At 70.2% G+C, this 115,343-nt stretch carries 94 protein-coding genes and 9 pseudogenes; 61 read left to right on the forward strand and 42 right to left on the reverse strand.

Going from position 1 to position 115,343, the window contains the following annotated elements; translation table 11 throughout:
• Positions 1 to 344: 344 nt before the first annotated feature.
• On the forward strand, positions 345 to 1,823 hold the full coding sequence (locus ACIPFH_RS34055; protein WP_401832668.1) for a ricin-type beta-trefoil lectin domain protein: 1,479 nt from the start codon (positions 345 to 347) through the stop codon (positions 1,821 to 1,823).
• Between the two features lie 96 nt (positions 1,824 to 1,919).
• On the opposite strand, the gene ACIPFH_RS34060 is transcribed toward ACIPFH_RS34055, so the two are convergent.
• The 5 genes and pseudogenes from ACIPFH_RS34060 to ACIPFH_RS34080 all read right to left on the reverse strand — a co-directional run bounded on the left by ACIPFH_RS34060 (position 1,920) and on the right by ACIPFH_RS34080 (position 7,106).
• Positions 1,920 to 2,960 (reverse strand): LacI family DNA-binding transcriptional regulator, encoded by a 1,041-nt coding sequence (locus ACIPFH_RS34060; RefSeq protein WP_401832671.1) that lies wholly within the window; start codon positions 2,958 to 2,960, stop codon positions 1,920 to 1,922.
• A 276-nt stretch (positions 2,961 to 3,236) separates the two neighbouring features.
• A complete protein-coding gene (locus tag ACIPFH_RS34065) occupies positions 3,237 to 4,199 on the reverse strand; it encodes an SDR family NAD(P)-dependent oxidoreductase (protein ID WP_401832673.1) in 963 nt (320 codons plus the stop codon).
• A gap of 151 nt (positions 4,200 to 4,350) precedes the next feature.
• Positions 4,351 to 4,563, reverse strand: a pseudogene (locus ACIPFH_RS34070) (transposase); the annotation flags it as partial.
• 36 nt (positions 4,564 to 4,599) lie between these two features.
• Entirely contained in the window at positions 4,600 to 5,886 is a 1,287-nt protein-coding gene (locus ACIPFH_RS34075; protein WP_401832676.1) for a PQQ-binding-like beta-propeller repeat protein, read from the reverse strand.
• Positions 5,887 to 6,041: 155 nt separating this feature from the next.
• On the reverse strand, positions 6,042 to 7,106 hold the full coding sequence (locus tag ACIPFH_RS34080) for a helix-turn-helix domain-containing protein (protein WP_401832677.1): 1,065 nt from the start codon (positions 7,104 to 7,106) through the stop codon (positions 6,042 to 6,044).
• A gap of 108 nt (positions 7,107 to 7,214) precedes the next feature.
• Between ACIPFH_RS34080 and ACIPFH_RS34085 the strand changes: the two genes are divergently transcribed.
• Entirely contained in the window at positions 7,215 to 7,421 is a 207-nt protein-coding gene (locus ACIPFH_RS34085; RefSeq protein WP_401832680.1) for a DUF6417 family protein, read from the forward strand.
• 161 nt (positions 7,422 to 7,582) lie between these two features.
• Here the strand turns inward: ACIPFH_RS34085 and ACIPFH_RS34090 are convergent, their stop codons facing one another.
• The gene (locus tag ACIPFH_RS34090; RefSeq protein ID WP_401832681.1) at positions 7,583 to 8,602 is read right to left on the reverse strand and encodes an NAD-dependent epimerase/dehydratase family protein; all 1,020 of its coding nucleotides are present in this window, start codon (positions 8,600 to 8,602) and stop codon (positions 7,583 to 7,585) included.
• A gap of 248 nt (positions 8,603 to 8,850) precedes the next feature.
• Here ACIPFH_RS34090 and ACIPFH_RS34095 point away from each other — a divergent pair, with 248 nt between their 5' ends.
• The 7 genes from ACIPFH_RS34095 (at position 8,851) to ACIPFH_RS34125 (ending at position 16,537) form a co-directional block, all read left to right on the forward strand.
• Complete coding sequence (locus ACIPFH_RS34095; protein WP_401832683.1) at positions 8,851 to 10,605, forward strand: AMP-binding protein; 1,755 nt, start codon at positions 8,851 to 8,853, stop codon at positions 10,603 to 10,605.
• Positions 10,606 to 10,670: 65 nt separating this feature from the next.
• Entirely contained in the window at positions 10,671 to 11,000 is a 330-nt protein-coding gene (locus ACIPFH_RS34100; protein WP_401832685.1) for an acyl carrier protein, read from the forward strand.
• A complete protein-coding gene (locus tag ACIPFH_RS34105; protein ID WP_401832691.1) occupies positions 10,987 to 12,015 on the forward strand; it encodes an acyl-CoA dehydrogenase family protein in 1,029 nt (342 codons plus the stop codon). Before ACIPFH_RS34100 ends, ACIPFH_RS34105 begins: the two co-directional genes overlap by 14 nt.
• 8 nt (positions 12,016 to 12,023) lie before the next feature.
• Positions 12,024 to 13,253: an acyl-CoA dehydrogenase family protein gene (locus tag ACIPFH_RS34110; protein ID WP_401832693.1), complete on the forward strand. Its 1,230-nt coding sequence runs from the start codon at positions 12,024 to 12,026 to the stop codon at positions 13,251 to 13,253.
• Positions 13,254 to 13,298: 45 nt separating this feature from the next.
• Positions 13,299 to 14,570, forward strand: a complete 1,272-nt coding sequence (locus ACIPFH_RS34115; RefSeq protein WP_401832696.1) for an aminotransferase class I/II-fold pyridoxal phosphate-dependent enzyme — start codon at positions 13,299 to 13,301, stop codon at positions 14,568 to 14,570.
• Entirely contained in the window at positions 14,567 to 15,724 is a 1,158-nt protein-coding gene (locus ACIPFH_RS34120; RefSeq protein WP_401832698.1) for a GNAT family N-acetyltransferase, read from the forward strand. Before ACIPFH_RS34115 ends, ACIPFH_RS34120 begins: the two co-directional genes overlap by 4 nt.
• 174 nt (positions 15,725 to 15,898) lie before the next feature.
• Positions 15,899 to 16,537: a sterol desaturase family protein gene (locus ACIPFH_RS34125; RefSeq protein ID WP_401832700.1), complete on the forward strand. Its 639-nt coding sequence runs from the start codon at positions 15,899 to 15,901 to the stop codon at positions 16,535 to 16,537.
• On the opposite strand, the gene ACIPFH_RS34130 is transcribed toward ACIPFH_RS34125, so the two are convergent.
• A complete protein-coding gene (locus tag ACIPFH_RS34130) occupies positions 16,501 to 18,657 on the reverse strand; it encodes an MMPL family transporter (RefSeq protein WP_401832702.1) in 2,157 nt (718 codons plus the stop codon). The genes ACIPFH_RS34125 and ACIPFH_RS34130 overlap by 37 nt on opposite strands.
• Before the next feature lie 579 nt (positions 18,658 to 19,236).
• On the opposite strand from ACIPFH_RS34130, the gene ACIPFH_RS34135 reads away from it, so the two are divergent.
• The 4 genes from ACIPFH_RS34135 to ACIPFH_RS34150 all read left to right on the forward strand — a co-directional run bounded on the left by ACIPFH_RS34135 (position 19,237) and on the right by ACIPFH_RS34150 (position 23,010).
• Positions 19,237 to 19,683 (forward strand): hypothetical protein, encoded by a 447-nt coding sequence (locus ACIPFH_RS34135; protein WP_401832705.1) that lies wholly within the window; start codon positions 19,237 to 19,239, stop codon positions 19,681 to 19,683.
• Between the two features lie 165 nt (positions 19,684 to 19,848).
• Positions 19,849 to 21,015 carry an ABC transporter substrate-binding protein gene (locus ACIPFH_RS34140; protein ID WP_401832708.1) on the forward strand — a complete coding sequence of 389 codons (1,167 nt, stop codon included), beginning with the start codon at positions 19,849 to 19,851 and terminating at the stop codon, positions 21,013 to 21,015.
• A gap of 106 nt (positions 21,016 to 21,121) precedes the next feature.
• Complete coding sequence (locus ACIPFH_RS34145) at positions 21,122 to 22,348, forward strand: sensor histidine kinase (RefSeq protein WP_401832710.1); 1,227 nt, start codon at positions 21,122 to 21,124, stop codon at positions 22,346 to 22,348.
• Positions 22,345 to 23,010 carry a response regulator transcription factor gene (locus tag ACIPFH_RS34150; protein WP_401832712.1) on the forward strand — a complete coding sequence of 222 codons (666 nt, stop codon included), beginning with the start codon at positions 22,345 to 22,347 and terminating at the stop codon, positions 23,008 to 23,010. The genes ACIPFH_RS34145 and ACIPFH_RS34150 overlap by 4 nt, the downstream gene beginning before the upstream one ends.
• Before the next feature lie 167 nt (positions 23,011 to 23,177).
• On the opposite strand, the gene ACIPFH_RS34155 is transcribed toward ACIPFH_RS34150, so the two are convergent.
• The gene (locus ACIPFH_RS34155; protein WP_401832715.1) at positions 23,178 to 23,555 is read right to left on the reverse strand and encodes a DoxX family protein; all 378 of its coding nucleotides are present in this window, start codon (positions 23,553 to 23,555) and stop codon (positions 23,178 to 23,180) included.
• Between the two features lie 354 nt (positions 23,556 to 23,909).
• Between ACIPFH_RS34155 and ACIPFH_RS34160 the strand changes: the two genes are divergently transcribed.
• The 3 genes from ACIPFH_RS34160 to ACIPFH_RS34170 all read left to right on the forward strand — a co-directional run bounded on the left by ACIPFH_RS34160 (position 23,910) and on the right by ACIPFH_RS34170 (position 29,045).
• Positions 23,910 to 24,860, forward strand: a complete 951-nt coding sequence (locus tag ACIPFH_RS34160) for an NmrA/HSCARG family protein (protein ID WP_401832717.1) — start codon at positions 23,910 to 23,912, stop codon at positions 24,858 to 24,860.
• 738 nt (positions 24,861 to 25,598) lie between these two features.
• Positions 25,599 to 26,642: a LacI family DNA-binding transcriptional regulator gene (locus ACIPFH_RS34165; protein ID WP_401832719.1), complete on the forward strand. Its 1,044-nt coding sequence runs from the start codon at positions 25,599 to 25,601 to the stop codon at positions 26,640 to 26,642.
• A gap of 192 nt (positions 26,643 to 26,834) precedes the next feature.
• Positions 26,835 to 29,045, forward strand: coding sequence for an RICIN domain-containing protein (locus tag ACIPFH_RS34170; RefSeq protein WP_401832722.1), 2,211 nt, complete (start codon positions 26,835 to 26,837; stop codon positions 29,043 to 29,045).
• A 721-nt stretch (positions 29,046 to 29,766) separates the two neighbouring features.
• On the opposite strand, the gene ACIPFH_RS34175 is transcribed toward ACIPFH_RS34170, so the two are convergent.
• The 4 genes from ACIPFH_RS34175 to ACIPFH_RS34190 form a co-directional block, all read right to left on the reverse strand.
• Positions 29,767 to 32,130, reverse strand: a complete 2,364-nt coding sequence (locus tag ACIPFH_RS34175; protein WP_401832724.1) for a glycoside hydrolase family 3 N-terminal domain-containing protein — start codon at positions 32,128 to 32,130, stop codon at positions 29,767 to 29,769.
• A 123-nt stretch (positions 32,131 to 32,253) separates the two neighbouring features.
• Positions 32,254 to 33,192, reverse strand: coding sequence for a carbohydrate ABC transporter permease (locus tag ACIPFH_RS34180; RefSeq protein WP_401832725.1), 939 nt, complete (start codon positions 33,190 to 33,192; stop codon positions 32,254 to 32,256).
• Positions 33,189 to 34,040, reverse strand: coding sequence for a carbohydrate ABC transporter permease (locus ACIPFH_RS34185; RefSeq protein WP_401833322.1), 852 nt, complete (start codon positions 34,038 to 34,040; stop codon positions 33,189 to 33,191). The genes ACIPFH_RS34180 and ACIPFH_RS34185 overlap by 4 nt, the downstream gene beginning before the upstream one ends.
• A gap of 53 nt (positions 34,041 to 34,093) precedes the next feature.
• Positions 34,094 to 35,332, reverse strand: a complete 1,239-nt coding sequence (locus tag ACIPFH_RS34190; protein ID WP_401832728.1) for an extracellular solute-binding protein — start codon at positions 35,330 to 35,332, stop codon at positions 34,094 to 34,096.
• Positions 35,333 to 35,707: 375 nt separating this feature from the next.
• Between ACIPFH_RS34190 and ACIPFH_RS34195 the strand changes: the two genes are divergently transcribed.
• Positions 35,708 to 35,944, forward strand: a complete 237-nt coding sequence (locus ACIPFH_RS34195; protein ID WP_401832731.1) for a hypothetical protein — start codon at positions 35,708 to 35,710, stop codon at positions 35,942 to 35,944.
• Positions 35,945 to 36,311: 367 nt separating this feature from the next.
• Here ACIPFH_RS34195 and ACIPFH_RS34200 read toward each other — a convergent pair whose 3' ends face one another.
• The 3 genes from ACIPFH_RS34200 to ACIPFH_RS34210 are packed head-to-tail and all read right to left on the reverse strand — an operon-like array spanning position 36,312 to position 39,121.
• Positions 36,312 to 37,028, reverse strand: a complete 717-nt coding sequence (locus tag ACIPFH_RS34200; protein WP_401832733.1) for an NADPH-dependent F420 reductase — start codon at positions 37,026 to 37,028, stop codon at positions 36,312 to 36,314.
• Between the two features lie 19 nt (positions 37,029 to 37,047).
• A complete protein-coding gene (locus ACIPFH_RS34205; RefSeq protein WP_401832736.1) occupies positions 37,048 to 38,079 on the reverse strand; it encodes an LLM class flavin-dependent oxidoreductase in 1,032 nt (343 codons plus the stop codon).
• Positions 38,072 to 39,121 (reverse strand): LLM class flavin-dependent oxidoreductase, encoded by a 1,050-nt coding sequence (locus ACIPFH_RS34210; protein WP_401832737.1) that lies wholly within the window; start codon positions 39,119 to 39,121, stop codon positions 38,072 to 38,074. The genes ACIPFH_RS34205 and ACIPFH_RS34210 overlap by 8 nt, the downstream gene beginning before the upstream one ends.
• 508 nt (positions 39,122 to 39,629) lie before the next feature.
• Here ACIPFH_RS34210 and ACIPFH_RS34215 point away from each other — a divergent pair.
• Entirely contained in the window at positions 39,630 to 40,097 is a 468-nt protein-coding gene (locus tag ACIPFH_RS34215; RefSeq protein ID WP_401832740.1) for a MarR family winged helix-turn-helix transcriptional regulator, read from the forward strand.
• Positions 40,098 to 40,540: 443 nt separating this feature from the next.
• On the opposite strand, the gene ACIPFH_RS34220 is transcribed toward ACIPFH_RS34215, so the two are convergent.
• Both ACIPFH_RS34220 and ACIPFH_RS34225 read right to left on the reverse strand, forming a co-directional pair.
• Complete coding sequence (locus ACIPFH_RS34220) at positions 40,541 to 40,921, reverse strand: nuclear transport factor 2 family protein (RefSeq protein WP_401832742.1); 381 nt, start codon at positions 40,919 to 40,921, stop codon at positions 40,541 to 40,543.
• 405 nt (positions 40,922 to 41,326) lie between these two features.
• Positions 41,327 to 43,066, reverse strand: a complete 1,740-nt coding sequence (locus tag ACIPFH_RS34225) for a pyruvate dehydrogenase (RefSeq protein WP_401832745.1) — start codon at positions 43,064 to 43,066, stop codon at positions 41,327 to 41,329.
• Between the two features lie 386 nt (positions 43,067 to 43,452).
• Here ACIPFH_RS34225 and ACIPFH_RS34230 point away from each other — a divergent pair, with 386 nt between their 5' ends.
• From ACIPFH_RS34230 to ACIPFH_RS34240, 3 genes are all read left to right on the forward strand, one after another.
• Positions 43,453 to 44,427: a pirin family protein gene (locus ACIPFH_RS34230; protein ID WP_401832746.1), complete on the forward strand. Its 975-nt coding sequence runs from the start codon at positions 43,453 to 43,455 to the stop codon at positions 44,425 to 44,427.
• A 224-nt stretch (positions 44,428 to 44,651) separates the two neighbouring features.
• Positions 44,652 to 45,110: a MarR family winged helix-turn-helix transcriptional regulator gene (locus ACIPFH_RS34235; RefSeq protein WP_401832749.1), complete on the forward strand. Its 459-nt coding sequence runs from the start codon at positions 44,652 to 44,654 to the stop codon at positions 45,108 to 45,110.
• 125 nt (positions 45,111 to 45,235) lie between these two features.
• The gene (locus tag ACIPFH_RS34240) at positions 45,236 to 46,342 is read left to right on the forward strand and encodes an LLM class flavin-dependent oxidoreductase (protein ID WP_401832751.1); all 1,107 of its coding nucleotides are present in this window, start codon (positions 45,236 to 45,238) and stop codon (positions 46,340 to 46,342) included.
• A 545-nt stretch (positions 46,343 to 46,887) separates the two neighbouring features.
• On the opposite strand, the gene ACIPFH_RS34245 is transcribed toward ACIPFH_RS34240, so the two are convergent.
• Positions 46,888 to 47,529 carry a hypothetical protein gene (locus tag ACIPFH_RS34245; protein ID WP_401832753.1) on the reverse strand — a complete coding sequence of 214 codons (642 nt, stop codon included), beginning with the start codon at positions 47,527 to 47,529 and terminating at the stop codon, positions 46,888 to 46,890.
• A 320-nt stretch (positions 47,530 to 47,849) separates the two neighbouring features.
• On the opposite strand from ACIPFH_RS34245, the gene ACIPFH_RS34250 reads away from it, so the two are divergent.
• Positions 47,850 to 48,158: a GNAT family N-acetyltransferase gene (locus tag ACIPFH_RS34250; RefSeq protein WP_401832756.1), complete on the forward strand. Its 309-nt coding sequence runs from the start codon at positions 47,850 to 47,852 to the stop codon at positions 48,156 to 48,158.
• A 29-nt stretch (positions 48,159 to 48,187) separates the two neighbouring features.
• The gene (locus ACIPFH_RS34255) at positions 48,188 to 48,598 is read left to right on the forward strand and encodes a (4Fe-4S)-binding protein (protein WP_401832757.1); all 411 of its coding nucleotides are present in this window, start codon (positions 48,188 to 48,190) and stop codon (positions 48,596 to 48,598) included.
• A 658-nt stretch (positions 48,599 to 49,256) separates the two neighbouring features.
• Here the strand turns inward: ACIPFH_RS34255 and ACIPFH_RS34260 are convergent.
• From ACIPFH_RS34260 to ACIPFH_RS34315, 12 genes and pseudogenes are all read right to left on the reverse strand, one after another.
• On the reverse strand, positions 49,257 to 49,598 hold the full coding sequence (locus ACIPFH_RS34260; RefSeq protein WP_401832759.1) for a hypothetical protein: 342 nt from the start codon (positions 49,596 to 49,598) through the stop codon (positions 49,257 to 49,259).
• A 52-nt stretch (positions 49,599 to 49,650) separates the two neighbouring features.
• Positions 49,651 to 51,069: an NADH-quinone oxidoreductase subunit N gene (locus ACIPFH_RS34265; RefSeq protein WP_401832762.1), complete on the reverse strand. Its 1,419-nt coding sequence runs from the start codon at positions 51,067 to 51,069 to the stop codon at positions 49,651 to 49,653.
• Positions 51,066 to 52,571, reverse strand: a complete 1,506-nt coding sequence (locus ACIPFH_RS34270; protein WP_401832764.1) for a NuoM family protein — start codon at positions 52,569 to 52,571, stop codon at positions 51,066 to 51,068. The genes ACIPFH_RS34265 and ACIPFH_RS34270 overlap by 4 nt, the downstream gene beginning before the upstream one ends.
• A 7-nt stretch (positions 52,572 to 52,578) precedes the next feature.
• Entirely contained in the window at positions 52,579 to 54,426 is a 1,848-nt protein-coding gene (locus tag ACIPFH_RS34275) for an NADH-quinone oxidoreductase subunit L (protein WP_401832767.1), read from the reverse strand.
• Entirely contained in the window at positions 54,423 to 54,728 is a 306-nt protein-coding gene (locus ACIPFH_RS34280) for an NADH-quinone oxidoreductase subunit NuoK (protein ID WP_401832770.1), read from the reverse strand. The genes ACIPFH_RS34275 and ACIPFH_RS34280 overlap by 4 nt, the downstream gene beginning before the upstream one ends.
• A complete protein-coding gene (locus tag ACIPFH_RS34285; RefSeq protein ID WP_401832773.1) occupies positions 54,725 to 55,285 on the reverse strand; it encodes an NADH-quinone oxidoreductase subunit J in 561 nt (186 codons plus the stop codon). The genes ACIPFH_RS34280 and ACIPFH_RS34285 overlap by 4 nt, the downstream gene beginning before the upstream one ends.
• A gap of 23 nt (positions 55,286 to 55,308) precedes the next feature.
• Positions 55,309 to 56,253: an NADH-quinone oxidoreductase subunit H gene (locus tag ACIPFH_RS34290; RefSeq protein ID WP_401832775.1), complete on the reverse strand. Its 945-nt coding sequence runs from the start codon at positions 56,251 to 56,253 to the stop codon at positions 55,309 to 55,311.
• Complete coding sequence (locus tag ACIPFH_RS34295) at positions 56,246 to 57,748, reverse strand: hypothetical protein (RefSeq protein ID WP_401832777.1); 1,503 nt, start codon at positions 57,746 to 57,748, stop codon at positions 56,246 to 56,248. Before ACIPFH_RS34295 ends, ACIPFH_RS34290 begins: the two co-directional genes overlap by 8 nt.
• A gap of 119 nt (positions 57,749 to 57,867) precedes the next feature.
• Complete coding sequence (locus ACIPFH_RS34300) at positions 57,868 to 58,239, reverse strand: NADH-quinone oxidoreductase subunit A (RefSeq protein WP_401832780.1); 372 nt, start codon at positions 58,237 to 58,239, stop codon at positions 57,868 to 57,870.
• 79 nt (positions 58,240 to 58,318) lie between these two features.
• Entirely contained in the window at positions 58,319 to 60,601 is a 2,283-nt protein-coding gene (locus ACIPFH_RS34305) for a heavy metal translocating P-type ATPase (RefSeq protein WP_401832783.1), read from the reverse strand.
• A 219-nt stretch (positions 60,602 to 60,820) separates the two neighbouring features.
• Positions 60,821 to 61,114, reverse strand: a complete 294-nt coding sequence (locus ACIPFH_RS34310; protein WP_401832786.1) for a heavy-metal-associated domain-containing protein — start codon at positions 61,112 to 61,114, stop codon at positions 60,821 to 60,823.
• Between the two features lie 86 nt (positions 61,115 to 61,200).
• A pseudogene (locus ACIPFH_RS34315) lies at positions 61,201 to 61,371 on the reverse strand (transposase); the annotation flags it as partial.
• 262 nt (positions 61,372 to 61,633) lie between these two features.
• On the opposite strand from ACIPFH_RS34315, the gene ACIPFH_RS34320 reads away from it, so the two are divergent.
• The 7 genes and pseudogenes from ACIPFH_RS34320 to gdhA all read left to right on the forward strand — a co-directional run bounded on the left by ACIPFH_RS34320 (position 61,634) and on the right by gdhA (position 68,146).
• Positions 61,634 to 62,044, forward strand: a complete 411-nt coding sequence (locus ACIPFH_RS34320) for a DUF6153 family protein (RefSeq protein ID WP_401832789.1) — start codon at positions 61,634 to 61,636, stop codon at positions 62,042 to 62,044.
• Positions 62,045 to 62,122: 78 nt separating this feature from the next.
• Positions 62,123 to 63,751 carry a multicopper oxidase family protein gene (locus ACIPFH_RS34325; RefSeq protein WP_401832792.1) on the forward strand — a complete coding sequence of 543 codons (1,629 nt, stop codon included), beginning with the start codon at positions 62,123 to 62,125 and terminating at the stop codon, positions 63,749 to 63,751.
• Between the two features lie 152 nt (positions 63,752 to 63,903).
• Positions 63,904 to 64,014 (forward strand): annotated as a pseudogene (locus ACIPFH_RS34330) (NTP pyrophosphohydrolase); the annotation flags it as partial.
• 262 nt (positions 64,015 to 64,276) lie between these two features.
• Positions 64,277 to 65,092 (forward strand): oxidoreductase, encoded by an 816-nt coding sequence (locus ACIPFH_RS34335; protein WP_401832794.1) that lies wholly within the window; start codon positions 64,277 to 64,279, stop codon positions 65,090 to 65,092.
• A gap of 277 nt (positions 65,093 to 65,369) precedes the next feature.
• Positions 65,370 to 65,810: a hypothetical protein gene (locus ACIPFH_RS34340; RefSeq protein ID WP_401832796.1), complete on the forward strand. Its 441-nt coding sequence runs from the start codon at positions 65,370 to 65,372 to the stop codon at positions 65,808 to 65,810.
• A 51-nt stretch (positions 65,811 to 65,861) separates the two neighbouring features.
• Positions 65,862 to 66,449 carry a TetR/AcrR family transcriptional regulator gene (locus tag ACIPFH_RS34345; protein WP_401832799.1) on the forward strand — a complete coding sequence of 196 codons (588 nt, stop codon included), beginning with the start codon at positions 65,862 to 65,864 and terminating at the stop codon, positions 66,447 to 66,449.
• Between the two features lie 350 nt (positions 66,450 to 66,799).
• A complete protein-coding gene (gdhA, locus tag ACIPFH_RS34350) occupies positions 66,800 to 68,146 on the forward strand; it encodes an NADP-specific glutamate dehydrogenase (protein WP_401832802.1) in 1,347 nt (448 codons plus the stop codon).
• A 546-nt stretch (positions 68,147 to 68,692) separates the two neighbouring features.
• On the opposite strand, the gene ACIPFH_RS34355 is transcribed toward gdhA, so the two are convergent.
• The 3 genes from ACIPFH_RS34355 to ACIPFH_RS34365 all read right to left on the reverse strand — a co-directional run bounded on the left by ACIPFH_RS34355 (position 68,693) and on the right by ACIPFH_RS34365 (position 70,810).
• Positions 68,693 to 69,409, reverse strand: coding sequence for a response regulator (locus tag ACIPFH_RS34355; protein ID WP_401832804.1), 717 nt, complete (start codon positions 69,407 to 69,409; stop codon positions 68,693 to 68,695).
• A 177-nt stretch (positions 69,410 to 69,586) separates the two neighbouring features.
• Positions 69,587 to 70,315, reverse strand: a complete 729-nt coding sequence (locus ACIPFH_RS34360) for a CBS domain-containing protein (protein ID WP_401832806.1) — start codon at positions 70,313 to 70,315, stop codon at positions 69,587 to 69,589.
• Positions 70,316 to 70,345: 30 nt separating this feature from the next.
• Positions 70,346 to 70,810: a Crp/Fnr family transcriptional regulator gene (locus ACIPFH_RS34365; RefSeq protein WP_401832809.1), complete on the reverse strand. Its 465-nt coding sequence runs from the start codon at positions 70,808 to 70,810 to the stop codon at positions 70,346 to 70,348.
• Between the two features lie 289 nt (positions 70,811 to 71,099).
• Here ACIPFH_RS34365 and ACIPFH_RS34370 point away from each other — a divergent pair.
• From ACIPFH_RS34370 to pflA, 3 genes and pseudogenes are all read left to right on the forward strand, one after another.
• A pseudogene (locus ACIPFH_RS34370) lies at positions 71,100 to 71,294 on the forward strand (carbamate kinase); the annotation flags it as partial.
• A 147-nt stretch (positions 71,295 to 71,441) separates the two neighbouring features.
• Positions 71,442 to 73,700, forward strand: coding sequence for a formate C-acetyltransferase (gene pflB, locus ACIPFH_RS34375; protein ID WP_401832811.1), 2,259 nt, complete (start codon positions 71,442 to 71,444; stop codon positions 73,698 to 73,700).
• The gene (pflA, locus tag ACIPFH_RS34380; RefSeq protein ID WP_401832813.1) at positions 73,697 to 74,443 is read left to right on the forward strand and encodes a pyruvate formate-lyase-activating protein; all 747 of its coding nucleotides are present in this window, start codon (positions 73,697 to 73,699) and stop codon (positions 74,441 to 74,443) included. The genes pflB and pflA overlap by 4 nt, the downstream gene beginning before the upstream one ends.
• Here the strand turns inward: pflA and ACIPFH_RS34385 are convergent.
• Positions 74,437 to 76,149 (reverse strand): SulP family inorganic anion transporter, encoded by a 1,713-nt coding sequence (locus tag ACIPFH_RS34385; RefSeq protein ID WP_401832816.1) that lies wholly within the window; start codon positions 76,147 to 76,149, stop codon positions 74,437 to 74,439. The genes pflA and ACIPFH_RS34385 overlap by 7 nt on opposite strands.
• A gap of 221 nt (positions 76,150 to 76,370) precedes the next feature.
• On the opposite strand from ACIPFH_RS34385, the gene ACIPFH_RS34390 reads away from it, so the two are divergent.
• From ACIPFH_RS34390 to ACIPFH_RS34430, 9 genes and pseudogenes are all read left to right on the forward strand, one after another.
• Positions 76,371 to 77,000: a hypothetical protein gene (locus tag ACIPFH_RS34390; protein ID WP_401833325.1), complete on the forward strand. Its 630-nt coding sequence runs from the start codon at positions 76,371 to 76,373 to the stop codon at positions 76,998 to 77,000.
• A 152-nt stretch (positions 77,001 to 77,152) separates the two neighbouring features.
• Positions 77,153 to 78,058 (forward strand): universal stress protein, encoded by a 906-nt coding sequence (locus tag ACIPFH_RS34395; RefSeq protein WP_401832818.1) that lies wholly within the window; start codon positions 77,153 to 77,155, stop codon positions 78,056 to 78,058.
• A 46-nt stretch (positions 78,059 to 78,104) separates the two neighbouring features.
• On the forward strand, positions 78,105 to 79,127 hold the full coding sequence (locus ACIPFH_RS34400) for a zinc-dependent alcohol dehydrogenase (protein WP_401832820.1): 1,023 nt from the start codon (positions 78,105 to 78,107) through the stop codon (positions 79,125 to 79,127).
• Between the two features lie 5 nt (positions 79,128 to 79,132).
• Positions 79,133 to 80,005 (forward strand): universal stress protein, encoded by an 873-nt coding sequence (locus ACIPFH_RS34405; RefSeq protein WP_401832823.1) that lies wholly within the window; start codon positions 79,133 to 79,135, stop codon positions 80,003 to 80,005.
• A gap of 152 nt (positions 80,006 to 80,157) precedes the next feature.
• Positions 80,158 to 82,539, forward strand: coding sequence for a phosphoketolase (locus tag ACIPFH_RS34410; protein WP_401832826.1), 2,382 nt, complete (start codon positions 80,158 to 80,160; stop codon positions 82,537 to 82,539).
• A gap of 31 nt (positions 82,540 to 82,570) precedes the next feature.
• A pseudogene (locus ACIPFH_RS34415) lies at positions 82,571 to 83,451 on the forward strand (type I glyceraldehyde-3-phosphate dehydrogenase).
• A gap of 153 nt (positions 83,452 to 83,604) precedes the next feature.
• Complete coding sequence (locus tag ACIPFH_RS34420; protein WP_401833359.1) at positions 83,605 to 83,889, forward strand: hypothetical protein; 285 nt, start codon at positions 83,605 to 83,607, stop codon at positions 83,887 to 83,889.
• A 13-nt stretch (positions 83,890 to 83,902) separates the two neighbouring features.
• Positions 83,903 to 84,640 (forward strand): CBS domain-containing protein, encoded by a 738-nt coding sequence (locus ACIPFH_RS34425; protein WP_401832828.1) that lies wholly within the window; start codon positions 83,903 to 83,905, stop codon positions 84,638 to 84,640.
• Positions 84,641 to 84,656: 16 nt separating this feature from the next.
• Positions 84,657 to 85,154 (forward strand): flavodoxin domain-containing protein, encoded by a 498-nt coding sequence (locus tag ACIPFH_RS34430; protein WP_401832831.1) that lies wholly within the window; start codon positions 84,657 to 84,659, stop codon positions 85,152 to 85,154.
• Between the two features lie 64 nt (positions 85,155 to 85,218).
• Here ACIPFH_RS34430 and ACIPFH_RS34435 read toward each other — a convergent pair whose 3' ends face one another.
• Positions 85,219 to 85,614: a hypothetical protein gene (locus ACIPFH_RS34435; protein ID WP_401832834.1), complete on the reverse strand. Its 396-nt coding sequence runs from the start codon at positions 85,612 to 85,614 to the stop codon at positions 85,219 to 85,221.
• 257 nt (positions 85,615 to 85,871) lie between these two features.
• Here ACIPFH_RS34435 and ACIPFH_RS34440 point away from each other — a divergent pair, with 257 nt between their 5' ends.
• From ACIPFH_RS34440 to ACIPFH_RS34450, 3 genes are all read left to right on the forward strand, one after another.
• A complete protein-coding gene (locus tag ACIPFH_RS34440; RefSeq protein ID WP_401833328.1) occupies positions 85,872 to 86,942 on the forward strand; it encodes a zinc-dependent alcohol dehydrogenase family protein in 1,071 nt (356 codons plus the stop codon).
• A 19-nt stretch (positions 86,943 to 86,961) separates the two neighbouring features.
• Positions 86,962 to 87,636, forward strand: coding sequence for a pyridoxamine 5'-phosphate oxidase family protein (locus ACIPFH_RS34445; protein WP_401832835.1), 675 nt, complete (start codon positions 86,962 to 86,964; stop codon positions 87,634 to 87,636).
• A gap of 113 nt (positions 87,637 to 87,749) precedes the next feature.
• A complete protein-coding gene (locus tag ACIPFH_RS34450; RefSeq protein ID WP_401832836.1) occupies positions 87,750 to 88,190 on the forward strand; it encodes a pyridoxamine 5'-phosphate oxidase family protein in 441 nt (146 codons plus the stop codon).
• Between the two features lie 225 nt (positions 88,191 to 88,415).
• Here ACIPFH_RS34450 and ACIPFH_RS34455 read toward each other — a convergent pair whose 3' ends face one another.
• Both ACIPFH_RS34455 and ACIPFH_RS34460 read right to left on the reverse strand, forming a co-directional pair.
• Positions 88,416 to 88,880, reverse strand: coding sequence for a pyridoxamine 5'-phosphate oxidase family protein (locus ACIPFH_RS34455; protein ID WP_401832839.1), 465 nt, complete (start codon positions 88,878 to 88,880; stop codon positions 88,416 to 88,418).
• A 222-nt stretch (positions 88,881 to 89,102) separates the two neighbouring features.
• Positions 89,103 to 90,166, reverse strand: a pseudogene (locus tag ACIPFH_RS34460) (oleate hydratase).
• A 336-nt stretch (positions 90,167 to 90,502) separates the two neighbouring features.
• Here ACIPFH_RS34460 and ACIPFH_RS34465 point away from each other — a divergent pair.
• Both ACIPFH_RS34465 and ACIPFH_RS34470 read left to right on the forward strand, forming a co-directional pair.
• The gene (locus tag ACIPFH_RS34465; protein ID WP_401832840.1) at positions 90,503 to 92,221 is read left to right on the forward strand and encodes a GAF domain-containing protein; all 1,719 of its coding nucleotides are present in this window, start codon (positions 90,503 to 90,505) and stop codon (positions 92,219 to 92,221) included.
• Between the two features lie 239 nt (positions 92,222 to 92,460).
• Positions 92,461 to 93,375: a universal stress protein gene (locus ACIPFH_RS34470; protein ID WP_401832842.1), complete on the forward strand. Its 915-nt coding sequence runs from the start codon at positions 92,461 to 92,463 to the stop codon at positions 93,373 to 93,375.
• Between the two features lie 265 nt (positions 93,376 to 93,640).
• On the opposite strand, the gene ACIPFH_RS34475 is transcribed toward ACIPFH_RS34470, so the two are convergent.
• Entirely contained in the window at positions 93,641 to 94,297 is a 657-nt protein-coding gene (locus ACIPFH_RS34475) for a CBS domain-containing protein (RefSeq protein ID WP_401832844.1), read from the reverse strand.
• 343 nt (positions 94,298 to 94,640) lie between these two features.
• On the opposite strand from ACIPFH_RS34475, the pseudogene ACIPFH_RS34480 reads away from it, so the two are divergent.
• The 4 genes and pseudogenes from ACIPFH_RS34480 to ACIPFH_RS34495 all read left to right on the forward strand — a co-directional run.
• Positions 94,641 to 95,513, forward strand: a pseudogene (locus ACIPFH_RS34480) (universal stress protein).
• 31 nt (positions 95,514 to 95,544) lie between these two features.
• Positions 95,545 to 96,306: an HAD family hydrolase gene (locus ACIPFH_RS34485; protein WP_401832847.1), complete on the forward strand. Its 762-nt coding sequence runs from the start codon at positions 95,545 to 95,547 to the stop codon at positions 96,304 to 96,306.
• A complete protein-coding gene (locus tag ACIPFH_RS34490; protein ID WP_401832848.1) occupies positions 96,303 to 98,672 on the forward strand; it encodes a glycoside hydrolase family 65 protein in 2,370 nt (789 codons plus the stop codon). The genes ACIPFH_RS34485 and ACIPFH_RS34490 overlap by 4 nt, the downstream gene beginning before the upstream one ends.
• 123 nt (positions 98,673 to 98,795) lie before the next feature.
• Positions 98,796 to 99,146 (forward strand): annotated as a pseudogene (locus tag ACIPFH_RS34495) (universal stress protein); the annotation flags it as partial.
• A gap of 72 nt (positions 99,147 to 99,218) precedes the next feature.
• Here the strand turns inward: ACIPFH_RS34495 and ACIPFH_RS34500 are convergent.
• Complete coding sequence (locus ACIPFH_RS34500) at positions 99,219 to 100,004, reverse strand: universal stress protein (protein ID WP_401833331.1); 786 nt, start codon at positions 100,002 to 100,004, stop codon at positions 99,219 to 99,221.
• Positions 100,005 to 100,042: 38 nt separating this feature from the next.
• Between ACIPFH_RS34500 and ACIPFH_RS34505 the strand changes: the two genes are divergently transcribed.
• The 3 genes from ACIPFH_RS34505 to ACIPFH_RS34515 all read left to right on the forward strand — a co-directional run bounded on the left by ACIPFH_RS34505 (position 100,043) and on the right by ACIPFH_RS34515 (position 104,012).
• Positions 100,043 to 101,248, forward strand: coding sequence for a cytochrome P450 (locus tag ACIPFH_RS34505; protein WP_401832850.1), 1,206 nt, complete (start codon positions 100,043 to 100,045; stop codon positions 101,246 to 101,248).
• Positions 101,249 to 102,075: 827 nt separating this feature from the next.
• Positions 102,076 to 103,134, forward strand: a complete 1,059-nt coding sequence (locus tag ACIPFH_RS34510) for a type III polyketide synthase (RefSeq protein ID WP_401832853.1) — start codon at positions 102,076 to 102,078, stop codon at positions 103,132 to 103,134.
• A 695-nt stretch (positions 103,135 to 103,829) separates the two neighbouring features.
• Positions 103,830 to 104,012 (forward strand): hypothetical protein, encoded by a 183-nt coding sequence (locus tag ACIPFH_RS34515; protein ID WP_364261908.1) that lies wholly within the window; start codon positions 103,830 to 103,832, stop codon positions 104,010 to 104,012.
• 229 nt (positions 104,013 to 104,241) lie between these two features.
• Here the strand turns inward: ACIPFH_RS34515 and ACIPFH_RS34520 are convergent, their stop codons facing one another.
• Positions 104,242 to 104,589 (reverse strand): transposase family protein, encoded by a 348-nt coding sequence (locus ACIPFH_RS34520; RefSeq protein WP_401832855.1) that lies wholly within the window; start codon positions 104,587 to 104,589, stop codon positions 104,242 to 104,244.
• 383 nt (positions 104,590 to 104,972) lie between these two features.
• Here ACIPFH_RS34520 and ACIPFH_RS34525 point away from each other — a divergent pair, with 383 nt between their 5' ends.
• The gene (locus ACIPFH_RS34525) at positions 104,973 to 106,094 is read left to right on the forward strand and encodes an FAD-dependent oxidoreductase (RefSeq protein ID WP_401832857.1); all 1,122 of its coding nucleotides are present in this window, start codon (positions 104,973 to 104,975) and stop codon (positions 106,092 to 106,094) included.
• A 399-nt stretch (positions 106,095 to 106,493) separates the two neighbouring features.
• On the opposite strand, the gene ACIPFH_RS34530 is transcribed toward ACIPFH_RS34525, so the two are convergent.
• Positions 106,494 to 106,778: a hypothetical protein gene (locus ACIPFH_RS34530; protein WP_401832859.1), complete on the reverse strand. Its 285-nt coding sequence runs from the start codon at positions 106,776 to 106,778 to the stop codon at positions 106,494 to 106,496.
• An 811-nt stretch (positions 106,779 to 107,589) separates the two neighbouring features.
• Positions 107,590 to 108,042 (reverse strand): DUF5707 domain-containing protein, encoded by a 453-nt coding sequence (locus ACIPFH_RS34535; protein ID WP_401832862.1) that lies wholly within the window; start codon positions 108,040 to 108,042, stop codon positions 107,590 to 107,592.
• Positions 108,043 to 108,756: 714 nt separating this feature from the next.
• On the opposite strand from ACIPFH_RS34535, the gene ACIPFH_RS34540 reads away from it, so the two are divergent.
• From ACIPFH_RS34540 to ACIPFH_RS34565, 6 genes and pseudogenes are all read left to right on the forward strand, one after another.
• Entirely contained in the window at positions 108,757 to 110,061 is a 1,305-nt protein-coding gene (locus tag ACIPFH_RS34540; RefSeq protein WP_401832863.1) for a hypothetical protein, read from the forward strand.
• A 575-nt stretch (positions 110,062 to 110,636) separates the two neighbouring features.
• Positions 110,637 to 110,919: pseudogene (locus ACIPFH_RS34545) on the forward strand (fused response regulator/thioredoxin-disulfide reductase); the annotation flags it as partial.
• 117 nt (positions 110,920 to 111,036) lie between these two features.
• Entirely contained in the window at positions 111,037 to 111,786 is a 750-nt protein-coding gene (locus ACIPFH_RS34550; RefSeq protein ID WP_401832865.1) for an SDR family oxidoreductase, read from the forward strand.
• A 497-nt stretch (positions 111,787 to 112,283) separates the two neighbouring features.
• Entirely contained in the window at positions 112,284 to 113,123 is an 840-nt protein-coding gene (locus tag ACIPFH_RS34555; RefSeq protein ID WP_401832866.1) for a helix-turn-helix transcriptional regulator, read from the forward strand.
• Positions 113,124 to 113,459: 336 nt separating this feature from the next.
• A complete protein-coding gene (locus ACIPFH_RS34560) occupies positions 113,460 to 114,053 on the forward strand; it encodes a TetR/AcrR family transcriptional regulator (protein WP_401832868.1) in 594 nt (197 codons plus the stop codon).
• Between the two features lie 104 nt (positions 114,054 to 114,157).
• Positions 114,158 to 114,892 carry an NADPH-dependent F420 reductase gene (locus ACIPFH_RS34565; RefSeq protein WP_401832870.1) on the forward strand — a complete coding sequence of 245 codons (735 nt, stop codon included), beginning with the start codon at positions 114,158 to 114,160 and terminating at the stop codon, positions 114,890 to 114,892.
• Positions 114,893 to 115,343: the final 451 nt, after the last annotated feature.

A 115,343-nucleotide genomic window follows, 5' to 3' on the forward strand; every position in this document is an offset into this window, starting at 1 on the left:
GAACTACAGACACTCCTCGCCACCTGGGCCGGCGCCTGCCCCACCTGCCACCGCAACATACCCACCCCCATGCGAACCTGACCAAGCCCTACTAGTGTCCTGCGCCGATTCCAGTGGCTGATGGACCGTTCAGGGTTCGGTGAATGGGTCTGTCGTATTTCGGAACTGTCACGGGTCTTGTCACCAGTGCGGGGGTCGTGCCAGTGTCCGGCCCATGGTTACGTAACCATGGCCGGTTTGCACGGGTCCGAGTGTCTGTTTCCGGACCCCCTGGTTCCTCACTGCCTCGGCTCAGGTGACGAACCCGCACGCCGCTCTTTGCGCTTCCCGTCACTGGAGACGACATGACCAAGACCCCGACGAGGTCGAGAAGACTGGCCAGTGTGCTCATGGCCGGCTTCGGCGCGACACTGATGTTCCTGACCGCCCCCGCTTTCGCGCAGTCGGCCGCCGGGACGTCAGCCGCCTCGCACGCACCGGCGAAGCCTGCGTCGAAGGGCGGTACCAGTGACTTCCGCGGGGTGAACTGGGCAGACCCGCGGGACAACTACGCCAGTGACGCCGTGGTGCCCAGCGGGCTGTCGGTGACCGACAACTACCGCACCGTGTACCGGACCACGGGTCACATGGTGCGCGGCTTCAAGAAGAACCTGGGCGCCAACACGCTGCGACTGCCGATCAACCCGTCGAGCGTGGGCACCACTTGGTGGAAGTCGTACCGGGCGACGATCGACGCGGCCACGGCCTACGGTGACAAGGTCATCGTCAGCTACTGGGAGGCCAACACCAGCAAGGACGGCCTGGTCGACGACACGGCCGCCTGGCAGAAGATGTGGAACACCGTGGTGCGGGAGTACAAGCACAACCCGCGGGTCTACTTCGAGCCCATGAACGAGCCGCACGGCTACACCCTGGACCAGTGGGTGTCCGTCACCAGCGGCTGGCTGGCCCAGCACAAGGACGTCCCGCGTGGCCGTGTCGTGATCAGCGGTACCGGCTACAACGACAACGTCACCGGTGTCGGCGCAGCACCCGCGCTGCGGGGAACGCTGCTGTCGCTGCACTTCTACGGCTTCTGGGGCAGCTACACCAAGCAGGCTGACTGGGTCGCCGACCTCGAGGCGCGGATCGGCAAGTACGCCGGCCGGACCGTCATCGACGAGGCCGGCTCCCCGATGACCATCGGTCTGAACTACGGCGCGTGGGACGGCAACATCTACACCTCGTACCTCGCGGCCGTGGCCAACACGGCCCGCAGCAAGGGGATGGGGCTGGTGTACTGGCCGGGGCTGAGGTTCGGCGACGCCTACTCGATCGAGTCGCTGGACTCCGAGGGCAACCTGGTGGACAACAGCGCCACCGGAGTCGCCCTGCTGCGCTGGGGCTACGGCTTCGGCAAGACCCCGCCCGTCAACAACCTGCCGCCCGCGCCTCCCGGCGAGGTCCTGCGCGGAGTCGGCTCCACCCGCTGTGTCGACGTGCCCGGCTTCAGCACCACCAACGGCACCCAGCTCGACCTCTGGGACTGCAACGCCGGCGGCAACCAGACCTGGAACTGGAACGCGGACAAACAGCTCACCGTCTACGGCAACAAGTGCATGACGGTGGGAGGCACCGGAGCCACGGCGGGAGACCCCGTGACCATCTCCGACTGCACCGGTGCGACGGCACAGCAGTGGAACGTGAACGCGGACCTCTCTGTGACCAGCGTCGCGAACCCGGCGCTCTGCCTGGACGCAGCCGGAGCAGGCACCGGCAACGGTACGGCGGTCGACGTTTGGTACTGCAACGGAAGCAGCAACCAGCAGTGGGCCAGAAGCTGACACCGGCGCCTGTTCCGCTCGACCGCTGATCGGACCGCACGAGCCCTGCGCGTACCCTCGCCGGGCCCGTGCGGATCAGCGCCGTCGCGCTTCGCCTCACGGTGAGGGCGGCGGCGCTGCGGTGCTCGCGCGGACCACCAGCCGGGTCGGGACCAAGGTCTTGTCGATCAGGTCAGGTCCGGTGCGGCCGATCTTGCTCAGCAGCTTGTGAAGACTGAGCCGGCCGACCGCGGCGAAGTCCTGCCGCACGGTGGTCAGCGGTGGCCAGAAGGCGTGGGTCTCCTCCATGTCATCGAACCCCACCACGCTGACGTCGTCGGGGATCCGGCGGCCGAGCTCGTGCAGGGCACGCATGACACCGAGCGCCATGTGGTCGTTCGCGGCGAAGATCGCCGTGACCTCCGGCCTTCGCCCCAGAGCCAACCCGTGCTGATATCCGGATCGGGTGGTCCAGTCGCCGTACAGCACCGGGGGCGGGACGATGCCGGCATCCTGCAGGGTGCGCTGCCAGGACTCGACCCGATGGGCCGCGGAGTACGAGGTCGGGGGTCCGGCGATGTGCCATACCTGCTGGTGGCCGAGTTCCAGCAGGTGTTCCGTTGCCTGGCGAGCGCCCTGTGCCTGATCGGTGTCCACCACGGTGTAACCGGGACCGGTATCGGAGTCGACCACCACCATCGGAACCCCCGGTGGGAGGCTGAACTCCGCATCGTCCAGGAGATGTGCCTCGAAGACGAGGATCACTCCGTCGACGGCTGCCTCGCTGAGTCGGTCGTAGGCACCGGAAACCCTGCCCATGGTCGGGTCCGACACCGGGATGAGGGTGACGGCGTACTTGGCGCGTGCGGCTTCCTTGGCTATCGCGTCGAGCGTGCGCGTATTTCCGAACGTCTTGAGCGTGAAGGTGATGACACCGATGGTGTTGAACCGCCCGCTTTTGAGCGCGCGTGCGGCTCCGTTCGGCCGGTACCCCAACGCCTGCATCGACTCGACGACACGCTGCCTGGTCGCCGGGTCGACGTTGGTGTGGCCGTTGGACACGCGTGAAACTGTCTGCGGCGCGACACCGGCGTGACGGGCGACATCCGCCATCGACGGCCGGGGCCGTCTGGACACGGGCTTGTCCCCAATCGCCATGATCCCTTGTTACCCCTATTCCTCGGGCCCTGACAACAGCCTAGGCCCACTGGCCGGGCGTCCGCGGGGCGAGACCTCGGCTGGCCGGGCGTCCGGCAGGCCGAGGGCCGCGGCTGTGACGCGAGGGCCCGGCGTGTCGACCAGGCAGGTCACCTTGTCGGCGGTGGGGAGGCGGACGGGGTCAGGCCCGTACCTCGCGGGTCGTTGATTCGTGTGGTGTGACCGGCCCGGGGCGGCCGGCCACAGAGCTGAAACGGTGACCCGCCACGTCCGGGGCTAGGTTGCCGCCGCGAAAACGTCGACGCCCGTGAGGTCGGCCGACAGCGCCCACAGGCGCGCGGCCTGCTCGGGGTCGGTCGCGTGTGCGTGCACGCCGCCCTCCGAAGCGTCGTCGGCCGGCTCGGCTATGTCGCAGTCCTCGCAGTACACGCCGCCCAGGCCCGCCAGCTGGGGGGAGGTCGCCGCCCATACCTGCGTCGCCGCGCCCTGCCCGGGCGTCTTGAAGGTGGGATCGGTCGGGTTGCCGTGCTCGTCGATCCAGCCCGCGTCGACCATCTCCGCCTTCGCGAGGTGGCGCTGCAGCGGGGTGAGGATGCTGCCCGGATGCAGCGCGAACGCTCTGACTCCGGCGTCGCAGCCGAGCGCATCGAGCTGCACGGCGAACAGCACGTTCGCCGTCTTCGCCTGCCCGTACGCCTGCCATCTGTCGTAGCCACGCTCGAACTGCACGTCGTCCCAGCGCACGCCGGTGATGCCGTGGGCGCCGGAGGACACGGCGATCACGCGCGCGCCACCGCGGGCGATCGCCGGCCAGAGATGGTTGATCAGCGCGTAGTGACCGAGGTGGTTGGTGGCGAACTGCGCCTCCCACCCCGGGCCGACCCGCGTCTCGGGGCAGGCCATGACGCCGGCGTTGTTGATCACGATGTCGATCTCGCGACCCGAGGCCAGGAACCGCTCGGCGAAACCGCGGACGCTTTCGAGGTCGGACAGGTCGAGGTCGTCGGTCTCGACGCCGTCGATGCCCTCGACCGCCTCCTGAGCGGCCGCCCGTCGCCGGGCGGGGACCACGACGCGGGCTCCGGCACCAGCCAGGGCGCGGGTTGTCTCCAGACCGAGTCCCGAGTAGCCCCCGGTGACGATCGCGGTGCTGCCGGACAGGTCGATCCCGCTCAGGACGTCGTCCACGGTGCTCCGGGCGCCGAAGCCCGATCCGATCTTGTGCTGAGGTGTCGTCATGACGGAGACGCTAGGTGCTGGAGCGCGCTTCAGGTCAAGGGCCGGTGACGGCGAATGTCCGGGGCCGGTCCAGCTGGCTTCGTTCACTTTCAGCAGCAGCGTTCGTCCGGCACTTCGGGCAGCATCCGGAGGCCGGTGGCCGCGGGAATGTTCACGAGAAATGGTTCTGGCACAACTTCTCTGGCTGGCATCGGCGGACCTTCCCGCGCAGCCGGTCGTGGAACTCGGCGACCAGTCCGTGCTCGCGCCACCGGCGGAAGAAGGCGTGAACCGGGCCCCACCCGGGGAGGTCCGCGGGCAGCGCCCGCCACGAGATCCCGCCCGCGACCAGGTAACGGATCGCGTCCAGCATCTCCCTCGAAGGACCGTCCGCACGCGAGTCGTTGGGCCCCCTGCGGACTCATCCTGCGGTGTTGCGTACGACGGCCGCGTCGGGCACGTAGTCGCTCGACCGGCCGCGTTCGTCGTCGAGGAAGACGCCCACGTAGGCGTTGACGAGATCGGGAGCGTCCGGCAGGGCGCCGGGTCGGTCCTCGCCGGTGCGGGCGTCGAGCATCAACGCCTCGTCGCCGACCTTGCCGTAGACGATTCCGTGCCGGACGGCGGACACGGCGGGCGCCACGCGATCGTCCATGGGCAGTTCCCAGAGTTTCTTGCCGCTGATCGCATCAAGACCGGCGACGACGGTGTAGCCGTACTCGTCCTTGACGCACACGAGGGTGGCCTGCTCGTCATACAGACACCGGTCCGGGGTCGCGCCGAGCTCTGTCCTGGCCACCGGCCGGCCCGTCGCGAGGCTGACGAGGGTGGCGTGGACGCGGCCGTAGTCACTGCCGCGCGTCACCAGAATCACGCCGGGTCGGGCCGCCGTGACGTGCAGGTTCGAGGCGCTCTCTCCCTCGGTCCACGTCCGTTCGCCGTTCGCGACACTCAGTCCGTACACCTGGTTGGCGAGGTACTCGTCCTGTGCGGCCACGGCGATGGTGCCGCCCCCGACCGCGACGACGTCGGGGGCGTGCGGCTTGGACCAGACACTCCGGTGCGTCGTGAGATTCACGGCCGTGATGTGCCACCCGTCGACGACAACGGCCGTGTCACCGTCCACGCCGGCGACCTTCAGGTCCACCCCTTGCGTGAACCCCTCACTGGGGATCTCGGTGCTCCACAGCTTCTCGCGGGTGCGCGCGTCGGCCGCGAGAAGAACGACGGCGTAGGTGGTGACGTGCGTGCCGGAGCCGGGCCTGGACACCGGCGCCACGCTCAGGACGACGGTTCTGTCCCCGGTCCGCGCGATCACGGGGGCGCCCAGCCGGGGCTGCTTCTTCACCGCCCGGTCCGTCTCGGCCAAGATCTCCGAGGTGTCGCCGGTCACGGTGTCGTAGGCGTCCAGACCACTTTGCTCGGCGACCCATATGGTCGTGTCGTGGAGAGCGAACTCCCCGTCCCTCTGGAGGGATTCCTCGGCCGCGGCGAATCCGGTCACCGGGTCGTGTGCGCGCGGCGCGGCCGAGGGGGCGGCGGGCGCAGCCGAGGGGGCGGCGGGCGCGGCCTTGCTCGGTCTGCCGGGCTCGGACGAGTCCTTGCCGTCCGCCTGCTCCTCACCGCCGCAGCCGGCGAGGAGCAGGAGCAGTGCGGTGGCTGTGGCTGCGGCTGTCCGCAGGTGAGGCGGGTGCGATCCCTGGCGCAAGAGTCCCCCAGATCTCGTACGGCGTGGGCCGTCCACGCGGGCGGAAAAGCACCCCAGTGCCTCAGGCCCCCCTGCGGTCCTGCGCGCGTCTCGCCGAGCGGCTCACGCTGCGCAGGGCCCGCTCCCGAGGTCACTGGGATGCTGTGGCCCTACTGTCACTCGCGCCGGGTGTTCCGGTCTTCGGCCGTGAGCGCAGACATCCTGCGCATTCCGTGCGAGGAGGCCCGGACCTCGCTCGGCGGCACCCCGTACGCCCGGCGGAAAGCCCGGCTGAAGTCGGCGGGATGGCGGAAGCCCCAGCGCAGAGCGGTCTCGCCGATCGTGCGATGGCGCAGGCCGGGGTCGGTCAGCTCGGCGTGACAGCGCTCCAGGCGGCGGCGCCGGATGGTGGCGGCGACGGACTCCGGTTCGCTCTGGAAGAGCTGATGGAGGGTGCGAAGGGAGATGTGGTGGTGAGCGGCGACGGCCGCCGGGTCGAGCGCAGGGTCGGCGAGATGGTGGTCGATGAAGACGCCGATCCGGGCGAGGAGTGCGCTGCGGCGGGTCTCGGCGGGCAGTGCCTCCTGGTCGCCGAGTCGCGCCGCGAGCAGCGACGCGGCCAGATCCACCCCGATGGCGCCGAGCCGGGCCAGTTCGGCGGGGCCGGAGGCGCGGACGGTTGTGGGCAGGGACGTCAGATACGGGCTGAGCAGGGCGCCGGAACCGGTCTCGGTGGGCAGGGGCTCAGCCAGCAGACGGTCGGCGCGGCCGCCGGCCAGGGGGAGGAGGGTACGCGGGACGCGCAGGAGAGTGAGGCGCACGGGGCGGCCGTGGTCCAGGAAGTCGCAGGACAGCGGTCTGGAGGTGGAGAACAGCGCCATGCCACCGGGACCGAGGCAGGCCACGCCGCGCCCCTGTTCCAGCCGGATTGCGCTGTCGCGGACAAGGACGAGGAAGTAGTCCTCCGGGTCCGCGCGGCGGATGTGAGCGGACAGACGCCGGGCGGTCATCGGGGAGAAGTCGAAAACCGCCACCTGGCTGTGCGGCAGTCCGACGGCCTCCACCCAGCCCCGGAAGCGGTCCGCGTACGGACTCCGCAGCGACACCGGCATGACCTCGTTGCCGACCATGTCGTGCCACCAGCCGAAGCGGTCCGCAACCGCGATGTCATCGGTGTCGAGCGTCGTCACCAGCCCCGTCGCCGCGGCGCCCTGCCCTGACATCTCACTGAGTTTGGGCATGCAACAACATTATCCGCCAAGGGAGTTGGCCGAGCAGTAGGAGAACGGTCATGTGGCCGCGGGGCGACGGCATGCAGAGCAAGTGCCCCCGGGGACGTTGCGCTGATCATGGACGGCTATGAGCATCTCGATCTCGATGAGATCGACTTCGCGCCCGTGGAGCACGACACCGAGCGCCTGCTGAGCCTGCTGACGCCGGAGGCGACGCAGACCTGTTCAGAGCGCTGCGCGCCGGAGCCCGCCGTCGGGCCCGTTTCCGCTCGAACAGCGCCCCTGCCCCCCCTCAGCGAACACGTCGTAGAGGCCAGCGGATGACAGCCATCGAACGACGCGCTCATCGCTCGACCAAGCTGAGGCGGCCGACGGGAACGGTTCCCTCGGCCACGGCGACGTCCATGCCGCACGGGCCCGTCCTCGTCCGGACTCACGCGGCGGCCCTCCCGCTCCGGTCCGCCACCAGGTTCGCCGCCGGCCGGTCACGCCCTGAGTGTGGCGGCGATCCCCTCGGCCAGCGCGATCGACGGAACGAACCCGAGGTCCGTCCGCGCCCGTTCGGCTGAGCACGTCCATGCCGCGCAGCGCAGCTCCCGGCTCTTGTCCCGGTTGAGGGGCGGTACGAAGCCACACAGCCGCCCCACCGCCTCGGCGCACTCTGCAACCCCTCGCGTCATGGCATGCGGCACGGGCAGCACCAGCGGAGGACGGCGGCCCAGCGCCTCGGCCACTGCCCGGCAGATCCCCTGCCACGTGTGTTCCGTGCCGTCCGAAACCGTGTAGACACCCGAGTCCGCAACGCCGGGAGACATCCTCGTGCCCCGTGTCGCGGCGGCGAGCAGGGCCGTGCACAGATCGTCGACGTGGATGACGGAGTAGTGCCTCGGCCCGAAACCGCTCTTGACGACGAGCCCGCTGCGGATCATCGGCACCAGCGAAGGCAGGAACGCCGGATCGCCGGGTCCGTACACGATGGGCGGCCGGATCGCGATCACCGGCAGCACGTCGGCCCGTTCCCGCACGGCGAGCTCCCCGGCCAGCTTGCTGCGCCCGTAGTGGGAGACCGGGGCGGGCGGCTCGTCCTCGGTTCTCGGCCTGCCCGGCCGGGCAGGACCGGCGGCGGCCAGCGAGGAGCACACCACCAGCCGCGGCGGGGACGCCAGCGCGGCCAGGATCTCGGCGAGCCGCCCGGAGCCCTCGGCGTTGCAGCGCCAGTAGCCCTCGGCCGAACGTGCTTTGACCACCGCGGCGAGATGGAACACGCAGTCCGCGTCGGCGGCCGCCTCACGCACCGCCCCGGCATCCGCCGCGCTGGTCAGATCGCCCACGACCAGCCGCGCGCCCGAGGGGAGGCCGGCCCGGACGGAGGTTTCCCGCACCAGGGCCGTGACCCGGGCCTCCCGTGCGGCGAGTCGGGCACACAGGCGCCGGCCGACGAAGCCGGTGGCACCGGTGACCAGGAACCGCCGCCCGGACAGGTCGTCGAGGCCGTCCGGGCTCACCGTACGGGTCCGCGCACACAGGTCCGGGCGGAGGGCTGCCTCGCTGCGTGGGAGGTCGGGATGCGCACCATGCCTGCCTTCGTGGGTGGTCGTCGCGGGAGCAGGACCGTACCACCACAAGTACACAGAGAGTTCCGGCCGTTACTCTCAGTGTCTTTGTCCGTTGGAGAGGAGCAGGCCATGAAGGCGAGTCGGAGGAGGAACAGCCGGTGGCGTACGACGGCGAGCTCGCGCGACCGTGCGCGACGTTGACCGAAGTTCTTCGCACACACGCTTCCTCACGGGTGCCGGGCACGGTGGGGGCGGCCGGGGACACGGAGTTGACGTATCCCGAGTTCTGGGCGCGCGTGGTGGAACGCGCCGCGTGGTTCACCGGGTGCGGGGTGAAGCGGGGCGACGCCGTCGCACTCGAGATGGACAGCACCACGGTCGCGATGGTGGCGTCCCTGGCCATCCCGCTCTGCGGAGCCGTCCTGGTGCCGACCGGCGTACCGCGGGGCTTCGGCGCCAATACCCAGGAACGGCTGCGGGCCCTGGCCGCCCTGCGGGCCGGCGGAGCACGCTGGTACGTGTCGCAGGGCGCACCGATGGTCGGGCCGCAGGAGACTGCCGCCGCCGCACTGACGGTGGCGCATCTGTCGCTGGCAGAGGTACCGGAGCGGACCAGCCCAGGTGAACTGCCCGCGCCGGCCCCCGATCCGGACGACGTCGCCGTGGTCCAGTTCAGTTCGGGCAGTCTCGCCGCACCCAGAGGGATCGTTCTCACCCACCACAACCTGGCCGTGAACCTGCGCGCCATCACCGACCGCATCGGACTGGTGGCAGCCGGGCGAGGGATGTCGTGGCTGCCGTTCTCCCACGACATGGGCCTGATCGGCAGCTTCTGGGCCTGCCTGTACGCGGGCTTCGCCTTCCGGGCACTGCCGCCGGGTTCGTTCGTACGTGACCCGCTGCGCTGGATCGAGCAGCTGGGCGAGTTCCGCGCCACGCACACCACCGCACCTCCCTTCGCCTATGAGATGGCCGCCCGCGCCGCAGAACGTGCGCCCGCCCGGCTGGCCGGTGTCGACCTGTCCGCGCTGCACGTCGCCGTCATCGGCGCCGAGCGGGTCGCTCCCCGGCTGTGCGAACGGTTCGAGGAGACGTTCGCCGCGGTGGGGATGCGCCGCCATGTGCTGCTGCCCGCCTACGGGCTGGCGGAGAACTGTGTCGCGGTCGCCTGCCGGGCACCGCTGGTCGGCTCGGTCGTGCGCCGCTTCGACACGGCCGAACTGGAGCGAGGACGACTTGTCGCGCTCCCTCCGCCGCGAGCCTCGACAAAACCGTCCGACGGCGACGGCGGTGGTGGGGTGCGCGAACTCATCGGTCACGGTGCTCCGTTGCCCGGCACCGAGGTCCGCATCGTCGCCGTGGACGGCCGGGAACTGCCCGAAGGGCGCGTCGGCGAGATCCGGATCGGTGGCGGGGCCGCGGCCCGCTGGACGATCGGCCCCGACGGCGTCCGGCGTCCCGCAGCGGGCGACGACGGCCTCGTTCCGACCGGGGACATGGGCGCACTGGCCGACGGAGAGCTCTTCGTGATCGGGCGTTCCAAGGAAGCCGTGAAATACGCGGGACGTCTGCTGGCCCCCACGGACATCGAGCAGACGGTTCTCGACGCCTCGCCGACGGCCCTCGGAGCGGTCGCCGCGGTCGCGGTGACGCGGGATGCCGCGGCGACCGAAGACCTCGTGCTGTTCCTCGAACTCGCGGACGCCCGAAGGGCAGCCACCGGCGCCGTGGACGAGGCGGCGCTGGTGCACAGCGCCAGGCTCGCCGTCCTGCGGGAGTTCCGGATGCCGGTGAGCGAGGTCTACATCGCCAGGCGGGGCGCGCTGCCACGGACGGCCAGCGGCAAGGTACGACGGCTCAGCCTGGGTGCGGCCGCCGCGGCCGGGGAGTTCCCTCCCGGGGTGCGGCCGGCGGACCCGGCCGTGCCGGCGCAGTCCCGGCAGCCGAAGTAGACGCAGCGGACGAAGTAGCCGAAGCGGACGAAGCAAGCGAAGCCGGCGAAGCGGAAGAAGCGCAGATGACGCAGAAGAAGAGGACACCTGTGGAAACAACACCGGCAGTGACCCGAGAAAGCCGTCAGGTCCCGGACCGGGAGGACCTCAAGCAGCGCTTGGCCGCTCGGCTGCGGCTCGACACGGCATCGCTCTGCGAGACGACCACGCTGGAACAACTAGGCCTCGATTCACTGCTCCTGGCGGAGACAGTGGCCGACGTCGAGATCCGCTGCCAGGTGGAGTTCGACATGACGGTGCTGGCCGGCAGCCTCGTCCCCACCCTTCCGCTCAGCGCGTTCCTCGACCTGCTGGGCGAGGGCACGAGCCGGGACTCCTCCCGTGCCGACGCCTGACCAGGGCGACGGCACGGCAATGGGCGCGGGCGTACTCGAGATGGTCGCCCAAGAGCTGAGCGGACCGCTGCTCGACCGCCTGGCACCGGGCTCCTCACCGGGGCCCGACCGGGTCAGCACCGCACTGAGCGACACGACCACCCACGGCCTGCTGGGCACCCGTTGCGACCTCGAACTGCACGGGCCCCCGGACCGCCTGACGGCCCGGGGACAGGCCGGCCACGTCCTCGGTCTGCCCGACGCCGGGGCGGTACTCGTCGAAGGCATCCGCCACTACGACGGTCGTCGCGTCTTGCTTCTGCTGCCGCTCGACACGCCGTACACGCGGGTACGCGAACAGCGACTCGGCGCCCTGGCCGGTGCCCGGTACGGCCACCTGGAGGTGACCGCGCTCGCGGTGCCCGGCCACGCGCTGCTGGGCACCGTGCAGCGGCACGCCTCGCTGCTGCGCGACGCCGTGGCGGCCACGCGGCTGGGCCTCGCCCGGCTGCTGAGCGACCTGGCCCAGCAGTCCGTCCGCGAGGCCCTCGCCCATGCGCAGAGCCGGCCGTTCCAGGACGGTGTCCTGGCAGGCCGCCAGGCGTTCGGGCACGCGGTGGCCGAAGCGGCGGCGGCGGTACGGATGTGCCACGCCGTGACGCGTCGCGCAGCCACCACGAGCGGACCCGCGCGGTGGGACCGTGCCGTGCGGGCCGGGGTGTTCGTCGCGAGGGCGGTACCCCAGTCGGTGGGCACGGCCTGCCGGCTCTTTGGAGGCCAGGGGTTCATGGACGGGCATCCGATGGCCGCGGCCTACCGCGAGGCGGTCTTCGCCCCGGTACTGCTCGGCGGACAGCAGCGGCTCGTGGACAGCATGCGCCAACGGCTGGCGGGCGAGGCGTCCCCGCCGAAGCCGACTGACGGTCAGACGCAGAGGCAGACGCAGACGATCGGGCAGACACAGGCACAGGCACAGGCACAGGCACAGAGCGTCGGGCGGCCCGGGCACCAGCCGGTGTCGGGGAGCATGCGGTGAAGCCGGCCATGCCGTGCCCGACCACGCCGATGCCGGACCAGGCCTCGCTCGGTCCGCTGTCTCCCGTGCTCGATCCGGGCTCTCCCGCGGCGTTCAACGAGTCGGCGCGCGCCTTGGCCGACGCGGAGATCACACCGTATCTGGCGCACTGGGAACGGCAGGGGAGCGTGTCGCGTTCCCTGTTCGAAGCCATGGGCCGGGCCGGGGTGTTCGGCATCGGCGTTCCCGTGGAGCACGGGGGACTGGGGCTGGACCTCGCCCACGGCATCTCCTTCGTCCGCGCCGTGATGCGCGAACCCGCGGCCGGAGTGTGCACCAGCCTGTCCGTGCTGACCCATCTGGTCGCCCCTCTGCTGGCCCGCCACGGCACACCCGGGCAACGCGACAAGTGGCTGCGCCCGGTCCTGGCCGGCAGGTGCGTCGCCTCGGTCGCGTTGACCGAGCCCGGCGGCGGCTCCGACCTGGTCCGCTCGGTGGCCACCACCGCCCGGCCCGAGCCGGACGGCTGGCTCCTGCAAGGCGACAAGACGTTCATCACCAACGCGCCCCTCGCGGATGTCCTGATCGTCCTGGCCCGCACCACCCCCGGCACCTCCGCCCTGGGCCTGACCCTGTTCCTCGTCCCCGCGGACCTGCCCGGGATCGTGGTCACGCCCCTCGCGACGGCAGGGCTGCACGCCTCTCCGACCGGGCGGGTGAGCTTCGAGGACTGCCGGCTGCCCCGCGAGGCAGTCCTCGGACGCCCGGGCCTGGCCATGGTCCTCCTGGCGGGGATCCTGCCCGAGGAGCGCCTGGCGATCGCGGCGGGAGCCCTGGCCTGTGCCCGCTGGGCACTGGAGCGGACGGCACGGGTGCTGGGTGCGTCGGACCAGGCCATGCCCGAACTCGCCTGGTGGGATGCCGAAATCGAGGCGGCCGAGACCTTCGTCGACGCCGCCGCGGAACGCATCGGAGGCCCTCAGGACCAACTGGACGCCGCGTTGGCCAAGACAGCCGGCGCCCGCCTGGCGCAGCGGGTCGTACAGGAATGCGCCCGGCTGTCCGGGCCCGGCGCCTACCGGGACGACGAGCCGGCACCCGGAATGCTGAGCGCGCTGCGCGACGTCCGCGTCCTGAGCGTGTACGGCGGCAGCTGCGAAACGGTCCGGGACACGGCCGCTGCGGAGATCCTCCGCGGCGCACTCACCCCGACGCAAGGACCAGCCACCACCACGCAGGTCACGCCCACCGCACCGTAGGCCCGCGCTCCCGCAGGGCCGTGAGAAGGAGAATGGAGACCGCCGATGGAATTCGGGCCCGCGCACAGCAGCACCCTCGACCTGGTGGACCGCTGGCAGCGGGAGGGCACCTACCCGCTCTTCCCGCTGATCACGCAGGCCGCAACGACCCGGGCCCGGATCAGTGTGCCCCACGCCCGCCCCGGCTCGGACGACACCCACGGCCGGCCGGTCACCGTCTTCGGTTCCGCCGACTATCTGGGGCTGGCGCGGCACCCGGAGGTGGTGGAGGGCGCGCTCGCCGCCACCCGCCGGTTCGGCACGGGGACGTACGGCACCCAGGCGGTCGGCGGTTACACCCGGCTGCACCAGGAGCTGGAGGTCGCCGTGGCCGCCTGGTCCGGGCGCCCGGCCGCGCTGCTCTTCCCGACCGGCATGCAGGCCAACCTGGGCGTGCTCGCCACCCTTGCCGGACCGCGCGACCATGTCTTCGCCGACCGCTTCAACCACCAGTCGATCACGATGGGTGTCCGGCTGTCCGGAGCCACCCTGCACGTCTTCCGGCACAACGACCCCGGACACCTCGCGGAGTTGCTCCGCACGGCGGGCCGGCCCGATCGCTCGGGGCGGCGACTGATCGTCGTGGACGGCCTGTTCAGCGCTGACGGTGACCTCGCACCGCTGGCGGAGATCGCCGATCTGGCCGAGCGCTACGACGCACTGCTGGTGGTGGACGAAGCGCACAGCGCGGGCACGCTCGGCCCCCAGGGGCGCGGCGTGTCCGAGTTGTGCGGCGTGTTGGAGCGGGTCGACGTCGTCACGGGCACGTTCAGCAAGGCGTTCGCCTCCACCGGAGGCTTCGTATGTGCCGACGCCGACGTGGTGACACTGCTCAGGCACTCGGCGGACGCGTATCTGCTGTCCCTGGGCCTGCCGCCCGGCACCGTCGGGGCGGCATCGGCGGCGTTCTCGGTGCTGGCGAGGGAAGGCACCGAGCGCCGGCGCAGACTCCAGGACAACGCGGGTACGCTGCGCGCCCGGCTGCACGCCGCCGGCGTCGGCACGGCCGGCTCCGCCGCCCATGTGGTCGTGGTTCCGGTGGGCACCATGGACCGCACTGCGCACGTCACCCGGCAGCTGGCCGAACGCGGCCTGATGGTGTGCCCCTTGTTCCCGCCGGCGGTGCCCATCGGCGGTGCCCGGCTGCGGCTCGGCGTCTGCGCGGAGCACACCGAGGAGGACATCGACCACGCGGCGGGCCTGATCGCGGCCGCCTTGGCCGAGACCGCGCTCCAGCCCGGGCCCGTGGGCGAGGCGCCGGTACGGGGGACGGTGTGACGACGACCGTGGCGCGAACCCTGGACGGTCCGGTCCGCGTCACACCGGTGCACGACCGGGCGCGGCGCCGGGAGTTCATCCGGCTGCCCTACCAGCTCTACCGGGGCGAGCCCTGCTGGGTGCCGCCGCTGGAGAGCGAGCGCAGGGCGTTCTTGGACCGGCGCAAGAACCCGTTCTTCGACTTCGGTGACGCCGAGCTGTTCCTCGCTCACCGCCACGGCCGGGCCGTCGGGCGCATCGCCGCCGTCCACAACCCGCGACACAACAGCCATCACGGTGGCAGTGACGGATTCTTCGGGCTCTTCGAGTGTGCGGACGACACCGCCGCGGCCCAAGCGCTGTTCGAGGCGGCCGGGACCTGGCTGCGCGCACGTGGGCTCACCTCGGCGCTGGGGCCGGTGAGCTTCTCGACCAACGGCGAATGCGGCACCCTGGTGGAGGGCTTCTCCTCGTCGCCGGCCGTCCTGATGCCGTACAACCCGCCCCATCACGACGCGTTGCTGCGGTCCTGCGGTTTCACCAAGGCCAAGGACCTGTGGGCCTGGGAGTGGACCACCCACACCCCTGAGGACGCCGCCGTCACCAAGGTCGCCCGATGGGCGCAAGGACGCGGTGGCGTCCACGTCCGGCCACTCGACCTACGCGACCTCGACGCCGAGGAGCGGCGGCTGCGGGACATCTACACCGACGCCTGGGAACGCAACTGGGGCTTCGTACCGCCCACGGAGCGGGAGTTCCACCACCTCACGACCCAGCTCCGGCAGATCGTCCGGCCCGAACTGGTGCTGCTCGCGGAGGTTCACGGGGACCCGGCCGCCTTCTGCCTGGCCGTCCCCGACGCCAACCAGGCCCTGAAAGCGGCCGGTGGCAGGCTCACCCGGTACGGGCTGCCCATCGGGCTGATGCGGGCCGCCAGAGCCGCCCGGAGGATCGACTGGTGCCGGCTGATCGCCCTGGGAGTGAAGGCGCAGTACCGCAACCAGGGGCTCGACGCGCTGCTGTACACGCGCCTCGCCCAGGCCGGACGCCAACTCGGCTATCGCGGCGGCGAGTTGTCCTGGGTCCTGGAGGACAACACCGCCATGAACCAGGCCATCGCGCGGATGGGAGCACAGCGGTCCAAGACCTACCGGATCTATCAGCGGCCCGTGTGAGGACGCAAGAGGACCGAAGAAGTCCTGAAAGAGGACCGAAGAAGAACCGGAAGAGGACCGAGAGAAGGTCCGAGAAGGAGGAACGATGAGCGCGCTGGCGCATCCGTCGGCCGAAAAACCGGCGGCCGCAGTCTCGGTGCCCGCCGGGATCCAGGCACACCAAGGCGGCACGCGATGACGGCGAACGAATCACCGGCCGCCGACGGGAGCCTCCGACGGGCGGAGCAACTGCGGGCATCCCCGCCCATGTTCAGCTCACCCTTCCTCGACCGCTTCACCCGTGTGCACCCCGCCGTACCCCCGCTCGTGCACGGCCCGCTCGTCCTGCTGCTGCTGACCTGGGCCGTCCGGCACACCGGGGTACCCCTGCTCCTGGCGTACACCCTGCTCGGCTACGCAGGATGGACACTGACCGAGTACTGGGTGCACCGGGCACTGTTCCACTTCACCCCGCGCAGCTCCTGGGGGCGCCGCGCGCACTGGATGGTGCACGGCGTCCACCACGACCACCCCAACGACCCACGCAGGCTGGTCATGCCACCGTCGGTCAGCGTCCCCGGCGCGTACGGCGCCTACGAACTGTTCCACCTGCTGGCGGGAGCGGGGCCGGGCGCCGCACTGACCGGCGGATTCATCACGGGCTACATCGTGTACGACGTCCTGCACTTCCACATGCACCACCACCGCCCGTCCACGGCACTGGGCCGGCGCCTGCGCAACCGTCATCTGCGCCACCACTTCCAGGACGAACGGCGCGGTTTCGGCGTGAGCTGTCCCTACTGGGACCACGTCTTCGCCACCGCCCCGCGCTGAGAATTTCCGCGCCACGTCGGCAGCCACCAGTTCGCCCGGCCCGCGAGCTGCATCACCGCGGGTACGAGCAGGGCGCGCACCAGCGTGCAGTCCACCACCACGGCCACCGCCAGACCGACACCCACCACGCGCAGGTGCAGCAGTCCGGACAGCGCCAGCGAGGACATGGACACGGCGAAGACCAGCGCAGCGGATGTGAAGAGCCGGCCCGTCCTCTGGAGGCCCGTCGCCACGGCATGCGGGGTGGGGCTGCCACGCCGGTGTTCCTCGAGGATCCGTGAGAGCAGGAAGACCTCGTAGTCCATGGACAGGCCGAAGGCGACCGCGAACATGAGGGGGATGAGCACATCGGTGATCCCCGAGGGAGAAACACCGGGCAGCCAGCCCTCCTGGAAGACGGCGACCAGGATGCCGAAGGTGGCGGCCAGACTCAGCATGTTCAGCAGCACAGCCTTTACCGGCACCACCAGGCTGCGGGTGTAGAGCAGTAGCAGGAGACAGGTCCCACCGCAGGCGAGCAGCGCGACCAGCGGCAGCCGGTCCGTCATCACCTTCTCGGTGTCCGCGAGACGGGCGCCCGGGCCACCGACGAGAGCCGGGACCGGCGCGGGAATCCGGCGCAGCCGCTCCACGAGCTGGCTCCCTTCGGGAGTGAGCGGCGCGCGGGCGTACGGCTGCGCGGTCACGGCCAGCCGGACACTGGACGCGGCCGCGAAGGACGCCGCCCGCGCGGCCGGGAGCGCAGACCGCTTCCCGCCCCGGTAGCTCCCGGTGGCGGTGTCCACCCGGGCCACGCCCGGGACGCGGGACAACCGGCGGGCGTATTCGTCGAGCGCGGCCCGGGCCCGCGGGTCACCCGCCGCGTTCAGAGCGGGCAGTACGACGCAGGGGGCACCCGAGGAAGCGGCGCCGAACTCGGTACGCAGCGTCCGGGCGGTCGCGGCGACCGGAGAGGAAGCCGGCAGCGTCGCGTCTGCGTACACGCCGAACCGCACCTGCAGCGCGGGTAGGGCGAGGAGTACCAGCAACGCGAACCCCGCGAGCGCGACAGCGGCGGGCCTTTGCACCACCCAGTGCGCCAGCCGGGCCCAGGAGTCGCCCTGCCGGCGCCCGCCGTGTGGCCGGCGCAGCCGGGCGAAGACGTCCCAGCGGTCGATCCGGGCGCCGAGCACCAAGAGCAGCGCGGGCACGACGACCAGCGCGCCCACCGCGGAGGTGACAACGATCGCGGTACCGCCGAAAGCGAGGGAGCGCAGCAGCGGCAGCGGGACGACCAGCAGGGTGCACAGGGCCGCCACCACGGTGGCGGCGGAGAAGGCGACGGCCCGGCCGGCGGTGCGCAGCGTGACCCTCACCGCGGCGTCCGGGGCACTGCCCGCCGCAATGTCCTCCCGGTAGCGCGAGACGAGCAGCAGGCTGTAGTCCACGGCCAGCCCGAAACCCAATGCGGTGGTGACGCTGACGCTGAAGGCCGACACCGGGATCACGCCGTCCAGCAAGCGCAGACAGGCCCCGGCGACCACCACGGCGAAGGCCCCCACGGCGACCGGCAGCAGTGCGGCCAGCGCGCCCGCGAACACCCACAGCAGGATCAGCAGCACCAGCGGCGCCGCGACGAATTCGGCCAGGCGCAGACCGCGCTCACTGAGCCTCTCGCTCTCGGAGAGCACCGCGTCCTCACCCCCGGCGGAAACGCGCAGCGCCGCATCCGGCCCGCCCCTGCCGGTGTACAGGTCCATCACGTCGTTCGCCGCGGCGCGCACAGCCCGCTCGTCCCCGCGAAAGCGCACCAGCACCAGCGCCCGTCGCCCGTCGCCCGTACGGAACTCCGACAACCGCAGGGGCCAGTATCCGCGGACCCGTTCGGTGCGGGGATCGGCGGCGATCCTCTCCAGGAGCACTCGGCCGGCCCGCGCGGCGCGCGGATCGTCGACCGACCCCGCAGCCGTGGCCACCAGCGCCAGATGGGGTTCACCGGTCATGAACCGGGAGGCCAGGAACTCGTCGGCACGCAGGGACTCGGCGGTAGGCGGCGTCCAGCTCTCGGGGGAGGGACGGCTGTCGACACCGAGGAGGACCCCGATCGCGCAGCACGCGGCCAGACAGGCGAACACGAGCACCCCAACCGCACGGCGCCGCGCGAGCGGTGCCGCGGCCGTCCGGCCGTCGGGCTGCCGGAGCGTTGTATGCCCCCTCCGGGGGGCGGTTTCCACCACGCCCGGGGCAACGACGCCACAGCGCAAGCGTTACCGGGGCGGACGCAATCGGCGCGGAGCTGCGGCACGCAGGCGCGCGCGACCCGGACGCCGGAACGCAATGAGCATGACGTTTTGCCCGGTCATGACCGCTCTCGCGTGGGGTAGTCGGTGCTTCGTCGCGGACTCGGCGTCAGTGGAACCAGACGACAAGGCGGACGTTCTTTGCTCCGTGGAGTTCGCTGAGTATTCGCATCACGCTCCAGACAGGCCCCCAGTGGGTTCGGTCTCCGGCGACGAAGTCTCGGCTTCGTGTGCCTGAGCTGTCTGTTTCCTGCCGGTCGGCGCAGGCGAGTTCGGCCCAGGTGATCCGCGTGGTGCCCTGTACGCCGTCTGAGCGGCCGTATGCGGCGTATGCGGTCTGCAACCCCCCGTCGGCCCGGGCCGATTCACCCGGCCCCCACACGAGCGACAGGAAAGGTGCCGCGTGCGGCGGCACGCGGCTTGTCCCTACCGCAACAGACCGTCCACGTCGTCGCCTTCACGAGCCGCGCCGGACCCCGCCTGCACCACGTCGGCGTGGCCACCCACGAGTCCCACCGGGTCCTGCGCTGCGCGGACATCGTCGGCTCGCTGTGCAAGGAGCACGACATCGAGCGCGGCCCCGGGCGGCACGGCGTCTCCAACGCCTTCGACCTCTACCTGCGCCAACCCGACGGCCGCCGCGTCGAGGTCTACACCTCCGACTACTACACCAGCGACCCCGACCACGAGACGTACCGCTGGAACGTCCACGACGACCGCCGCCGCGACTTCTGCGGCAACGCCGTGATCGAGTCCTCGTACAAGGAGGCCACCCCCGTCCTCGATCTCGACGCGAATCCGCAACCTGTCTCCCACGCCGTGCTGGACGAGCCCGCCGCGGCCGTAGGGGTCGACAGCCTCGGGTGACACGGCAAGAGGCTCTTCGGCCGGTACCCGCTTCTGCGTTCAACCGAACGGTTGAACGCAGAAGCAACTTCCGGGCGACGCGCGGGGCTCCCCTGACGCGGCAGGCTGATGTGGCCGTGGCGTATGCCGGATCCACCGAAGGCCGAGAAAGGACTCACTCCCCCCATGTCCAACAACTTCAGCAGACGACGGATGCTCGCGACGGGCGCAGGCGCCGTGTTGGGCGCGGCGGCCGCGACGTCGGCGTCCGCCGCACCGCTCGGCACACAGGGTTCGACCAGGTCCGCCGCGGCGTCCGCATCGCGGGGCCCCTCCGGCCGTGGTGAGGAGACCCGTTCGCTCGACGAGCTGTACCAGGACGCTCGCGCCGAGGGCGGCAAGCTCGTGATCTACGCGGGCGGAGACCTCGCCGACTCGGGGAGCGGCGCGAGCGCGCGAGAGGCCTTCCGCCAGCGGTTCCCGGAGGTCGACCTCACCCTCGTCGTGGACTACAGCAAGTACCACGACGTCCGTGTGGACAACCAGTTGGAGACGGACACCCTGGTCCCCGACGTCGTGCAGTTGCAGACGCTTCAGGACTTCACCCGCTGGAAGCGCGAGGGGCGGCTGCTGCGCTACAAGCCCGCCGGGTTCAGCAAGCTCCACCAGCAGTTCATGGACCCGGACGGTGCCTGGGTGGCCGGGATGGTCATCGCCTTCAGCTACCTGTACGACGTGGCGGCGGCCGGGGCGGACGCGCCGCAGACACCGCTGGACCTGGTCGACCCCCGATGGAAGGGCGCCATCGCCTCGTCCTACCCGCACGACGACGACGCGGTGCTCTACCTCTTCGCCCTCTATGCGGAGACCTACGGCTGGGACTGGGTGGCCGACTTCGCCGCCCAGCAGCCGCAGTTCGCCCGTGGCTCCTTCTCGCCCGGCACCGCGGTCAGCACCAAGCAGAAGATCATCGGCGTCGGGACGGGCAGCAGTCCCACCATCACCAGCCCGACCCGCATGGGGATGACCGACGGGCACCCGTTCATGGCGTGGGGACAGCGGATCGCGATCCTCAAGCAGGCGGCCAACCCCACGGCCGCCAAGCTCTACCTGAACTGGCAGCTGTCCACCGAGCGCCAGACGTCCAACAGTTGGTCGGTGCGCACGGACATCGCCCCGCCCACGGGCCTGAAGCCGATCTGGGAGTACCCGAACGCCCACGTGGACGGGTTCCCCCGGTTCATGGAGGACCGTGCACGGGTCGAGCAGCTGAAGCAGACGTTCGCCCTGTACTTCGGCGAGGTCAAGGGCGATCCGACCCCGGGATGGCCGGGACTCCACCCGGGGCGGTGACAGGGCTGTACGGCGGCGGGTTCCTCAACTTCGGTCCCTTCGGCAACGGTCTACACTGACGGGCGATCCCACCGTCAGCCCCACCTGCCGCTGAGGAACCGCCGCCGTGCCCCCCGCAACCCCCGCCGTGCCCCCCGCAACCCCCGCCACCCCATGCCGGTACTACCCGCTGCTGCGGCTGCTTCCGCACGTCCTGCTCCTGGCGGTCGTCGGCGGCACGCTCATGCGGCTCGTCCAGGTGTCGAGCGCACTGTGCTGGTCCGTCGCACCGCCCATCGTGCTTCTGGCGACGGGCTACGGCGCGGGGCTGAGCCTGTGGGAGCGGATGAGCACCTGGATCAGGCACGTCTGGTTCGGTTTGCTCCTCGGGTTGTGGTGCTGGATCTCGTGGGTCCTCCCGGCCGGAATGGCCTTCGGTTACACCTGGCTGGCCGTGCCGTTGGCGGTTCTCGCCCTGCGTATGTTCGGCGACCGGGCGGCTGTCGCGGCGGTGGGGCTGATCACGGCCCTGCTGATCGCCTGCTTCGTACGGATCGCCGGGGGCCTTGATCCGCAGATGGTGGCACCTCCGGTCGCGGCGACCTGGACCACGGTCGTCCTCTATCGTGGTCAGCAGTGGCTCGTGCACGAACTCAACCGCACTCGCGAGGAGTTGGCGAGACAGCAGCGAGAGGCCGGAAGGCTCGCCGAACGGGCCCGCATCGCCCGGGACCTGCACGACACCCTCGCCCAGGAGCTGGCGGGCAACCGGATGCTCCTGCAGGCCGCCGAGCGGGACTGGGACCGCAGGCCGGAGGCTGCGCGGAAGCAGGTGCGTGCGGCGGCGGAGGCGCTCGGCGCGAGTCTCGCGGACACCCGCTGCATCATCCGCGATCTGATCCCGCCCGCGCTCGTGCAGGGCGATCTGGCAGCGGCATTACGTGAGTTGTGCGCGCGCAAGAGCTCCGTCGACGGCATGCCGCGGGTCGCCTTCGGCACGCTGGGCGAATTCCGCAGCGTGCCCCCGGACCGGGCCGCTGAGCTGCTGCGCGTGGCCCAGGGCATGCTGGCCAACGCGTGCGAGCACGCACACGCGGCACATGTGTGGGTCACGCTCGACCGCCGGGACGCCAGGGCGGTCACGGTGGAGGTGTGGGACAACGGTGTGGGCTTCGACGCAACGTCACCGGATACGGGTGATGCCCGCGCCGGGCGCGGATTCGGACTGGCTGCGGGCCGGGAACGACTCGCCGCGTACGGCGGCACGTTGACCGTCGACAGTGTGCCCGGGCGCGGCACCCGCGTGCTGGCGACGCTGGCTGTGGGAACCTCCGTCACAGCGAGCACGCGATGAGCGAAGCACCCCCCGCGACCGTCCGGATCCTGATCGTGGACGACCATGCCGTCGTCCGCGCGGGACTGCTCGCCCTTCTCGAGGGCGAGCCGGGCTTCGCCGTCGTCGGCGCGACCGGCGACGGGCAGGACGCCGTGCGCCTCGCCCAGCGACTCCGGCCCGACGTGGTGCTGATGGACCTCCGGTTGACCGACGGGACGGGAACCGGCGCAGGGGAGGACGGCATCGAGGCGACCCGGCGGATCACCGCCTCGGTCCCGGGCGTACGGGTCGTCGTGCTCACCAGCTTCCGGACTCAGGGCGACGTCGTGCGGGCGATGGAGGCCGGTGCCCGCGGCTACGTTCTCAAGGCGGGCCCGCCGGAGGAACTGTTCCGGGCCGTGCGCGCCGCGGCCGCCGGAGGCACGGTGCTCGCCCCCGAGGCAGCCGAGCGCCTGGTCGGTCAGGTGTCCGACCCCGGGGCGGCACTGAGTGAGCGGGAGACACAGGTCATACGACTACTCGCACAGGGACACAGCAACCGGGACATCGCCGCGGCGCTGTTCCTCAGCGAGGCGACGGTCAAGACCCACCTCGTACGCATCTACCGGAAGCTCGGCACCGAGAACAGGGCGAGTACGGTCTCCGAGGCCGTCCGGCGCGGGCTGATCCAACTGCGCTGAGCCGGGCGCGCCGGTGCCCGTCGGCGTCTGGTGCCGGTGAGGACGTCACCGTGGCGTGCCGCTGTCGACGGGCCGACGAGCTGATGTCGTCCGCGACTCGCGCCGGTGTAGCGGTATCAAATCCACGGTGATCGCCGGCACGTGTTTCCCCGTTCTCTCTGCTCCTGTCAGAAGGCGTGCGGGCCGAAACGGCCCCAGGCCACGAAGACGGCCAAGGCGAGCAGAACCACGTTCACGACGACCGACTGGGCCTCCCCGCGTCGGCTGTGCGTGACGGCGGCGCCGAACATGGTCAGTGCCAGGCCGGAAGCGGCCAGTGGAACCAGGCCCGGGGCGATGTCCACCGCCGCGGGCAGGACCAGCCCGATCGCGGCAAGAACCTCCAGCAGACCGATCGCCTTGATCGCCCCCGGTGAGAAGTCCGTGGCCCAGGCCATGTTCGGGGACGCGGTCAGCTTCTCCTTCGGCTGGGCGAGCTTGGCAGCGCCCGCGCCGAGGAACACAAGAGCGAGCAGGGCGGCGACAGCCCACAGGGCGACGTTCACAGATACCTCTTGGGTGAGATGGGGGTTCGCGGGCCGACCTGGCGGAGCCCGCGACACATTGCTTGATGTGTCATCTAACATAGGGGAATGTAGGTGATGCATCAAGTAGCGGTCAGCGGGTCATCGGCTCCAAACGTGTGACGTGGCCACGGCAGGGATGCCCGGGTGTCACGGACCGCAACGCCTCGCGCCTCGGTGAACGGGATGTCGACGGCGGCACCCTGCCGCACGAGCGATCACCCCAAAAAAGATCACGACCCAATCCCAAGCAAAGGTTGATGCGTCAACACTCGGGGTATACGGTCGTTGATGGATCAACTAGACGTTACTCTCCTCAGACAGGGAACAGCTGATATGGACACCAAGCAGGTCATCGCGGTCGCCGGGGCAACGGGCGCACAGGGCGGCGGCGTCGCACGGGCGATCCTTGCCGATCCGGATTCGGGCTTCGCAGTGCGCGCGCTCACCCGGAATCCCGCCTCGCCCGCCGCCAAGGAACTCGCCGAGCTCGGAGCCGAGGTCGTACGGGCGGACTTCCACGACGAGCCGACCGTGCACGAGGCGTTCGAGGGCGCCCACGGCGCTTTCCTCGTCACGAACTTCTGGGCGCACGGTTCGGCGGCGATGGAGACGCAGGAGATCAATGTCCTGGTCCGGGCCGCCAAGGCCACGGGTCTGCGCCACGTCGTCTGGTCGACGCTGGAGGACACCCGCGACCTGCTGCCGCTGGACGACGGCCGGATGCCCGTCCTGCAGGACAAGTACAACGTGCCGCACTTCGACGCCAAGGGTGAGGGCAACGAACTGTTCAGGCAGGCCGGAGTGCCGACGACCTTCCTGAACACGACCTTCTTCTTCCAGGGCTTCCTGCAGGGGATGGGTCCCCAGCGCGCCGAGGACGGCGTGCTGACGCTGACCCTGCCGCTGGAGGACGGCAAGCTCCTCGCCGGGGTGGACGTGGACGACATCGGCCGGACGGCTTACGCCATCCTCAAGGGCGGTGAGCAGTTCGTCGGCAGCACCGTCAACCTCGCCGGCGACCACCTGGCCGGCGCACAGTATGCGGCCAAGTTCGAGGCCGTGCTCGGCGAGCCGGTGCGCTTCCAGTCGGTGCCCTACGACGTCTTCCGCACCCTCGACATCCCGGCTGCCGAGGAGATCGCCAACATGTTCCAGTACTACGGCGACTTCGACCAGGAATTCACCGGCGCCCGCGATCTGAACAAATTGCGGGAACTCAACCCGGCGCTCAAGAGCTTCGACGCCTGGCTGGCCGAGAACGCCTCGAAGATCCAGGCGCGCTGAGGACGCACGCGACGAGTCACGCGCGAGTACGGTCACCCGCGCGAGCGTGGCGGCCGGGACGGGCGGACGGCTGAGAGCGGCAAGGTCGCGTTGGTCACCGGCGCGAGCCGTGCATCGGTGCGGCATGGCCCGTCGCCCGGCCGGTGAGGGTGCGGCGCGGCAGAGCGGTGACTCCGGCGGCCGATTGGAGGGCGCGGGAGCGGTCCGCGCGACGGTCACCGGCACCGTGTCGGCCCTCGGCCGTCCGGATCTGGAGTCCGGCGGACGCCTGGTCGGCGTGGACAAGCCGATCGAGGCGGCCGGATGGTGGTCCCACCTCGTGGTGTTCGGCCTCACGGCCGCGGAGACCAGCGCCTTCATCGGTCTCGGGCATGGTCCTCGTCGGACCTCCTCGAACCCTCGGCCTGCTTGCCGGTGCTTCTCGCCGAGGAGCCCGGCGGCTTCGTGACGGCCGCTTGACGTCGTGATCACCTGCATGTCCGCCGTTGCCGCAAAGGGAGAGACAGGTCACGGCGCACCCTTGAGCTGTCCTGCCTCTGCGGTATTTTCCCTCAGCGTGCGGCGGAAGCCGAGACCCGCCCCCATCCGCAACGGGTTCGCGATCACGGTGACCCGGTGTGGTGTTTCAGGACGGTCTTGCCTCCGCGTGCCGTGCCCCGCTACTTTGCGGCCAGGTTTCTGGCCAGGTACTCGGTGCGGTCCGCGCATCAGTGTTCGGGCGAGCGGGACGGGCATCGAGTGACTGTTCGAGGCAAGGGCGGCCGGCCGGAGGCACAGTACGGTCTGCTGACAAGCATCGCCGGTGAGGCGGGGGTGTCGCTCAGCACGGTGTCCAAGGTCGTGCACAGGCGCCGGGACGTCGGCGCGGCGACGCGGGCCCGGGTGGAGGAGCTGCTGGATCGGCACGGGTACGTGCGCCCCTGGGAGCAGGATGCCGCGACGCCCCGGCAGATCATCGCGGTCTTCCGCGACCTGTCAGGTCCGTACACGCTGGAGGTGGTCCGCGGAGTCGTGGACGCGGCAGGCGAGCTCGGGATCGACGTGGTCACCGGGACGACGAGCCGACGGTCGATCTCCGGGTGGCTCGAGCAGTGCGTGGCGCTCGGTGCGGCGGGGATCGTCATCGTGATCTCGATGCTGTCCGAGGAGGATCAGCGGCGTATCGTCGAGCAGCGTCTGCCGGTGGTGCTGATAGACCCGCTCAGCGCCCCGTCGGAGGACATTCCCAGCATCGGCGTGACGAACTGGAACGGCGCCCGGGACGCCGTACAGCATCTGCTGGGTCTCGGGCACACCCGCATCGGCATGATCGCGGGCCGTTCGCACTCCCTGGCCGGGGCGGCGCGGGTGCACGGCTACCGGGCCGCGCTGGAGGAGGCCGGGATCGCCTACGATCCGGCGGTCGTCCGCTCGACCGACTTCGACTATGCCGAGGCGCTCGCCGCGAGCCTACAGATCCTGCGGATCGAGGACCCGCCCACGGCCGTCTTCGCGGCCAGCGACGCGCAGGCGCTGGGCGTCCTGGAGGCGGCCCGGCAGTGCGGACTTTCCGTGCCGGACGACCTGGCGGTCATGTCCTTCGACGACACGCTGGTGGCGGCCATGGCCTGCCCGCCGCTGAGCGCGGTGCGCCAGCCGTTCGAGGAGCTTGGACGCGAGGCGACCCGGGTGCTTCTGGAGCTCGCCCAGGGCCGGCCGCCCGCGTCTCCGCGCATCGAGCTGGCCACGGAACTCGTGCTGCGCACCTCGACATCAGCTCCCCGCCGCGTCAATAGCGCGTAACCCACGCTTCTGCGAAACACTTTCGCAACCTGCCGGTGACATGGCGGTGTCGCCTGCGAATACTGGCTTCCTGCTCGCGCCCTCATCCCTCCTTTCTTTATGGGGGTGTGCCGCGCGATTCCCCCGGGTGAAAGGAATGCCGTGCTCGCGAAAGACCGTGCTCCGATCGCCGCCACGCTCAGAGGAACTGCGATGACAAGACCCTTGGTGCGAAAGGCTCTCGCGACCGCGACTGCCTTCGGCATCGGCGTGGCATTCGCCATCGCCTCCGCTGGAAGCGCGTCGGCCTATCAGCCGAGCCCGTCGAACCTCTATGTGGCGGACAATACTGCCGCGTGCAACAAGAACCCCTGTGTTCTCTACCCGAAGTCGGCTCAGCTTCCGGGCGGCCGGATCGTGGCGGCGTTCGAGAACAGTCAGAGCGCTCCGGTCGGACAGACGATGCCCGTCTACAAGAGTGACGACGACGGCACGACGTGGCAGAAGCTGGCCGACGTCAAGGCCCCCGCCTCCCTGTCCAGCGACTCGAAATATGCCAAATACACCAGCAACTGGACGAATCCGTATCTCTATGTGCTCCCGCAGGACGTCGGGAACCTGAGTGCCGGCACGCTGCTCCTCGCGAGCATCGTCTCGGGGGACGACTACTACTACAAGGAGCAGAAGGCCGCCGACCCGAACTGGACGCCGTCCGGCGACGGCGACCGCAAGGACGTGGCACTCGCGCTGTACTCCAGCACCGACCAGGGCGCGACCTGGAGCATCCAGAACGTCATCGCCACCGGCGGCTGGCAGGGCGGAAGCGCGGGAGCCGTCGGCCGCGTCTCGAACGCCAATACCTCCGCGCAGGTCGACCCCATCTGGGAGCCGCACCTGGTCGCCCGCGGTGGCAAGCTCGTCGCGTACTACTCGGACGAGAACGACTACACCGGCTTCAACGCCACCACCGGAGTGCCGACCCTCGACCCGGACAACGACACGGCGCCGGATTCGGGCGGTCAGATCCTCGTGCACAAGACCTGGGACGGCAGCAGCGCGTCCTGGAGCCAGCCGGTCGTCGACGTCCCGGGCAGCACCGTGAACAACGGCGGCAAGTCGGAGATCGGCGGCGGACGCCCGGGCATGACGACGATCGCCCCGACCACCGACGGCAAGTGGCTCCTCACCTACGAGTACTGGGGCGGCGGAACGAACGTCCGCTACAAGCTCGCGGACGACCCGCTGAAGTTCTACGCGTCCGGTGTGACGGACGCCGCGATCACCAGCCTGCCCGTGCCCTCCGGGGGACACACGCTGTCCACGGGCGGCAGCCCGGTGCTCCTGCCGATGCCGGACGGACGGATCGTCTTCAACGCCTCGGGCAGCGGCAACGTCTGGGTGAACGAGTCCGGTCTCAGTACCGGGACCTGGAAGGAGTATCAGACGCCGATCGCCGGCGGGTACAGCCGCAACCTCCAGTACGTTCAGGGCACGGGACGCGTCCTCGTCCTCCAGGCCTCCTGGAGCGGCGGGAGCGTCGGACCCGTGAAGTACGCGGAGGTCGACCTCGGCCGGTCCGACGGCGTGTACGAAACCCTGGTCAACCGTCTGACCGGTCAAGTCCTCAGCCCTGACGCCGGGAAGGCGCAGGACGCGAACCTCACGGGGAACGTTCCCGACCTCGTCCTCAGGACCAGGGCCGCCTCGGACGACGCGCAGCGCTGGCATCTGACGGCCAAGGGCGACAACGTGACCCTGCTCAACAAGACCGGCGGCCGCTCGGTCGCCGTGTGGACCGGCAACGCGACAGCCGGGCAGCGCCTCGCGCAGTGGGTCGACGACGGAGCCACCGACAAGCAGTGGACCCTCGTCGCCTCCACGGACGGTTACTACAAGATTCGGTCGGTCCGTAACACGGGTCTGTTCATGACGGGCGCGGCCCAGAACGGCGCCGTCGACCTGGAAGCGTCGATCAACGCTTCCTCGAACGCCGCGGCGGACGACTCGCAGGAGTGGCAGCTCGTCCAGGACCCCCTGCCGACCGACGCGTCCTTCACGCTGAAGGGCGCCAACTCCGGCCGCTGCCTCGACGTGCCGAACGGCCAGACGGGCGTGCAGGTGCAGATCTGGGACTGCTCCGGGAACCAGAACCAGACCATCACGCAGACCACCGCGGGCGAACTCCGAGTCGCCGGCAACTGCCTCGCCGCGGCCGGTGACGGCGATAGCGCGGGCACCGAGCTCATCCTCTGGGCCTGCAACGGCAAGTCCAGCCAGAAGTGGTGGTTCCGTCTCGACGGATCCGTCATCAACCGTTCCAACGGCCTCGCCATCGACGTCGGCAATTGGGCGACGGCCAACGGATCGCCCGTGCAGTTGTGGACGGCTCTCGGCAACGCCACCCAGAGGTGGAGCCGAGGATAGTCCGCACCGGCGGGGTGCGGCCGCGATGTGAGGCGGCCGCACCTCGCCGTGCCTCGCCCGTGCGGTGGGGCATTCGCCGAACCCCCCACGGGAACACGGACTTGTGCAGGCGCTCGGCTGGAGTTTCCGGCCGGGCCTTCTGCGTGGGCGGCCGTTGAGTCCGGCGGTGACGACGGCATCGACGGCATCGAGGTGTTCGCGGGTGTGTACCGCGAGGTCGGGGCGTGGAGACGACCGGCATCGGTTCACGGCCTGAGCAGCGAAGGGCCGGTATTGGCCACGGCCGGACGTCGGTCGCGGCGGATCTCCCGGCCGGTCCCGGCCGGTCCGGCCGCCGTGGCCCCGTCCGATGACGATCTGCCGGATCGTGTCTGGTGCCGCGACCGTCGGCGTTGTGGATGCGGTCCGCCCGGTGCGGGTGGCGCGACTGCGCAGAAGGCGGCGCCACCGGATGGACCGGTGGCGCCGCCTTGTTTCCGCCGGACGCGTCGCACCGGCGTCTGCCGGGCCCTCGGGATGATTCCGACGATCCGGCACGCTGCTTGAGTGCTCAGGCCTGGCGCATGAGCTGGGAGCACGCCGTTCACTCCCGAGAGAGCTCCTTACGGGGCTGTGGCTTGCGGTCCCCTCGGATCTGCATGTCCATCGCGCCGCGAACCGGGAGGGTGCGACGACCGCGAGGACCCGAGCGGGCCGGGCTTTCCCTCCGTCGTCCCCCTGTTCAAGCCCGCTCGACGGTCACGGGCACCGTGTGATGCCGCAGGACCATCGCGTCCCGCTCCTCGCCGATGAGCCGGAGTGCCGCATGTACCGGTGTGTCCAGGCTGGAGGAGCCCGCGTAGAGAAGGATCTCGCCGGGTTCGACGATGCGTCGGCCGTCCAGGCCGGTGAAGGCCAGGCGGTCGGTGTGGACCCGGAAGCGGACCGTCGCCTGCTCACCGGGGTCGAGGGCGACCTTGGCGAAGCCGAGCAGGGCGCGCACCGGGCGGGTGACCTGGGCGACCGGGTCGACGGCGTACAGCTGGACGGTTTCGGCGCCCGACACGGTTCCCGTGTTCCGCACCCGCACGACAGCCGTGAACTCTCCGTCCGTGGGCACCAGTTCGCGGTCGACGGCGAGCAGGTCCGTCACGAAGGTCGTGTAGGACAGTCCGTGACCGAACGGGAAGGCGGGGGTGGGGTCGAGGTTGGACAGGAAGCTCTGCCGGTCGGCGAGCGGTGGGTGGAGGTAGGTGTACGGCTGGCCGCCGGGCGTCGTGGGGATCTGCACGGGCAGCTTGCCGCTGAAGTTCACCTTCCCGGACAGGAGTTGGGCCACGGCCCGGCCGCCCTCCTCGCCGGGCAGGAAGACCTGCACCATGGCCGCGGCGGCGGACGCGAACCGGCCCACCGCATAGGGTCTGCCACTGCTGACGACCAGCACGACCGGCTTCCCGGTCGCCAGAACCGCCTCGACGAGTTCCTCCTGGAAGCCTGGCAGCCGCAGGTCCTCCACGTCGCAGCCCTCGCCCGAGGTGCCGATGCCGAACATGCCCGCCTTGTCGCCGACGACCAGGACGGTGACGTCTGCGGCGGCGCAGGCCGCCACCGCGGCGGAGATGCCGGAACGGTCTTCGTCACGGATCGGACAGCCCTGGGTGAACTCCCACTGCGCAAAGGGAAGTTCATCGACGAGGGCGGCGCGCAGGGATACCGCCTCGACGCCGTTGCCGAGGTCGTCGCGTTCGGCGAGGACGTGGTTGGGGAAGCTGTAGCAGCCGAACATGGTGCGTACGTCGTCGGCGCACGGGCCGATCAGCGCGAGGCGACCGATGGACGGGAGGGGCAGCGTCCCGTCGTTCGACAGCAGGACGGCGCTGGACTGGGCCACGGCACGGGCCAGCCCGCGATTCTGCGGCTTGTCCAGGTCGAGTTCACCCGCGCGCAGGGCGGGCGGCCGCGGGTCCCAGCCGGGGTCGAGGAGTCCGAGTTCGATCTTCTGCCGCAGCACCCTGCATGCCGCCCGGTCGACGAAGTCCTCGTCGACCACGCCTTGCCGCACGGCGTGGACGAGGGCGTCGCCGAAGCCGCGCTGGTCGGGCAGTTCGACGTCCATCCCGGCGCTCAGGGCGAGTGCCCCGGCCCCGGCCAGGTCGGCGGCCACCCGGTGGGCGCTCACCAGAAAGGGCAGGGACCAGTAGTCGGAGACGACGGTGCCCTCGAATCCCCACGCGTCGCGCAGAACGTCGGTCAGCAGCCACCGGCTGGCGGCCGGCGCCTCGCCGTCGATCTCGGCGTACGAGTTCATCACCGAGCCCACGCCCGCGGCGACGAGCCGTTCGAAGGGCGGCAGGATGACGTCGAACAGCTCGCGGCGGCCGGTCTGCACAGGGGCGTGGTTGCGGCCGCCCATGGAGGCGGAGTACCCGGCGAAGTGCTTGAGGGTGGCGTACACCCCGGCGCTCTGCACCCCGGTGACGTACGCCTCGGCCATCTCGCCGACCAGGTACGGGTCCTCGCCGTAGGTCTCCTCGCAGCGGCCCCAGCGGTAGTCGCGGATCACGTCGACGACCGGGGCGAGCCCCTGGTGGACGCCGGCCTCGGCCATGTCGGACCCGATGGCCTCACCCACCCTGCGGATCAGCTCCGGGTCGAAGGTGGCCGCCATGCCCAGCGAGGTCGGATAGATCGTCGCCCCGTACGCGGTGAAGCCGGTCAGGCACTCGTCGTGCGCCATGGCGGGGATGCCGAGCCTGCTCTGCGCCACCACCTGCCGCTGGTGCTCGGCCAGGAGGCGGGCGTGCTCCACGGCGGGGCGGGGAAGGGTGCCGTAGGGCCGGGTGAGCTGGCCCAGGCCGTGCCGGGCAGTCTCGTCGAGGTCGCCGACGCGGCCGAAGTGGTTGCTGCCCGGGGCCACTTCCGGGCCGTCGGCCTCGATGTCCTCCCAGGTGCTGCTCAGTTGCGCGACCTTCTCCTCCAGGGTGAGCCGGGCCAGCAGTGCCTCGACGCGTTCGGCGGTCGGCAGGGCGGGATCGGTCCAGGGCCGGTCGTCGTCCTGCTGTTCTTCCTGGGGGATGCCGTCGTGGTCCGGCATGGTGGTCGTCATTCACGACTCCTCGGGGATTGCGGATGCGCTCGCGAGGGGGCGCACGGGTTGCGCGCGCGCACGCCGACGGAGCCGGGCGCATGGCCCGGCCGCTGCTCGGAGCGAGCTGCCCTGTGAAACGGATTACTTGGAGAAACCAGCGGTGAGGCCCGCGACGAGCTGACGCCGGGCGAGGATGAACAGCGCGAGCATGGGCAGGGTGGAGAGCACCACTGCGGCCATCGTGGCCGGTACGTCGATGCCGAACTGCCCGCGGTACAGGGTCAGTGCCAGCGGCAGCACCGCCTTGTCGCCGCTCTGGGTGAGGATGAGCGGGAAGAGGAAGCCGTTCCAGACCTGGAGGCCGTCGTAGACGGCGACCGTCATCAGCGCCGGGCGGGCCAGGGGCGCGGCCAGCGACCACAGCATGCGCCAGTCCCCGGCGCCGTCGACGATCATCGCCTCGAACAGCGAACGGGGCACGTCGCGCAGGAAGCTCACCAGGATCATCACGGTGATCGGCAGCGCGAAGGCCACCGAGGGAAGGACGATCGCGAACAGGCTGTCGTACAGCTGCATCTTGATGATCAGCAGGTAGACCGGGATGATCACCGCCTGCAACGGGATCGCCAGACCCAGCAGGAACAGCCGGAAGGACACGCGGGAGAAACGGCTTCCGGCGCCTCGGACGATCGCGAACGAGGCCATGAGGGCGACGGCGACGGTCAGGACGACCGTCGCCACGGTCACGATCACGCTGTTGAGCAGGTACGTGGTGAAGTCGCCGTCCAGCACGCTCCGGTAGTTGTCCAGCGTCGGATGGCCGGGCAGCGCCAGCGGGCTGTCGGCGGTGAAGTCGGCGCGGCTGCGCAGGCTGGTCACGACCAGCCAGTACACAGGTACGACGACGATCGCCGTCCATACGAGCGTGGTGCTGCCGGTGAGGGCGCGGCGCACCGCGCCGGCCGCCGTGAACCGCCTGGGCGGCCCGGTCTGCGGCGCAGTTGCCCGACGCCCGGCGGCAGGGTCGCGGTGGACGCCGCCCCTGCGGGGGGCGCGGGTCTTGGTCATGGTGGTGCTCACATGCCCTCCTGCTGGCTGTCCATCCGGGTGAAGCCGGACAGACGGGTGGTCAGCAGCGACAGGCCGAGGCCGAACACCACCAAGAGGGTGGCGACGGCGCTGGCGCGGCCCATGTCGTGGGCCTGGAATCCGGTGATGTACATGGCGAGGGGAAGGACGCGGGTGGCGGTGCCGGGACCGCCGGTGCCGCCGGACAGGACGAAGATCAGGTCGAAGTAGGTCAGTGACCCGACGAGCATGAGCGTGCTGGACGTGACCATCGTGTACTTCAGCTGCGGCAGGGTGATGTGCAGGAAGCGGGTCACGGGCCCCGCGCCGTCGAGGGCTGCGGCCTCGTACAGAGCCGTGGGGATCTGCCGTATCCCGGCCTGGTAGAGCAGAGCGTGGAACGGCACGAACTGCCACGCGATCACGAAGATCACCGTGTAGAGGGCCAGGTCGGGCGAGCCGAGCAGCGGCTTGGCCAGCCAGTGCAGGCCGGGTGTGGCGCCGATCCCGAAGGACGGATCGAGCAGCGCCTGCCAGGTCAGGCCGATCGCCACCGCCGACAGCAGCAGCGGCAGGAACCAGAACACGGCGAACAGCGAGCGCAGGCGGCCCAGAGGCGCCTGGAAGACGCCGAGTGCCAGGGCGAGGGGCGTCTGGACCAGCCAGCTGATCACCATCACCTTGACGGTGAGCCCCAGCGCCTGCCAGGTGGCGCCGTCGGTCAGGACGGCGCTCCAGTTGTCGCCGCCGGCCCAGCTGATGGCGCCCAGGCCGTCCCAGCCGGCGAGGCTGAGCACGACCACGCCCACCAGCGGGACGAGGCCGAACAGACCGAAGAGGAGCAGGGCGGGGGCGGCCATGAGGAGGCCGCTGTAGCGGCGGCCTCCACCACGGCCCGAGGGAAGAGCCGTGGTCACGAGGCCGCCTTGCTCATGTTCGTCCCGAACTCGGCGGGCGGGATCTGCCGCAGGAACGACTTGTCCGTGTTGGTCAGCAGCGGATCCGCCTGGTCGGACGGCAGCGCCTGGTCCCAGGAGAGCTGGAAGCTCGGCGCCTTCTGCACCAGGCCGTAGACGAACCGAAGCCACGCCCTGTCGGACGACGTCGACGCCGTCAGCTTCGACTCCAGGCCGTTGACCGGCGGCACACTGCCGGACGCGAGGTAGGCGTCGACCTGGGAGTCGTTCAGGACATAGTCGTTCAGGTACGCCAGCGCCGCAGCCTTGTGCTTCGTCGACGAATTCAGCGACAGGAAGTTCGAGGGGTTGCCGACGATGTTGTTCACGCTGCCGGCACCGTCGGGCAGCGTCGGGAACGCGGTGTAGCCCAGATCGCCCTTCTTCAGGAAGTCCGGCGCCGCCTTGGCGATGTTGGCGTACTCCCAGGTCCCCATGACCTCCATCGCCGCCTTGCCGGTGTACAGCAGCGCGGTGGACGCCCCCTGGTCGTAGCTGACGGAGGACGCGTTGTCCCCGAACGCTCCCGCCTTCGACAGGTCCTGAAGGTACTGGTTGGCCTTGGTCACGGCGGGGTCCTTCCACGCCGAGGCATCACCGGAGGCGATCTTCGCGAAGGCCCGGGAGCCGCCCTCGCGGTCGAGCAGGTACTCCAGGTACATCAGGGTCGGCCACTTGGAGTTCGCGGCCAGCGACATCGGCACCACGTCTTTGGCCTTCAGCTTCTTCACGGCCGCGAGCAGATCGTCGTAGGTCTTCGGCGGCTCGACGCCCGCGTCGGCCATCACCTTCTTGTTGTAGTAGAGGACGACCGGGGCGAGGCCGTTGGCGGGCACGCCGTAGACCTTGCCGTCGAAGGTGGCGCTCTGCATCACGCTCGGCGTGAACCGGTCCGTCTTCACCTCCGACGCCGTCAGCGCGCCGGCCTTGCCCGCCTTGACGTAGTCGTCCAGCGCGCCGCCGCCCCAGTTGAAGAAGAGGTCCGGGGCCTGGTTCGCGCCGAAGGCCACGCGCAGCTTCTGCTTGTAGTCGTCGTTGGCGAAGAGGCGCAGGGTGATCTTCTCGTCCGGGTGGTCCCGGTTGTAGGCGTCGACGGACTCCTTCAGGATCGTCTGGTCGTTCAGCGCCCACATCGTCAGGCCCTTCGCCGACGAGCCCGTGGACGGACCCGAAGTCCCGCACGCGGCAAGACTCATGGCCGCCGCCAGGGTGACCGCGGAAGCGACGACGCGTCGCATTCTCGGGCTTGCGTGATTTCCGATGACCGGGATTCCCCGCATGGGGTGCCTCTTTCTTTCGGCATGCCGTTGGCGCGTCAGACAGATCGGAAACCGGCACGAAAGGCTTTCGGATTCCCCACCTCGGGTGGACTGCCTGTTGGCCGGGACACTGACATGGAATTCACACCCGGGACAAGGACCGGAAATTACTCGGTTACGAAACATTTTCGCAGGCCGTGAGAAAACGCGGAGAAACGGCGGCGTCGGGCAAGGCGGACACTTCGCCCGACTCTTCCGGCAGCGTCTCCGCGGCGCGGCGCGGCACGCTCGTCCTCTCCGCCTGCGTCGGCCTTGCCCACCGATTCACCCGCGGGCGCCACCGCACCCCACGTCCTCGAGCAGGCCGCCCGTCCCGCGGCGGCCAAGCTCTACCTGAACTGGCAGCCGTCCACCGCGCGCGAGACGTCCGACGGCTGGTCGGTGCGCACGGACATCGCCCCGCCCACGGGCTTGAAGCCGATCTGGGACTACCCGAACGCCCACGTGGACGGGTTCCCGCGGTACATGGAGAACCGTGCCCGGATCTAGCAGCAGCGGACCCTCGCCTTGTACTTCGGCGAGCTGAAGGGCGACCCGACCCCGGAGTGGCCGGGGCTCCATCCGGGCCGGTAAAGGGCAACTCGCGGCACGGGTCCTCACTTCGTCACACGGGCACCGGTCTGCCACTGAGGGCCGCTCCGGCCGGGGCGGGAACGACTCGCCGCGTACGGCGGCCTGTTGGCCGTCGACACCGCGCCAGGGCGCGGCCAGTGCTGCCAACCCTGGAGAGAGTGTCGGTCCGCTGTCGACGGCTACCGAGCGAGCAGGTGGGGGTCCCGCAGCTTTGGCAATGCTCGGCGCCTTCCACTCGTCCCCGGCGATGCCGGCTGCCACGGATCCGTTGCGGCACGCGGCGCTAGTCCGCGTGTACGACCTTCGCCGAGGTGGCGGTTCGCGCACTGATGACCGTCCGTCCGCGTTCTGACTGCGGAAAGCGGCCGAGCATCGCGCGCAGCTCCTCGGCGTCGACGTTGGCGCCGAAGGGCTCGGTGCCCGGTTCCAGCCGTACTCCTGCGGCGAGTGGCCCCGCCACGACGGGGTCGAAGCCGAAGTCGTCGACGAGGGCGGCGGTGATGACGAGGTCGTCGGGGTCGTCACCGGTGATCGCGATCGCCTTGCGCGCACCTGTTCCCGCAGGCCGGGCGTCGTCCTCGAGATCGTGGTAGCCCATGTGGTTGAACGCCTTGACCACGCGCGCTCCGGACAGGAAGGCCTGCACGGTCTCACTGGTCGACGTGCGCGGGTCGTTGAGGTCCTCCCGGACGCCGTCCACCTCCCACCAGTAGTTCATCGCGTCGATGACGAGTTTGCCCTCGAGCGCTTCGGCGGGAAGGCCGCGGTACTTGCCGAGGGGGAGGGCCAGGATGACCACATCTGCCTTCGCCGCGGCCTCCGCCGCGGTGACCGGGACCGCGCCGGGCGTGAGCACTTCGACGGTGAGAGCGATCTTGGCCGGGTCGCCCGATCCGGCGATGAGCACGCGGTAGCCGGCCGCCACAGCCAGTCGGGCGAGCACGGTGCCGACCTTCCCCGCACCAAGGATGCCGACGGTCCCCACGTCCACGGTGTCCATGTCTTCTCCATTCACGGTGTCAGCCCGCGAGAATGTCGCGGACCATCGGGATGACCTTGGTGCCGAACAGCTCGACGGCGCGCAGGCGGGCGCTGATCCGTTGTGCCCCCGTGGTGTAGATGAGGTCGAAGCGGCCGACGTCGAGGGCCTGGACGGCGCCGGCGATTTTGCGGGCGACGGTCTCGGGGGAGCCGATGTAGAGGGAGCCGTGCTCGATCTCCGCCCCGTACTCCTCCTTGCGGATCGGGGGCCAGCCGCGCAGTGCGCCGATGCGGTCTCGGAGGACCTTGTAGTGCGGCCAGTGCAGCTCCCGGGCCTCCTCGTCCGTGTCGGCGATGAAACCGGGGGAGTGCATGCCGACCGGGTGAGCGGTCGTGCCGAACTTGTCGGTGGCGCGTTGGTAGAGGTCGATGTAGGAGGCGAAGCGTTCAGGGTTGCCGCCGATGATGGCGATCATGAGCGGGAACCCGTAGTGCGCGGTGCGGATGACCGACTGGGGCGAACCGCCGACGCCGACCCAGGTGGTCAGGTGTCCGGACTCGGTCTTGGGGAAGACGTCGGCGTTGTCGAGCGCGGCCCGCTTGGTGCCGCTCCAGGTGACGGGCTTCTCCTCGAGCAGCTTGGCGAAGAGTTCGATCTTCTCCTCGAACAGCACGTCGTAGTCGCTCAGGTCGTATCCGAAGAGGGGGAACGACTCGGTGAAGGAGCCGCGTCCGAGGATGACCTCGGCCCGGCCGTTCGAGAGGGCGTCCACGGTCGAAAACCGCTGGAAGACGCGGACCGGATCGTCGGAACTCAGCACGGTCACGCCGGACGCGAGACGGATGCGGCTGGTACGCGTGGCGATGCCGGCGAGGACGGTCTCCGGCGTCGAGATCGCGAACTCCGGGCGGTGGTGCTCACCGAGGGCGAGGACGTCGACGCCGGTCTCCTCCGCGAGAACGGCCTCCTCGACGACCTGCCGGATGGCCCGCGCGTCGGACACCGGGTTGCCGGAGTCGTCCTCCGGTACATCGCCGAACGTGTCCAAACCGAAGGCGAGATCAGACATGGGTGGGTTCCTTCGTCAGCAGTTCGCGCACCCGCGGGGCGACTTCTCGGCCCAGCAGCTCTATCGAGCGGGCACGGGCTTCGCGAGGCAGGTTCATGACGTCGTACTTGAGGTCGAAACGGTTCAGGTGCAGGTCGCGGGCCGTCGTGGCGATCTTGCGGGCGACGGTCTCGGGGGAGCCGACGTAGAGCGCGCCCGTCTCGACCTCCGCCTCGTAGCGTTCACGGGTCGGCTTGTAGAACCCGCGCTCCTTGGAGAGTTGGGCCAGTACCGGCTGCCAGTGCTGCCACCAGGTGTCCCTCGCCTCCTCGTCGGTGTCCGCGACGAGTCCCAGGGAGTGCTGGCCGACCGCCTGCCTGGGGTGACCGAACTGGTCGAGTGACCGGTGGTAGAGGTCGACGAGGCCCGCGAAGCGCTGCGGGCGTCCACCGATGATGGCCATCATGAGGGGCAGGCCGTAGCGGGCGGCTCGGACCGCGGAGTTCGGACTGCCGCCGACACCTATCCACGTGGGGATGCCACCGGCCGGCATACGGGGTTGCAGTCGCTGTTCGACGAGCGGCGCCCGGACCTTCCCCGACCAGGTCACCGCCTCCTCACGCTGAAGGCGCATGAACAAGTCGAGTTTCTCCTCGAAGAGCTCCTCGTAGTCCGCGAGGTCGTAGCCGAACAAGGGGAAGGCCTCGGTGACAGATGCTCGCCCCAGCACGAGCTGGGCCCGGCCGTTGGAAACCGCGTCCAGCGTGGAGAACTGGTGGTACAGCCGCACCGGATCGTTGGTGCTCAGTACGGTCACCGAGGTGCCGAGCCGGATGCGTTCGGTCGCGGTGGCCATCGCGGCGAGCAGCACGGGAGTGGCGGTGTCGTTGTGGCCGGGGCGGTAGTGCTCGCCGACGCTGAACACGTCGAGCCCGACCTCTTCGGCGAGCTTGGCCTCTTCGACGAGCAGCCGAACGGTCTCGGCGTCGCTCAGTGTGCGGCCGCCGTCGGTCGCGACCTCTCCGAACGAGTTCAGTCCCAGTTCGAAGCCTGTGGCCGTCATGGTTCCTCCTGCTGTGCATCCAGGTCGCCGGCACCACCAAGTGGTTGACACGTCAATATTCGCTCAATGTAATTGACGTGTCAACCAGAGGCGGGAGCGGGTCATGGAAGAGCGATGCAAGGCATTGCCCGCCGCCGAGGAACTGCGGGCCGGTGCGACTTCATCGAGACGGCGGAGTCGCTGCGCACCGCGCTCGCGTCACGGCTGCAGAGCGGGTCCCCCTGGCACCGCTTCGGCGCGGGGTTCCGGCGGGCGGCAGCCGTTCGAGGTCACCACCGCCATCGTCGAGCCCGACAGCCTCGTCGCCCTGTATGCCAAGGGCCTGATGCGCTGCCGGGGAGGCAGACCCTCATGCCTTCGCGTTGCCGCAGGTCCGGAGGCGCGGCCCGGGAGTCAGGGCAGGACAGGCCGCGCCGCGCCTCCGGAGTGGTGGGGCCACCGGACCAGGTCGGGCAGCTGTGTGTGCGCGTAAGTTCGGTGAGCCATCAACTACGTTTACACTTTCTCCATGGAGGAGACGGTGCGTTGGTTGACGTCGGAGGAGCAGCATGCGTGGCGGAGCTTTGTCCGATTGCATGAGAAGCTCGGTGGCCGGCTGTCACGTCTGTTGCAGTCGGAGTCGAACGTGTCGGCGGCCGACTTCGGGGTGTTGGTCACTCTGACGGATGTGCCGGAGGGCCGGCAGCGGTTCCAGGATCTTGCCCGCGAACTGGAGTGGGAGAAGAGCCGGATGTCTCATCACATCGCCCGGATGGTGAAGCGCGGGCTGGTGGTGCGGGAGGAGTGCCCCGAGGACGGGCGTGGTGCCTTCGTCGTGATCACGGAGGAGGGGCGGGCGGCTATCGAGGCGGCTGCTCCGCTCCATGTGGATGCCGTGCGCGCCTTGTTCCTCGACCATGTCACGCCGTCCGAGCTGCGGACGCTCGGCCAGATCTCCGAGCGCGTGGTGGCGAAGCTCGACGAGGACGCGACCTGACCGGGAACATGAGGCCGGTCAGTAGGATCCTCGGGCCACCGAGGGGGCGGCCGGAGTTCGACCCGGTGCTCACATGGCCAGGCCGAGCGTCACGTCGGCGGCCACACAGAGCGGTATCGGTACGACGGGTACAGGTGTTCCCGCGGGCGGCAACGCCGGAGTGGCCGCCGGCCTCGGCGTGGAAGCCCATGGCGCCGATCATCGTGAGGACGAGGCCGATCACTTCACCGATGACCAGCGGTTACGGGGGCAACCCTCGGCCGTTTGAACAGTCAGCCCCTGGAACCCTTGGATTGTCGTTGTCCGTGAGCGCCGACGCTCGTTCGGCCGCCACTTCGCGCTTCGTCACTCGACATCTCGAAGCGTGAAGGACGGTCGCGCCACGCATCCCTCCGACTGGAGAGCCTGCCACATCGGATGATGCGCCAGGACAGGCGTCAAGCTCAGAACATGGTGTTGTCGTTGGCGCTCTGCTCGGGCACTTCCTGGATGACGTCCCAGTGTTCGACGATCTTGCCGTCGGCCAGGCGCCAGAAGTCGGCCACGGCCGTGCCGCGGTCGCCGGGCTTGAGGTGCAGATTGCTGTGCGTGACCACCAGGTCTCCCTCGGCCACCGCACGCTTGATGTCCAGGTGCAACTCGGGGTACTGGCCGTGCAGCCAGTGGACGAAGCCGATGAACCCCTCCGGCCCGTTCTGGGCTTCGGGGTTGTGCTGGGTGTAGGTGTCGCCGAGGTAAGTGGCGGCGGCCTGTTCGGGCTGGTAGTCGTTGAACGCCTGCTGGTAGAAGGCGAGCACGAGTGACTTGTTCTGTTCTGCGGACATGGGGTGGCTCCAATCATTGGGCCGTACCGAGTCGGGGAGATGCCGAACCTGCCCATGTGGCGCACAGCCGTTTCGAGTGCCTCGGTGGTTCTGGCCTCCGCACAGCGGGGTCAAATCAGGTGGTTTCGACCCCGCCGTGAAGGCTCCTCCAGCGGTGTGGGGGAAGGGCCAAAAAGAAGATGACGCATCACACGTTGATATGTCAAGTAACTTCGTTCGGCTCGTTCGATGTGGTGGTTTCACGTCACCGCACCGGCCCGCGGGGCCGCTCAGGCGCTCCACGCCATGGCGGAGTGGGGCGTGCAGTCGTTACCCATTGAAGGCCGATAGTTCGACGTCCGCCTGCTGATGGTCGATCGACGCGGACACGGACACGGACACGGACACGGACGTGGGGGAGGGGCGTCAGGGGCGGGGGACGTTGCGCAGGTTGGCGCGTGCCAGGTCGAGCATCTTGCCGACTCCTCCGTCGAGCACGGTCCGGCCCGCCGCGAAGGCGAAGCCCTTCACCTGGCCGGCCGAGATGTGCGGCGGGATCGACAGCGCGTTGGGGTCGGTCACCAGGTCGACCAGGACCGGTCCGTCGTGGGCGAACGCCTGCTTGAGACCCTCGGTGACGTTCTCGGGCCGTTCGATGCGGATCGCCTCCATGCCCGCGCCGCGGGCGATCGCCGCGTAGTCCACCGGCCCGTGGTCGGTCTCGTACTCGGGGAGTCCTTCGACCAGCATCTCCAGCTTCACCATGCCGAGGGACGAGTTGTTGAACACGATCGTCTTCACCGGAAGGCCGTGCAGCTTCACCGTGAGCAGTTCGCCCATCAGCATGCCGAGTCCGCCGTCGCCCGACATCGAGATCACCTGGCGGCCCGGATAGGCGGACTGCGCGCCGATGGCGTGCGGCAGAGCATTGGCCATCGTCCCGTGCAGGAACGAACCGATCACCCGGCGCCGCCCGTTGGGGCTCAGATAACGCGCCGCCCAGACATTGGACATCCCGGTGTCGACGGTGAACACGGCGTCTTCGTCGGCGAGTTCGTCCAAAACGGAGGCCGCGTACTCGGGGTGGATCGGGACGTGCCGCTCCGCTTTGCGGGTGTATGCGGCGACCACTGTCTCCAGGGACTTGGCGTGCTTGCGCAGCATGCGGTCCAGATAGGAACGGTCCCGCTTCGCCTCCAGCAGCGGCAGCACGGCGCGCAGCGTCTCCCGAACGTCGCCGTGGACACCGAGTTCCAGCACCGTACGGCGGCCGAGACGCCCCGCGTCATGGTCGACCTGCACGGTCCGCGCCTGCGGCAGGAAGTCGTTGTACGGGAAGTCGGTACCCAGCAGGACCACCAGGTCGGCCTCGTGCATCGCGTCGTAGCAGGCCCCGTAACCGAGCAGCCCGCTCATGCCGACGTCATGGGGATTGTCGAACTGGATCCACTCCTTGCCGCGCAGCGTGTGCCCGACCGGGGCGGCTACCTTCTCGGCGAGTGCCATGACCTCGGCGTGCGCGTCCCGGACTCCGGCCCCGCAGAACAGCATCACCTTCCGTGCCGTGTTCAGCTTCTCGGCCAGCGCCCCCACCTGCGTGTCCGGCGGGACGACACGGCCGCGCGTGGTGACCAGGTCGCTGCTTCCGGTCGGGTGGGTCGCCCGGGCATGCGCGACGTCACCCGGGACGACGAGCACCGACACAGCGCTGTTTCCGAGCGCACGCTGCATGGCGATCCGCAGCACCCGCGGCATCTGTTCGGGGGTGCCGATCATCTCGCAGTAGTCGCTGCACTCGGTGAACAGCCGCTCGGGGTGCGTCTCCTGGAAGAAACCAGTGCCGATCTGATGGGACGGGATGTGCGAGGCGAGCGCCAGCACGGGCGCCCCGGAGCGGTGCGCGTCGTACAGCCCCTGGATCAGATGGGTGTTGCCTGGGCCGCAACTGCCGGCGCACACCGCGAGCTTGCCGGTCAGTTGTGCCTCCGCCGCCGCGGCGAAGGCGGCGGCCTCCTCGTTGCGCACGTGCACCCACTCGATGCCGTCCGTGCGCCGCACCGCGTCGACCACCGAGTTCAAACTGTCGCCCACCACTCCGTAGATCCGCTCCACGCCCGCCTGGCGCAGGATGTCCACCAGTTGCTGCGCCACGGTCAGATTTCGCATCGTCGTACTTCTCTCCTCGGGCTGCACACCCGTGTCGTCTGCTCATGGCCGTTCCGGATTTCGGATGCCACGCCGTTCATCGTGCTGCGTACGGGAATGGGCCCCGCAACCTCCGTGAAGGGGATCTGTCACGAAGCCGGTGCGCGTTGCGCATTCTTTTCGAAGGAGACGAGGTGGCCACCGCGCGCGTGGTCGGCGCAGTGCTCGGGCTGCTCCCCGCCCGACAGCCGGTCCCGCCGCGAGACTCCGCCGCGGCCGGCGCCGCGCGCAGCGGGCCCGGTGCCACTGATCCCCGTGACCGGAGCCGCGTGCGCCCTGTGGTCTTCGGTGTATCGTCATGACATGATAGTTGATGTGACAACCAGGTGCCATGGGGAGTGATGTCGGTGAGCAACGTGGAAATTGATCCCGCCGTGGTGAGGTGTGGAGCGTCGGTCGACGAGCCGGTCGAGGCCTTGGACATCGACGTGATCCCCGCGCGGGACGTCCCGCTGGGCGGGCCGCGCGCGATGCGGGTGCGGCGGACGCTGCCCTCGCGGGCCCGGACACTGATCGGAGCTTGGTGCTTCGCCGATCACTACGGTCCTGTCGACGTCTCCGCCGAGGGCGGCATGGACCTCCCCTCGCATCCGCACACCGGCCTGCAGACGGTGACCTGGCTGTTCAGCGGGGAGGTCGAGCATCGCGACAGTCTCGGCACCCACGCTCTCATCCAGCCTGGCGAGATGAACCTCATGACAGGCGGGTACGGCATCTGTCACTCGGAAATCTCCACTCCGCGCACCACCGTTATGCACGGTGTTCAGCTGTGGGTGGCGCTACCGGCGGAACACCGGAACGCAGGACGGGACTTCTCGCACCACGTGCCCGAGCTCCTGCGGGTCGACGGAGCGGAGATCAGGGTCTTTTTGGGCTCGCTCGCCGGAGAGACCTCCCCGGTGCAGACCTTCACGCCCCTGCTCGGCGCTCAGATCGTCCTCGAACCGCGTGCGGCGATCGCCCTCGCCGTGGATCCCGCCTTCGAGCATGGCCTGCTCGTCGACAGCGGAGACGTTCGCGTGGCGGACACGCCGCTGCGCCCGGCGGAGCTGGGCTACGTCCGTCCCGGCGCCGAGACTCTGACACTGGTGAACGAGTCGGACGGTCCGGCGCGGACGATCCTGCTCGGCGGCCCTCCGTTCGAGGAGGAGATCGTCATGTGGTGGAACTTCGTGGGCCGCAGCCATCAGGACATCGTCCGGGCCCGAGAGGACTGGGAGGCCGTGTCCGACCGCTTCGGTGCCGTCGAGGGCAAGCGTCTTCCCGCGCCCGCCCTGCCCAACGCCGTCATCGTGCCGCGCCGCAATCCCCCGCGTGCGTGACTGACCACCGTCCGTCGTCCGAAAGGGACCCCATGAGCCAGTCGTCTGCCGCTGCGACCGTCCAGCGGATCGATGCGTTGGTTGCAGGCCGAACTGGGCTGACCGCACCGGTGAACTCTGGGTCGGCGAGGGGTGTCGGGCCCTCTGGTGGTCGTTTGACGGGCCCTATGTCACACCTCTCCCACACTAGATGACGCTTCAACTATCCGGCTACACTCATATGCATGAATGAGACACCGAAATGGCTCACCCCGGAGGAGCAGGACGCCTGGCGTAGCGTCGTTCGCATGCAGGAGAAGCTTGGCGGCCGGCTGTCCCGCTGCCTGCAGTCGCAATCCAGGCTGTCCGCCGCCGACTACGCGGTGCTCTTCAATCTGGCCGAAGCCCCGGGCGGCCGCATGCGACATGTGGACCTGGCGAAGCGCCTGGAGTGGGAGAAGAGCAGGATGTCGCATCAGATCTCCCGGATGGTGAAGCGAGACCTGGTGGCCCGGGAGGGGTGTCCCGGGGACGGGCGGGGCGCGTTCGTCGTCGTCACCCCGTCGGGCCGGGAGGTGATCGCGACGGCCGCGCCGCTCCATATGGAGGCGGTTCGCCGACTGTTCATCGATCTCCTGGCGCCGGACGAGCTTCGCTTGTACGCCTTGGTGGCGAACCGAGTCGTCGAACACATGGAGGGGTGATCCTCCTGGTGGGTCGGCCCCGCGAGGCCCGCATCGACTGACGGTGTGGCGGTGGAATGGAGATGCCCCGAGACTCGTTGCGGTGTCATAGTTGATACATCAACCACATGGAAAGGGTGAGGGCGATGCAGTTCGGCATCTTCACTGTCGGTGATGTGGCCACCGATCCGACCACGGGGCGCGCCCCGACCGAGCAGGAGCGGATCAAGGCGATGGTCGCCATCGCGCAGAAGGCCGAAGAGGTCGGGCTCGACGTCTTCGCGACCGGCGAGCACCACAATCCGCCCTTCGTGCCGTCCTCGCCGACGACCATGCTCGGATACATAGCCGCGCGGACGGAGAAGCTGGTCCTCTCCACCTCCACCACCCTCATCACGACCAACGACCCGGTGAAGATCGCCGAGGACTTCGCGATGCTCCAGCACCTCGCGGACGGACGGGTGGACCTGATGATGGGGCGAGGCAACACCGGCCCGGTGTATCCGTGGTTCGGCAAGGACATCCGCGAGGGCATCAACCTCGCCGTCGAGAACTACGCCCTGCTGCACCGGTTGTGGCGCGAGGACGTCGTCGACTGGGAGGGCAAGTTCCGCACCCCCCTCCAGGGGTTCACGTCCACGCCGCGGCCCCTGGACGGCGTACCGCCGTTCGTCTGGCACGGCTCGATCCGCTCGCCGGAGATCGCCGAGCAGGCCGCGTACTACGGCGACGGTTTCTTCCACAACAACATCTTCTGGCCCAAGGAGCACACCAAGCGGATGATCGACCTGTACCGGACCCGGTACGCGCACTACGGCCACGGCAGTCCCGAGGAGGCCATCGTCGGCCTCGGCGGCCACACCTACATGCGCCCCAACTCACAGGACGCCGTCCGTGAGTTCCGCCCGTTCTTCGACCACTCACCGGTGATGGGCGGCGGGATCTCCATGGAGGAGTACATGGAACAGACCCCGCTGACGGTCGGCACGCCCGGGCAGGTCATCGAGAAGACGCTCACCTTCCGCGAGCACTTCGGCGACTACCAGCGCCAGCTGTTCAACGTGGACGGCGGCGGACTTCCGCTGAAGACCGTGCTGGAGCAGATCGACATGCTCGGCGAGGAGGTCGTCCCGGTACTGCGCGAGGAGTTCGCCAGGAACCGGCCTGCCGGCGTGCCTGACGCCCCCACCCACGCATCCCTGCTCGCCGCCCGCGACGCCGAGCGCGCGCAGGCCGCCGATGCGGGGGCCTGAGGCCGCACGAGACGACAGGCGTTCTTCGACGGGCCCGACATCACCGCGCTCGTCGGCACGCCCCTGCTGATGGAAGCCACCGGTGGCGGATTCCGTACTCCCGCCCGGGTCCTGGGGGCCCGGGCGGTGCCCCAAGGCCGGGAAATGCACGGTCCGTTCTACGCCTGCCTGCGCGCGATCGTCGTACCCACCGCTGTGTACGGGGCGTCCGAGGGCTGGGGCGCGGCCGGGGACGGGCATACCGTTGGTCTGCCACCCGGCCGTTGCACCGCGGAGTTCGGCCTGCCGGCGGCGCCGATACATGTGGACATTCCGCCGGGCGGCATACGGGGATGCAGTTGCTGCTCGACCACCAGGGCCCGGACCTTCCCCGACCAGGTCACCGCATCCTCGCGCTGAAGGCGTATGAGCATGTCGAGTTACTCCTCGCCCCGCTCGCCGACGCTGAACGCGTCGAGCCCCATGGCCTCGGCGAGCTTCGCCTCCTCGGCGAGGTGGCCGCCCATGGCGGGGCCAGGCAAGCCGGCTCCGGGTGGCTGCTGAGGTCAGCTCGGGCTGAGGGCCGCCGCCAGGCCGGTGGTTCGGGCCGGCGCTCGTCGGGGCTGGGCGATGACTGTGCGGGGGACGGTGGTGCCGGTCGCGAATGCTGTGGTGAACGCGGTGACCGGGGCGACGGTCGGGACCTGCGGGACGGTCAGGGGCTTCGGGGTGGAGGACGGGCTCGTCCACGCGGTGTTCGTCGTCTTCGTCCGCTGGTCGCGGCCCGCCGTGAAGACGAAAAGGCGCAGGACCAGGAAGCGGCCGAGGCCGGCGAGGCCGGAGGCGGAGAGGTAGACGAGCTGTCCGGTGAACACGCTGGGGGAGGTCTGGATCGCGTGGAGGGCGAACACTGCCGCGGAGGTGGCCGCGTAGGCCGCGGCCGCCGAACCGGCGGACTGCCAGTGGTGGCGCCAGCCGGCTCGACCGCCGGCGCGGAAGGTGTAGCGGGCGTGCAGTTCCGTGCACAGGACGGTCGAGGCGATGGTGATCAGCGCGTTCGACACGGTCCACGGCATCAGCGCCGCCAGCAGTGGGACGGTCAAGCTGGAGAGGACCCCGGTGCCGCCGCCGAAAACCACGAAGCGGGCGAAGGCGGCGAGCGGGCCGGGGGTCGCCGTGTTCGGCGTGGGGGAGGTCGGCGACTTCACGGCGGTTCCTTCCGCTCCTGCGTCATGGCGGGCGACCCCGCCAAGGAAGTTGATACATCACATGTACGTGACGCGTCAACTATTTTCTCGGCGGTCGCGGCGAGGGTGAGGAACCGCACCGGCTCGCCCCGAAGGAACGGCATTTGCGCCAGTGTGACTCGAAGGCGCTCCCGCTCCAGCCATGGAGGAGCAGGTGTCCGCGACCAAGCAGTGCCGCCGGGCGAATAAGTTGATGCATCAACCGTATGGGGTTAGGCTTTCGGCCTGGTTGATCGGGGCTCCCGTGGAGTTGCACGCGAGCAGGCCCAAGAGGAGGACGTATGACGGTCGAAGTGGGCGACGTGCCCGGGGCGAAGCGCTACGAGGCCCGGGTCGACGGGGAGTCCGAGGTTGCGGGTGTCGCGGAGTACATCCGCACTACGGAACTCATCGCGTTCGTACACACCGAGGTCGCGCCGCAGTACGAGGGCAGGGGAGTCGGGTCCGCCCTGGTCCGCACCGCTCTCGACGAAGCACGTGCCTCGCAGCTCCGGGTGCTGGCCACCTGCCCCTTCTTCGCGGGCTGGATCGCTCGCCATCCCGAGTACCAGGACCTGCTCTACCAGTCCCGCAGCAAGGTCAGCGACTAGCAGAGCCATACACCGTCATGGAGGCCGGCATGAGCGACAGGTCCGCGAAGAGGGCGTACGAGAACGAGTCGATCACCGTGATTTTCGAGGCCAGGAGATGCCTGCACGCCGCCGAATGCGTCCGGGGTCTGCCGGAGGTCTTCGACACGGCCGCGCGGCCCTGGATCCGGCCGGACAGCGCCGCGGCGGATCGCCTGGCCGAAGTGGTGCGGCGCTGCCCCTCGGGTGCGCTGCACTATCGACTCGCCGACGGCGGGACGGAGATCCCGGAGCGACCCACGCAGGTCACGCGCAGCTCCACCGGGCAGCTGACCCTGCGCGGCGAACTGCGCGTGGACACAGCGGAAGGCCCGCGCGCCGAGACCAGGGCCATCCTGTGCGGCTGCGGGCAGAGCGGTCTTCAGCCGTACTGCGACCATTCGGGGCCCTGCCGTCAGTGATGCCGTCGTGCCCGCTCCACCCGGAGCCCCGCGAATGCGTGGATCCACCAATTCCGGCGGTCATCTGCTCCGCTCGTGGTCCTTCGGCAAAGCGCACATGTTCCGCCGAACCTGTGTGAAGCGGTGCCGAAGTCTCACAGGTTCTGCCTGCGCTCGACGATCCAGTGCTGCAGTGCGGAGGACGGCTCTGGCATGCTGTTCCCATGCAGCGATTCAGAAAGGACGATGCCGCGTAGACGGCCGTCACAGCTCCGCGCCGCCAGCCGCTTCTCCAGGCAGCTGTCGCATGGAGCGTCAGAGCCTGGGTTCGCGCGCGGCTCCGGCAAGCTGGCAGCCGCAGCCGCTCGTCTGGAACGCGACCGGCTGTGGCCCGGCGCGGTAGCTCAAGCCCTTCGGCAGTGGTCACGGATAGCCCATCGTCCGGGGCTTGCCCTCTCGGGTGGTTGCGGATGCTCGCTGTGCAACCCCTTCTATACGACCGATGAACGCGCAGTCCTCGAACTCGCCCTCCACGCACTGCCTCCGCGAGCCGCCCGTGAACTGCGCGGCATGGTCGAACCGCTCGATGAGCTCTATGTCGCCGGCAGTTGGCCGGACCCGACTGCCTCACCGGACGACGGTTGGTGGGCACGTCGCTGCTGGGGGTGACAGCTGGACGTCATGGGGTCGCCGGGTTTTCGTTCCTGCCGGCGATCCGGAAATCACGGTACTCGTCGCAGATGATGCCCCTGGTTGACCCAGCGGTCGGGTTCACGCCGGGCTCGCTGGTGGCCTGATCGAGAGCCTGGTTGAGAGCTTCCTCTGGAGGCGACAGGATGGCGATCGCCTTGCCCCAGGTCTCGTCGTCGGGGTCCAGGGGCGGAAACTCCGAGATGTCGCGGAAGGTGTCGGTGCCCCCTTCACCGCCTGTGCGGTCATCGCCGCCGTGGTCGCCGCCGTCGGTGCGCTGCTGTTGCCCGCGGGGCGGTCGGACCTGACACAGGGGCCGGTCATGGCGCACTGACCGCGCCCGCGACGGTTCCAGCGGCGGCCGGACGGCTCACGAACGTACGTCAGTGGCTGATCGGTCCGGTCAATACGTCCAGGACCGGTCCGCCACCGACGCCCAGCCCGAGGGACACGGCCGCGGCGACGTAGGCGACGACGCGTGCCGCCCGGTCGCCGTCGGCCAGGGACTCGGACCCGCTCCCTGAGACCGCGGGCACGATCCAGCGCAGGTAGTAGAAGAGGGAAGCCACGGTGTTGACGGCGGCCACGACGGCGAGCCACGCGTACCCGCCGTCGAACGCGGCGCCGAACACCTCGAGTTTGCCCAGGAAAACCGCCGTGGGCGGGGTGCCGACGAGCCCCAACAGACAGATGACCAGGCTCGCGGCCAGCAGCGGACGCTCTTTGGCGAGACCCCGGTAGTCGTCCAGCGAGACGGCTCGAGGAAGGGCGCAGACCACCGCGAACGCGCCGAGGTTGGTGACCGTGTAGGCCGCGAGGTAGTACAGCAGTGCCTGCTGGGCGAGGTCCGCGCGGCCCGCGACGGCGACCGGCATGAGCAGGTACCCGACCTGGCTGATCGTCGAGTAGGCCAGGAGGCGCTTGACGTCCTGCTGGAAGAACGCGCCCAGGTTGCCGAGCGTCATCGACGCGGCGGCCAGTACGGCGACGAGCGCGGGCCACGGCAGCGTGCTGTCCGCGAAGACGATGTCACCGAGCCGGAAGAGCGCGGCCAGTGCCCCGATCTTCGGGATGCTGGTCAGCAGCGCGGCCACCGGCGGGCTGCTGCCCTGAACGGCGTCGGGCACCCAGAAGTGTGCCGGCACGCCTCCGGCCTTGAAGAGCACGCCCGACAGCAGCCCGATCGCGCCGACTGCGAGCAGTGCCCCGGGCGCGTCGTGGAACGCGTCCCCGAGCATCGGATATCCGGTGGCGCGCCCCGTCGCGTACAGGACCGTGATGCCGCCCAGCATCAGTACGCCCAACAGGGCGCCGACCACGTAGTACTTGAGGGCCGCCTCGGTGCCGGGCCCGTCCTTGCGGAAGCCGGCGAGCGTGTAGGCGGGGATGCTCGCCAGCAGGTAGGCGGCGGCGAACAGCAGCAGGTCCTGCGTGCCCGCCATCATCAGCGCGCCGAGGGCTGCCAGTTGCACCAGGACGTAGAACTCGCTCTCCCGCGCATCGCCACGCAGCGGACGGAAGGAGACGCCGAGGACGAGGAGCGTGCCGCCGAGGACGACGACCCTGGACGTGCTCGTCACAGGGTCGACGGCGAAGGCCTCGCCGAAGGCGGTCGTGGCAGGCTCCGCCGCGGCCACCGATGCCGCGACGATCCCCGCCGCACACACGACGGCCGCCAGCAGCCCGACCAACCACTGCCGGGCGCGCGGCAGCCAGGAACCGAGCAGCAGGCCGAGCACGGCCGACGCGGCCAGCAGCACCTCGGGCAGGAGGTCGAGCGGGTTCTCGTTCATCTCGTTCATCGGGAGAGCAGCTCCAGGACGGAACGCGAGGCCGGCTCGATGACGTCGAGCAGGAAACGCGGTGCCACGCCGAGGACGACGGCCAGGACGAGGAGGGGGACGACGGCGAGGGCCTCGTGTGCGCGGATGTCGGGGAACACGCGTGGCGTGCCCGGCGCGTCGGGCAGGCGCAGCGGGCCCGTGAAGACCTGTCTCAGCGCGCGCAGGAACAGCCCGGCCGTGAGCAGGATGCCGAGCACCGAGAGCGCGGTGGCCACCGGCCGTGGACCGAGGCTGCCGGTGAAGATCTGGAACTCGGCGATGAAACCGGAGAACCCGGGCAGACCGAGCGAGGCGAAGGCCGCGACGCCGGTCATCGCCGCGAAGGCGGGGGCCGTGGCGGCGAGTCCCGAGTAGGCGCCCATGTCGTACGTCCGTCCGCGTTCGTACAGCACTCCGGCGAGGAGGAACAGCGCACCGGTGAGCAGCCCGTGGCTGACCATCTGCGTCACCGCCCCCGTGACGGCGAGGGAGCGGGCCTGTTCGGAGGTGTCCGCCGTCGCCGCGGCGGCACCGAGGGCGAGGACGATGTAGCCCATGTGGTTCACGGAGGTGTAGGCGACCATCCGCTTGAAGTCGGTCTGCGCGAGCGCGACCAGGGCCCCGTGCAGGACCGACACGACGCCGACGACGATCAGCACGAGGGCGTAGCGCCGCCAGGCCTCGGGGAGCATCGGCATGGCGATGCGCAGGAATCCGTACGTGCCCATCTTCAGCAGCACCCCCGCCAGGATCGCCGAACCGGCGGCCGGCGCCTCGACGTGGGCCGGTGGCAACCACGTGTGGAACGGCACCGTCGGCGTCTTCACCGCCAAGCCGACCACCACGGCCAGCAGGACGAGGCCGCCGTACACGGACCGTCCGGCGAGCGGGTTCTGCCGCGTCAGCTCGACCATGTCGAAGGTGTGCGGGGACGCGGCGAGGTAGAGCCCGATGAAGCCGAGCAGCAGGGCGAGCGACCCGACGAAGGTGTAGAGGAAGAACTTCAGCGCGGCCCGTGCCGCCTGCCGATGGCCCCAGCCCGCGATGACGAAGTACATCGCCACGATGGACAGGTCGAAGAAGACGAAGAAGAGGATCAGGTCGAGGGCCGCGAACAGGCCGAGACAGGTGGTCTCCAGGAAGAGGAACAGTGCGGCGAACTCGCGGACACGGCGGTTCTCGCGCAGTGAGTACAGCGCACAGGCCAGGAACAGCAGACAGCTGAGGGCGAGCAGCGGCAGCGACAGCCCGTCCACGCCGACGTGATAGCCGACGCCCGCTCCGGGGATCCAGCGGGCGCGCTCCTCGTACTGCATGCCGCCGCCGGCCTCGTACCCGGCCCATATCGCGACCACGAGGGCGAGTTCGACGGCCGACACCGCCACCCAGATGATGCGGAAGGCCGACGAGGTCGTACGGCGGGGGAGCGCGAACAGCAGGAGCGCGACGGCCGTGGGCGCGAAGACAAGGGCGGTCAGCATCGGGGGGTCACCTCACGAGGACGAGCACGACGGCGAGGACGGTGAAGGCCGCGACGGCCTGGGCGAGGTACTGGTGCAGCTGGCCGGTCTGCGGGCGGCGCGCCAGGCGGCCGAGCGCGCGGGTGCCGGCGGCGAGGGCGGTCACCGACCCGTCGAGGGCACGCTCCACGACGCCGTCCGTCCAGCGGGCGAACCGTACGGCGACGGTGGCCGAATCGTCGACGGCGCGGTCGATGACCCGGTCGTCGAACGCGGCGGCAGCACGCGCGAGGTGCATGACGGGGGCGACCAGGAGTCGGTGGGCGGCGCGCTCGAGATACAGCCAGTCCAGGAGGGCGGACTTCACACGTCCTGGGAGGGGCAGTGGGCGGGATCCCCAGGCCCAAGTGGCCGCGACGGCCAGCAGGGCGAGAATCCCGGAAAGGGCGAATTCCCAGGGGAGCGGGGCGGATTGGTCAGGCTGGGCGAGTACGCGTCCGACGCTGTCACGCAGCGGAGGGAACGCCAGCGGCGTCAGTGCGACGCAGGCGAGAGCCGGCAGCGCCAGGGACGGCGACGCACCATCCGGAACGTGGCGGGAATCGGGCTGGGGCACCGCGCGCTGCCACACGTACCAGAGGGCCTTGGCGCTGTAGACCGCGGACAGGAGCGCCCCGGCCAGCCCGACGGCGTACAGCCAGGGACTGCGCTCCAGAACTCCCGAGAGCAGGACGTCCTTGGCGGCCCACAGCGAGAGCGGTGGGAGCCCGGCCAGGGAGAGCGCGGCCACGGTGAAGGCCACGCCGACGGTCCGACTGCGGCGGGCGGCTCCGAGCAGCTCGGGAAGCTGCTGTGTGCCCAGGGCTGTCAGCCAGGCGCCCGCGCCGAGGAAGAGCAGGCTCTTGGCCGCCGCGTGGGCGATGAGCTGAAGCGTGCCGCCGGAGGTCGCGGTGGTGCCGGCGGCCAGCACCATGAAGCCGATCTGGGCGCAACTCGACGCGGCCAGCAGCTGCTTGAGGTCGGTCTGTGCCACGGCGACGAGTCCGAGACACAGGGCGGTGGCGGCGCCCGTCCACGCGACCACTTCGTCGCCCCAGCCGGAAGCCTCCAGCAGCGGTCCGGTGCGCAGCAGCAGGTAGGCTCCCGCGACCACCATCGTCGCCGAGTGCAGCAGCGCGGAGACCGGGCTCGGGCCCTGCATGGCCTTCGACAGCCAGAAGCTGAAGGGCAGTTGGGCCGACTTGCCCAGGGCGGCCACGATGATGCCCGCGGTGACGAAGGACAGCCACGGGTCGTCGGCGCGGGTCAGGCCGTCGAGTGACAGTGCCGGGTCCCGGCCGCTCGCGAGCGCGGCACCCGCCGCCAGGTAGAGGCCCAGGTCCGCGGTACGGGTGGTGAGGAACGCGGTGTCGGCCGCGCTCGTCCGCTCCGGGTCCCGCCACCAGTAGCCGATCAATGCCCATGACGTGGCGCCCATGACCTCCCAGCCCAGCAGCAGGACCGGGAGGGTAGCGGCGGTCACCGTGGTGAGCATGCTCCCGGTGAACAGGAGCATCAGGCCGAAGAAGCGCGCTCGGGCCTCGTCGGCGCCGAACTCGGCGGCGCTGAAGAGGAGTACGGCGAGCGTGACCGCGGCGACCGTGACGGCCAGCAGCCCGGACAGGCCGTCCACCGCGAACCGCATCGGCAGTCCGTCGAGGAACGGCGCCTGCACCGCCGGATGCCGGAACGCCGCGGCGATCGCGAGACCCAGGGCGGCGGCCGTCACGGTGAGAGCCACGGCGGGCGCCGCGCGATCGGCCCGCCGTCCCGTCACGAGCAGCAGCACACCGGTGCCGAGCGGCAGGGCGACCAGCGCCCACAGCAGGGCACTCACTCCTTCAACTCCGCCGCCATGTCGGTCATGTCGACCTCGCGCGACCGGAACAGCGCGGTGACCACGGCGAACCCGATCGCCATCTCCAGGGCCATCGCCGTGACCGCGACGACGATCAGCACCTGCCCGTCGGCCGCCGCCGGAGCGATGTAGTGCCAGGCGGCCGCGGCGCCCAGGATGACCCCGCCCAGCATCAGTTCGAGGCCCATCATCAGCATCACGATCGCCTGCTGGGTGAGCGCTCCGAACAGCCCGACGCAGAACAGGGCGGCGGCCACCAGGAGAAGCAGCTCCAGAGTCATCGGCCGACACCGCCTCGTACGGGATCCTCCGGGCGCCGCGCCCGCAGGTCGTCGCCGAGCCGGTCGTACCGTCCCCGCCGGGTGGCCAGCACCACGGTGGCGACGATCGTCGCGAACAGGGCCATGCCCAGCGTCATCATGGTCAGCATCTGCGGACCCATGAGGGACATGCCGAGCTCCATGGTCGGATCGGCGGGTGCCTTTCCGCGCCGGGCGGGCCAGGGCGCGAGCAGGATCCCGGCGGCGAGAAGCAGGAAGACGAGGCCGCAGACGACGGCCGCCCCCTTCTTGTTGTGCATCATCGTCATCGGCATCAGCCCGGCCGGATTCATCATGTACATCACCATGAAGACCGCCATGATGGCCATCTCGATCGTCATCATCAGCACGATGACGATGCCCAGGTAGTCCAGCCCCAGCAGCACGACCAGACCGCCCACGCACAGCAGCGAGGCCAGCAGGGAGAACGTCGCCCGGGCCATGGAGTCGAAGCGGAACACCATCACGCCGCTGACGACCGCGAGGACGGCAAGCAACCAGAACACCGTGACTTCCATGGACGTACGACACCTCGCTCTCGTCATCGATTCAGGACTACGACGGCCACGACCAGCGCCTGCGCGACGGCGAGCGGGGTCAACACCACCCAGGCCAGCTCCAGGTAGCGCTCCATGCGCAGGGTCGGCACCCGGCGCCCGGCCCACACCAGGAAGGCCAGCACGGCCGCCGTCTTGAGCACGGTCCACACCCAGCCGGGCAGCAACGGCCCGTGCCCGCCACCCAGGAAGAGCGGCACGCCGAACCCCGCCGCCACGACCAGCAGCAGCCACCGGCCACCGAGAAAGAGCACCCGGTCCGCCCCGGACAGCTCGGAAGCCGCGCCACCCGCCACGTCATGACCGACGGGCTGGTCGAACGGACCCCAGAACGCCATCGCCATGGCACTGAGCAGATAGATCCCGAAGGCCGCCGGCATCCACACCGCGAACCACAACCCCGCCTGGGCGTCGACCACTTCGCCCACCCGCAGCGACTCCGCGCCCAGCGCGGCCGTGGTGATCGCGAGCATGTGCGGCAGCTCGTACGCCAACCCCTGTGCCAGGAACCGGTACCCGCCGATCAGCGACAGCGTCGAGTTCGCCCCCCAGCCCGCCAGCCACACCGCCGCCCAGGCCAACGCCTCCATCGCGTTGAACCAGACGATTCCCTCCGGCAGATCGCTCACCGACCGGAAACCGAGCGGCAGTACGACGGCCGCCAGGACGGCGGCGACGGGCAGGAGAGCCGCTCCGATCCGGGCCAGCGGCAGGTCGGACGCCCGCGTCCGCCGTGGCTGTTGCACGAGCTGCCGCAGCACCTCGCGCGCGGGCCCCGCCGCCCGGACGGCCGCCTCGCGAAGGGACCCCGGCCGTCCGCTCCGCGCGCCGGCCGAGAGCACGGCGTCCAGGCCCGCCGTCGCCAGAGCGACCGCGACGAGCAGAGAAGGCAGGACGAGGACCGCCCACAACGGCGTGCGTTCAGCCATGGGCGGCCGCTCCCGCCGCCGGCACGTATGCCAGCTCGTCCAGGTCCGGGTCCAGGCTCGCGACGATGATCCGCGCGCACGCGAACTCGGCGCCCGCCAGCAGAGCGGGCAGGGCATCGAGGAGAGGTCGAGAGGGCGGCGGCGCCGACCTGTCGACTCGCCCGCGGGGGCCGACGGCCTCGGCCCGGCCGGCAGCGCTGGTGGCCAGGTCCACAGCGCTCGTGTCGTCACAGGCGGCCGCACTTCGCCCGACCGCGTCGAGCCACACGAGCATCCGGCGGTACGCGTCCCCGTCGGCGACCAGGGCGGGACCGGTGATCCCGTGATGCGCCGCGTGCTCGGCGGCCAGCGGTCCCAGCCCAGCGGTCAGCCATCGCAGGGCCCGCGATCTCTCGGCCCGCCGGATCAAGGGACGGGCGAGAGCGGAGAGTTCGGCGGCGCCCGCCCCGGCCAGTGCGCTGTCCCGTACGTGCCGGGCGCGGGCGGCCATGTCGGCCCACCCCGCCACGGCGAAGAACCGTCCCAGACTGTCCAGGTGTGCCGCGCACAGCCGCCGCGCCGCATCGCCCCGGATCACCCGCTCGCCCGCCACGGCACGGTGCCACGGCTCGCTCCAGAAGGGCGGACGCGGGGACACGGAAGCCGCCGACTCGACATCGACATCGACCTGCTGGACGACATCGCCCTGCAGCGCCAGCCGCAGAACCAGCCCCGCGGGCCAGTCGGCGAGACCGGGACCGAGCGGCACATGCAGCCGGTCGAGCCTCAACCCGTCCCTGTCATCGGCCCGATCAGCCATGGGCAACCCGTCCACGACCCCGCCCATGTCATGCCCGGCATGCCCGCCGCTCATGTCGTGGCCGGCATGCCCGCCGCTCATGTCGTGGCCGCCGTGGCCGCCGTTCATGTCGTGGCCGCCGTTCATGTCGTGTCCGGCGTGTCCGGCGTGGCCGTCGTGCCCGCTGCCCGTGTCATGCCCGGCATGCCCGCCGCTCATGTCATGTCCGCCGTGTGATCCGTGCTCGCCGGGCATGTCATGGCCGCTGTGCCGGTCGTGCCCGTGGTGCTCGTCGTGCCCGGGGCGTGCGCCGTGTTCGTCGTGTCCGCCGTGGCCGTGGTGCTCATCGTGCCCGTCGTCCACGCCGTGCGTGTCACGGTCCTCGGTCTCGGCGTGCCCTGCGTGCATGTCGTGCTCGCCGTGCCCACTGGGCATGTCATGGCCGGCGTGCTCGCCGTGGCCACCGGGCATGTCCCGGTCGCCGTGTTCGGCGTGCCCCTCGCTCGAGTGGTTCTCCTGCTCCTCCGGGTGAGGCATCCCGGCCCGGAGTGTGGCCAGGCCGTGATCGAGGACCGTGGCGACCTCGTCGGCGTTCGTGAGTGACGCCCGGGCCCTGGGAGCCGACATGGCGCGCCACAGATTCATGACCCAGTCCTGGTCCCCTGCGGGGCCGGTGCCCAGGACCACGAGGAGATCCGCGTCCGCGGGCGCGCTCACACGTGCCCATCCCCGAAGTGCGAGCTCCGCTTCCAGGGCCAGCCGTTCGGGCGTGGCTCCGGGCGACGCCGCGACCAGAACTCCAGGACGGGACATGGCCGTTCGGGCGAGCCTGCGTCTCAGCTCCATCGGAACGCCCCCTCCCGCCAGGCGTATCCGACGCCTGCCAGCAGGATGCCCAGGAAGAGGAACATCTCGACGACCGCGGACGTACCCACCGCCGAGACGACCTTCGTCCACGGATACATGAACAGCATCTCCATGTCGAAGGCCAGGAAGACCATCGTGACCGGATACCAGCGGACGTGGAACCGCGACAGCGCGTGCTCCCGCGGCTCCAGCCCCCCGCTGAACGGTCCGGTGTGCAGCGGCTCGCGGACCGCCCTGACGGCGACGGCGAGACCATGAACCAGTACGACGGCTCCGGCGACCAGCACCAGGAGTGCCAGGACCGGCTCCCAGTCCGATGTCTGCACGGGTCCCCTTTCCATGGATCGTCCTCCCCGGCTACCCCGCCAGGGAGCATGTCAGTGCGTCGCCGAGCACGGCATCCGCAACACGGCGCTCAGCTCACCTGAAGGACCGCAGCCGCAGGCTGTTGGTCACCACGAACACCGACGAGAAGGCCATCGCCGCCCCCGCGATCATCGGGTTGAGCATGCCGAAGGCGGCGAGCGGCAGCGCGGCGACGTTGTAGCCGAAGGCCCAGAACAGGTTGCCCTTGATGGTGCCCAGGGTCCTGCGGGACAGGCGGATCGCGTCGGCCGCCACCCGCAGGTCGCCGCGTACGAGGGTCAGGTCACCGGCCTCGATCGCCGCGTCCGTGCCGGTGCCCATGGCCAGGCCCAGGTCGGCGGTGGCGAGGGCGGCCGCGTCGTTGACGCCGTCGCCGACCATCGCGACCGTACGGCCCTCGCTCTGCAGTCGCTTGACCACGGCCACCTTGTCCTGGGGCAAAACTTCGGCGATCACCTCGTCGATGCCGACGGCACGAGCGACCGACTCGGCGACGAGCTGGTTGTCGCCGGTCAGCAGGACCGGCGTCAGCCCCAGCCTGCGCAACTCGGCGACCGCTTCGGCGCTGGTCCCCTTGACCGCGTCCGCGACGGTGAGGACACCGCGCGCCTCGCCGTCCCAGGCGACGGCGACCGCCGTACGCCCCTCGGCCTCCGCGGCGGCCTTGGCCTTGGCCAGCCCCTGGGGGAGCGCGATGGCCCACTCCTCGAGAAGCCTCTCCCGCCCGACGAGGACGGCATGTCCGTCGACGACGCCCTGGACGCCGAGGCCCGCCACGTTGTCGAAGTTCTCCGGGACCGGGAGGCTTCCGGCCTGCTCGGCCGCGCCCGCCGCGATGGCCCGGGCGATGGGATGCTCCGACGCGTGCTCCAACGCGCCCGCCAGCCGCAGCAGTTCGGTCTCGTCCACGCCCGGTGCGGTGAAGACGTCCTGGAGCTCCATCCGGCCTGTGGTCACGGTGCCGGTCTTGTCCAGCACGACGGTGTCGACGCGGCGGGTGGACTCCAGTACCTCGGGGCCCTTGATGAGGATGCCGAGGTGGGCGCCGCGACCGGTGCCGACCATCAGCGCGGTCGGCGTGGCCAGGCCCAGGGCGCAGGGGCAGGCGATGATCAGGACGGCGATGGCGGCGGTGAAGGCGGACACGGTGTCGCCGGTGGCTCCGAGCCAGACCCCGAACGTCGCGACCGCGATGATGAGGACCACCGGCACGAAGATCCCGGAGATCCGGTCGGCGAGGCGCTGCACCTCGGCCTTGCCGTTCTGCGCGTCCTCGACCAGCTTCGCCATCCGCGCCAGCTGGGTGTCCGCGCCGATGCGGGTCGCCTCGACGACGAGTCGGCCCCCGGCGTTCACGGTCGCGCCGGTGACGGCGTCCCCGACGGTCACGTCCACCGGCACCGACTCGCCGGTCAGCATGGCGGCGTCCACCGCCGACGCGCCCTCGACGACGGTGCCGTCGGTGGCGATCTTCTCCCCGGGCCGTACGACGAAGCGGTCACCGACGGCCAACTGGTACACCGGGATGCGTACTTCCCTGCCGCCGCGCAGTACCGAGACGTCCTTCGCGCCCAGCTCCATGAGCGCCCGCAACGCGGCACCCGACTTCCTCTTGGCGCGCGCCTCCAGGTAGCGCCCGGCGAGGATGAACGTGGTCACCCCGGCCGCGGCCTCCAGATAGATGGAGGAGGAACCGTCGCCACGGGAGACGGTGAATTCGAAGCCGTGGCGCATGCCCGGCATCCCGGCGTCTCCCCAGAACAGCGCCCACACGGACCAGCCGAGCGCGGCGAGCGTGCCGATCGACACCAGTGTGTCCATGGTGGCGGCGCCGTGCCGGGCGTTGGTCCAGGCGGCGCTGTGGAAGGGGAAGGCGCCCCAGGCGACGACCGGAGCGGCCAGAGTGAGCGACAGCCACTGCCAGTTGTCGAACTGCAGGGCGGGCACCATCGCCATGAGGACGACGGGGACGGTCAGCACCAGCGACGCATACAGGCGCTGGCGCAGGGACAGCAGTTCGCCGTCCGCGGCCGGAGCGGTCTGAGCCTCGCCCTCGTCTCCCGTTCCTGAAACGGGCGGGGTTGGCTCCTCGGCGGTGTAGCCGGTCTTCTCGACGGTGGCGATGAGGTCGGCGACCTCGATGCCGTCCGGATACGTGACCTTCGCCTTCTCGGTGGCGAAGTTGACGGTCGCGGTGACGCCGTCGATGCGGTTGAGCTTCTTCTCGACGCGTGCGGCGCACGAGGCGCAGGTCATGCCGCCGATGGACAGTTCCACCGCGGAGGCGGGCGCGGACGCCGTGCCGGGGAGGGCCTTTTCAGGAGCCGTGCTGGTCATTGCGTATCTCCAGGGGCAGGCCGGGACGTACGGCGTCCGTATCAGCGGAGCGGCACGTCCCGGCGTGGGAGGAATTCGCCTTGTTCGGTGTAGCCGTCGATCCGGGCGGTGGCACTCGGCGCAGGCAGACCCTGCGGCTCGTAGCTGCCCGACGCCGCGAGATCCCCAGTTCCACCGCCCAAGGCGACACCGAGAGCGCGGTTTGATGCTGAGGGGTCGTCAGGCCTGGCCGACGAGCTCGTAGCCGGCCTCGCCGACAGCGGCGCGGACGGCCGTCTCGTCGAGCGGGGCGGCGGAGGTGACGGTCACCTCGCCGGTGCCGGCGACGGCCTTGACCGCGGTGACGCCGTCCAGCGCGGAGATCTCCTGGGAGACCGCGCCCTCGCAGTGCCCGCAGGTCATGCCGAACACTTTGTAGACCGTGGTGACGCCGACGCCCTGGACGTCGACCGTGGCGTCGGAGCCGCAGGAGCCGGTGCCGCAGCAGGAGCCGGAGTTCGTCTCAGTTGTCATGACTGCTTCCTCTGGGTGTGGATGCGTGGGTCGCCTGCGGGAGGACGACGTTCTCTGGCCTCCCGAATACATCAGCACTATACCCCCTAGGGGTATCTAATCCACCCTGTGGCGCCACGCTGTCGGCTCCGCCGCGCGAAACGCCGGTAGACCGTGGGCCAGGCCGGCCCGAACACCGTCGGCAACTGCCGCCAGGAACACCCCGACGTGGCCACGGACACGATCGCGGTCAGACATTCGCGGTCCCCGGCCCGCCGACGGCCCCGCCCTGCGGACGCACCACCACCGTCTCCGGCACCACCCGCCGAAACACCACCCGCAACTCATCCGAGACCAGATGCTCAGCAGGACTCGCCAGGCCAACACAACGACTTCCCTCGCCGCAGGAAACATCGTTTTCAGTACGTGCCGGGGTTGGTGGGCATTCGGGCCGTCAGCCTCTTTTACCCCCTGGGGGTATGATTGGGCCGCGGTCCGCATCGGGACCCGGGTTCGGCGAGTACGGCACAGGTGGAGCGCATGGCGATGAGGTCGGCTCCCAGCGGCGGCATGACCGTCCGCTGGGTCCACGGGGTGTTCCTCACCCTGTGCGTCGCGCTGGCCGTGCTCGTTCACCACGAGACGTTCGCGATGGACGCCCCCTCGATGCCGCACATGGTTCACGCCACGCACGCGATGCCTGACGAGACGGCACCGGCGGTCTCGGACGACTCCTCGCGCGGCGCCGACGGCAACGGCGGGTGTTCCACACGGGGAATGCAGCACTGCACCACGGCGAGTGTCGACTCCGTGCAGCTCGTGACACGCGCCCAGGCCGCGTTCGACCCGTCGGCGAAGGTGCGGCAGGCAGCCGCGGCCGCAAGCCTTCCGGGCGCCACGGTCGGCCGAGCCCCGCCGGACCTGTCCGTCCTCTCTCAACTGCGCATATAGGCCGCGCCGGGGACGGCGTGCGATGTGCCGTCCCTTCAGCGACCACATCGGCAGTTTCGACGCAGAGGACACAACACAATGAACGGCATCAACCGTCGCTCCGCCCTGCTCGCCGGGATGGGAGTCGTCGGCGCGGGCGCTCTCGCAGCGTGCAGTACCGGTTCCGGCTCCGGAGCCGGCTCCGGCAAGAACGCCCTGGTCAGTCCCTCGGGCTCGGCGGTCGCCGCCGCGGAGAAGAAGCGCAAGGGCACCGGACGGCAGCAGAAGCTCACCCTGACCGCGGCGCCCGCCATGATCGACCTGGGTGGCGGCGTCATGCCCAGGACGTGGGCCTTCGACGGCCGTACCCCGGGCAAGGAGGTCCGTCTGTCCATCGGTGACACCCTCGTCGCCGAGCTGTCCAACCAGCTCCCGAACAGGACGGCCACGTCGATCCACTGGCACGGCATCGCCCTGCGTGACGACATGGACGGTGTGCCGCCCACCACCCAGACCGCAGTCCGGGCCGGCTCCACCTTCACGTACAAGTTCATCGCCGACGCCCCGGGCACGTACTTCTTCCACCCGCACGTCGGCGTCCAGCTCGACCGCGGCCTCTACGCCCCACTGATCGTCGAGGATCCCAAGGAGAGCCTCGACTACGACGACGAGTGGATCGTCCTCCTCGACGACTGGGTCGACGGCGTCACCGGCACCCCCGACGAGGTCTTCGCCGAGCTGAAGCAGGGCATGGGCGACATGAACATGGGAGGCAGCGCAAGTTCCAACAGCCCGGACAGCGACGACATGGGCGACATGGGTGGGATGGACATGGGGGGCGACTCAGGGTCCGCCTCGGCCACCGCCCCGCCGAGTGGCGGCATGTCGATGAAGTTCATGCTCATGGGCGCCGACAGTGACCTGCTCGGCGGCGACGCGGGCGATGTGAACTACCCGTACCACCTGATCAACGGCCGGGTGGCGACCGACCCGGACGTCTACACGGGCAAGCCCGGCAAGAAGGTGCGCCTGCGGATCATCAACGCCGGCGGAGACACGGCCTACCGGGTGGCCCTCGGCGGCCACAGGCTGACCATCACGCACACCGACGGCTTCCCGGTCCGGCACCAGGAAGCGGACGCCCTCCTGGTCGGCATGGGCGAGCGTTACGACGTCCTCGTCACCCTCGGCGACGGCGTCTTCCCGCTCGTCGCCCTGGCCGAGGGCAAGAACGCGAACGGTCTCGCCCTGGTGCGCACGGGCTCGGGGAGCGTCCCGATGGCGACGGTCCGCCCGAAGGAACTCGACGGCATGATCATGACGGCGTCCCAGCTGCGCGCGGCCGACGAGGTGCGCCTGACGTCCGCCCAGACCGACGTCACGCACCAGATCAGGCTGACCGGAGGCATGGACAAGTACAACTGGGCCATCAACGGCACGCCGTTCGACATGAACGCCCCCGATGCCCACCCGATCCTCATCGAGGAGGGGCAGCGCGTACGGCTGGACTTCGTCAACGACACCGACATGTGGCACCCGATGCACCTGCACGGCCACACCTACCAACTCGGCGCCTCAGGCCCGCGCAAGGACACGTCGATCGTGCTGCCGAAGAAGAAGCTGTCCGTCTTCTTCGACGCGGACAACCCCGGCCAGTGGATGCTGCACTGCCACAACGCGTATCACGGCGAGGCCGGAATGATGGCGAACGTGGCCTACCAGGCCTGACGTTCGGCGCCCCCGTCCGAGCGGACCCGTCGGTCGGCGATGGGTGCGTCCGGACGGGGCGTGCGCAGTCGCGGAAGAGCGCTGCGGCAGGTTCCGATCTGACTTGCCGGCCTCTGGAGAGCTTGTCGGTTCCCCCTGCCGTCGTGGGCCCCATGGGTGAGCTTGTTGAGCGGGTTGACGAGCGGGACGAGGTGCTGGCTGTTGTGGAGAGGGGCGAGGCGATCCGTCACCGGTGGCTGCATCGCACAGCGACGGTCGTGTGCCACTGCCTTTGCTCGGCAAGCTGACCGCGCACCGCGCACGGCGTGCCGAGGCCGCCGTCAGGCGAGTGCGGCGGGTCATGCGAGGACCGGCCGTCTCGGTCCCTGCCGCGTCGCCCACTCGTGGTCCTTCCCGTACCGCACCCCACGTTTCCCGGACGTTTCTCGGATCGCCGGACGTGTCCCCTTGCCATCGACCGATGACCACCATATGGTCGTACGAACGTAAGGCATACGGACGTAATACAAACCTAGGGAATACGTGATGGCGACAACTCGACCGGTGGCACTTGTGACAGGTGCCTCATCAGGGATCGGCAAGGAGGCGGCCCGCGCCTTCGTCGCGGCGGGTTTCGAGGTGATCGGAACCGGCCGCAAGACCTCCGGGCTCACCCCGCCCGCCGGGGTGACGTACCTCGATCTCGACGTGGCCAGTGACGACTCGGCCACCGCCGCGGTCGCCGCGGTGATCGACCGGTTCGGACGCATCGACATCCTGGTCAACAACGCGGGCATCGGCTCGGCGGGCGCCGTCGAGGAGAACTCCGTCGCCCAGGCCCAGAGCGTCCTGAACGTCAACGTCCTCGGTGTCATCCGTATGACGAAGGCCGTCCTGCCGCACATGCGCGCCCAGGGTGGCGGACGCGTCATCAACATCTCGTCCGTTCTGGGGGTCGCTCCCCAGCCGTTCATGGCCCTTTACGTCGCGTCGAAGCACGCCATCGAGGGCTACTCCGAATCCCTGGACCACGAGGTCCGCGAGCACGGCATCCGTGTCCTCCTCGTCCAGCCCGCCTACACCAAGACCGGCTTCGACACCAACGCCGCGCAGCCCGACACCCCGCTGCCCCTGTACGCGGAGCGACGCCGCATCTTCGACGAGGTGATCGCGGAGGCGATGAGGGACGGCGACGACCCAGCCGTCGTCGCCAAAACGATCGTCACCGCAGCCACCGACAAGAAGCCGAAGCTGCGCTACACAGCCGGCCCGCTGGCCTCACGCGTCACCATGGCGCGCCGCCTCGTCCCTGCTGGAACGTTCGACAGGCAGATCCGCAAGAACAACCGCCTGCCCACCTGACATCCAGGTCCGGCATCAAAGGTACCGATTCCGCACGAAAGTCTTCGAACTCGATGCGCTCGATGCCGCGGATGTTCCCGAAAGTCCATTGATCAGTTGATCAGTCACTCGTTGATTTGCCAAGGAGAGTCATGCAGCAACAACGCCCAACGGGCTCGCCGTCGACTCGGCCGGACGCACCCTCTACATCGCGGACAGCCTCAAGGGCGTCATCTGGTCCGTTCCGGTCTCCGGCGGAGCGGCGACCCCGTGGCTGACCGACGCCGCTCTCGCGCCGGTGCCCACCGAAGCCCTGCCCATCGGCGCCAACGGGCTCAGGTTCCACAACGGCGCCCTGTGGATCAGCAACTTCAACAAGGGAACACTGCTGCGGGTACCGATCACCGGCACCGGCACGGCCGGTCCCATCCGCGTTGTCGCGGGCGGCCTGCCCAACATCGACGATCTCAGCTTCCTGACCCCCTGGTCAGACGTGGTGTTCGCGGCGCAGAACGGCTCCTCCTCCCAGAACGGTCCGGACAGGGTCGTGGTGATCTACCCGAACGGCGCCTACAAGCCCGTACTGACCAGCGCGGACGGTCTCGCCTCGCCCTCCGCCACCGCCGTCCGCGGCGACCGGTTGTACGTCACCGACGGCGGGGTCCCCGAACCCCACGACCCGAAGCTGCAGACCGCCAGGATCAACTTCCCCGCTCTCCTCGCAGGCGCGGCACACTGACCTGACCAGCGGCAGCCGGGACGCAAGCCCCGGCTGCGATGGAGGAACACATTGCGGTACACGAAAGAACACAAGCACGAGACACGGCAGCGGATCATCACGACGGCCGGCCGCCGGCTCAAGCGCGACGGCATCGACGGCTCCGGAGTCGCGACGCTCATGAAGGACGCGGGGCTGACCAACGGCACCTTCTACGCCTACTTCGCCTCCAAGGACGAACTCGTCGCCAGCGCGGTCGCCGACCAGATGCGCGCACAGCACGAGAACATCGTCGCTCAGGCGGAGCCCGGCCGCGCCGGACTCGAACAGATGAGTCGCTGGTACTTCTCCACCGAGCAGCGCGACAGCATCGAGGACGGCTGCCCCAACGCCGCCCTGCTCGACGAGATCGGACGCTCCACGGATGCCACCAGGCAGGCGTACACCGACGGCGCACTGGTCCTCATCGACGGCTTCGCCGCCCGCCTGGCACCCCACGATCCGCGATCGGCACGTCTGAAGGCACTTGGCCTCCTCGGCATGCTCGCCGGGACGCTGCAGCTCTCCCGGGCCCTGACCGACCGGCGGCTCGCCGACCAACTCCTCGAACAGGGCATCCGCAACGCCCTGGCACTGCTGGATGCCGAGCAGCACGACTGATCGCTTCGGTCGGTGACCTGGTTCCATGCCGGGGACAGCGAAATCGATGACGCAGGCCCGGCCGGCTACCGGTGAAGATCTGGGGTTGATGGTGGAGCCGCACGTGCCTTCGGACAGGCCGTATCCCTCGACCAGTGGACATCCGTACCGTGCCTCGAAGCGGGCCAGGAGCTCGGCAGAGGCGGGTGCGGCGCGCTTGGCTTGCCGCTGGCTGACGGGCGCCCGTGTTCTGATATCGGTGACTTCTTCGCTGACACAGCGACTCCTGCCGTCCGTACTCGTTGTCAGGACAGCGGCCAGGCACGTTGGACGAGACAAGTGCCTGGCGGACCACAGGAGGGCAGGCGCGCATGAACCCCAGTGCTCACATCGAGGCCGTCTACGCACAGGTCTGCCGGCGCAACGCCGGTGAGACCGAGTTTCATCAGGCGGTGGGAGAGGTGCTGCACACGCTGGCACCGGCACTGCAGGCGCATCCGGAGTACGTCGAGGCGTTGATCCCCGAGCGGCTGTGCGAGCCCGAGCGGCAGCTGATCTTCCGGGTGCCGTGGGTGGACGACGCAGGACGGGTACAGGTCAACCGCGGTTTCCGGGTGGAGTTCAGCAGCGCCCTCGGCCCCTACAAGGGCGGTCTGCGCTTCCATCCGAGCGTGGACCTCGGCATCGTGAAATTCCTGGGCTTCGAACAGATTTTCAAGAACGCGCTCACCGGACTGGCAATCGGCGGCGGGAAGGGCGGCTCGGACTTCGACCCCAAGGGTCGCAGCGACCGCGAGGTCATGCGCTTCTGCCAGGCGTTCATGACCGAGCTGTACCGGCACCTGGGCGAGCACACCGACGTCCCCGCCGGTGACATCGGGGTGGGCGCGCGCGAGATCGGCTACCTCTTCGGCCAGTACAAGCGGATCACCAACCGCTTCGAGGCAGGAGTCCTGACCGGCAAGGGCGTCTCCTGGGGCGGCTCGCAGGCCCGGACCGAGGCCACCGGCTACGGTGCGGTGTACTTCGCGCAGGAGATGCTGGCGACGCGTGGACACAGTCTCCACGGCCGCAAGGCCGTGGTCTCCGGCTCCGGGAACGTGGCGGTCTACGCGATCGAGAAGGTGCACGCCCTGGGCGGGTCCGTAGTGGCCTGTTCGGACTCCTCCGGCTATCTGGTCGACGCGGACGGCATCGACCTGGAGCTGCTGAAGACGGTCAAGGAGGTACGGCGTGCACGCCTGTCGGCCTATGCCGAGGCCAAACCCACGGCACGGTTCTCCGACCGGGGCTCGGTCTTCGAGGTGCCCTGCGACATCGCACTGCCGTGTGCCACACAGAACGAACTCGGCGGACAGGAAGCAGGCGTGCTGGTGAAGAACGGCGTTCTGGCCGTCGTCGAGGGCGCCAACATGCCGAGCACCCCGGAGGCGATCGAGGTCTTCCGTGAGGCGGGCGTTCTGTTCGGTCCCGGCAAGGCCGCCAACGCGGGCGGTGTGGCCACCTCTGCACTGGAGATGCAGCAGAACGCCTCCCGCGACGTGTGGACCTTCGAGCAGACCGAGACCCGTCTGGCGGCTGTCATGCAGGGTGTCCACGCCCAGTGCCGCGCCACTGCCGAGCTCTACGGAGGCACCCCCGACGACTACGTCCTGGGCGCCAACATCGCGGGCTTCCTGCGGGTGGCGGAGGCGATGACGGCCCAGGGCGTCGTATAGCGCAGGCCGTTGTGCGCTGGAACCCGTCTGACGAATGATCAGGGTGGGGTTCGCGGAGCCAGAGGATGAGCCCGGACGCGTCCTGGACGCGCAGCGGAAGGCCGACGCGCAGACGCCGGTGCCGGCGATGCGGGCGCCGAAGCGGCCCGGCCGATCGCCATCGTGAGCGGCCACGGCTGCGCGGTGCCCGTGAGTTGATGAGCGGGGGCCGGACGAACACAGCCCGTGCCCCCGGCCTACCCGCTCCGTTGGAAAGCCGGAGGGAAGGTCGGCTGCGCCACCTTCGCCACGGTGGCGCTCGCACAGAGCCGCAGATCTGAACTGTGGCAGGCAATGCGCCGTGGCGAGGCGTTCTGCATCGCGGACGCTCTGCCTGAGTCCGGGGTACGGGTCGAGGCCACCGCGGAGAAAGTACGTGAGGAATCGCCGTGGTTCGAGTTCTGCCGCGCGTACATGGCGATGCGCCGGCCGACCGCCGCAGCCAAGACTCGTGAGGGGATCGCCGCGGTGACGCTGGCCCTGGTGGAGCAAGAACACAAGATGCCGTCACCGGAAGAACTGCGTCCTGGTCCGGCGTTCGCCGGCCTCCGGCTGTTCCAGATGGGACGCGAGGACCGCGGCCTGCACCCGGCGCTGTACGCCCAGCTTGGCCAGGAGGCGCGAGATGTGGTTCTTGACGGTCTTCTCCGACAGGTAGAGCCTCTTACCGATCTCGCGGTTGGTCAGGCCATCGCCGATCAGCGCAAGGATGTCCCTCTCCCGCGGGGACAGGCTCGCCAGCTCGGACGGCACGGCAGGGCTGTCCGCAGGGTCGGCCCGTAGCGAGCGCATCAGACGGGCCGTGGTCGCGGGATCCAGCATCGACTGCCCCGAGGCCACCGTGCGCACCGCCGAGACCAGGTCGGACCCCCTGATCTGCTTGAGGACGTAGCCGGAGGCACCGGCCATGATCGCGTCGAGCAGGGCCTCCTCGTCGTCGAACGAGGTCAGCATCAGACAGGCCAGTTCCGGCATCTGGCTGCGCAGTTCCCGGCAGACCGAAATGCCGTCGCCGTCCGGCAGACGCACGTCGAGCACCGCGACGTCGGGGCGCAGCGCGGGGCCTCGCGCGAGCGCGTGGTCGACGGTGCCGGCGTCACCGATCACCGAGATGTCCGGCTCGGCGTCGAGCAGATCCGCCAGACCGCGGCGGACGACCTCGTGGTCATCCAGCAGGAACACCCGGATCGGGTTCTCCTCGGTGAAGGTGCGTGGCTCGGGCATTGGCGACCCCTCGTTCCGCGGTGGAGGACAGACTGCGGGCTGTCCATGATGCCGATCATCACCGTCCCGGACCGGATGTACTAGGGCCGACCGGCCCCACTGTGGCTTCCTTGGCAGGGCCACGGTACGACGGTGGCTGCCTGCGCCGACCGTCGTGGTCGCCCGGTCCGGGCAGGTTCATGCGGAGTCGACACCCTCGGTGTCGCCCGTGGGCGCTTCCTTCGGCGCTCCGTTCCGGGTGAGGTCGAAATCCACGTCCACGACCCCCTCGACCGCCCTGACCAGCCGCGCCGCCACTGGGATCAGGGAGGTGTCGCGGACGCGGCCCACCAGCCTCACGACCCCGTCCCGCACCTCCACGCGCACGCTCGAGTTCGGCAGGGGGAACAGATAGGACACCATCTCGCGCCGTACCTCTTCGGCGATCTCCTCGTCGGTGCGGAGGAAGACCTTGAGCAGGTCGGCACGGCTGACGACGCCTTCGAGCAGGCCCACGGCGTCGACCACCGGAAGGCGCTTGACCTTCGCCCGGGCCATGGTCCGGGCTGCTTGGGCCAGCGTGGCGCCCGGGCGGACGGTGAGGGCGGGGGAGGTCATGAGCTCCTCCGCGGTGACTGCGCCGGCCTTCGCCAGGTCCGACAGACGGCGCAGTCGCGTGGTGGGGGTCCCGGTCGAGCCGAGCCGGGACCGGGGGAGGGCAGGGTCGCTGTCGCGGAACTCCTCCTTGGGCAGGAGATCCGCCTCGGAGACGAGACCGACCACGAGGCCCTCGCCCTCGATGACCGGCAGGGCGCTGACGTTCCAGTCCTGCATCAGCCGCACGATCTCCTTGAAGGTCGCCCGGCGGCCGATTGCGGCGACCGTGTGGGTCATGACATCGCTGACGATGTGCGGGGTGCCGTGCATGGCCTCTCCTCTGCCGGTTGTCCGAGCGGGTCATACAGCGCTGCCGGCGCCGTACGGGGCGTAGAGGTCCAGGAGGCGGGTCCTGGTCGAGCGGAGACGGTGGGCGAGTACCTCACCGACCCACCGGGCGACGTCGTTGCCGAGGGCCGGATCCTCCCGGCACATGGACCGGACGGCCGTGGCGTCGAACTCGTATGCCCGTACCGGAGTGGTCGCCTCGGCGCCGAGGTGCCAGACGTGCGGTGTGAAGAACCAGGACCAGCCGACCAGCTCGTTGTGCCTGAGCTTCTCGATGGCGGCCGCCTGGCGGCCCGGCACGTGCATGTCGAGTTCTATCGTGCCGGTACGGACGATCCAGAAGCGGTCGGCACGTCCCCCTTCCTCGAACAGCCGTGTTCCTTGGGGGATGGACACCTCCCGGGCGAGGTTCATGAGCCGTTTGCCGTGTTCGGCCGACAGCGAGAGCAACATGCTGGGGGTGAGGGAAGCGTTCATGGCGTGCCTCCGAGGCGGCGGGTGCGTACTTCCACCTCCAGCCTGTCCCGGGACCCCGGGACAGGCCATGGGCCACCCGGCGCATCGATCGGGCCACTAGGCCCTGAAGAGGGAGTTTTCGGGTCGGTACGGGAGGTGACCGGCGCCGGGCCGCCCCGCCTTCGGCACGTTGGAAGAGCGGGGCGCCGCCGGAATCCCGGCGAGGCGCCATCCGCCTTTCCCGGGCCCGAGTTGGCCCTGAACGGCCCTCCCTGACCGGGACCTTCGGCACCTTTGCGGGCACCGTGCTGTCCTCGACGCCACCCCCGCCGAGCTGCGCCGCAGGGGCTTCCCCGAGGGCTCCATGGGGCCGAAGGCGGAGGCCGCCGCGCGGTTCGTCGAGCGGACGGGAGGGCTCGCCGCCATCGGAGCGCTCGACGCGGCGTACGAGATCGTGCACGGCCGGTCGGGCACCCTGATCCGCCCGGATCTGGCGGCCGGCTGACGGGCGGGAAAGGGGAGCAGCCGGGCCGTCCGGCCCCGGCTCCCGGGGGCCGGACGGCCCGCCCGCGGGCGCTGTCCGGCCCTCCCCCTGACGATCACGAACGTCGAGCATCGAAGTGCAGGACACGAACCGAGGAGAGGAACGGCGATGACCGCAACCGTGACAGCCGGCGACCGGGCCACCGTGGCCTGGCGAGGCTTCGCCGGGACCCGCTGGCGCGAGCTGATCGACGTGCGCGACTTCATCCAGGCCAACTACACCCCGTACGAGGGTGACGCGTCCTTCCTGACCGGCGCCACGGACCGCACCCGGGCCGTCTGGGAGAGGGTCGGCTCGCTGTTCCCGGAGGAGCGCGCCCGCGGCATCCTCGACGTGGACACCGCGACACCGTCGACGATCACCTCCCACGCGCCCGGCTGGATCGACCGGGACCGGGAACTGATCGTCGGTCTCCAGACGGACGCCCCGCTGAAGCGCGCGATCATGCCCAACGGGGGTCTGCGCATGGTGGAGAACAGCCTCAAGGCGTACGGTTACGAGGCCGACCCGTTCGTGACGAAGGTCTTCGGGACTTATCGCAAGACCCACAACGACGGTGTCTTCGACGCCTACACGCCCGTGATGCGGGCCGCGCGCAGGGTCGGCATCATCACCGGGCTGCCGGACGCCTACGGCCGCGGCCGGATCATCGGCGACTACCGGCGCGTCGCCCTCTACGGCACCGAGCGGCTGATCGAGGCCAAGCGGGCCGAGAAGGCCTTGTCGGACGGCCGGCCGTCCACTGAGCACGTCATCCGCGATCGCGAGGAACTCGCCGAGCAGATCAAGGCACTGGGCGAGCTGACCCTCATGGCGGCGACCTACGGCTGTGACGTGTCCCGTCCCGCCGTCACCGCGCACGAGGCCGTGCAGTGGCTCTACCTCGGCTACCTCGCCGCCGTGAAGGAGCAGAACGGCGCCGCGATGTCGCTGGGCCGCACGTCGACCTTCCTCGACGTCTACCTCCAGCGGGACCTCGACGCGGGGATCGTCGACGAGACTCGCGCCCAGGAACTGATCGACGACATCGTGATCAAGCTGCGGATCGTCCGGTTCCTGCGGACCCCCGAGTACGACGCCCTGTTCTCCGGCGACCCGACCTGGGTGACCGAGTCCATCGGCGGCATCGGCGACGACGGCCGCACGCTGGTCACCCGCACCTCCTTCCGCTTCCTCCAGACCCTCTACGATCTCGGCCCCGCCCCCGAACCCAACCTCACCGTGCTGTGGTCGCCGCGGCTGCCCGCCGGCTTCAAGAAGTTCTGCGCCCAGGTCTCCATCGACACCAGCGCCGTCCAGTACGAGTCCGACGAACTGATCCGCCCCCGAAACGGCGACGACACCGCGATCGCCTGTTGCGTCTCCGCCATGAGGGTGGGCAAGGAGATGCAGTTCTTCGGCGCGCGCGTGAATCTGGCCAAGGCGCTGCTCTACGCCGTCAACGGCGGCCGCGACGAGATGACGGGTGACCAGGTCACCCCCGAGACGCCTCCGCTGACGGGTGAGTACCTGGACTTCGAGGAGCTCTCGGCGGCGTACGACCGGGTCCTGGACTGGCTGGCGGAGACGTACGTCAACACCCTCAACGTCATCCACTACATGCACGACAAGTACGCGTACGAGCGCGTGGAGATGGCGCTGCACGACCACCCCGTGCACCGGTTCATGGCCTGTGGCGTCGCGGGGCTCTCCGTCGCCGCCGACAGCCTGTCCGCCGTCAAGTACGCCCGGGTGAAGGTCATCCGGGACGCCACCGGACTGGCCGTCGACTTCCTGACCGAGGGCGAGTTCCCGGCGTACGGCAACAACGACGACCGCGCAGACGCGCTCGCCGTCGGCCTGGTGGAGTCCTTCATGGCGAAGGTCCGCAGGCACCCCACCTACCGAGATGCCGAACACACCCAGTCGGTGCTGACCATCACCTCGAACGTCGTCTACGGCAAGCACACCGGCAACACTCCCGACGGGCGCCGGACCGGACAGCCCTTCGCCCCGGGCGCCAACCCGATGAACGGCCGTGACCGGCACGGGGTGGCCGCCTCCGCGCTCTCGGTCGCCAAGCTGCCGTACGAGCAGGCCCGCGACGGCATCTCGCTGACCACCACCATCACCCCTGAAGGCCTCGGGCACGCCCCGGCGGAGCGTGCCGGACACCTGGTCGGCATCCTCGACGCCTACATGGCGGCCGGCGGCTTCCACATGAACGTCAACGTGCTGAACCGGGAGGTGCTGGAGGACGCGATGGAACACCCGGAGAAGTACCCGGAGTTGACCATCCGGGTCTCCGGATACGCGGTCAACTTCGTCCGCCTGACGCGGGAGCAGCAGCTCGACGTGATCAGCCGCACCTTCCACGGAACGCTGTGAAGGCGGTGACGACGTCGACGGGCGGCCGGATCCACTCCTGGGACCTGTCCACCGGCGTGGACGGTCCCGGGACCCGCTTCGTCCTCTTCGTCAGCGGCTGCCCCCTGCGCTGCCTGTACTGCGCCAACCCCGACACCTGGCACATGCGCGACGGCCGGGAGACGACGGTGGACGAGGCGATGGCGGAGATCGAGAAGTACCGCTCCTTCATGACCACCGCGGGCGGTGGGGTGACGATCACCGGGGGAGAGCCGCTGCTCCAGCCGGCCTTCGTCGGCGAGGTGCTGCGCCGCTGCAAGGAGGCCGGACTGCACACGGCCCTGGACACCTCCGGCTTCCTCGGCGCACGCGCCACCGACGCACTCCTCGCCGACACGGACCTGGTCCTGCTGGACATCAAGTCCTTCGACATCGGCACCTACCGGAAACTGACCGGCGGACGCCTCGCCCCCACTCTCGACTTCGCCACCCGCCTGGACGGCCTCGGCGTCCCGATGTGGATCCGCTATGTGCTGGTTCCCGGCTGGACCGACGACCCGCGGTCCGTGGACGCGCTGGCCGGCTTCGTCGCGGGGCTCGGCGCGGTCGAGCGCGTCGACGTACTGCCCTTCCACAAACTCGGAGCCTCGAAGTACGAGGCCCTCGGCATCCCCTTCCCGCTGCGCGACACCCCCGCGCCCGACCCGGCCCTGACCGAGAGCGTCCGCGAGCGCTTCAGGGAGCAGGGCGTGGCCGCCTACTGACGGCCGAGCCACCCGCGGTACGCGGCCACGGCCGTCGGGAGCGTCGGGAAGACGAGGTCGCCGCCGACCGAGTCCGCGAGCCCGTACGCCGCGAGGTCGTCCATCAGGTCCTGCTTCACGCGGGCGAGGGCGAACACGATGCCGCGGCGGGCCAGTTCGCGGCGCAGTTCGTCGACCGCGTCGAGGGCGGTGATGTCGACCTCGACATTGGCCTCGGTGTTGAGGACGAACCAGCGGACGGGGTCGGTCTGTTCGTCGACTGCGGCCAGGGCCCGGCGCCGGAAGTCCTCCGCGTTGGCGAAGAACAGGGGCGAGTCGTAACGGTAGACCAGGAGCCCGGGGATCGTCCGGGCCTGCGGGTAGTCGTCGATGTCGTGCATCCCGGCCACACCGGGGACCAGGCCCTCGACGGCGTCGTGCGGACGCGCCACCCGGGTCAGCAGCTCGGCCACCGACAGACCGACGGCGACGATCACCCCGTACAGGATGTCCAGGGCGAGCACACCCGCGAGGCAGCCGACCGCCAGGAGCAGTTCCCGGCGGCGGAAGGAGGCAAGCCGCCGGAAGCCGGCGAGGTCGATCATGCGGACCGCGGCGTAGACGACGAGCGTGCCGAGCACCGCGGACGGCGTGCGCGCCAGCAGCGGGCTGAAGAAGAGCAGCACGGCGAGCACCACCGCCCCGGCCACCAGCGAGTACGCCTGGCTGCGGGCGCCCGCCGAGGAGGCGAGGGCAGTTCGGCTGGCGCTGCTGCTCACTGGGAAGCCGTGCAGTACCCCGGCGCCCAGGTTGGCCGCGCCCAGGGCGAGGAACTCCTGGTTGGCGTCGAGCTCGGGCCCTTTGTCGTCGTGGTCGGCGAACGCTCGCGCGGTGAGGATGAAGTCGGTGTAGGCGACCAGCAGCACACCGAGCGCGGGCAGCACGAGGTGGGGCAGCTCGCCCAGGTCCGGGACGGTGAGGCCAGGCAGGCCGGACGGGACCTCGCCGATCACCTCCAGTCCGTACCGGCCGTCGAGGTTTAGGACAACGACGGCGGCGGTGCCGAGAACGAACGCGACCAGCGGCCCGGGCACGGCGCGGGCGTAATGGGCCGTCAGGAAGAGGAACACGAGGACGACGGCGGAGAAGACCACGGTCGCCGGGTCCGCGTCGGGCAGGTGGACGAGGAAGGACCACACCTGGGGGAAGAACTCCGCGCCCGCCGTCCGCACCCCGGTGAGTTTGGGCAGCTGGTCCACCATCATGATGAGCGCCACGCCCGCGAGATAGCCGATCAGCACGGGGCGGGACAGCAGGTCCGCGAGGAAGCCCAGCCGCACCGCCCGGGCGACCAGGCAGAGCAGCCCGACCGTGACGGCGAGGGTCGCCGCCAGCGACGCGTAACGCCCCGCGTCCCCGGCGGCGAGGGGTGCGACGACTGCGGCCGTCATGAGTGCGGTCGTGGACTCGGGGCCTACCGACAGCAGTCGTGAGGAGCCGAGCACCGCGTACAGGGCGAGGGCCGGGAGGATCGCCCACAGGCCGGTCACCGGCGGCAGTCCGGCCACGGCCGCGTAGGCCATGACCTGAGGGACCAGGTAGGCGGCCACCGTCACCCCGGCGAGCAGATCACCCGTGAGCCACGCGCGCCGGTAGCCGAGGAGCGTCACGAGACCGGGAACCAGCCGGCGCCACTTCGGGACGTGTCTGCCCGAGGTCTTGGACATCAGCCGCCCTCCGTCGTCTGCCCTCATGATCCACCGGCCGTCAAGGCTACGGCGCGAGCCGGCGTGCCCGGCGTGCCGCACTCGGCCCAACGGCCCCGGAGAACAGGGCCGTTCGGCCCCGTGGACACGGACCTTCGGCATCCGTCGCCGCCCTGCGCGCGCGGCCAGAGTGAGGGGTGTCAGGCACCCACCCCCGACCTCCCCCGAAGGGAACCATGACCATGGCCGTGCACGAGCACCCGCACCGGAGCTCCGGATTCCCCCTGCCGTCGTTGCGCAGGAACCGGAATGCCTCCGCATCCGAGTCGGCCGTGTCGGCAGACACCGGCGCGCACACCGCGCGGGCCTACGCCTTCGCGTCCCTGCGCCTGCTCACGGGCTTCGTCTTCCTGTGGGCGTTCCTCGACAAGGCCTTCGGCCTCGGCTACGCCACCCCGTCCGGTAAGGGCTGGATCGACGGCGGATCGCCGACGAAGGGCTTCCTGGGCTCTGTCGCTGTCGGACCGATGGAGTCCACCTTCCACTCCTGGGCCGGCGACCCGTGGGCGAACGGGCTGTTCATGCTCGGGCTGCTCGGGATCGGCCTCGCACTGGTCGCGGGGGTCGCGCTGCGCATCGCCGCCATCGCGGGGACCGCGATGATGGCGCTGATGTGGATCGCCGAGTGGCCGCCGGCCAAGCACCTCTCGGACGGCTCGGCGAGCATGTCGACGAACCCGTTCGTCGACTACCACCTGATCTACGCCGTCGCGCTGATCGTCCTGGCCGCTGCAGCCGCCGGCGACACCCTGGGCGCGGGCCGGCTCTGGGCCAGGCTGCCCGTCGTCCGCGACCACAGCTGGCTGCGCTGAACACCGGCGGCGCGGTGCGTCCGTCACCCGGCCCGCCGCGCCGATCCGTGCAGGGGGTCGGTCGGCCTCGGTTCGGGACCAGTGGCCCCTGCACGACGAACCGGCCGAAGACGAATCTGGAATCGGATCCCTCGCCCCAGGAGGTGGAGATCATGCTCCGCAGCATCACCGTAGGTCTCGACGGCTCGCGTGAGAGCCGGGCCGCCGCAGAGTGGGCGGCCCGCGAAGCGAAGCTGCGTGGCCTGCCGCTGAAGATCGTCCACGTCTGGGAGCCGGTGCCCGAGCCCATGGCTCAGGCACCGCTTCTCGGAGCCGATACCCATCAGCACTGGACCGAGAAGATCCCGCGGGAAGCCGCGGAGGGTGTCCGGCTGCGTCATCCCGGCGTCGAGGTGAGCACCGAGCAGGTCTCCGGTCACCCCGGTGACGCACTGGCCGAGGCGGCGAAGGGCGCCGAACTGCTCGTCCTGGGCTCGCGTGGCCTCAGCGGGATCGGTGGGTTCATGGTCGGCTCGGTCGGCCTTTCCGCCATCGCGCACATGGACCGCCCCGTCGTGGTGGTGCGGGCGCTGGAAGTGGCCGCCGACGAGCACGAGACGGACCCGAAAGGTGTTCCCTCGGCCGCGACGCCCTTCCTGCCCGTGGTCCTCGGACTCGACGTCGAGCACCCGGACGAGACGCTGATCGAGTTCGCCTTCGACGCCGCCGAGCGCCGGGCGACGTCCCTGCGGGTCGTCCACGGCTGGAACCCGCCGCCCTACTACGCGTACGGCACGCCCGCCAACCCCGCGCTGCACGAGGCGCTGGCCCTCGGCGACGCCGAGGCGCTGGCCGAGGTGCTGCGGCCCTGGCGGACGAAGTTCCCGGACGTGGAGGTCGTCGAGGAGTCCCGCTACGGCAGCGCGGCCGTCCACGTCGTGGACGCCGCCCGCGAGGCCTCCCTCGTCGTCGTGGGCCGGCGCATCCGCCGCAGCCCGTTCGGCGCCCACATCGGGCACGTCACGCACGCCGTCCTGCACCACTCCACCGCGCCCGTCGCCGTCGTCCCGCACGGCTGACCCACCCCCGGATCACCCCCCGATCACCTGCGAGGAGAAGAGAACCATGAAGGCAGCGGTCGTACGAGCGTTCGGTGAGCCCCTGGTCATCGAGGAGCGCCCCGACCCGGAGCCCGGCCCCGGCCAGGTCCGCGTCCGGGTGGAGGCGTCCGGGCTGTGCCACACCGACATCCACGCGGCCCACGGCGATTGGCCGGTCAAGCCGAATCCGCCGTTCGTTCCCGGACACGAGGGCGTCGGCCTGGTGGAGGCGCTCGGAGAAGGCGTCCACCACCTCGCCCTCGGGCAGCGGGTCGCCGTGCCCTGGCTCGGCAGGGCGTGCGGGCGGTGCGAGCACTGCCTGTCCGGCTGGGAGACCCTGTGCGAGCAGCAGATCAACACCGGCTACGGCTGCGACGGCGGCTACGCCGAGAAGATGCTCGCCTGGGCCGACTTCGCCCAGCCCGTGCCCGACGGGATCACCGCCCTGGAGGCCGCCCCGCTGACCTGCGCGGGCGTGACGACGTACAAGGCGCTCAAGGTCGCCGACGTCAGGCCCACCCAGCTCGTCGCGATCTCAGGGATCGGTGGGCTCGGACATCTCGCCTTGCAGTACGCGAAGATCGCCGGAGCCACGGTCGCCGCGATCGACGTCACCGACGAGAAGCTTCAGCTTGCCGCCGAACTCGGCGCGGACATCATCGTCGACGCCCGCAAGGAGAATGTCGGCGAGGTGCTCAGACGGCACGGCGGCGCCCACGCCGCCATCGCGCTCGCGGTGAACGACGCGGCCTTCGAAGCCGTCAACTCCGGTCTGCGACGCGGCGGCAAGCTGATCATGGTGGCGCTGCCCGCGCACGGCACGGTCCGGGTGCCCATCTTCGACACCGTCCTGAACGGCACCTCGGTGATCGGCTCGATAGTCGGCACCCGGCAGGACCACGCCGAGGTATTCCAACTGCATTCGGCCGGCCGTACAAGGGTCATCTACGAGACCCGCCCCCTCGCCTCCGTCAACGACTGCATCGACGAGGTGCTGCGCGGCGAGGTCAAGGCCCGGATCGTGTTCGACCTGGCCGCGGGACGGTGAGCGCGATGAACCTCCCGATCGTGGTCGGTGTGGACGGCTCGGAGTCGAGCCTGCGGGCCGTCGACTGGGCGGTCGACGAGACCGCCCTGCGCGGGGCCCCCTTGCGGCTGGTGTACGCCTCTCTCTGGGAGCGGTACGAGGGCCAGTCCCTCGCGGCGGATCTCGGCAAGCCGTCCGAGCAGGTGACGGCCGACGACATCGTGCGGTCCGCCGCCCGGCGGGCCCGCCTGCGACGCCCGGACGTGGAGGTGTCCACCGACGTACTGCCGGAGGAGCCCGAGTACGCCCTGGTCCGCGAGGGACGCAACGCCTCCGCCCTGGTGCTCGGTACCCGCGGTCGCAGCGGATTCGTCGAGATGCTGCTCGGCTCGGTCAGCCTGACCGTCGCCGCCCACGCGGACTGCCCGGTGATCGTGCTGCGCGGCCGTCACGACCACCAGGTGCGAGCCGGGACGCGCGGCAGGGTCGTCGTGGGCGTCGGCGAGAAGGGGACGGACTCCGCCGCCGTGCGCTTCGCCGTCCAGGAGACGAAGCTGCGCCAGGCGACCCTGGACGCCGTACGGGCCTGGCGGTGCCCCGCGTACGAGACCACCGACCACCCCCTGCTCTCGGGCGAACCCGCGCGACTGCACGAGCAGCACGCCGTCGAGGTCTTGGACAAGGCGCTGAAGGAGGTGCCCGCCGAGGTGCACCTGCGCCGGCGGACGGTCGAGGGCCCTGCCCGCAGGGTCCTGCTGGACGCCTCGAACGAGGCCGACCTGCTGGTGGTCGGGGCCCGGCGCAACCCGGGACACCTGGGACTCCAGCTGGGGCGCGTCGCCCACGCGGTGCTGCACCACTCCGCGTGCGCCGTCGCGGTCGTACCCGAGCAGGTGTGACAGCGGTGGCCGGCTGCTCAGATGTGCGCCGTGTGGTCGGGGACGTAGGTCTGCAGACCCGTTCCCTGCGCGGCAGCCTCGCCGCCTTCTTGCCGGCCATGCCGCCTCCACCGCCCGATGAGCTCTACGCCGACGACTTTCGGAGCCCCACCATGATCAAGGTCGAACACCAGGACGCCACCGTACTGACGGACGAAGAGCTGCGCACCCTGGACGCGCACTGGCGGGCCGCCAACTACCTGGCCGCCGGACAGATCTATCTGATGTCCAACGCGCTGCTCACCGAGCCGCTGAAGCCCGAGCACATCAAGCCGCGGCTACTCGGCCACTGGGGCACCTCGCCCGGCCTCAACCTCGTGTACACGCACCTCAACCGGGTGATCAAGGCGCGGGGTCTCGACGCGCTGTGCGTGTGGGGGCCCGGCCACGGGGGTCCGTCGATCCTGGCCAACTCCTGGCTGGAGGGCAGCTACAGCGAGACCTACCCGGACGTACCGCGCGACGGGGAGGGCATGGCCCGGCTGTTCCGACAGTTCTCGTTCCCGGGCGGTGTGCCCAGTCACGTGGCACCGGAGACGCCCGGTTCGATCCACGAGGGCGGTGAGCTCGGCTACTCGCTGGCGCACGCGTACGGCGCCGCCTTCGACAACCCGGACCTGCTGGTCGCCTGCGTGATCGGCGACGGCGAGGCGGAGACGGGTCCGCTGGCCGCCGCCTGGCACTCCAACAAGTTCCTCGACCCCGCGCACGACGGAGCGGTCCTGCCGATACTGCACCTCAACGGTTACAAGATCGCCAACCCCACTGTGCTCTCCCGTATCCCGGAGGCCGAACTCGACGAGCTGCTGCGGGGATACGGCCACGATCCGATCCATGTGACCGGCGACGACCCGGCCCACGTACACCGGGCCATGGCAGCGGCGATGGACGACGCCCTGGACCGAATCGCCGTGATGCAGCAGACCGCCCGCGAGGACGGCGTCACCGAGCGCGTGCACTGGCCCATGATCGTGCTGCGCACGCCGAAGGGCTGGACCGGTCCCGCCGAGGTGGACGGCGAACCCGTCGAGGGCACCTGGCGCGCCCACCAGGTGCCCCTGGCCGGCGTCCGCGAGAACCCCGATCACCTCCGTCAGTTGGAGACCTGGCTGCGCTCGTACAAGCCCGGGGAGCTCTTCGGCGCCGACGGGCGGCCCGTCGCCGACGTCCTCGCCTGCGTCCCCGCCGGCGCCCAGCGGCTCGGCGCCACTCCGCACGCCAACGGTGGCCTTCTCGTCCGGGACCTGCCCGTCGCCCCGCTCGACGACTTCGCCGTACCCGTCGACAAGCCGGGCACGACCCTGCACGAGCCGACCCGCGTCCTCGGTGATCTCCTGGCCCAGGTCATGAAGGACACGGGCGGACGCCGGGACTTCCGCCTCGTCGGGCCGGACGAGACCGCGTCCAACCGGCTCCAGGCCGTCTTCGACGTCAGCGGAAAGGCGTGGCAGGCCGAACACCTGCCGGTCGACGAGCACCTCGAGCATCACGGCCGGGTGATGGAGATCCTGTCCGAACACACCTGCCAGGGTTGGCTGGAGGGGTATCTGCTGACCGGCCGTCACGGTCTGTTCTCCTGCTACGAGGCGTTCGTGCACATCGTCGACTCCATGGTCAACCAGCACATCAAGTGGCTGCGGACCTCACGGGACCTGCCCTGGCGCGCCCCCATCGCCTCTCTCAACTACCTGCTCACCTCGCACGTGTGGCGTCAGGACCACAACGGGTTCTCCCACCAGGACCCCGGCTTCGTCGATCACGTCCTCAACAAGAGCCCGGAGGTCGTACGGGTCTATCTGCCGCCGGACGCCAACACCCTGCTGTCTGTGGCCGACCACGCCCTGCGCAGCCGCGACTACGTCAACGTCGTCGTGGCGGGCAAACAGCCCTGTTTCGACTGGCTGAGCATGGACCAGGCCCGTGCCCACTGCGCCCGCGGCGCCGGCATCTGGGAGTGGGCGGGGACGGAGAACGGCGGCGAGCCCGACGTCGTCCTGGCCTGCGCCGGCGACGTGCCCACCCAGGAGGTGCTGGCCGCCGCCCAGCTCCTGCGCCGGCACCTCCCCGACCTGGCCGTCCGCGTGGTCAACGTGGTCGACATGACCCGGCTGCTGCCGCGCGAGGAACACCCGCACGGCATGAGCGACTTCGAGTACGACGGCCTGTTCACCACGGACAAGCCGGTGATCTTCGCCTACCACGGCTATCCGTGGCTGATCCACCGCCTTGCCTACCGCCGCACAGGCCACAAGAACCTGCACGTTCGCGGCTACAAGGAGTCCGGCACCACTACCACGCCCTTCGACATGGTCGTCCGCAACGACCTCGACCGCTACCGCCTCGTCATGGACGTCATCGACCGCGTCCCCGGCCTCGCCGTGCGCGCCGCCCCCGTACGCCAGCAGATGGCCGACGCCCGCACCCGCCACCAGGCCTGGATCCGCGAGCACGGCACCGACCTGCCCGAGGTCGCCGACTGGACCTGGGACGCCTGACCGCCCCTCACCGCGAAAGGAACTCACCGCCATGACCGTACGAGTGGGCATCAACGGCTTCGGCCGCATCGGCCGCACCTACCTGCGCGCAGCCCTCGACCGAGCCGAGGAGGGCACCCAGGACGTCGAGGTGGTCGTCATCAACGACATCACCTCAACCGCCACCCCGGCCCACCTGCTGGAGTACGACTCGACCTTCGGGCGCATCGGACGCGACGTCGAGCACGACGACAGTTCCATCACGGTCGACGGACGGCGCATCGCCGTCACCGCAGAACGTGACCCGGCCGCACTGCACTGGTCCGACTACGGCGCCGGCATCGTGATCGAGTCCACCGTACGACCGCGACTGCGACCGGATCGTCTCCGCAGCCTCCTGCACCACCAACTGCGTGGCAACGATGGTGAAGGTGCTCGACGACGCCTTCGGCGTCGAACGCGGAGTGATGACCACCATCCACGGCTACACCAACGACCAGTCGCTGCTGGACAGTCCGCACAAGGACCTGCGCCGGGCCCGTTCGGCAGCCCTGAGCATCATCCCCACCAGTACCGGCGCCGCCCGTGCCGTGGGCCTGGTGGTGCCGGAGTTGGCCGGGGATCGCGGTCCGGGTCCCCGTGGATGACGGCTCGCTCACCGACCTCGCCGTGGTGCTCGCCCGGGAGGCGGGCGCGGACGAGATCAACGCCGCGTTCGAGGCGGCCGCGGACGGCCCGCTGAACGGGATACTGCGCGTCACGAAGGCACCGATCGTCTCCCGCGACGTCATCGGCGACCCTTCGTCCTGCGTCTTCGACCCGGCGCTGACCCAGGCCAACGGAACCCTGGCCAAGGTCTTCGGGTGGTACGACAACGAGTGGGGCTACACCAACCGCCTCCTGGACCTCACGGCCCTCATGGCGGACGACTGACGCGCCCAGGCCGCTCGCCGCCACGGCGGGAGCGGGGCCGGTCGGCGGCAACAGCAGGGCCGACCGGCCCCGGGGGGGACCCGCACAGCCCATGGGCGCCGCCTCCGCTCCGCCGGACGATCGAGATACGGAAAGCCACGGAGGAGACCTGCGATGACGGACGACCTGCTCGACCGGCCCGCGGTGCACGCCCTGCTCGCGGACGGCACCACGGTCCGCATACGGCCGGCGCTTCCGGGCGACCACGAACAGCTCCAGGGGTTCTACGAGGAGATGCCGCCGGAGAACCGCCGGGTGGCGGCGGCCGCGGTGTGCGAGGCGGCCGCCTTGCGGCCCGCCTGGGTCCTGGCGACACCGGACGGCGCCACCGTGCTCGACGCACGGATACGCCTGCTGCCTCGCCACCCCCAGGACCCCTACCCGCGCCGACTGCGCTGAGGAGGAAACGGCCATGAGGCACGACAAGGTCGGCTCCGTGATGACCACGGACGTCGTCCGCGCCGAGTACGGCACCCCGTTCAAGGAGGTGGCCCTGCTGCTCGCGAACCACCGGATCAGCGGACTGCCGGTGGTCGACGAGGACGACGAGGTCGTCGGTGTCCTGTCCGAAACGGACCTGATGATGCACCAGGCGACCGCCCCCGACCCGTACGGGACCAAGCATCGTGCACGGCTCGCCGAACTGACACCCGGCGCCAGGCGTCAGGCCGCGAAGGGCGGGGCACGCACCGCCGGTGAGCTGATGACGCGGCCGGCCGTCACCGTGCACGCCGACGACACCATCGTCCAGGCGGCCCGCGCCATGGCCCAGCGGCACGTGGAACGGCTCCCCGTCCTCGACGAGGAGGACCGGCTCGTCGGCATCGTCACCCGCCGCGACCTCCTCCAGGTCTTCCTGCGGCCCGACGAGGAGATCCGTGCCGAGGTGATCCGAGAAGTCCTGGTGCACGCCCTGTGGCTGCCCGCGCGAAGCGTCGAGGTCGCCGTGACGGAGGGCGTGGTGACGCTCACCGGACACATGGAACGCAAGAGCGAGACGGAGATCGCCGTGGCCATGACCCGCCGGATCGACGGCGTGGTCGACGTGGTCGGCGAGCTCACCTACCGGCTGGACGACGCTCGCCTGCGCACCGCGGAACAGACGCAGGCGATGCACGGCGTGGCCGACGACTGGCTGCGCCGACTGTGAGAGGAGGCGGACGATCATGGCCGACACCGTGTTGGTCACTTACGGAACGACGAACGGATCCACGGCGGAGATCGCCGAGGCCGTCGCCGCCATCCTGCGCAAGGACGGGCTGACCGTCGACTCGCTGCCGGCCCGGTCGGTGACGAGCGCGGCGCGCTACGACGCCGTAGTGGTCGGCGGCGGGCTCTACGCGGGGCGCTGGCACAAGGACGCGCGGCGGTTCGTCCGCCGCAACCGCGTCCTCCTCGCGGAACGCCCGGTGTGGTTCTTCAGCAGCGGCCCGCTCGACGCCTCGGCCTCCGAGCGGGACATCCCGCCCGTGCGGGGCGTGCAGCGGGCCATGGACCGACTGGACGTCCAGGACCACATCACGTTCGGAGGGTGCCTGGAGGAAGGCGCCAGAGGGCGGGTGGCCGGGATGATCCTCCGTTCCGGCAAGGGCGGTGACTTCCGGGACTTCGGCGCGATCGAGGCATGGGCCAAACGCATCGCCGACGCACTGACGCAAGCCTAGGAGGAGAGGGACTGTTCGGCCCACACCCATCGGCCCCGATACCCACCGGGCATCGGGGCCGGACTCATGGCGTCGTCCGGTCCGGCACCACGGCAACGGGGCACGCAGCCCTGCGCACGAGGGCCCGCACGACCTCGCCCCACCCGGTTCCGGCGTTCCTTCCCACCACGACCAAGGACGCGCTCCCGGCATGGTGTACAAGCGCCTGGGCCGGAGTGAAGAGAGCGACGTCTTCGTACACCGGAACGCGCGGAAACTTCGCGCGCCACGGCCGCAGCACGTCGGCGAGGAGCTGCACCTCGTGGTCCTCCCAGGACGCACGTTCTCGCAGATGGGGCACCAGATCGGGGCGCGGACCGGCGGTCAGCTCGTCCAGGCGCGCCGCCGGCGCGGGCACCGCCAGGAGGTCGATCTCACTCTGCACGGTCACGACGGTCGCGCCCTCGGCGGTGCGATGCACCCGGTACGGCGTGGACCTCGTGTGGTTGGCAGCCGTAAAGACAGACGAACAGGGCCGACGGGGTCCCCTGAAGGGCCGTTCGGTCCCAGGCCGGGTGGGGCCGGGGCCGACAGGGCCCCTTCCACCGCGCGGACACGGTGAGGACCGGCCGGACCGGCGATGAGGGCCGGACGGCCCAAGCGGATCAGACCGATGCCGGACAAGGTGGACGCGTGGGGCAATCTCGGAAATCGGACAAGCGGATGGGGATGAGCGTCATGAAAGGCTTCGTCTTCCACGGTCCCGGGGAGTCCGCCTGGGAGGAGGTCCCGGACCCGGCCATCAAGGAACCCACCGACGCCGTCGTGCGGGTCGGTGCCGGCACCATCTGCGGCACGGACCTGCACATCCTCAAGGGCGACGTGCCCGAGGTGCGTCCGGGCACGGTCCTGGGCCACGAGGCGGTCGGCGAGATCGTCGAGGTCGGAAGCGACGTACGGACCGTACGCCCGGGCGACCGCGTGCTGGTCTCCTGCATCAGTGCCTGCGGCCGCTGCCGCTACTGCCGGGAGAGCAGCTACGGGCAGTGCCGGGGCGGAGGGGGCTGGATTCTCGGGCACCTGATCGACGGCACCCAGGCCGAGTACGTCCGCGTCCCCTACGCCGACCTGTCCGTGCATGCCCTGCCCAGCTCGGTGGAGAGCAAGGACGCCGTGCTGCTGGCGGACATCTTCCCGACCTCCTACGAGGTGGGCGTCCTCAACGGGCAGGTGCGCCCGGGCGACACTGTCGCCGTCGTCGGCGCCGGTCCCATCGGCCTCGCGGCGATCGCCACGGCGCGCCTGTTCGCGCCTGAGCGGATCATCGCCGTCGATCTGGCCGCGCCCCGGCTGGAGGCCGCCAAGCGGCTCGGAGCCGATGCCGTGGCCGACGCCCGCGAGGACCCCGAGCAGCTGATCGCCGATCTGACCGACGGGCTCGGCGCGGACGTCGTCATCGAGGCGGTCGGCGTGCCGGAGAGCTTCGAACTGTGCACCCGTACGGTGCGGCCGGGCGGGCACGTGGCCAACGTAGGTGTGCACGGCAAGCCCGCGACCTTGCACCTCGAAGACCTGTGGATCAAGAACGTGACCATCACCACCGGACTCGTGGACACCCACTCCACGCCCACCCTGCTGCGCATGGCCGCGGCCGGCCGACTGCCCACCGCACAGCTGGTCACCCACACCTTCCCGCTGGAGCGCATGGAGGAGGCGTACGACGTCTTCGCCCGGGCCGCCGACACCGGGGCCCTCAAGGTGGTCCTCGGCGTGCAGTCCCACGAGGAGGTCGCCGTCCGGGCGGCGTGACGAGAGGATGTGACGGGTCATGACCGAACTGACGCGGGCGAACGTGACGGAGGGCGCGCCCTCGGGTGACCTGGGCCGCCGACTCGCCGCTCGCCGTATCCGACTCGGGCTGACGCGAGAGGAGACGGCCGCTCGAGCGGCCATGGCCCCCACCTATGTGGCCTACCTGGAGCAGCACTCCGAAGCCTCGCCCGGCAGGGGTGCACTGCTCGCCCTGGCAGCGGTACTGGAGACCACGGTCGCGGCGCTCACCGGGGGCGACGCCGATCTGCCGCCCGGTCGTCAACAGGCCGGGCACGGTCCGGAGTTCACCGAGCTGAGCAGGGCCGAGTGTGCCGAGCTGCTGTCGACGCACGGTGTGGGAAGGCTCGCCGTGTCCACGGCTCTCGGGCCGGAGATCATCCCGGTGAACTACAGCGTCGTCGACGACACCATCGTCTTCCGGACCGCGCGCGGCGCGACGCCGGCGCTCGCGGCCGACTGCCCGGTCGCCTTCGAAGTCGACCGCATCGACGACGTGTTCAGCCAGGGCTGGAGCGTGGTGGTGCGCGGCAACGCGCGCCTGGTGACGGATGTCCGTGAGGAACGTCGGCTGGCGAAACAGGCACGCGGCGCGCCCTGGGCCGCAGGCCGGCGCGACGTCTGGGTACGCATCGGGCCGTATGGCGTCACGGGACGCCGCATCGCGGTCTGACCAGGGCCTTTCTCAGGAATCCGGGGACCGATGGTCCCTGGCCGGGGACTATCGGTCCCCATGACGATGGTCAGTGTCACTACCGGGTTGCCAGGTGAGAGACGAGAAGGCAGATGGACGCCAACGACGGATTCCGCGAACTCGACCGACAGGAGTGCCTGCGCCTGCTGGCCACGGTGCCTGTGGGACGCATCGTGTACACGAGGCAGGCGTTGCCCGCCGTTCTGCCGGTCAATTTCTGTCTGGACCATGACGGCGCGGTACTGGTGCGGACGTCGGCCTCCTCGGAACTGGTGAGCGCGGTCGACGGAGCATTGGTCGCGTTCGAGGCCGATGAGGTCGACGCCGCCGCCCACTCCGGCTGGAGCGTCGTGGCCATGGGAGCGGCCACCGTCGTGACCGACCCGGCCGAGCGTCTACGGCTGCTGCGGACCGGGCCGCGTTCCTGGGCGCCGGCGCCGCGGGAGGTCTTCGTGCGAATCGATCCGGAGCTGGTCACCGGACGCGAACTCGTCGGCGGAAGCTCCCTGTACGGCGTGCCGTTCTCCTCCTGAACCCCGGCACGATGTTTTCAGGACCTCGTCACCCTGTCCCTTGCGGACCGAACGGCCCTTGCGGCAAGGGCCGTTCGGCGTTTCTTCGGGTTCTCCCGGCTCATGCCCGCGGTGATGGCGCACGAGGAACATCGTCCGAGGAGGCCGACGCGTTCGTCGAGCGCCGCTTCCGTCGAACGGTCACTGAAGGAGACTGTGATCGCAGGTCCCGCACGACTGACGGGATCAGGTCATCGGGGACGGACCGTCCGCTGTCAGGCGAATCCCGGTGATCAGATCGGGGCTGATGCGGACGGCGTGATCCAGCTTCTGTGACACCCACGGACGCAACAAGGCCCGGTAGCGGGCCAGCTCCCGTGGGTCGGTGACCAGCCGCGCGTAGCCCGTGACGACCACGCTCCATCCGAGGTGGGTGTCGGGGTCGATGTCGTCGGCCTCGTAGGCGACGACGGCCCCCTCGGCCTCGTTCTGCCGGGTGTACCGGGCCAGCGTGGCGTCACCGTGGGTGCGGATGACGATGTCGCCGTCGACCAGGGCGTGGTTGACCGGGCGGATGGCCGGCAGCGCGTGCCGGGTGAAGACGATCCGCCCCAGAGCCACGCTGCCCAGGAGCCGCAGCGCCTCGACGGCGTCCAACTCGACACTCCCGTGTGTTCCGGTGGCCTTCGACTGCTCGTCATCGCCCGTCATCGCTGGTCTCCGTATCGTTGGCTCGCTCATGCCTCTCCGTCCGCCGGGGCCCCGCGTGCTCCTGCTCCCGCGACCGCACGGATGCCGAGCGGCCATGTGCCACGGAGCGACACCGCGGGGGATCGGTGTCGCTCCGGCATCCACTGTCCTTCGGGTCACTCGGTTCCCACAGGTGCCGATGGTCCCCCGCCGCAGGCCGGACGGCTCTACGCCGCCGGTGACCTACCGGCGGTGCATGGTCTCCAGAGCGGTGGCCAGCACGTGGGGATCGTGGTGGCCCTTGTAGACGGCCGGTGGCTGCCTGTCGAGCTTCAGGAGCCGCGCCACCGCCGTCCAGGCGGTGCGTACGGAGTACTCGACGGTGAAGACGACATCGTCGGGCACTTCGGCGAACTGTCCGATGAGGGCGAGGTTGACAGACCCTTCCGGCACCACCTGGGGCCGATCGCCGCGGTGGCGCGCCAGGAACTGGCTGGTGATGTACGGCATCACGCAGGGCACGACGGTGGAGGTCGCCAGGATCCGGGCCGCCGTCCGCTCGTCGAACGGGAGCCGGTTCAGGACCTCCTCGAGGATCTCGCGGCCCGTGCACATGGTCATCGGCTTGGGCGTGGTGTTGCCGGCGCGGCCGGAAACAGGCCGTAGCCCCACCAGACCCCGGCGTCCTCGGGCTGGTCGCGGTAGACGGGCTGGCGGTTGGCGACGATGGTGAGCAGCCAGTCGGAGTCGGTGAAGGTCATCAGGCCGCCCTTGCCGGTCGGCCGGCCGCTGAACTCCTCGAGAGCCGTCAGGAAGGCGGGGTCCTTGGCAGTGACCGTGAACGACTCCCAGCGTGACTCCTTGACGCGCTTGTCGAAGACACCCGGGTCGCCGAAGTTGTCGCGGCCACGGGCCAGCCGGTGCCACAGCAGCCAGGCGTCCGAACGCTGGGGCGCCGGCGGCGGCGCGGTGGTGTGTGAGCCGATGCTGGAGGCATCGGTCATCGAGCCGGGCATGGAGAAGCGGGCCCCGGAGCGGACGGACACCAGCAGGGGGTCGTCGGGCCGACCGAGCTGCCGTTGCGCGGCCTGCTCCAGGGCGCCGAGGTGTTCGGAGATCTCGCGGGCCAGCCCGTCCGGCTCGGAGCCGGTGGTCAGGAAGGCCCGGCAGGCCTCGGTGGTCACGGTGAAACCGGGTGGGACGGGCAGGCCCAGCCGGGTCATCTCGGCCAGGTTCGCGCCCTTGCCGCCGAGCAGGCCGGCCAGGTCACGGCCGCCTTCTGCGAAGCCGTACAGGTAACGGGCCATGACACCGGTCCCCTCGGTCGGATGCTGGCTGGATGCCTCACCAGCGTCCGACCACCGTGACCGGAAGGGGCAGGTGCCGTCGGTCCCCTCCACTGGGCCGGTCGGCCCAGGCAGGCTCGCCGCCACGTCATGGCTGCGCCCTGAACGGTCCGCCGTGGGAGGAGACGTGCGACGGCGAGGGGCCAGGGGCAGGCCCGCTCACCGAGAAATGCAGCCCTGAAGCGGAGTCCTGGGCACACGGCTCGGTGTACTACCGCACGCCCCGGCCGACCACTAGCGTGACCCATGACCGGGCCGGTGGGTGTCCGTACGTCGAGGGGACCTGGAGGAGTACCGGTGGGAAGCCCTGAGGAGGCTCGCGTGCGGCTGCCTCAGCTGCGGCTGGACGAGCTGTTGGAGGAGCTACAGGCGCGCCTGGACGCGGCCCGTGGCACGCGTGACCGGGTACACAGCCTGCTGGAGGCGGTGCTGTCGGTCGGCCGGGAGCTGGATCTGGAGCAGGCCCTGCACCGCATCGTGGAAGCGGCCGCGGTGCTCGTCGACGCCGAGTACGCGGCGCTCGGCGTGATCGGCCCGGACGGCAGGGGGCTTTCGGCCTTCCACACGGTCGGAGTCAGCGAGGAGCAGATCGCCAGTATCGGACCGTACCCGGAGGGCCACGGGATCCTGGGGGAGCTGATCCGTCACCCCGAGCCGCTGCGCCTGGCGAAGATCTCCGAGCACCCGGCCTCGTACGGCTTCCCGGCCCACCACCCTCCGATGAACACCTTCCTCGGCGTCCCCATCCGGGTGCGCGACCAGGTCTTCGGCAACCTGTACCTGACCGAGAAGCGGGGCGGCGCCCAATTCGACGAGGAGGACGTCTCGGTCACCCTCACGCTGGCCGTGGCGGCAGGCGTCGCCATCGACAACGCGCGCCTGTATGAGGAGTCCCGGCTACGGGAACGGTGGCTGCGGGCGAACGCGGAGATCACCCACAGCCTGATGTCCGGCGCTGAACGCACGGAGGTCCTCGCTCTGATCGCCGAGCGGGCCGCTGAGATCACCGGATCCGCCCTCGCTGCGGTCGCGCTGCCCCTGGGGGACTCCGGGTTGCTCGCCGTGGAGATCGCCGTCGGCATGGACGCCGATGCACACCGGGGCCTTGTCCTGCCCATGCACAGCAGTCTGATGGGGCTTGCCTTCTCCGGCGCCGTCCCGGTGTCCAGCGCCGATGTCGGCCGAGACGATCGGATCTCCCTGGAGCCTCCGAGGTTCGACGGACTCGGCCCCGCCGTCGCCGTGCCCATCGGCACGGGCGACGCGGGTCCACGAGGCGTGGTCCTGCTGGCGCGAAAGGCAGGCCGGCCGGTGTTCTCGGCGATGGAGACCGAGCCCCTGAACACCTTCGCCGGACAGGCCGCCCTCGCGATGGAGCTGGCGGAACGGCGCCAGGACGCCGAGGAGGTCGCGGTGCTCAAGGACCGTGACCGGATCGCACGTGACCTGCACGACCTGGCGATCCAGCGGCTCTTCGCCACCGGCATGACGCTCCAGAGCGCCGGCCGTTTCATCGAGCACGAGGAGGCCGCGGAGCGCGTGGTGCGCGCGGTCGACGACCTGGACGAAACCATCAAGATCATCAGATCGACCATCTTCGGTCTGCGGACCCGCGACGGCGCAGAAGAGGCCGGACTGCGGGCACGGGCCGTACGGGTGGTCGGGCAGGCGGCGCCGGTCATCGGCTTCGCCCCCAGCGTCCGGATGGAAGGCTTGCTGGACACCGACGTGCCGAAGGAGATCGCCGATCACGTGGTGGCGGTGCTCTCCGAGGCCCTCACCAACATCGCCCGGCACGCCCATGCGGACCGCGCCGACGTGCTCCTGGCGACGGACGGACGCGAGGTGCGGCTGTCGGTCACGGACAACGGTGTCGGCATCCCCGCCGAAGGCCGCCGCAGCGGGCTGCGCAACATGGCGGAGCGCGCCGAGCAGCTGGGCGGTCGACTCGAACTGGAGAAGCCCGAGGGCGGCGGCACCACGCTGGTGTGGCGGGTGCCGGCGCAGAAGCCGTAAGCGCTGACACGCACGGCACCTGCGCCTGAGGGAGCGCAGCGACACCCGTATGCCGGTGCACCCCTGATACGCCGACGGACAGCGCTTCGCCGGGCCGACGACCTGATCCCCGGCCCGGCGTGCCGCGCCGCCGTACCCGCGCCCGGGGGCCGATCGGCTCGGGGCCGGGACCTCCGGCCCCTCCTGCGGCAGGCGCGTGGCTCGGAGACTGACGGTGCATCCCTGAAGGAGGTCCGCACATGCCCGCCATCATCGTCGGTCTCGACGGCTCGCCCGAAAGCCTGGCCGCCGTAGACTGGGCCGCTCGCGAAGCAACGCAACGAGAGACACCTCTGTGTCTCCTGCATGCCGGAGACCCGCTGGGTTCTCTGTACATCCCCTACATGGGGGTCCCGGCGCCGGGCGCGATGGAAGCGCAGCGCGAGTGGTCCGCTCACCTGCTGCACGAGGCGGAATCCCGGCTCACGGAACGCCACCCCGGCCTGCGGATCAGCACCCGGCAGGCCGAAGCGGAGGCCGTCCCGGCCCTGCTGTCAGCCCCGGAGGCCACCGAACTGCTGGTCCTCGGCTCCCGGGGCCTGGGCACGGTGACCGGTTTCCTGGTCGGCTCCGTCGCCCTCGCGGTCGTGGCGCGCACCGAGCGGCCCGTCGTTCTCGTACGAGCCGGTGAGCACGCGGAGGACGAGCATCGTCCGGACGCCACGGGCGCCCCGTCGGGCACCACTCCGTACCGTGACGTGGTCCTCGGGCTGGACCTGGAGGAACCGGGGGACGCCGTCGTCGAGTTCGCCTTCGAGACCGCCCGCCGTCGCGCGACCGGCCTACGGGTCGTCCACGGCTGGAATCCGGCGACCGTCTACGGCTACGGCGCGGTTCTCGACTCGGGACTCAGCGCCGAACTGGCGGAGGGGACACGGCACGGACTGAGCGACGTTCTGCGGCCGTGGCAGGAAAAGTTCCCCGGGGTGGAGGTGCGCGCGCAGGCCGTCATCGGCAGCGCGGGCCGTCATCTGGTGCACGCCTCACGGGACGCGTCACTGGTCGTCGTCGGGCGGAAGAAGCGCCACGCGTGGGTCGGAGGCCGCATCGGCCCGGTGGCGCACGCCGTGCTCCAGCACGCCGGGGCACCCGTAGCGGTGGTGCCCCACGACTGACGCGGGCGCCGCGGGGTGAGGAGTCGACCGCGGAGCACAAGGACGGGGTGCCGACCATCACGGTCCCGGTCCCGACGGAGAAGGCGGGGACCAGGACCATCCAGGTGCGGCGCGGCTGAGGCAGGGGGCGTCGGGCCGCATCAGGTGTGCGCGGCCGGTGGATCGCCGGCCGCGCACACCGCTGCCAGGCTCAAGAAGGCTCGATAAGAGGGCGGTTGACCCCGAGTGGCGTGTGCGTCGGGACCGAGTGGATCTCCACCGCGCGTTACTGGGCGCCGCTCGCACCGGCGAGGTGGCAGTGGACGTCGACGATTCCCTCGACGGCCCGTGCCAGACGTTCGGCCACCGGTATCAGCTCTGGGCCGTCCACCCACCCCGTCAGGGTCACGACCCCCTCGGACACCTCGACCCGGATGTGGTCGGCGGGCAGCGGGAACAGGCGGTCGACGACCTCCTGACGTACCTCTTCGGTGAGGTCCTCGTCGTCCCGCAGGAAGACTTTGAGCAGATCCGAGCGGCTGACGACGCCCTCGAGCCTTCCTTCGTCGTCGATGACGGGCAGCCGTTTGACGTTGCGCCTGGCCATGATGCGTGCCGCCTCGGCCAGCGTGGTGTTGCCGTGCACGGTGACCGCCGGGCTGCTCATCACCTCCTCGGCGGTCAGCGCGCCCGCCTTCGCCAGGTCGGACAAGCGCTGCCGCTGGGTGAACCGGTCCGGAACGCGGTCCCGGAACTCCTCCTTGGGCAGCAGGTCGGCCTCCGAGACGACCCCGACCACCCGGCCGTCACCCTCGAGCACGGGCAGCGCGCTGACCTTCCACCCCTCCATGAGCCGGACGATGTCCTTGAACAGCGCGTCGCGGCCGACGGCGACGACGGCGCGAGTCATCACGTCGCTCACGACGTGCGGGCTGGTCTGCATGATCTCCTCCTCGAAATGATGAGGTGAGGACGGGTGAGCTCGGCGGGGCCGAGGTCGCGCGCCTCCGGAACTCTTGGTCTTTGAACGGCGTGCGCACCGCGCGGTGACGACATCGCCGACCATGAGAGCGCCTGTCCTCGTGGGCTTCATGGCCGAGCCTCGCTTTCGTGGGCGGCAGTGGTGGCCAACCCGTTCAGGGGCCCCGACCTCAGCTTCCGGCTGTGGCCGCGCGGGCCACATGGGCCGATCGTCCCCGCCAAGGGCCCATCAGCCCCTCGTGCGGCCCGCCGGCCGGTGCGACGGGGAAGTGGACCCCTGTGCGGTATGGAAGGCGGTGGGGACGATGACACGTGCCCTGGTCGCGGGCGTCGACGGATCCGATGCGAGCCTGACGGCGGTCGACTGGGCGGTGGACGAGGCCGCCCGACACGGCCTTCCGCTGCGCCCGGTGCACGCCTCGCGCTGGGAGCGGTACGAGCGAGCCGTTCCGTCCAACAGCCTGAGCCGCCCAACAGGGCGGGTACTCGCGGAGAACCTCGTCGCCGCCGCGGCCGAGCGCGCCGGACAGCGGCAGCCGGATGTGAAGATCACCACCGGCGTCGTCCCCGACGACGCGGCGGACGCTCTCCTGCGCGCGGGCGACGATGCTTTCGTCCTGGTCACGGGATCGCGCGGCCGCGGTGAGCTGAAGGGCATGCTCCTCGGCTCGGTAGGCCTTGCCGTGGCGGCCCGCGCGCACTGCCCGGTGATCGTGGTCCGGGGCGACAGTGCGGGCCCGGCCGGTTCCCACCAGCGGATCCTGCTGGGCGCGGGCGAGCCTGTGACCGGAGCCGAGGCCGTGCGCTTCGCCCTTCCGTGAGGCCGAGGCGCGCGGCTGCATCCTGGACGTCGTACGTGCCTGGCGTTGCCCCGTTCACGAGAGCGCCGATGATCCCGCGCTCGCGGGGAACACGGCGCCGCGGCACGAGGAGCGGGCTTCGGCCCTCCTCGAAGCGCTGCTGCGGGACGCGGTGGCCGGTCCGGCGTCCGGGTGCGCCGAGTCACGGCCGAGGGACCGGCACACAGCGTCCTGGTGCGGCGCTCGGCAGCCGCCGACCTGGTGATCGTCGGGGCCCGGCGCAGGCACGGTCACCTCGGGCTCCAGCTCGGCAGGGTGAGTCACACCCTGCTCCATCACGCGGACTCCCCGGTGGCGGTCGTGCCGCAGACGGTGTGAACGTTGTACGTGCCCGCACAGAGGGGGAATCATGATCGCTGCTCGGACCCATGACGTGCTCGCGCCGGAACCGCGGGGCATCGAAGCGGCCGTGTGCGACACCGACGGGGTGATCACCGGCTCGGCGAAGGTGCACGCTGCCGCATGGAAGACCGCCTTCGACACCTTCCTGACCGAGGACCCGCCCGAGGATCCCACTCGGCGGCGCCCCTTCGACTACGGCGACGACTGCCCGCGGTACGTGGACGGCAGATCCCGGCTGGACGGCGCCGCCGCCTTTCTGACCTCGCGCGGCCCCGATCCGGGGTCCGAGACCGTGCGTGTTGTGGCGGCGGACAAGGAGCCACTGTTCACCGAGCGGATCCGCGAGCAGGGCGTCGAGGCCTGTCCGGGGACCGTGCGGCTGGTACGCGCGCTGCGCGCGGCGGGGGTGCCCGTCGCCGCGGCCTCCGCGTCGAGACCCGCCCGCGAACTGCTCACCGGGGCGGGCGTGCTGGACCTCTTCGAGGTTCTGGTCGACGGTGGCGAGGCGGCCCGCCTGGCGCTCGCCGGGAAACCGCAGCCCGACCTCTTCCTCGAAGCGGCACGCCGGCTCGGTGTCGGGCCCGCCCGCGCGGCCGTCGCCGAGGATGGCCTGGCGGGCGTCGAAGCGGCCCGCAGCGGTGGCTTCGCGCTCCTCGTCGGCGTGGACCGCACCGTCGATCCGGGCAGGCCGGACAGGGTTCTTCGGCACGGCGCCGACATCGTCGTCCACGACCTCGGAGAGCTGCTCGACGAGGGAGCACGGCGGTGACGGGCTGGACGTGGGAGTACCAGGGATATGACCCGGCGCAAGAGAGCCTGCGGGAGTCGTTGTGCACGCTGGGCAACGGCTGCTTCGCCACCCGCGGGGCGCTGCCGGAGTGCACTGCGGACGGCGTGCACTACCCGGGCACCTACGTGGCCGGCTGCTACGACCGGCTCTCCACGGACGTCGCGGGGCGCCGGGTGGAGAACGAGGACATGGTCAACTTCCCCAACTGGCTGCCACTCCGGTTCCGCCTCGCGGGTCGGCAGTGGCTCACCCCCGACACGGCCGAGGTGCTCGACCACGGGCAGGTACTGCACCTGGACACGGGGTTACTGGAGCGCCGGACACGATACGGGCTCGGCGACGGGAGGGTGCTGGCGATGCGGCAGCAGCGTCTCGTGCACATGGCCGACCCCCATCTGGCTGCCCTGCGCTCCGAGTTCACGGCCGAGGGGTTCGCCGACGACCTCGAAGTGGAGGCGGCGCTGGACGCCGGCGTCACCAACTCCGGGGTCGCGCGCTACCGGGATCTGAACGGCAGCCACCTGACCAGGGTGCACACGGGCTCCGTCGAGCCGGACAAGGTGTGGCTGCGCTGCCGGACCCGCACCTCCGACGTCCGCATCGGCATGGCGGCCCGACTGACCGCCGACGCGCCGGTCACCGACTGGCATGAGGACCCGCGTGTCGGCCAGCGGGTGACTCTGTGTCTGCGTCCCGGCCGCGCCGTCACCGTCGACAAGACCGTCGCCCTGCACACTTCCCGCGATCCCGCGATCAGCGACCCACTGGACGCCGCGATCGACCGCGTCGGCGCGGCACCCCCCTTCGACCAGCTGCTCGAAGACCATCTGACGGCCTGGGACCAGCTGTGGCGCCGAGCCGAACTGGACGTCCCCGGGGAGGCCGGCGACATCCTGCGGCTGCACCTGTTCCACGTCCTGCAGACCCTCTCCCCGCACACGGCGGAGCTGGACGCCGGCGTACCGGCCCGAGGACTGCACGGCGAGGGGTACCGCGGCCATGTCTTCTGGGACGAGCTGTTCGTGCTGCCGTACCTCGACCTGCACTTCCCAGAGGTCTCGCGCGCGCTGCTCCGCTACCGGCACCGCCGCCTCGACCGCGCCTGCGCCGCGGCCCGTGCGATCGGCCGGCGCGGTGCGCTGTACCCCTGGCAGAGCGGCAGCGACGGACGCGAGGAGACGCAGCAGCTGCATCTCAACCCGCGGTCGGGACGCTGGTTGCCGGACCACTCGCGGCTCCAGCGGCACGTCGGCTCGGCAGTGGCGTACAACGTGTGGCGGTACTGCGAGGCCAGCGGCGACGCCGAGTTCCTGCACACCAAGGGCGCCGAGATGATGCTCCAGATCGCCCGCTTCTGGGCGGACTCGGCCACCTGGGACGAGCGGCTGGGCCGACACCGCATCAGGGGCGTGATGGGTCCCGACGAGTACCACGACGCCTATCCCGAAGCGCGCCGGCCAGGCCTCGACGACAACGCCTACACCAACGTCACCGCCGCCTGGGTGCTCGCACGCACCCTGGACGTACTGCGGACCCTGCCCGAACCCCGGCGACGCGAACTCACCGAGCGCACCGGCCTGGACGACGGTGAGCTCGAACAGTGGGAGGACGTCTCGCGCACGCTCCACGTGCCCTTCCACGACGGCGTCGTCAGCCAGTTCGACGGCTACGGCGACCTCGCCGAACTCGACTGGGAGGAGTACCGCTCGCGGTACGGCGACATCCGGCGCCTGGACCGGATCCTGGAGGCGGAGGGCGACACCGCCAACCGCTACAAGGCGTCCAAACAGGCCGACGTCCTGATGCTCGGCTTTCTGTTCTCGCCGACCGAACTCCGCGGCCTCTTCCAGCGGTTGGGCTACCCGTTGGACGAGAACGCCTGGCACCGGACGGTCGACCACTATCTCCAGCGCACCAGCCACGGCTCCACTCTCAGCGGTCTGGTGCACGGCTGGGTCCTGGCCCGCGCGCGGCGAGCCGAGGCGTGGACGTACTGCCAGGAGGCCCTGCGCGGCGACATCGCCGACCTCCAGGGCGGCACCACGGGCGAGGGCATCCACCTGGGCGCCATGGCCGGCACCCTCGACCTCGTCCAGCGCGGACTGACCGGACTGGAGACCCGCGAGGGGGCGCTGTGGCTCGACCCGGTGCCGCTGCCGGAGCTGTCGACCTACGGGTTCTCCCTCCGCTACCAGGGGCACTGGGGTGTCCGGCTGCGGCTGAAACGCGGCGGGCTGGAAGTGACGGTGCCGCCGTCGGACCGCTCACCGATCGACATCCGGCTGCCGGACCGGGTGGTCAGCGTGCAACCGGGCGAGACGTGTCACCTTTTCCTTCCCGACTGACGGCAGGCGTCACGGAGAGGGGCCGGACGGCCCCCGCGGAGGGGACCGGGCCGCCTCTGCCCCAGCACGGACCGCAGCGTGACGCTGGTACCGGACGACAGACCGAGCGCTGGAGCTGCCGACATGCATTCGCCCGTTGTCGCAGCAGTCGACGGATCCGTCGAGAGCCTGGCAGCCGCCGCATGGGCGGCCCGCGAGGCCGAGCGGCGGGACCGACCGCTGCACCTGGTACACGCCTGGGACTGGCACCCCCGTCAGCAGGAGCGCGAGATCGCGGGAGCCGCCCAGCGGCATCTGGCCCGACGTTCGCTGCAGCGGGCCGAGGAACGCGTCCGCGCCGAGTGCCCCGACGTCCCCCTCACTGACGAGCAGATGGAAGGCCCGGCCACGGCCGCCCTCCTGAAGGCGGCGGACCAGGCCGACCTGATGGTGCTGGGCTCACGCGGACTGAGCGGCTTCACCGGATTCCTCGTGGGTTCCGGTTCCAGGAGGCGAAGCGCCCGGCCGCATGCGTTCCGGGTGGTGAACCGGGAACCCGGGCGGACCTCACACCGGGCGGGGGACGACTGCGACGGGGCACGCGGAGTGGTGCAGCAGGGCGTGGGCGACCCTGCCGAGTTGCAGACCGAAGTGCCCCTGTCGGCGCAGCGCGCCGACGACGATCAGGTCGGCATCGGCCGAAGCCTCCAGAAGGACGTGATGGGCGGGACCCTCGACTGCCTTGCGGCCGACATCGAGCCCGGGATGCTCATGGGCGGCTCCGCGCAGTGCGTCGTCGAGGGCGGCCGTGGCTCCCTCTCCGAGCGCGTCGGCGGCATCCGCCGCGAGCCGTGGACCCACCGCGCCGGACTCCGTCACCAGGGAGCCCGGCTGGTGAGCCGGGTTGCGCCAGGCCCGTACGGCGGTCAGGGCGCAGCCGCGAGCCTCGGCCTCGCGGGCGGCGAACCGGACGGAGCCCGTGCCGTCGGCCGAGCCGCCGACGCCCGGTCGACCGCCGGCAGACTCGATTCCGATCCGTCGACGCCCACGACCAGCGGGAGTTCCATCGGGGCCACCGCCCTTCGTACGGTTTCCGGCAGACCCCCTGTGAATACCGTCGCACCGCTCGGGCGCCGCCGCGACATACGGGCCGACGCGCGGATCCGGCAGCCGCCCGCCGGGTGGCGGTGCCGGGCCGCGACGATGCCGAGGAAAACCTCTGGTTGTCCGGGAGCGGCGCGTCGCGGGATCCGAAGAGACGGAGGCCGGCGCACCAGGTTCGGCCGATTGGCCGGATGGGTGAGTGCCTTTGCAGGCGATCGGGCACCCATGTCCTGTCCGGCCCCCGGGCATCTTCGAGCTACTCACCAGACCCCCGTAGGGAGCCTCGCATGGAACCAGTCGCCGTCCCGAGAAACTGTCCGTTCGACTATGCCGAGGCGCTCGAGTTCGACCCTGTGCTCAAGCACTTGATGACCGAAGAGCCCGTCTCGCGCATCCGGCTGCCCCACGGCGACGGCGAAGCCTGGCTCGTCACAGGCTACGACGATGTGCGGACGGTGACCACCGACCGGCGTTTCAGCCGAAGCGCCGTCATCGGCCTGAATTTTCCGCGCATGACCCCTGAACCCATCGTTCAGGACGAGGCGATCAACGTGATGGACCCACCGGGCAGCAGCCGCCTGCGCAGCCTGATCTCCAAAGGCTTCGCGCCCCGCCACATGGAACGCATGCGGGTCCGCACCCAGCATGTCGTGGACGAGCTGCTGGACCGGATGGAGGAGCACGGTTCTCCCGCAGACCTCACCGAGCACCTGGCGGACCCCCTGCCCCTGGCCACCATCTGCGAGGTCCTCGACATCCCCGAGGCCGATCGGGCCCAACTGCGCTCCCACGCCCGGACCATGATGGACACCGGCATCGACAACCGGGACAACGCCGTACAGGCCAAGGCCTATTTGCGTGCCTACTTCGAGAGGTTGACGGCACACCGGCGTGAGAACCCCGGCGAGGACCTGATCAGCACTCTGGCCGCGGCTCGTGACGGAGACGAGATTCTCAACGACCAGGAACTGGCAGTTATGGCCATGGTCCTGCTCATCACCGGCCAGGACACCACCACCTACCAGATCGGGAACATCGCCTACGCCCTGCTCACCCGTCCCAAAGAGCTCGCCATGCTGCGCTCCGATCCTGGAATGCTCCCGCAGGCCATCGAGGAACTGCTGCGCTTCATCCCCTTCCGCAAAGGCGTCGGCATCCCCCGCGTGGCCACGGAAGACGTGGAACTGAGCGGAGTGACGATCCACGCGGGGGACATCGTGCACGTCTCCTATCTGACGGCCAACCGTGACGGCCGGAAGTTCGACCGTCCTGATGAGCTGGATCTGGAGCGCACCGGCCCGTCTCACATGACCTTCGGCTGGGGTGGGCATCACTGTCTCGGCGCTCCGCTGGCCACCACAGAACTGCAAGTCGCACTCGGAACCCTTCTGGAGCGCTTCCCCGACCTTCAGCTCGCGAAGCCGGCCGAAGAAGTGCGCTGGAACAGGACGTCGATCTGGCGCTATCCGCTGGCGCTGCCCGTCGTCTGGTGACCGCGGCGCCCCCGGCAACGCGCCGAGTCCATGTGTCCGAGGTCCCCTCGTAGGCCTTTGGATGGCGGCCACCCGCAGCACTGCGCCCCGCCCCGCCGGGCCCAGCGGCGGGGCGGGGCGTGGTGCTCGCCTCCGGGTGTGAATCGCCCGCCTGTCGGCGATCAAGGGTGGTTCAAGGGGTCACGTAGGTCCCCCTCCCCACTTCTCCTGATCGGTGATGGGTACGGCGGAGTTCGGGATCGAGGGACCTGGTCATCGCGGAGCTCGCGGTGCCCTGCCCCTCGGCCCGGGTCGGCAGGCCGACGGTCTGCCCGGATGAGGAGAACTTCCGTCGTGGTCGACATCACCGAGATCCATGTCCACCGGTAGGCGAGCCGCTCGCAGAGCGAGCCGGGCCGCGTCCCTGGGGACTGGATCGCAAGACGATCAGGAAGTACCTGGCGCCAGCGGTGGCGTCCGGGGAGGCCCAGGGCCAGCAACCCGATGACCCCTTGGTCAAGGAGATGGACGGCTGAACCTGCAATGATCCGGGCCGTTCCGTTGTGCTTCTCGCTCGACATGCGACGCTCATCCTCCCGTCGTAGCGTGAGTCGGACGGCTGATCAAGCCGTGGCGGATCACCTCCGCCCGAACGGGGAGAACTTGAGTCTTCGACATCTGCCCCGACCGCGCCCGTGCCAGGGGTATCGAATCCGGCGGCGGAGCCCACCACAGGTCTGTTCGCACTGTTTCCGCGCGGACGGATCCGGGTGGCTGCTGCCGGAAGACGAATAGCCCGCATCAGGCCAGGGCCCGGCTATGTCGACCACGTCCGCGGGAGGCATTCCATGGCGGTTCTCTGCAAGCCGGCAATCCAGGTACCCGAGTACGTCATCACCAACGAAGAAACCCTCGAGCTGGCGCAACGGTTGCACGGCGACCATCCGCAGCTCGATCTGATCCTCCGCCTGATCGAGCACACCGGGGTGCGGAAGCGGCATCTGATCCAGCCGATCGAGAAGGTGCTGCAGCACCCGGGCTTCGACGCCCGCAGCACCACCTATGAGGCGCACACCAAGGCCCGCGTTCCGGCCGTGGTGCGCCGGGCGCTCGACCACGCGGAACTGGAGCCGCAGCAGATCGACATGATCATCTACGTCTCCTGCACCGGCTTCATGATGCCCCCGCCGACCGCATGGCTCATCGGCGAGATGAGCTTCCGGCCGGAGACACGCCAGATGCCGATCGCCCAACTCGGCTGCGCAGCAGGCGGCGCAGCCATCAACCGGGCACACGACTTCTGCACGGCGTACCCCGACGCCAACGTGCTCGTCGTCGCCTGCGAGTTCTGCTCGCTGTGTTATCAGCCCACCGATCTGGGCGTGGGATCGCTGCTGTCCAACGGCCTGTTCGGCGACGGACTCGCCGCGGCCGTGATCCGGGGCAACGGTGGCACTGGAGTCCGCCTGGAACGCAACGGCTCGTACATCATCCCGAGCACCGAGGACTGGATCTCCTACGCGGTCCGGTCCACAGGTTTCCACTTCCAGCTCGACAAGCGCGTGCCCGGGACCATGGAGCCACTCGCCCCGGCGCTGCAGGCCGTCGCGGAACAGCACCAATGGAACGCCAGCAAGATGGACTTCTACATCATCCACGCGGGCGGTCCGCGCATCCTGGACGACCTGAGCCTCTTCCTCGACGTGCCACCCGAGGCGTTCCGCTTCAGCCGCGCCACGCTCACCGAGTACGGAAACATAGCCAGCGCGGTGGTACTCGACGCTTTGGCCCGCATGTTCGCCGAGGCATCAGCCCTTGAGGGACACCGCGGCCTGATGGCCGGCTTCGGGCCCGGCATCACCGCCGAGATCGCCCTGGGCACCTGGACTTCGGAGTTCGAATCCTGAGGCGTCGCATGGCGTCTCAACGATGAGGAGCGGGTCACTTTCACGCGCACATCGTGGATACCGGCACCGACTCAAGGACGCCTACACCCCTACGGCTCTGCTGGCCTCCCAGGCCCGCCACGCTGCCGGGCAGCGGTCCACGGCCGCAGCGACGCCGGCGGCCGCGGTCGCCGCCCGCGCGGAGGACGTCGCGGCGGCGACGGTACTGGAGGCCCTGCCGGGCAGACGCGGGTCGAGCTCGACGTGGAAAAGGGGCCGAACAGCCAGGAGCCGGGAGCGTACGCCCGCAGTCTCGGCAAGGCCCACCCGACACCCGGGCACACCTGACCACCCCGCGTAGCAAAGGGCCCCTCCGCTCCCACGCCTGGGAGCGGAGGGGCCCTTTGTCGCGGCGGCCGGTGACATCGTCGTGGTCACGGTGCCGGTCAAGGCCTTCCCCAACTTGCCCGCCGCGCCACTGGCCGGGAAGACGGTCATCGACCCGTGCAACTACGGCCCCGAGCGTGACGGGCACATTCCCGAGCTCGACAGCAAGTCGCTCACCTCGAGCGCGCTGCTTCTGCGGTACATCCCGGACGTCATGCTCGTGAAAGCGTTCAACAACATCTTCTTCAAGCACCTGCTGTCACCCGGCGGGGGCGGTCGACCGCTCCTGCCTGCCGATCGCCGGGGACTCCGCGCCGGCGAAGGCGGCGGTGACCGAATTCATCGAGTCCATCGGGTACAGCGTGGTGGACGCGGGACCGCTGGCCGACAGCTGGCGGCAGGCGACGGGCACGCCGGTGTGGGGGACCCCGTACGGGCCGTTCTCGAACGAGAAGGGCCAGCCGGTCGGCGAGGACGCCATCCGCGCGGCACTGGCCACCGCAACGCGGTAACCGCAAGTCGGCGCGGGCCGCGGTGTAGTCCGGCCGTGTTATGGCCCCGTCCGGTAGGCGCCGGGCGGGCGGTAACGCAGAACTCGTTGCCGTCCGGATCCGACCAGGATGTGCCGTGTCCTGCCGTTCTCTGGCGTCCCCCTGACCCACCTGGCACTCGCGTGCGCGGCTTCTCACCGGGCTGTCCCCTCGGTGGTTCTCGGCCCTGGCACGGCCGGGCACCTTGACGTCAGCTCGCTGCGGCTGACGTCCGGATCGATGACGACATCCTGGACCGAATCGACGAGATCATCCCGCCCCGCACCAACCTCAACCCGCCCTGCACCGGCCATCCCGTCAGCCCGGTGCTTGACCGGCCGTGCCGATGGGTCAGGCCCGGCACCTGCTCGACAAACCTCTTCCGGGAACGCCTCTTCCGGTCGCAGAAGTACCGGCGCACCCGGAGCCGGACCACGACCGGTCGCGAGCCCAACGGCTTTTCTTTCAGGGTGCGTTGGTACGAGCTGTGCACGCGTCTCGCCTGCTTCCGACAGTCCGGGCCAAGGCCCGGCCGACCTGTGGATAGCGCCTCGACCACCAGGGCGCCGGGGGAGTCGCTGACATGCTCACTCGCACAGCGGCCCCGGGAAACAGCACATCCTCGACCGCCTTGCTCGCCACGGCAGGAAACACGCTGCCGAAACGATCCCGCGTTCCCGCCCGCCCCTGACCTGGGGATTCACGAAGCTGCGGACAGAGCCTTGAAAACGGCCACCACCGCTCGCGGTCCCCACTTGGTTGCGGGCCCAACCAGGGGGCGTGTCCACCTGGTTGAGCCAGCGGGTCTGCGTTGTCGGTGTCATGTCGGAGCACTGTCGGGGGCCGTCGGCCGGATGTCGGTAGCTCGTCGGCGGGGGCTGGCACCTTTCCAGAGACGGCCGGCCGGAGCTCACCGGGCGGCCCCATCCCTAAGGAGCCACCATGCACAACCCCGTCACGGTCATCGGCGCCGGACTCGGCGGACTCACGCTGGCCCGCGTGCTGCACGTCCACGGAATCCCGGTCACGGTCTACGAGGCGGAGTCCTCCCCCTCGGTCCGCGCGCAGGGCGGATTGCTCGACATCCACGACTACAACGGGCAGCTCGCACTCAAGGCGGCCGGCCTGATGGACGAGTTCCACGCCATCGTCCTGGAGGGCCGCCAGGCGCTCCGTATCCTCGACCGGGACGGGACCGTCCTGCTCGACCAGGCAGACGACGGCACGGGCGGACGACCCGAAGTGCAGCGCGGTGACCTGCGACAGGTCCTGCTCGACTCACTCCCGGCAGGCACCGTGCGGTGGGGGCACAAGGTCAGCCGCGTGCGTGCCCTCGGCGAGGGTCGCCACGAGGTGACGTTCGCCGATGGCGTTACCGTGGTCACCAGCCTGTTGGTCGGCGCGGACGGCGCGTGGTCACGGGTCCGGCCGCTGCTGTCCACCGCCATACCCGAGTACATCGGTAAATCGGTGGTGGAGACCTACCTGATCGACGCCGGCACACGGCACCCGGCCGCCGCGAAGGCGGTCGGCGGCGGGATGCTGATCGCTCCCATGCCGGGCAGGGAGATCTTCGCTCACCGGGAAAAGGGTGACACTCTGCACGCCTACGTGGGGCTGTCCGAGTCGCAGGACTGGTTCGCGGCCGTCGATTTCGCCGATGCCGCCACGGCCACCGCGCGGATCGCGCAGGAATTCGACGGCTGGGCGCCGGAGCTCACCGCGCTGATCACCGACAGCGACATCCCGCCGGTACTGCGCCCCCTCTACGCTCTGCCGACCGGGCACCGGTGGGACCGTTTTCCGGGGGTGACCCTGCTCGGCGACGCCGCCCACCTCTCGGCTCCCAACGGCGAGGGCGCCAACCTGGCCATGCTCGACGGCGCCGAACTCGGTGAAGCCCTCGCCGCGCACCCCGACGACATCGAGACGGCACTCACGGAGTACGAGCAGGACATGTTCTCCCGCAGCGCCGAGACCGTCACCGACGAAATGCCCGGGATCGACTCCGCTCACAACACGGCCCAGGGCCTGATCGACTGGTTCACCGATAAGCACCAATGAGCCACTCAAGCCCCGAACTGATGCCCCGCTCATCGCCCTCCGGGCCACCTGAATACCTGCAGGTTCTTCCAGAGGCCGTCGTCTTCTAAGGATCACCCTGCGAGGCTGTTCCTGATCGCTTCCTCGTCTGAAGGTGACCCCTTCGTCCGGTTCGCTGTTGTTTTCGAACATCAGCAACCGGCCGGAGAGGTCCTGTGGCGAAGTCTGACAGAGAGATCATGGAAAGTCTTTGAGGCGTACGACCTGACCGAGAGGTCTGGTCGGCGGCAACCCTCGGTGGCGCTCGGCGGCGGTCAGGGTACGACACACGGCGCGGCCCAGGGACATGGGAGGCGACGGCCAATCTCGCGAGAATCGTTCGGGATGATCGACACCCTCTCCCATCTCCTTGGCTATGGCTCACGCTGATCTGGTGAGCCAGCCGGCCAGGATTCCAAGAGCGGCGACTGCCCCGGGGGTCAGGATCCCGAGAAGAACATCTGCGCATGCGCGGGCTGCCCGGTATGCAGTCGAGGGCTCGTTGAGGCCAAGCCCGACGGCCGCATGCCGAGAGATCTTCACGGTTCCCAGTGAGCCTGAGATCCCCGAACTGTGAACCACCGCCTGCCCTATCGGACCGATGAGTACCTCCTTGTCCACAAGGAGGACGACACCTCGGCAGTCCTTGATCCAGAACTGGTCCAACCAGCCCTCCTTGCTGGGGACACGAACTCGACGTATCCACGTCAGCTTGCTCAGATCGACCGTGCGGTTACCCGTGACAGTCCGAGCAGTGAGAAGCTGCAAACCAGGGCCGTGACGCACGGAGCGAAACGTCGTATACAGGAGCGGAATTCCCAGCGCCAAAGCCAACCCCGCGAACATGGCGGGCACCCACGCACCGGAGCGCGTTGCCCCGAATCGCTCCAAGAGCGCAGGTACAACGATGGCGCCCCCTACGACCCCGCCGAGAACTGCAGAACCCGCGTGTAGGCGACGACGGGCTGTCCAGGCCGGAACCGCCGCCCGTGGCGCCTTCTCGACAACGATGCCCGCGCCAGCGGCGCGGGCCGCAGAGCGGTACGTCTTCTGCCTCTTCGACACCAGCGGAGCGTACCCGCAACATTCTGAGGCGTGACCTCTGCGCCGAGTCCAACCTCACCGAGACGTCAGACCTGCGATCAGCAGCCCATTGAGACGGTGGCGGTTGAACCCTGACAGCTGCCCAGCACCGCTTGGACTCCAACGTCAACCCCCGAAGGGTTTCCGGAGCCGACCCCTTAAGGCATCACGATCCGGCTCGCCCGCTCCCTCGGCCCCGAGATCAGGCAGCACGTACCGAGGTCCAGGACACCGTCCCGGTCGGGCCGCGCCTGCACCGTCACCTGGGCAGCCCGGCCGGCCTCGCCGCCGAAGCGACCGTCATGGTCGCGTTCCCCCGCCGAGCGTCAGCCCGAACCCCGTCGCCCCTCAGGCACCTTCTGGCCCCGAGAACAGGCACGGCAGAAGGGGACGCCTACCGGACGGTGAAGTCGGCCGCCTTGTTGTCGAGGGTGGTGGTGCCGTCCTTTGCTTCGGCCAGGACGGCGATGTGCCAGGCGCCGTGGGGGGACGCTGCAGCTTCGGCGGACGTGACCGTGGTGGTGTAGGTGCACTGCACGGTGTCCTTGCCGGAGGGCTTGCAGGTGGCCGCCTCAGCGGCGGTCATGTCCTTGGCGGTGAGCTTCTGCTTGGCGAGGGAGGAGTCCGCCGGCCAGGCCAGGACCTTGACGCTCTTGACGCCGGGGGAGGCGGTGACCTCGGTGGTGAAGGTGAGGGAGCCGTCGCTGTCGCCGGCGGGGGCGGTGTAGCGAGCCGTGCTGTGGGCAAGGGCGGGAGGCTGGTCGCCGGCGTAGGCGAGGGCGAAGGCACCGGCACCTGCGAGAACGACGACACCGGCGGTCACGGACACAGCGATACGTCGGGACATGGAAGAGTCTCCCCATCTGGCTCAGTCGGACGAACAGGCCTTGTGTGCCTGTCCGTTGCACTGATACTCGCCCCGCGGCGGTGTGCCGGGGATGAGCTCATGTACTCAACCCCGGCCTGAGTAGGTCGACCGGATGACATCTCAGCTCCCATCCGGCCGCCGTGACACGTCGGCGGGCCCGCAAGAGGCGCCGGTACGCCGGGGCCGGGGCGCGCGGCGTAGCTGGTCAGTCGCAAGCTCGGCCCTCGGCCCGGCCCACCAACTCGTCGATCAACTGGTCGTTCACAGGCTTCGACGGCTGCGGCTCACCCGCCTTGGCGGGCGCGGTCACGCTCTCGCTGGACATCGGTGCGTCTTCCTTGAGCGGGAGTTGCATCGAACGTCTTACAGTCCCAAGGAAGAAGGAACTGCTCGCTGGGTGTGGATCGAGTGCCTCAGTTCGCCAGTGAGTGTGGATCCGGGCGGGAGCTGGGTGCACACGGGCCGGCAGCGGGGTCCGGCGCCCGGCGCGAGATGCACGGACGGGCTGGCGGAGGCGTTCCCGCGGCGGCACGGCGCGCGGGCGGGGCAGGCCGGAAGGCCACGCGTCAGTGCCCCAAGGTCTACTCGACAGTGCCCCGGGAATCGCCGTCGTGCCCGTCCCAGCCTTGTCCCGTGCCCCAATCTCTCCTAGACAGGGGAAGACGATGTGAACGGGCGAGGGACGTGTGGTGAATGCAGGAGCGTGAGCAGGATCGGGGCGTAGCCCAGCGGCGGAGCCCCGTCCGGCACGGGACCGCGCTCCCGGGGCCCGAGGCGGCGGCCGGACTTGCCGCGCGGCTGCCGGGCGGGCTGTCGCCGGCGGCCGTCACGCAGTTGCAGCGCTCGGTGGGCAACACCGCCGTGGCGCAGGTGCTCAAGGGGCAGGAGCGTGAGCACGGCGCCCGTGACGGTCACGACGAGGCCTCGCGGGAGACTCCGCCGCAACGCCGTACGACCACGCCCGCCGTGCTGGGAACACCCGGCCGGCTGCCTGTGCAGCCGACGCGGCGGGACAGGTCCACACCGGTAGGCGGCGCCGGCCTCAGCGACGCGCACACCCACGACGACGCGGCGGCCCGGCAGTCGGCTCAGGAGGTCGGCGCGCAGGGGGACGCCCGGCGCGTGCTGTCCGGGGACGTCCCGGTCGCCGCTGCGGGGCAACCCGCTGTCACCCGTGCGGCCACGTCGGCGACATCCGTCGTACAGCGCCGCAAGCCGTCGGCGGACGCACCCAGGGAACACTTCGCGGCCAAGGCCCAGGACCACCCCGAATGGCCGGTGTTCCAGAAGCTGATGGCAGCGGGCGGCTTCCCGCCCGACGTCGTCGGGAGCGCCTGGCAGCTCCTGCTCGGCGGAGTCGCCGAGCAGGAGCGGCTGAACGTGGAGGCCTCCGACGCGTCGCTCGATCCCGCCGATCGGCGCGCGCGCCGGGCCTCCAACACCTGGTACCGGGAGCTCGTCAACCTCATGGGCGACCACCTGCGGATCACCACTCCCACGATGGCGCTGTGGTCGGGCGGCTTCGACGTGAGTGTCTACGCGCAGTCGAAGGGACACACGCCCCTGGAGTTCACCCGGCTCGGAAAAGTGGTGGACCAACTGGAACTGCACGCCGACTGGAAGCTCCAGGCTCCGCTGTGGAACGTCCTCTCCCGCGCGTTCGTCGAGCGCGCGACCGGGCCCGTCCATGTGTTCCTGCGGGCCTACAACCCCGACAGCGTCCTCATCGCGCAGGAGATTCCGCAACTGCGCGTCATCCAGAGGATCAACCCCGCCGTCACCGTCATGTGGCACCCCCTGTACACCTCGCCCGACGGCGCGATCAAGGAGATCTCGGACGACTTCCGGCTCACCGACGACGCCGCCTACAGCAGCCGCGACAAGTGCGTGGCCGTGATGCATCAGTACCTGCTGCGTTTCCACGACGCGAGCAACAGCAAGGCGTCGATGGCGTACCGGGAGATGGGCGAACTCCTCGCGCAGAACGGCACTCCGTAGACGGACGCGGTGCTCCTCGACCTCGGGGCGCCACGCCTCAAGGTGCCTCTTCCGAGCCGGTCCAGTCCGCGGCCCCGGGACTGAAGCACGAACGGTGGTGTTCGTCCACGGTCTGTGGCTGCTGCCAGCAGCTGGGACCGCTGGGCGAAGCTGTTCGAGGACAACGGCTATGCAGCCCTGACCCCAGGCTTGCCCGACGACTCTGCTGCCCTGCCGATCTCGACCCTCGAGTCGAGCTTCCGGTGCTCGACAACCCGGCCAACCGCAACCGCGCAGTTCCGCTGACCTGCGAGCAGTTCCGCTACGCCTGCGCCAACGCCGTCAGCGAGGACGAGGCCAAGCAGCTCTACAACACCTACACCGTGCGGAGCCCAGGCAAGCCGCTGTTCCAGGCGGCCGCAGCCAACCTCAATCCCTGGACCGAGGCCAAGGTCGACACCAAGAACCCCGACCGCGGACCCCTGCTGCTCATTTCCGGCGAGCGGGACAACACCGTCCCGTGGACGATCGTCAATGCCTCCTACAAGCAGCGGCAGGACACTCCGGGCGTGACCGAGATCGAGAAAATCCCCGGCGCGGGGCAGAGCAGCCGTATCGAGAACCACCTCGGTTTTCCCGTCGGGTGTCCGACATTCCTGACCGACCGGGCCCGGCGCCATGCGGGGAAGTTCGGCGCGGAGATTTCTCAGCACCCGGGAGGTGGTGGCGCTCGAGCCGGCCGGGTCCGCGCGGGTGCTGCGGTTCAACGACGGATCCGCCGATACCGCCCAGGCCGTGATCCTGGCCACCGGGGTCTCCCACGGGCGGCTCGCGGCGCCCGGTCTGGAGGCGCTGACCGGCTGTGGCGTCTTCTACGGCCCAGTCAGGGACCGCCGATCCATGGATAAACCTTCCTCTCCCGCCCCTGCGTGGGCGCCTCTACGGTCGAGGCTGCGGGCGCTCACCGGCCCGCCCTGACGAAGGAGCGAGACCCCCATGAAGATGACCGGCAACACGATCCTGATCACCGGCGGAACCTCGGGCATCGGCCTCGGCCTGGCCCTGCGCCTGCACGAGGCCGGCAACAAGGTGATCGTCGCCGGCCGGCGCAAGGAACTCCTCGACGAGATCACGGCCGAGCACCCGGGCATCGACGCGCTCGTCCTCGACGTCGCGGACCCCGACTCGATCGCCCGGGCCCGTGAGACCGTGGCGGCGAGCCACCCCGAGCTGAACGTCCTGGTCAACAACGCCGGCATCATGCTGCGGGAGAACCTCCTCGACCCGGCCGGACTCACGGTCGCCGAGGATCACGTCACGGTCAACCTGCTCGGCACGATCCGGATGACGTACGCCTTCCTGCCCCTGCTCGCGGGCAAGGACGACGCGGTCGTCATGAACGTCACCTCCGCGCTGGCGTTCGTACCGTACCCGAGCACCCCGACCTACTCCGCGACCAAGGCCGCGCTGCACTCCTTCTCCGAGAGTCTGCGCATCCAACTCGCCGGTGCTGACTCCGACGTCCAGGTGATCGAGGTGGCCCCGCCGGGCGTGCGCACGACCCTGCTGGGCCAGCAGGACAACGACCACGCCATGCCGCTGGACGACTTCCTCACCGAGACCCTCGACCTGCTGCGCGAGAAGCCCGACGCGAAGGAGCTTGTCGTCGAGGGCGCCAGGTTCATCCGCGACGCGGAGGCCAACGGCTCCTACGACGACGTCCTCGCCATGATCAGCGGCAGCTGACCCAGTGACCGACGCGGAACAGCGGCACGCGGGCTGGTCCTGCTGGGCCGCATCATGGACGAACGCGAACTGGACCCGCCTCGGGTGGTCCTCACCGCAGACGCGGAACGGTGATGACGCGTCCTCCGCTTCACCTCGGTCGTCGCACGGGAGGCGACCGGCTCCGTCCTCAGTGCTGACGGGGACGCGAGCGCCCGACGAACATCGTCGTGTCGGCCGGGCCGGGCCGGGCGACGAGGTCCGGGGCCGGTCCCAAGCGTTGGGCGTCCGCGATGGACCGTCGCCGCAGGCCGTCTTCCTGGCCGACGGCTTGCGGCGCAGCGCCGACAGCCAGCGAATTCCCAGCGGGCCATGCAGGGCAGGTGACCATCGGGCGTCTCGCCGCGAGCGTCCTCGGCGTCGGCCGTACGAGCGGCTTCGCGTGGGTGGGGGAGGCCTGCTCAGCCATGGATCGGTGGTCTCTGGATAGTCGGCCGGGATACGGCGAGGATGGGGACATGGACAAGAAGGAACTGGCGGAATTCCTGCGCCGTCGGCGTGAGGTTTTGCGCCCCCGCGACGTCGGGCTGGTCGAGGGGCCGCGCAGGCGTACGCAGGGGCTGCGCCGCGAGGAGGTCGCGCAGCTCGCCGGCATGTCCACCGACTACTACGCCCGACTGGAACAGCAGCGTGCTCCTCAGCCCTCCGTGCAGATCACCACGGCTCTCGCCCGGGCACTGCGGCTGACGCTGGACGAACGAGACCATCTCTTCGTCCTCATCGGCCACAACGCCCCGGCCCGCTTCCAGCGCTCGGAGCATGTCAGCCCGACGCTGATGCGGGTCCTGGACCGCCTGGACGACTCCCCGGCCCTGGTGCAGACCGACCTGGTCGACACCCTCGCGATGAACCCCTTGGCCGTGGCGCTGCTCGGCGACCAGACCCGCCACACCGGTCTGGCCCGCAGCGGCTACTACCGCTGGTTCATGGACCCGGCCGAACGTCTGATGGTTCCCGAGGAGACCCGCGAACGCCACGGCCGTGCCCAGGCAGCCCGCCTGCGGGCCGCACTGACAGCCGGCAGCGACACCCCCCGAGCCGCCCGGATCCTCACCGAACTCCAGGAACACAGCCCCGAGTTCGTCCGCATGTGGGAACTTCAGGAGGTCGCACAAAGCTACGACGACTGCAAGACCATCCTCCATCCCGAACTCGGCCGAATCGACGTCGACGCCCAGCTCCTGTTCACCGAGAACCGCGCCCAGACCCTGGTGGTGCTGACCACTCGCCCCGGCACGGAGAGCCACAGCAAACTCGAACTGCTCTCCGTCATAGGGCACCAGCAGCTCACCCCCTGACATCCTGGGCCGGGAGACGGGTCAGGGCTCGGCGCGAGAGGGGCCGAACAAGTGCGAGACCTGTGTGCCGAACCCGGTCAGGGGCGCTGGTGATGCATGGGGGCCACGGTCCAGGACGCCGGAAGTCGTCGGGACCGGCGGCGCGGCACCGCGCGCACCCACTTCGCACGGATTTTGCTCTGCGCGCTGTGGCCGGACAGGTGGGCCCCCGTGCTGTCCGGGCTCCGTGGTCGGGCCGCCGTTTGACCGGATGCCGCCTCCGTTTTAGTCTCGGATGTATACGGAGGCAGCATCCGTTTTGATGCGGCCGCAGGATCAGGGCAGGCAGGAGGGTGTATGAACGCCGGTGAACTGCGGGCACGCAAGCCCCGCGCGGACGTCCAGCGCAACCGCGCTGCCCTTCTGGAGACCGCGCAGCGTCACTTCCTGCAGCACGGGGTCGGCACTTCCCTGGAGGCGGTGGCCAAGGAGGCGGGCGTCGGGCCCGGCACCCTGTACCGGCACTTCCCGACCCGGGAGGCGCTGCTGGCGGCCGTGTTGCAGACGCGCTCCGAGGAGCTGGTGGCCCGTCAGGCGGACATCGAGCGGCTCGGCGACCCGGCCGAGGCGCTGGAGCAGTGGCTGCGGGCGATGGAGGAGTACTTCAGCGCCTTCAGCGGGCTGCCGGACCCGCTCATGGCCGCGGCCAGGGCGCAGGAGCCGGACAACCCGCTGACGATTCCCTGCGACATCCTCATCTCCGCCACCGATCAGTACGTGCGAGCCGCGCAGCTCGCTGGGCGCGTGCGCGCGTCGGTGCGCGGGCACGACCTGTTCCTCGCGGCCTGTTCCGTTGCCTGGATCAAGGGCACCGGCACCGAGGAGGAGTCGGTCGACCGGCTCCGCATGCTCATCGCGAGCGGCTACCGCGAGCGGGAGACCCAGGCGTAAACGTCAGGCACCCGCCCCGACCCACTCAACACCAGGTGGCACCACCACCCGGCCATCACATCTCGCTGCCCTCAGGGGCAGCGCAACCGTCCAAGGGGCAAATCATGAAAATTGCTGTCATAGGCGCTGGTGCCATCGGCGGGAACCTCGCTGCCAAGCTCAGCACGGCCGGTCACGATGTCCAGGTGGCCGACGCCCGCGGCCCCGAGGCCGTCCGGGCGGAGGTGCTGGAGTCCGGGGCCCGCGCGGCGGAGCTGGCCGACGCCGTCCAGGACCGGGAGGTCATCGTCCTGGCCATCCCCTTCGGGGTTGCGGGGAAGCTGGCCGCCCTGTTGGCCTCGGTCCCCGCCGAGACGGTGGTCATCGACACCTCGAACTACTATCCACACCTCAGCGGGCAGATCGAAGCCGTGGACAACGGCGAGATCGAGAGCGTGTGGAACGCCGAGCAGTTGGGACGCCCCGTGGTCAAGGCGTGGAACGCCGCCCTGGCCGAAACCCAGCGGACCCGGGGCGTGCCGGCCGGGACCCCGGGCCGTATCGCCATCCCGGTCGCCGGCGACTCCGAGGAGGCGCGGCGGGTGGCCATGCAGCTCGTGGACGACACGGGCTTCGACCCCTACGACGCCGGCATGCTGGCCGACTCCTGGCGTCAGCAGCCGAACAGCCCCGCTTACTGCACCGAGCTGACCCTCGACGAGTTGCCGGCGGCCCTGGCCGCGGCCGACCGCGTCAAGGACGCCCGTATCCGCGACAGCGTGCCGGAACGCTTCGCCAACCTCCCGGCCACGGCCACCCTGGAGGACGTCGTCGAGATGAACCGCGCCGCCCACCGCTGAGTCACCCGACGCGGCCCTCGTGCACGCAACGGCACGAGGGCGGCAGCGTCGGGCCGCCACGAACACCCCTTGTGCCCGGCTCTGGCCTCATGCCGTCGAACGGATGGCTGTTGAGGCCAGGAACGGCCGTGAATGGCAGTCCCGCTGTCGCCTGTCATCAGGCGGCAGGTGTCGCGTCCGTGCCCTGTCCGTTTCCGTCGGCCGTGCCTGGGGGACTCGCCGGATGCGGTGGCGTATGGAGCGCAGCAGCGGGTGCGGGTGCCCGCGTTGCGGGCGGGTTGGCTGAATCGGACGTTTGTGCACTGGCTCTCTTCCGCCGGAGGCGGTTCAGGCTCTGCTGCCTGTGGGACTGGTCGTGGACGAGTACGAAGGGGCTGCCTGGGCGGGGCTCAAGCCGTCTGTCATGGCGGATGTGCGGTATGTCCGGCATGGGAACGGGCGGGACGGGCTG

Source organism: Streptomyces sp. NPDC088157 (assembly GCF_044741545.1).
Lineage (GTDB): Bacteria > Actinomycetota > Actinomycetes > Streptomycetales > Streptomycetaceae > Streptomyces.

Bases quoted from the DNA above. Each gene is read 5' to 3' on its own strand.
- ACIPFH_RS34055 (WP_401832668.1), top strand. From the start codon at position 345: ATGACCAAGACCCCGACGAGGTCGAGAAGACTGGCCAGTGTGCTCATG.
- ACIPFH_RS34060 (WP_401832671.1), bottom strand. From the start codon at position 2,960: ATGGCGATTGGGGACAAGCCCGTGTCCAGACGGCCCCGGCCGTCGATG.
- ACIPFH_RS34065 (WP_401832673.1), bottom strand. From the start codon at position 4,199: ATGACGACACCTCAGCACAAGATCGGATCGGGCTTCGGCGCCCGGAGC.
- ACIPFH_RS34080 (WP_401832677.1), bottom strand. From the start codon at position 7,106: ATGCCCAAACTCAGTGAGATGTCAGGGCAGGGCGCCGCGGCGACGGGG.
- ACIPFH_RS34085 (WP_401832680.1), top strand. From the start codon at position 7,215: ATGGACGGCTATGAGCATCTCGATCTCGATGAGATCGACTTCGCGCCC.
- ACIPFH_RS34100 (WP_401832685.1), top strand. From the start codon at position 10,671: ATGACGCAGAAGAAGAGGACACCTGTGGAAACAACACCGGCAGTGACC.
- ACIPFH_RS34110 (WP_401832693.1), top strand. From the start codon at position 12,024: ATGCCGTGCCCGACCACGCCGATGCCGGACCAGGCCTCGCTCGGTCCG.
- ACIPFH_RS34115 (WP_401832696.1), top strand. From the start codon at position 13,299: ATGGAATTCGGGCCCGCGCACAGCAGCACCCTCGACCTGGTGGACCGC.
- ACIPFH_RS34125 (WP_401832700.1), top strand. From the start codon at position 15,899: ATGACGGCGAACGAATCACCGGCCGCCGACGGGAGCCTCCGACGGGCG.
- ACIPFH_RS34140 (WP_401832708.1), top strand. From the start codon at position 19,849: ATGTCCAACAACTTCAGCAGACGACGGATGCTCGCGACGGGCGCAGGC.
- ACIPFH_RS34150 (WP_401832712.1), top strand. From the start codon at position 22,345: ATGAGCGAAGCACCCCCCGCGACCGTCCGGATCCTGATCGTGGACGAC.
- ACIPFH_RS34160 (WP_401832717.1), top strand. From the start codon at position 23,910: ATGGACACCAAGCAGGTCATCGCGGTCGCCGGGGCAACGGGCGCACAG.
- ACIPFH_RS34170 (WP_401832722.1), top strand. From the start codon at position 26,835: ATGACAAGACCCTTGGTGCGAAAGGCTCTCGCGACCGCGACTGCCTTC.
- ACIPFH_RS34175 (WP_401832724.1), bottom strand. From the start codon at position 32,130: ATGACGACCACCATGCCGGACCACGACGGCATCCCCCAGGAAGAACAG.
- ACIPFH_RS34185 (WP_401833322.1), bottom strand. From the start codon at position 34,040: ATGGCCGCCCCCGCCCTGCTCCTCTTCGGTCTGTTCGGCCTCGTCCCG.
- ACIPFH_RS34190 (WP_401832728.1), bottom strand. From the start codon at position 35,332: ATGAGTCTTGCCGCGTGCGGGACTTCGGGTCCGTCCACGGGCTCGTCG.
- ACIPFH_RS34200 (WP_401832733.1), bottom strand. From the start codon at position 37,028: ATGGACACCGTGGACGTGGGGACCGTCGGCATCCTTGGTGCGGGGAAG.
- ACIPFH_RS34205 (WP_401832736.1), bottom strand. From the start codon at position 38,079: ATGTCTGATCTCGCCTTCGGTTTGGACACGTTCGGCGATGTACCGGAG.
- ACIPFH_RS34210 (WP_401832737.1), bottom strand. From the start codon at position 39,121: ATGACGGCCACAGGCTTCGAACTGGGACTGAACTCGTTCGGAGAGGTC.
- ACIPFH_RS34215 (WP_401832740.1), top strand. From the start codon at position 39,630: ATGGAGGAGACGGTGCGTTGGTTGACGTCGGAGGAGCAGCATGCGTGG.
- ACIPFH_RS34220 (WP_401832742.1), bottom strand. From the start codon at position 40,921: ATGTCCGCAGAACAGAACAAGTCACTCGTGCTCGCCTTCTACCAGCAG.
- ACIPFH_RS34225 (WP_401832745.1), bottom strand. From the start codon at position 43,066: ATGCGAAATCTGACCGTGGCGCAGCAACTGGTGGACATCCTGCGCCAG.
- ACIPFH_RS34235 (WP_401832749.1), top strand. From the start codon at position 44,652: ATGAATGAGACACCGAAATGGCTCACCCCGGAGGAGCAGGACGCCTGG.
- ACIPFH_RS34240 (WP_401832751.1), top strand. From the start codon at position 45,236: ATGCAGTTCGGCATCTTCACTGTCGGTGATGTGGCCACCGATCCGACC.
- ACIPFH_RS34250 (WP_401832756.1), top strand. From the start codon at position 47,850: ATGACGGTCGAAGTGGGCGACGTGCCCGGGGCGAAGCGCTACGAGGCC.
- ACIPFH_RS34255 (WP_401832757.1), top strand. From the start codon at position 48,188: ATGAGCGACAGGTCCGCGAAGAGGGCGTACGAGAACGAGTCGATCACC.
- ACIPFH_RS34265 (WP_401832762.1), bottom strand. From the start codon at position 51,069: ATGAACGAGATGAACGAGAACCCGCTCGACCTCCTGCCCGAGGTGCTG.
- ACIPFH_RS34270 (WP_401832764.1), bottom strand. From the start codon at position 52,571: ATGCTGACCGCCCTTGTCTTCGCGCCCACGGCCGTCGCGCTCCTGCTG.
- ACIPFH_RS34280 (WP_401832770.1), bottom strand. From the start codon at position 54,728: ATGACTCTGGAGCTGCTTCTCCTGGTGGCCGCCGCCCTGTTCTGCGTC.
- ACIPFH_RS34285 (WP_401832773.1), bottom strand. From the start codon at position 55,285: ATGGAAGTCACGGTGTTCTGGTTGCTTGCCGTCCTCGCGGTCGTCAGC.
- ACIPFH_RS34290 (WP_401832775.1), bottom strand. From the start codon at position 56,253: ATGGCTGAACGCACGCCGTTGTGGGCGGTCCTCGTCCTGCCTTCTCTG.
- ACIPFH_RS34300 (WP_401832780.1), bottom strand. From the start codon at position 58,239: ATGGAAAGGGGACCCGTGCAGACATCGGACTGGGAGCCGGTCCTGGCA.
- ACIPFH_RS34305 (WP_401832783.1), bottom strand. From the start codon at position 60,601: ATGACCAGCACGGCTCCTGAAAAGGCCCTCCCCGGCACGGCGTCCGCG.
- ACIPFH_RS34310 (WP_401832786.1), bottom strand. From the start codon at position 61,114: ATGACAACTGAGACGAACTCCGGCTCCTGCTGCGGCACCGGCTCCTGC.
- ACIPFH_RS34320 (WP_401832789.1), top strand. From the start codon at position 61,634: ATGGCGATGAGGTCGGCTCCCAGCGGCGGCATGACCGTCCGCTGGGTC.
- ACIPFH_RS34325 (WP_401832792.1), top strand. From the start codon at position 62,123: ATGAACGGCATCAACCGTCGCTCCGCCCTGCTCGCCGGGATGGGAGTC.
- ACIPFH_RS34335 (WP_401832794.1), top strand. From the start codon at position 64,277: ATGGCGACAACTCGACCGGTGGCACTTGTGACAGGTGCCTCATCAGGG.
- gdhA (WP_401832802.1), top strand. From the start codon at position 66,800: ATGAACCCCAGTGCTCACATCGAGGCCGTCTACGCACAGGTCTGCCGG.
- ACIPFH_RS34355 (WP_401832804.1), bottom strand. From the start codon at position 69,409: ATGCCCGAGCCACGCACCTTCACCGAGGAGAACCCGATCCGGGTGTTC.
- ACIPFH_RS34360 (WP_401832806.1), bottom strand. From the start codon at position 70,315: ATGCACGGCACCCCGCACATCGTCAGCGATGTCATGACCCACACGGTC.
- ACIPFH_RS34365 (WP_401832809.1), bottom strand. From the start codon at position 70,810: ATGAACGCTTCCCTCACCCCCAGCATGTTGCTCTCGCTGTCGGCCGAA.
- pflB (WP_401832811.1), top strand. From the start codon at position 71,442: ATGACCGCAACCGTGACAGCCGGCGACCGGGCCACCGTGGCCTGGCGA.
- ACIPFH_RS34385 (WP_401832816.1), bottom strand. From the start codon at position 76,149: ATGTCCAAGACCTCGGGCAGACACGTCCCGAAGTGGCGCCGGCTGGTT.
- ACIPFH_RS34390 (WP_401833325.1), top strand. From the start codon at position 76,371: ATGGCCGTGCACGAGCACCCGCACCGGAGCTCCGGATTCCCCCTGCCG.
- ACIPFH_RS34395 (WP_401832818.1), top strand. From the start codon at position 77,153: ATGCTCCGCAGCATCACCGTAGGTCTCGACGGCTCGCGTGAGAGCCGG.
- ACIPFH_RS34400 (WP_401832820.1), top strand. From the start codon at position 78,105: ATGAAGGCAGCGGTCGTACGAGCGTTCGGTGAGCCCCTGGTCATCGAG.
- ACIPFH_RS34405 (WP_401832823.1), top strand. From the start codon at position 79,133: ATGAACCTCCCGATCGTGGTCGGTGTGGACGGCTCGGAGTCGAGCCTG.
- ACIPFH_RS34410 (WP_401832826.1), top strand. From the start codon at position 80,158: ATGATCAAGGTCGAACACCAGGACGCCACCGTACTGACGGACGAAGAG.
- ACIPFH_RS34420 (WP_401833359.1), top strand. From the start codon at position 83,605: ATGACGGACGACCTGCTCGACCGGCCCGCGGTGCACGCCCTGCTCGCG.
- ACIPFH_RS34425 (WP_401832828.1), top strand. From the start codon at position 83,903: ATGAGGCACGACAAGGTCGGCTCCGTGATGACCACGGACGTCGTCCGC.
- ACIPFH_RS34430 (WP_401832831.1), top strand. From the start codon at position 84,657: ATGGCCGACACCGTGTTGGTCACTTACGGAACGACGAACGGATCCACG.
- ACIPFH_RS34440 (WP_401833328.1), top strand. From the start codon at position 85,872: ATGAAAGGCTTCGTCTTCCACGGTCCCGGGGAGTCCGCCTGGGAGGAG.
- ACIPFH_RS34445 (WP_401832835.1), top strand. From the start codon at position 86,962: ATGACCGAACTGACGCGGGCGAACGTGACGGAGGGCGCGCCCTCGGGT.
- ACIPFH_RS34450 (WP_401832836.1), top strand. From the start codon at position 87,750: ATGGACGCCAACGACGGATTCCGCGAACTCGACCGACAGGAGTGCCTG.
- ACIPFH_RS34455 (WP_401832839.1), bottom strand. From the start codon at position 88,880: ATGACGGGCGATGACGAGCAGTCGAAGGCCACCGGAACACACGGGAGT.
- ACIPFH_RS34470 (WP_401832842.1), top strand. From the start codon at position 92,461: ATGCCCGCCATCATCGTCGGTCTCGACGGCTCGCCCGAAAGCCTGGCC.
- ACIPFH_RS34475 (WP_401832844.1), bottom strand. From the start codon at position 94,297: ATGCAGACCAGCCCGCACGTCGTGAGCGACGTGATGACTCGCGCCGTC.
- ACIPFH_RS34485 (WP_401832847.1), top strand. From the start codon at position 95,545: ATGATCGCTGCTCGGACCCATGACGTGCTCGCGCCGGAACCGCGGGGC.
- ACIPFH_RS34500 (WP_401833331.1), bottom strand. From the start codon at position 100,004: ATGCCCGGGGGCCGGACAGGACATGGGTGCCCGATCGCCTGCAAAGGC.
- ACIPFH_RS34505 (WP_401832850.1), top strand. From the start codon at position 100,043: ATGGAACCAGTCGCCGTCCCGAGAAACTGTCCGTTCGACTATGCCGAG.
- ACIPFH_RS34510 (WP_401832853.1), top strand. From the start codon at position 102,076: ATGGCGGTTCTCTGCAAGCCGGCAATCCAGGTACCCGAGTACGTCATC.
- ACIPFH_RS34525 (WP_401832857.1), top strand. From the start codon at position 104,973: ATGCACAACCCCGTCACGGTCATCGGCGCCGGACTCGGCGGACTCACG.
- ACIPFH_RS34535 (WP_401832862.1), bottom strand. From the start codon at position 108,042: ATGTCCCGACGTATCGCTGTGTCCGTGACCGCCGGTGTCGTCGTTCTC.
- ACIPFH_RS34540 (WP_401832863.1), top strand. From the start codon at position 108,757: ATGCAGGAGCGTGAGCAGGATCGGGGCGTAGCCCAGCGGCGGAGCCCC.
- ACIPFH_RS34550 (WP_401832865.1), top strand. From the start codon at position 111,037: ATGAAGATGACCGGCAACACGATCCTGATCACCGGCGGAACCTCGGGC.
- ACIPFH_RS34555 (WP_401832866.1), top strand. From the start codon at position 112,284: ATGGACAAGAAGGAACTGGCGGAATTCCTGCGCCGTCGGCGTGAGGTT.
- ACIPFH_RS34560 (WP_401832868.1), top strand. From the start codon at position 113,460: ATGAACGCCGGTGAACTGCGGGCACGCAAGCCCCGCGCGGACGTCCAG.
- ACIPFH_RS34565 (WP_401832870.1), top strand. From the start codon at position 114,158: ATGAAAATTGCTGTCATAGGCGCTGGTGCCATCGGCGGGAACCTCGCT.